The 111,726-nt window shown below is 70.2% G+C and carries 111 protein-coding genes, 3 tRNA genes, 15 pseudogenes and 2 riboswitches (1 of these 131 cut by a window edge); of the genes and pseudogenes, 70 read left to right on the top strand and 59 right to left on the bottom strand.

The genetic code is table 11. The features are described 5' to 3' along the window. The 4 genes from OG819_RS41870 to OG819_RS41855 all read left to right on the top strand — a co-directional run. Window positions 1-736: the end of an alpha-galactosidase gene (locus OG819_RS41870; protein WP_266632068.1), read on the top strand. The gene continues 1,334 nt to the left of window position 1, outside the view; 736 of the gene's 2,070 nt are visible here — the last part of the coding sequence; its start codon lies off the left edge, out of view; its stop codon occupies window positions 734-736. 301 nt (window positions 737-1,037) lie between these two features. Further along, window positions 1,038-1,194, top strand: a riboswitch (cyclic di-AMP (ydaO/yuaA leader). A 4-nt stretch (window positions 1,195-1,198) separates the two neighbouring features. After that, window positions 1,199-2,176, top strand: coding sequence for a M23 family metallopeptidase (locus OG819_RS41865; protein WP_266632070.1), 978 nt, complete (start codon window positions 1,199-1,201; stop codon window positions 2,174-2,176). A gap of 601 nt (window positions 2,177-2,777) precedes the next feature. Next, window positions 2,778-3,494: a DUF6250 domain-containing protein gene (locus OG819_RS41860; RefSeq protein ID WP_266632072.1), complete on the top strand. Its 717-nt coding sequence runs from the start codon at window positions 2,778-2,780 to the stop codon at window positions 3,492-3,494. Window positions 3,495-3,637: 143 nt separating this feature from the next. Then, a complete protein-coding gene (locus tag OG819_RS41855; protein WP_266634940.1) occupies window positions 3,638-4,423 on the top strand; it encodes an SGNH/GDSL hydrolase family protein in 786 nt (261 codons plus the stop codon). Window positions 4,424-4,781: 358 nt separating this feature from the next. Here OG819_RS41855 and OG819_RS41850 read toward each other — a convergent pair whose 3' ends face one another. The 4 genes from OG819_RS41850 to OG819_RS41835 all read right to left on the bottom strand — a co-directional run bounded on the left by OG819_RS41850 (window position 4,782) and on the right by OG819_RS41835 (window position 9,419). After that, window positions 4,782-5,402: a TetR/AcrR family transcriptional regulator gene (locus OG819_RS41850; RefSeq protein WP_323137094.1), complete on the bottom strand. Its 621-nt coding sequence runs from the start codon at window positions 5,400-5,402 to the stop codon at window positions 4,782-4,784. A gap of 98 nt (window positions 5,403-5,500) precedes the next feature. Continuing rightward, a complete protein-coding gene (locus OG819_RS41845) occupies window positions 5,501-6,727 on the bottom strand; it encodes a Glu/Leu/Phe/Val dehydrogenase dimerization domain-containing protein (RefSeq protein ID WP_266654404.1) in 1,227 nt (408 codons plus the stop codon). After that, window positions 6,727-8,364 carry a 5-guanidino-2-oxopentanoate decarboxylase gene (locus OG819_RS41840; protein WP_266654402.1) on the bottom strand — a complete coding sequence of 546 codons (1,638 nt, stop codon included), beginning with the start codon at window positions 8,362-8,364 and terminating at the stop codon, window positions 6,727-6,729. Before OG819_RS41840 ends, OG819_RS41845 begins: the two co-directional genes overlap by 1 nt. Before the next feature lie 479 nt (window positions 8,365-8,843). After that, window positions 8,844-9,419 carry a carboxymuconolactone decarboxylase family protein gene (locus OG819_RS41835; RefSeq protein WP_266654399.1) on the bottom strand — a complete coding sequence of 192 codons (576 nt, stop codon included), beginning with the start codon at window positions 9,417-9,419 and terminating at the stop codon, window positions 8,844-8,846. Between the two features lie 222 nt (window positions 9,420-9,641). Here OG819_RS41835 and OG819_RS41830 point away from each other — a divergent pair, with 222 nt between their 5' ends. The 12 genes from OG819_RS41830 to OG819_RS41775 all read left to right on the top strand — a co-directional run bounded on the left by OG819_RS41830 (window position 9,642) and on the right by OG819_RS41775 (window position 20,321). Continuing rightward, window positions 9,642-10,874: an MBL fold metallo-hydrolase gene (locus OG819_RS41830; protein ID WP_266654397.1), complete on the top strand. Its 1,233-nt coding sequence runs from the start codon at window positions 9,642-9,644 to the stop codon at window positions 10,872-10,874. Window positions 10,875-11,231: 357 nt separating this feature from the next. After that, entirely contained in the window at window positions 11,232-13,250 is a 2,019-nt protein-coding gene (locus OG819_RS41825; RefSeq protein WP_266654395.1) for an ATP-binding protein, read from the top strand. Between the two features lie 80 nt (window positions 13,251-13,330). After that, window positions 13,331-13,765, top strand: a complete 435-nt coding sequence (locus tag OG819_RS41820; protein WP_266654393.1) for a roadblock/LC7 domain-containing protein — start codon at window positions 13,331-13,333, stop codon at window positions 13,763-13,765. 2 nt (window positions 13,766-13,767) lie between these two features. Then, entirely contained in the window at window positions 13,768-14,139 is a 372-nt protein-coding gene (locus OG819_RS41815; protein ID WP_054232708.1) for a DUF742 domain-containing protein, read from the top strand. Further along, complete coding sequence (locus OG819_RS41810; protein ID WP_168513742.1) at window positions 14,117-14,704, top strand: ATP/GTP-binding protein; 588 nt, start codon at window positions 14,117-14,119, stop codon at window positions 14,702-14,704. Before OG819_RS41815 ends, OG819_RS41810 begins: the two co-directional genes overlap by 23 nt. 74 nt (window positions 14,705-14,778) lie before the next feature. Then, entirely contained in the window at window positions 14,779-15,369 is a 591-nt protein-coding gene (locus OG819_RS41805; RefSeq protein ID WP_266632084.1) for a GAF domain-containing protein, read from the top strand. 165 nt (window positions 15,370-15,534) lie between these two features. Beyond that, on the top strand, window positions 15,535-16,563 hold the full coding sequence (gene tdh / locus OG819_RS41800; RefSeq protein ID WP_266632086.1) for an L-threonine 3-dehydrogenase: 1,029 nt from the start codon (window positions 15,535-15,537) through the stop codon (window positions 16,561-16,563). Between the two features lie 50 nt (window positions 16,564-16,613). Further along, window positions 16,614-17,807, top strand: a complete 1,194-nt coding sequence (locus OG819_RS41795) for a glycine C-acetyltransferase (RefSeq protein ID WP_266654391.1) — start codon at window positions 16,614-16,616, stop codon at window positions 17,805-17,807. 31 nt (window positions 17,808-17,838) lie between these two features. Next, complete coding sequence (locus OG819_RS41790) at window positions 17,839-18,744, top strand: LysR family transcriptional regulator (RefSeq protein ID WP_266427412.1); 906 nt, start codon at window positions 17,839-17,841, stop codon at window positions 18,742-18,744. A 75-nt stretch (window positions 18,745-18,819) separates the two neighbouring features. Continuing rightward, entirely contained in the window at window positions 18,820-19,395 is a 576-nt protein-coding gene (locus OG819_RS41785; RefSeq protein ID WP_266654389.1) for an XRE family transcriptional regulator, read from the top strand. Further along, window positions 19,395-19,931 carry a GNAT family N-acetyltransferase gene (locus tag OG819_RS41780; RefSeq protein WP_266634941.1) on the top strand — a complete coding sequence of 179 codons (537 nt, stop codon included), beginning with the start codon at window positions 19,395-19,397 and terminating at the stop codon, window positions 19,929-19,931. The genes OG819_RS41785 and OG819_RS41780 overlap by 1 nt, the downstream gene beginning before the upstream one ends. Before the next feature lie 30 nt (window positions 19,932-19,961). After that, on the top strand, window positions 19,962-20,321 hold the full coding sequence (locus tag OG819_RS41775; protein WP_266632092.1) for an MmcQ/YjbR family DNA-binding protein: 360 nt from the start codon (window positions 19,962-19,964) through the stop codon (window positions 20,319-20,321). A gap of 35 nt (window positions 20,322-20,356) precedes the next feature. On the opposite strand, the gene OG819_RS41770 is transcribed toward OG819_RS41775, so the two are convergent. Further along, on the bottom strand, window positions 20,357-21,274 hold the full coding sequence (locus OG819_RS41770) for a transketolase (protein ID WP_266654387.1): 918 nt from the start codon (window positions 21,272-21,274) through the stop codon (window positions 20,357-20,359). Between the two features lie 99 nt (window positions 21,275-21,373). Further along, window positions 21,374-22,078 carry a transketolase gene (locus tag OG819_RS41765; RefSeq protein WP_266654385.1) on the bottom strand — a complete coding sequence of 235 codons (705 nt, stop codon included), beginning with the start codon at window positions 22,076-22,078 and terminating at the stop codon, window positions 21,374-21,376. 173 nt (window positions 22,079-22,251) lie between these two features. Between OG819_RS41765 and OG819_RS41760 the strand changes: the two genes are divergently transcribed. The 8 genes from OG819_RS41760 (at window position 22,252) to OG819_RS41725 (ending at window position 31,751) form a co-directional block, all read left to right on the top strand. Continuing rightward, a tRNA-Pro gene (locus tag OG819_RS41760) sits at window positions 22,252-22,328 on the top strand. Between the two features lie 420 nt (window positions 22,329-22,748). After that, a complete protein-coding gene (locus tag OG819_RS41755) occupies window positions 22,749-24,563 on the top strand; it encodes an ABC transporter ATP-binding protein (protein ID WP_266654383.1) in 1,815 nt (604 codons plus the stop codon). A 359-nt stretch (window positions 24,564-24,922) separates the two neighbouring features. Next, the gene (locus OG819_RS41750) at window positions 24,923-26,164 is read left to right on the top strand and encodes an ATP-binding protein (protein ID WP_266654381.1); all 1,242 of its coding nucleotides are present in this window, start codon (window positions 24,923-24,925) and stop codon (window positions 26,162-26,164) included. After that, window positions 26,161-26,562: a roadblock/LC7 domain-containing protein gene (locus tag OG819_RS41745; protein WP_101402195.1), complete on the top strand. Its 402-nt coding sequence runs from the start codon at window positions 26,161-26,163 to the stop codon at window positions 26,560-26,562. The genes OG819_RS41750 and OG819_RS41745 overlap by 4 nt, the downstream gene beginning before the upstream one ends. Further along, window positions 26,559-26,936, top strand: a complete 378-nt coding sequence (locus tag OG819_RS41740; protein WP_054232691.1) for a DUF742 domain-containing protein — start codon at window positions 26,559-26,561, stop codon at window positions 26,934-26,936. The genes OG819_RS41745 and OG819_RS41740 overlap by 4 nt, the downstream gene beginning before the upstream one ends. Continuing rightward, the gene (locus OG819_RS41735) at window positions 26,911-27,522 is read left to right on the top strand and encodes an ATP/GTP-binding protein (RefSeq protein WP_266654379.1); all 612 of its coding nucleotides are present in this window, start codon (window positions 26,911-26,913) and stop codon (window positions 27,520-27,522) included. The genes OG819_RS41740 and OG819_RS41735 overlap by 26 nt, the downstream gene beginning before the upstream one ends. Beyond that, window positions 27,512-28,858, top strand: coding sequence for a cytochrome P450 (locus tag OG819_RS41730; protein ID WP_266632102.1), 1,347 nt, complete (start codon window positions 27,512-27,514; stop codon window positions 28,856-28,858). The genes OG819_RS41735 and OG819_RS41730 overlap by 11 nt, the downstream gene beginning before the upstream one ends. Before the next feature lie 298 nt (window positions 28,859-29,156). Further along, on the top strand, window positions 29,157-31,751 hold the full coding sequence (locus OG819_RS41725) for a tryptophanase (protein WP_266654377.1): 2,595 nt from the start codon (window positions 29,157-29,159) through the stop codon (window positions 31,749-31,751). Window positions 31,752-31,831: 80 nt separating this feature from the next. On the opposite strand, the gene OG819_RS41720 is transcribed toward OG819_RS41725, so the two are convergent. The 4 genes and pseudogenes from OG819_RS41720 to OG819_RS41705 form a co-directional block, all read right to left on the bottom strand. After that, on the bottom strand, window positions 31,832-32,665 hold the full coding sequence (locus OG819_RS41720) for a hypothetical protein (protein WP_266655633.1): 834 nt from the start codon (window positions 32,663-32,665) through the stop codon (window positions 31,832-31,834). A gap of 116 nt (window positions 32,666-32,781) precedes the next feature. Further along, window positions 32,782-33,024, bottom strand: a pseudogene (locus OG819_RS41715) (protein kinase); the annotation flags it as partial. A 101-nt stretch (window positions 33,025-33,125) separates the two neighbouring features. Next, on the bottom strand, window positions 33,126-33,653 hold the full coding sequence (locus tag OG819_RS41710) for an NUDIX hydrolase family protein (protein WP_179436803.1): 528 nt from the start codon (window positions 33,651-33,653) through the stop codon (window positions 33,126-33,128). Window positions 33,654-34,120: 467 nt separating this feature from the next. After that, window positions 34,121-34,213 (bottom strand): annotated as a pseudogene (locus OG819_RS41705) (cupin); the annotation flags it as partial. Window positions 34,214-34,553: 340 nt separating this feature from the next. Between OG819_RS41705 and OG819_RS41700 the strand changes: the two are divergent. Beyond that, window positions 34,554-36,950 carry a M4 family metallopeptidase gene (locus OG819_RS41700; protein WP_266654375.1) on the top strand — a complete coding sequence of 799 codons (2,397 nt, stop codon included), beginning with the start codon at window positions 34,554-34,556 and terminating at the stop codon, window positions 36,948-36,950. Between the two features lie 104 nt (window positions 36,951-37,054). Here OG819_RS41700 and OG819_RS41695 read toward each other — a convergent pair whose 3' ends face one another. Next, window positions 37,055-37,321, bottom strand: coding sequence for a metal-sensitive transcriptional regulator (locus OG819_RS41695; protein WP_067362692.1), 267 nt, complete (start codon window positions 37,319-37,321; stop codon window positions 37,055-37,057). 759 nt (window positions 37,322-38,080) lie between these two features. Here OG819_RS41695 and OG819_RS41690 point away from each other — a divergent pair. From OG819_RS41690 to OG819_RS41650, 9 genes are all read left to right on the top strand, one after another. Continuing rightward, window positions 38,081-38,557: an RNA polymerase sigma factor gene (locus OG819_RS41690; RefSeq protein ID WP_266588425.1), complete on the top strand. Its 477-nt coding sequence runs from the start codon at window positions 38,081-38,083 to the stop codon at window positions 38,555-38,557. Window positions 38,558-38,658: 101 nt separating this feature from the next. Then, window positions 38,659-39,240 (top strand): hypothetical protein, encoded by a 582-nt coding sequence (locus OG819_RS41685; RefSeq protein WP_266654373.1) that lies wholly within the window; start codon window positions 38,659-38,661, stop codon window positions 39,238-39,240. Window positions 39,241-39,373: 133 nt separating this feature from the next. Beyond that, window positions 39,374-40,945 carry an AarF/UbiB family protein gene (locus tag OG819_RS41680; RefSeq protein WP_266654371.1) on the top strand — a complete coding sequence of 524 codons (1,572 nt, stop codon included), beginning with the start codon at window positions 39,374-39,376 and terminating at the stop codon, window positions 40,943-40,945. Between the two features lie 79 nt (window positions 40,946-41,024). Next, complete coding sequence (locus tag OG819_RS41675) at window positions 41,025-41,939, top strand: SAM-dependent methyltransferase (protein WP_266654369.1); 915 nt, start codon at window positions 41,025-41,027, stop codon at window positions 41,937-41,939. A gap of 2 nt (window positions 41,940-41,941) precedes the next feature. Continuing rightward, a complete protein-coding gene (locus OG819_RS41670; protein ID WP_266427352.1) occupies window positions 41,942-42,409 on the top strand; it encodes a hypothetical protein in 468 nt (155 codons plus the stop codon). Beyond that, entirely contained in the window at window positions 42,406-43,422 is a 1,017-nt protein-coding gene (locus OG819_RS41665) for a DUF2156 domain-containing protein (protein WP_323139424.1), read from the top strand. The genes OG819_RS41670 and OG819_RS41665 overlap by 4 nt, the downstream gene beginning before the upstream one ends. Window positions 43,423-43,469: 47 nt before the next feature. Further along, the gene (locus OG819_RS41660) at window positions 43,470-44,429 is read left to right on the top strand and encodes a VlmB-like protein (RefSeq protein WP_266654367.1); all 960 of its coding nucleotides are present in this window, start codon (window positions 43,470-43,472) and stop codon (window positions 44,427-44,429) included. A 63-nt stretch (window positions 44,430-44,492) separates the two neighbouring features. After that, window positions 44,493-45,542, top strand: coding sequence for an acyl-CoA desaturase (locus OG819_RS41655; RefSeq protein ID WP_266654365.1), 1,050 nt, complete (start codon window positions 44,493-44,495; stop codon window positions 45,540-45,542). Between the two features lie 19 nt (window positions 45,543-45,561). Beyond that, window positions 45,562-46,164 carry a hypothetical protein gene (locus OG819_RS41650; RefSeq protein ID WP_266654363.1) on the top strand — a complete coding sequence of 201 codons (603 nt, stop codon included), beginning with the start codon at window positions 45,562-45,564 and terminating at the stop codon, window positions 46,162-46,164. A gap of 100 nt (window positions 46,165-46,264) precedes the next feature. On the opposite strand, the gene OG819_RS41645 is transcribed toward OG819_RS41650, so the two are convergent. From OG819_RS41645 to OG819_RS41610, 8 genes are all read right to left on the bottom strand, one after another. Next, a complete protein-coding gene (locus OG819_RS41645) occupies window positions 46,265-47,134 on the bottom strand; it encodes an alpha/beta fold hydrolase (protein WP_266654361.1) in 870 nt (289 codons plus the stop codon). A gap of 104 nt (window positions 47,135-47,238) precedes the next feature. Then, complete coding sequence (locus OG819_RS41640) at window positions 47,239-47,811, bottom strand: flavin reductase family protein (protein WP_266632123.1); 573 nt, start codon at window positions 47,809-47,811, stop codon at window positions 47,239-47,241. After that, window positions 47,804-48,289: a type II toxin-antitoxin system RatA family toxin gene (locus tag OG819_RS41635; RefSeq protein WP_266632125.1), complete on the bottom strand. Its 486-nt coding sequence runs from the start codon at window positions 48,287-48,289 to the stop codon at window positions 47,804-47,806. Before OG819_RS41635 ends, OG819_RS41640 begins: the two co-directional genes overlap by 8 nt. A 50-nt stretch (window positions 48,290-48,339) precedes the next feature. Further along, on the bottom strand, window positions 48,340-49,647 hold the full coding sequence (locus tag OG819_RS41630; RefSeq protein ID WP_266654359.1) for an aminotransferase class III-fold pyridoxal phosphate-dependent enzyme: 1,308 nt from the start codon (window positions 49,645-49,647) through the stop codon (window positions 48,340-48,342). Beyond that, a complete protein-coding gene (locus OG819_RS41625; protein WP_266654357.1) occupies window positions 49,644-50,798 on the bottom strand; it encodes an SDR family oxidoreductase in 1,155 nt (384 codons plus the stop codon). The genes OG819_RS41630 and OG819_RS41625 overlap by 4 nt, the downstream gene beginning before the upstream one ends. A 205-nt stretch (window positions 50,799-51,003) precedes the next feature. Further along, window positions 51,004-52,137, bottom strand: coding sequence for an acyl-CoA dehydrogenase family protein (locus tag OG819_RS41620; RefSeq protein WP_266632129.1), 1,134 nt, complete (start codon window positions 52,135-52,137; stop codon window positions 51,004-51,006). A 108-nt stretch (window positions 52,138-52,245) separates the two neighbouring features. After that, a complete protein-coding gene (locus tag OG819_RS41615) occupies window positions 52,246-52,995 on the bottom strand; it encodes a hypothetical protein (protein ID WP_266654355.1) in 750 nt (249 codons plus the stop codon). 271 nt (window positions 52,996-53,266) lie between these two features. Then, on the bottom strand, window positions 53,267-54,088 hold the full coding sequence (locus tag OG819_RS41610; protein ID WP_266632133.1) for an SAM-dependent methyltransferase: 822 nt from the start codon (window positions 54,086-54,088) through the stop codon (window positions 53,267-53,269). Window positions 54,089-54,365: 277 nt separating this feature from the next. Between OG819_RS41610 and OG819_RS41605 the strand changes: the two genes are divergently transcribed. Together OG819_RS41605 and OG819_RS41600 are read left to right on the top strand one after the other, a co-directional pair. Then, on the top strand, window positions 54,366-55,139 hold the full coding sequence (locus tag OG819_RS41605; protein ID WP_266654353.1) for a sulfite exporter TauE/SafE family protein: 774 nt from the start codon (window positions 54,366-54,368) through the stop codon (window positions 55,137-55,139). Between the two features lie 21 nt (window positions 55,140-55,160). Beyond that, window positions 55,161-55,907 carry a cobalt-precorrin-6A reductase gene (locus tag OG819_RS41600; RefSeq protein WP_266632137.1) on the top strand — a complete coding sequence of 249 codons (747 nt, stop codon included), beginning with the start codon at window positions 55,161-55,163 and terminating at the stop codon, window positions 55,905-55,907. Between the two features lie 61 nt (window positions 55,908-55,968). On the opposite strand, the gene cobF is transcribed toward OG819_RS41600, so the two are convergent. Next, the gene (cobF, locus tag OG819_RS41595; protein WP_266654351.1) at window positions 55,969-56,739 is read right to left on the bottom strand and encodes a precorrin-6A synthase (deacetylating); all 771 of its coding nucleotides are present in this window, start codon (window positions 56,737-56,739) and stop codon (window positions 55,969-55,971) included. A gap of 91 nt (window positions 56,740-56,830) precedes the next feature. Beyond that, window positions 56,831-57,358: a DUF309 domain-containing protein gene (locus OG819_RS41590; RefSeq protein ID WP_266632141.1), complete on the bottom strand. Its 528-nt coding sequence runs from the start codon at window positions 57,356-57,358 to the stop codon at window positions 56,831-56,833. A gap of 100 nt (window positions 57,359-57,458) precedes the next feature. Here OG819_RS41590 and OG819_RS41585 point away from each other — a divergent pair. Together OG819_RS41585 and OG819_RS41580 are read left to right on the top strand one after the other, a co-directional pair. Then, window positions 57,459-57,532, top strand: a tRNA-Pro gene (locus OG819_RS41585). A gap of 497 nt (window positions 57,533-58,029) precedes the next feature. Further along, complete coding sequence (locus OG819_RS41580; protein WP_266634944.1) at window positions 58,030-58,734, top strand: NPP1 family protein; 705 nt, start codon at window positions 58,030-58,032, stop codon at window positions 58,732-58,734. A 186-nt stretch (window positions 58,735-58,920) separates the two neighbouring features. Here the strand turns inward: OG819_RS41580 and OG819_RS41575 are convergent, their stop codons facing one another. Then, window positions 58,921-59,613, bottom strand: a complete 693-nt coding sequence (locus OG819_RS41575; protein WP_266654349.1) for a class I SAM-dependent methyltransferase — start codon at window positions 59,611-59,613, stop codon at window positions 58,921-58,923. A gap of 147 nt (window positions 59,614-59,760) precedes the next feature. Between OG819_RS41575 and OG819_RS41570 the strand changes: the two genes are divergently transcribed. From OG819_RS41570 to OG819_RS41525, 10 genes are all read left to right on the top strand, one after another. Next, window positions 59,761-60,180 (top strand): SH3 domain-containing protein, encoded by a 420-nt coding sequence (locus OG819_RS41570; RefSeq protein ID WP_266654347.1) that lies wholly within the window; start codon window positions 59,761-59,763, stop codon window positions 60,178-60,180. A gap of 135 nt (window positions 60,181-60,315) precedes the next feature. Continuing rightward, the gene (locus OG819_RS41565; RefSeq protein ID WP_266632147.1) at window positions 60,316-60,480 is read left to right on the top strand and encodes a hypothetical protein; all 165 of its coding nucleotides are present in this window, start codon (window positions 60,316-60,318) and stop codon (window positions 60,478-60,480) included. A gap of 74 nt (window positions 60,481-60,554) precedes the next feature. Beyond that, window positions 60,555-60,649: riboswitch (TPP riboswitch) on the top strand. Next, window positions 60,639-62,042 (top strand): cytosine permease, encoded by a 1,404-nt coding sequence (locus OG819_RS41560; RefSeq protein ID WP_266632149.1) that lies wholly within the window; start codon window positions 60,639-60,641, stop codon window positions 62,040-62,042. (Overlaps the previous riboswitch by 11 nt.) A 42-nt stretch (window positions 62,043-62,084) precedes the next feature. Beyond that, entirely contained in the window at window positions 62,085-62,891 is an 807-nt protein-coding gene (gene thiD, locus OG819_RS41555) for a bifunctional hydroxymethylpyrimidine kinase/phosphomethylpyrimidine kinase (RefSeq protein WP_266632151.1), read from the top strand. Window positions 62,892-63,062: 171 nt separating this feature from the next. After that, complete coding sequence (locus OG819_RS41550; protein WP_266654345.1) at window positions 63,063-63,392, top strand: SCO0607 family lipoprotein; 330 nt, start codon at window positions 63,063-63,065, stop codon at window positions 63,390-63,392. 108 nt (window positions 63,393-63,500) lie between these two features. Further along, on the top strand, window positions 63,501-63,725 hold the full coding sequence (locus OG819_RS41545; RefSeq protein WP_075030296.1) for a hypothetical protein: 225 nt from the start codon (window positions 63,501-63,503) through the stop codon (window positions 63,723-63,725). Window positions 63,726-63,947: 222 nt separating this feature from the next. Next, window positions 63,948-64,217 (top strand): hypothetical protein, encoded by a 270-nt coding sequence (locus OG819_RS41540; RefSeq protein WP_266654343.1) that lies wholly within the window; start codon window positions 63,948-63,950, stop codon window positions 64,215-64,217. A gap of 557 nt (window positions 64,218-64,774) precedes the next feature. Continuing rightward, window positions 64,775-65,542, top strand: a complete 768-nt coding sequence (locus OG819_RS41535; protein WP_266654341.1) for an NPP1 family protein — start codon at window positions 64,775-64,777, stop codon at window positions 65,540-65,542. 200 nt (window positions 65,543-65,742) lie between these two features. Then, window positions 65,743-67,203 carry a hypothetical protein gene (locus OG819_RS41530; RefSeq protein ID WP_266655536.1) on the top strand — a complete coding sequence of 487 codons (1,461 nt, stop codon included), beginning with the start codon at window positions 65,743-65,745 and terminating at the stop codon, window positions 67,201-67,203. Between the two features lie 138 nt (window positions 67,204-67,341). Continuing rightward, window positions 67,342-67,415, top strand: a tRNA-Pro gene (locus OG819_RS41525). A 99-nt stretch (window positions 67,416-67,514) separates the two neighbouring features. Here OG819_RS41525 and OG819_RS41520 read toward each other — a convergent pair. The 5 genes from OG819_RS41520 to OG819_RS41500 form a co-directional block, all read right to left on the bottom strand. Next, window positions 67,515-67,769 (bottom strand): site-specific integrase, encoded by a 255-nt coding sequence (locus tag OG819_RS41520; RefSeq protein ID WP_266632160.1) that lies wholly within the window; start codon window positions 67,767-67,769, stop codon window positions 67,515-67,517. Then, the gene (locus tag OG819_RS41515; RefSeq protein WP_266654339.1) at window positions 67,729-68,730 is read right to left on the bottom strand and encodes a site-specific integrase; all 1,002 of its coding nucleotides are present in this window, start codon (window positions 68,728-68,730) and stop codon (window positions 67,729-67,731) included. Before OG819_RS41515 ends, OG819_RS41520 begins: the two co-directional genes overlap by 41 nt. After that, window positions 68,720-69,049 (bottom strand): AlpA family transcriptional regulator, encoded by a 330-nt coding sequence (locus OG819_RS41510; protein WP_266632164.1) that lies wholly within the window; start codon window positions 69,047-69,049, stop codon window positions 68,720-68,722. The genes OG819_RS41515 and OG819_RS41510 overlap by 11 nt, the downstream gene beginning before the upstream one ends. 446 nt (window positions 69,050-69,495) lie before the next feature. Beyond that, window positions 69,496-71,898 carry a glycosyl hydrolase family 65 protein gene (locus OG819_RS41505; protein ID WP_266654337.1) on the bottom strand — a complete coding sequence of 801 codons (2,403 nt, stop codon included), beginning with the start codon at window positions 71,896-71,898 and terminating at the stop codon, window positions 69,496-69,498. A gap of 58 nt (window positions 71,899-71,956) precedes the next feature. Continuing rightward, window positions 71,957-72,421: a universal stress protein gene (locus OG819_RS41500; RefSeq protein WP_266654335.1), complete on the bottom strand. Its 465-nt coding sequence runs from the start codon at window positions 72,419-72,421 to the stop codon at window positions 71,957-71,959. A gap of 198 nt (window positions 72,422-72,619) precedes the next feature. Between OG819_RS41500 and OG819_RS41495 the strand changes: the two genes are divergently transcribed. Further along, window positions 72,620-73,297 (top strand): CBS domain-containing protein, encoded by a 678-nt coding sequence (locus OG819_RS41495; RefSeq protein ID WP_266654333.1) that lies wholly within the window; start codon window positions 72,620-72,622, stop codon window positions 73,295-73,297. A gap of 436 nt (window positions 73,298-73,733) precedes the next feature. Here the strand turns inward: OG819_RS41495 and OG819_RS41490 are convergent. Beyond that, window positions 73,734-74,655: pseudogene (locus OG819_RS41490) on the bottom strand (pyridoxamine 5'-phosphate oxidase family protein). Window positions 74,656-74,772: 117 nt separating this feature from the next. Between OG819_RS41490 and OG819_RS41485 the strand changes: the two are divergent. Next, window positions 74,773-75,447 carry a CBS domain-containing protein gene (locus OG819_RS41485; RefSeq protein WP_266632174.1) on the top strand — a complete coding sequence of 225 codons (675 nt, stop codon included), beginning with the start codon at window positions 74,773-74,775 and terminating at the stop codon, window positions 75,445-75,447. Between the two features lie 83 nt (window positions 75,448-75,530). Here OG819_RS41485 and OG819_RS41480 read toward each other — a convergent pair. The 3 genes and pseudogenes from OG819_RS41480 to OG819_RS41470 form a co-directional block, all read right to left on the bottom strand. Next, window positions 75,531-75,737, bottom strand: a pseudogene (locus OG819_RS41480) (dsRBD fold-containing protein); the annotation flags it as partial. 134 nt (window positions 75,738-75,871) lie between these two features. Beyond that, a complete protein-coding gene (locus tag OG819_RS41475) occupies window positions 75,872-76,351 on the bottom strand; it encodes a hypothetical protein (RefSeq protein ID WP_323138193.1) in 480 nt (159 codons plus the stop codon). Between the two features lie 267 nt (window positions 76,352-76,618). After that, a complete protein-coding gene (locus tag OG819_RS41470; RefSeq protein WP_266634946.1) occupies window positions 76,619-77,437 on the bottom strand; it encodes a universal stress protein in 819 nt (272 codons plus the stop codon). 197 nt (window positions 77,438-77,634) lie between these two features. Between OG819_RS41470 and OG819_RS41465 the strand changes: the two are divergent. Together OG819_RS41465 and OG819_RS41460 are read left to right on the top strand one after the other, a co-directional pair. Continuing rightward, window positions 77,635-77,823, top strand: a pseudogene (locus OG819_RS41465) (universal stress protein); the annotation flags it as partial. Window positions 77,824-77,833: 10 nt separating this feature from the next. Next, window positions 77,834-78,178: pseudogene (locus tag OG819_RS41460) on the top strand (gluconate kinase); the annotation flags it as partial. Between the two features lie 14 nt (window positions 78,179-78,192). Here OG819_RS41460 and OG819_RS41455 read toward each other — a convergent pair. Further along, window positions 78,193-78,873: pseudogene (locus OG819_RS41455) on the bottom strand (PAS domain-containing protein); the annotation flags it as partial. 304 nt (window positions 78,874-79,177) lie between these two features. Between OG819_RS41455 and OG819_RS41450 the strand changes: the two are divergent. Beyond that, the gene (locus tag OG819_RS41450; RefSeq protein ID WP_266632180.1) at window positions 79,178-79,621 is read left to right on the top strand and encodes a universal stress protein; all 444 of its coding nucleotides are present in this window, start codon (window positions 79,178-79,180) and stop codon (window positions 79,619-79,621) included. A 32-nt stretch (window positions 79,622-79,653) separates the two neighbouring features. On the opposite strand, the gene OG819_RS41445 is transcribed toward OG819_RS41450, so the two are convergent. The 8 genes and pseudogenes from OG819_RS41445 to OG819_RS41410 all read right to left on the bottom strand — a co-directional run bounded on the left by OG819_RS41445 (window position 79,654) and on the right by OG819_RS41410 (window position 85,704). After that, window positions 79,654-80,310, bottom strand: a complete 657-nt coding sequence (locus OG819_RS41445) for a TrkA family potassium uptake protein (protein ID WP_266654329.1) — start codon at window positions 80,308-80,310, stop codon at window positions 79,654-79,656. Further along, window positions 80,307-80,966 (bottom strand): TrkA family potassium uptake protein, encoded by a 660-nt coding sequence (locus tag OG819_RS41440; protein ID WP_266634947.1) that lies wholly within the window; start codon window positions 80,964-80,966, stop codon window positions 80,307-80,309. Before OG819_RS41440 ends, OG819_RS41445 begins: the two co-directional genes overlap by 4 nt. Next, window positions 80,966-81,277, bottom strand: a complete 312-nt coding sequence (locus OG819_RS41435) for a cation-translocating P-type ATPase C-terminal domain-containing protein (protein WP_323139441.1) — start codon at window positions 81,275-81,277, stop codon at window positions 80,966-80,968. Before OG819_RS41435 ends, OG819_RS41440 begins: the two co-directional genes overlap by 1 nt. Window positions 81,278-81,332: 55 nt before the next feature. Continuing rightward, window positions 81,333-82,058 (bottom strand): annotated as a pseudogene (locus OG819_RS41430) (cation-transporting P-type ATPase); the annotation flags it as partial. 79 nt (window positions 82,059-82,137) lie between these two features. Beyond that, the gene (locus OG819_RS41425) at window positions 82,138-82,596 is read right to left on the bottom strand and encodes a cyclic nucleotide-binding/CBS domain-containing protein (protein ID WP_266632186.1); all 459 of its coding nucleotides are present in this window, start codon (window positions 82,594-82,596) and stop codon (window positions 82,138-82,140) included. Window positions 82,597-82,734: 138 nt separating this feature from the next. Then, a complete protein-coding gene (locus tag OG819_RS41420) occupies window positions 82,735-83,724 on the bottom strand; it encodes a nitroreductase (protein WP_266654327.1) in 990 nt (329 codons plus the stop codon). A gap of 200 nt (window positions 83,725-83,924) precedes the next feature. Next, window positions 83,925-84,233, bottom strand: coding sequence for a universal stress protein (locus OG819_RS41415; protein WP_266654325.1), 309 nt, complete (start codon window positions 84,231-84,233; stop codon window positions 83,925-83,927). Window positions 84,234-84,309: 76 nt separating this feature from the next. Further along, a complete protein-coding gene (locus OG819_RS41410; RefSeq protein WP_266654323.1) occupies window positions 84,310-85,704 on the bottom strand; it encodes a nicotinate phosphoribosyltransferase in 1,395 nt (464 codons plus the stop codon). Window positions 85,705-85,878: 174 nt separating this feature from the next. Here OG819_RS41410 and OG819_RS41405 point away from each other — a divergent pair, with 174 nt between their 5' ends. Further along, complete coding sequence (locus tag OG819_RS41405; RefSeq protein WP_266654321.1) at window positions 85,879-86,301, top strand: Hsp20/alpha crystallin family protein; 423 nt, start codon at window positions 85,879-85,881, stop codon at window positions 86,299-86,301. Here OG819_RS41405 and OG819_RS41400 read toward each other — a convergent pair. The 3 genes from OG819_RS41400 to OG819_RS41390 are packed head-to-tail and all read right to left on the bottom strand — an operon-like array spanning window position 86,214 to window position 87,033. Then, on the bottom strand, window positions 86,214-86,675 hold the full coding sequence (locus tag OG819_RS41400; protein ID WP_266654319.1) for a V-type ATP synthase subunit D: 462 nt from the start codon (window positions 86,673-86,675) through the stop codon (window positions 86,214-86,216). The two genes, OG819_RS41405 and OG819_RS41400, sit on opposite strands and share 88 nt — an antisense overlap. Continuing rightward, window positions 86,672-86,794: a hypothetical protein gene (locus tag OG819_RS41395; RefSeq protein WP_266632196.1), complete on the bottom strand. Its 123-nt coding sequence runs from the start codon at window positions 86,792-86,794 to the stop codon at window positions 86,672-86,674. Before OG819_RS41395 ends, OG819_RS41400 begins: the two co-directional genes overlap by 4 nt. Then, entirely contained in the window at window positions 86,791-87,033 is a 243-nt protein-coding gene (locus OG819_RS41390; protein ID WP_266654317.1) for a hypothetical protein, read from the bottom strand. The genes OG819_RS41395 and OG819_RS41390 overlap by 4 nt, the downstream gene beginning before the upstream one ends. Window positions 87,034-87,399: 366 nt before the next feature. On the opposite strand from OG819_RS41390, the gene OG819_RS41385 reads away from it, so the two are divergent. After that, the gene (locus OG819_RS41385) at window positions 87,400-88,263 is read left to right on the top strand and encodes a CBS domain-containing protein (protein WP_266632200.1); all 864 of its coding nucleotides are present in this window, start codon (window positions 87,400-87,402) and stop codon (window positions 88,261-88,263) included. A 21-nt stretch (window positions 88,264-88,284) separates the two neighbouring features. Here OG819_RS41385 and OG819_RS41380 read toward each other — a convergent pair whose 3' ends face one another. Both OG819_RS41380 and OG819_RS41375 read right to left on the bottom strand, forming a co-directional pair. After that, window positions 88,285-88,938: a CBS domain-containing protein gene (locus tag OG819_RS41380; protein ID WP_266654315.1), complete on the bottom strand. Its 654-nt coding sequence runs from the start codon at window positions 88,936-88,938 to the stop codon at window positions 88,285-88,287. 128 nt (window positions 88,939-89,066) lie between these two features. After that, a pseudogene (locus OG819_RS41375) lies at window positions 89,067-89,539 on the bottom strand (STAS domain-containing protein); the annotation flags it as partial. A gap of 398 nt (window positions 89,540-89,937) precedes the next feature. On the opposite strand from OG819_RS41375, the pseudogene OG819_RS41370 reads away from it, so the two are divergent. Continuing rightward, window positions 89,938-90,669 (top strand): annotated as a pseudogene (locus OG819_RS41370) (universal stress protein); the annotation flags it as partial. Window positions 90,670-90,817: 148 nt separating this feature from the next. Here OG819_RS41370 and OG819_RS41365 read toward each other — a convergent pair. Continuing rightward, window positions 90,818-92,299, bottom strand: coding sequence for an IS1182 family transposase (locus OG819_RS41365; protein WP_266652810.1), 1,482 nt, complete (start codon window positions 92,297-92,299; stop codon window positions 90,818-90,820). 85 nt (window positions 92,300-92,384) lie between these two features. Between OG819_RS41365 and OG819_RS41360 the strand changes: the two are divergent. The 4 genes and pseudogenes from OG819_RS41360 to OG819_RS41345 form a co-directional block, all read left to right on the top strand. After that, a pseudogene (locus OG819_RS41360) lies at window positions 92,385-92,555 on the top strand (universal stress protein); the annotation flags it as partial. Between the two features lie 137 nt (window positions 92,556-92,692). Then, window positions 92,693-93,070, top strand: a pseudogene (locus tag OG819_RS41355) (sensor histidine kinase); the annotation flags it as partial. A 190-nt stretch (window positions 93,071-93,260) separates the two neighbouring features. Beyond that, on the top strand, window positions 93,261-93,965 hold the full coding sequence (locus tag OG819_RS41350) for a CBS domain-containing protein (RefSeq protein ID WP_266654313.1): 705 nt from the start codon (window positions 93,261-93,263) through the stop codon (window positions 93,963-93,965). Between the two features lie 35 nt (window positions 93,966-94,000). Then, window positions 94,001-94,603, top strand: coding sequence for a hypothetical protein (locus OG819_RS41345; RefSeq protein WP_266654311.1), 603 nt, complete (start codon window positions 94,001-94,003; stop codon window positions 94,601-94,603). Between the two features lie 105 nt (window positions 94,604-94,708). On the opposite strand, the gene OG819_RS41340 is transcribed toward OG819_RS41345, so the two are convergent. Together OG819_RS41340 and OG819_RS41335 are read right to left on the bottom strand one after the other, a co-directional pair. Then, window positions 94,709-95,359 carry a CBS domain-containing protein gene (locus OG819_RS41340; RefSeq protein ID WP_266654309.1) on the bottom strand — a complete coding sequence of 217 codons (651 nt, stop codon included), beginning with the start codon at window positions 95,357-95,359 and terminating at the stop codon, window positions 94,709-94,711. Between the two features lie 23 nt (window positions 95,360-95,382). Beyond that, window positions 95,383-95,841 (bottom strand): cyclic nucleotide-binding domain-containing protein, encoded by a 459-nt coding sequence (locus tag OG819_RS41335; protein WP_266654307.1) that lies wholly within the window; start codon window positions 95,839-95,841, stop codon window positions 95,383-95,385. 166 nt (window positions 95,842-96,007) lie between these two features. On the opposite strand from OG819_RS41335, the gene OG819_RS41330 reads away from it, so the two are divergent. The 3 genes and pseudogenes from OG819_RS41330 (at window position 96,008) to OG819_RS59220 (ending at window position 97,256) form a co-directional block, all read left to right on the top strand. Continuing rightward, window positions 96,008-96,172, top strand: coding sequence for a hypothetical protein (locus tag OG819_RS41330; RefSeq protein ID WP_266632214.1), 165 nt, complete (start codon window positions 96,008-96,010; stop codon window positions 96,170-96,172). Window positions 96,173-96,799: 627 nt separating this feature from the next. After that, window positions 96,800-97,033 (top strand): annotated as a pseudogene (locus tag OG819_RS41325) (hypothetical protein); the annotation flags it as partial. After that, on the top strand, window positions 96,942-97,256 hold the full coding sequence (locus OG819_RS59220; protein WP_353963267.1) for a transposase: 315 nt from the start codon (window positions 96,942-96,944) through the stop codon (window positions 97,254-97,256). The pseudogene OG819_RS41325 and the gene OG819_RS59220, both read left to right, overlap by 92 nt. Window positions 97,257-97,277: 21 nt before the next feature. Here OG819_RS59220 and OG819_RS41320 read toward each other — a convergent pair whose 3' ends face one another. Then, a complete protein-coding gene (locus OG819_RS41320) occupies window positions 97,278-97,508 on the bottom strand; it encodes a hypothetical protein (protein ID WP_266654305.1) in 231 nt (76 codons plus the stop codon). A 471-nt stretch (window positions 97,509-97,979) separates the two neighbouring features. Further along, the gene (locus OG819_RS41315; protein WP_266654303.1) at window positions 97,980-98,975 is read right to left on the bottom strand and encodes an alpha/beta fold hydrolase; all 996 of its coding nucleotides are present in this window, start codon (window positions 98,973-98,975) and stop codon (window positions 97,980-97,982) included. Between the two features lie 338 nt (window positions 98,976-99,313). On the opposite strand from OG819_RS41315, the gene OG819_RS41310 reads away from it, so the two are divergent. Further along, window positions 99,314-100,255 carry an MBL fold metallo-hydrolase gene (locus tag OG819_RS41310; protein ID WP_266654301.1) on the top strand — a complete coding sequence of 314 codons (942 nt, stop codon included), beginning with the start codon at window positions 99,314-99,316 and terminating at the stop codon, window positions 100,253-100,255. A gap of 28 nt (window positions 100,256-100,283) precedes the next feature. Here the strand turns inward: OG819_RS41310 and OG819_RS41305 are convergent, their stop codons facing one another. Next, on the bottom strand, window positions 100,284-100,427 hold the full coding sequence (locus OG819_RS41305) for a hypothetical protein (RefSeq protein WP_266655631.1): 144 nt from the start codon (window positions 100,425-100,427) through the stop codon (window positions 100,284-100,286). Here OG819_RS41305 and OG819_RS41300 point away from each other — a divergent pair. Beyond that, window positions 100,399-100,701: pseudogene (locus tag OG819_RS41300) on the top strand (hypothetical protein); the annotation flags it as partial. The gene OG819_RS41305 and the pseudogene OG819_RS41300 overlap by 29 nt on opposite strands. On the opposite strand, the gene OG819_RS41295 reads toward OG819_RS41300, so the two are convergent. Then, on the bottom strand, window positions 100,584-100,904 hold the full coding sequence (locus tag OG819_RS41295) for a hypothetical protein (RefSeq protein WP_266655629.1): 321 nt from the start codon (window positions 100,902-100,904) through the stop codon (window positions 100,584-100,586). The pseudogene OG819_RS41300 and the gene OG819_RS41295 sit on opposite strands and share 118 nt — an antisense overlap. Window positions 100,905-101,123: 219 nt before the next feature. Here OG819_RS41295 and OG819_RS41290 point away from each other — a divergent pair, with 219 nt between their 5' ends. Then, window positions 101,124-101,651, top strand: a complete 528-nt coding sequence (locus OG819_RS41290) for an HPP family protein (protein ID WP_266632224.1) — start codon at window positions 101,124-101,126, stop codon at window positions 101,649-101,651. 136 nt (window positions 101,652-101,787) lie between these two features. Here the strand turns inward: OG819_RS41290 and OG819_RS41285 are convergent, their stop codons facing one another. From OG819_RS41285 to OG819_RS41265, 5 genes and pseudogenes are all read right to left on the bottom strand, one after another. Next, window positions 101,788-102,459: a CBS domain-containing protein gene (locus OG819_RS41285; RefSeq protein ID WP_266632226.1), complete on the bottom strand. Its 672-nt coding sequence runs from the start codon at window positions 102,457-102,459 to the stop codon at window positions 101,788-101,790. A gap of 534 nt (window positions 102,460-102,993) precedes the next feature. Further along, complete coding sequence (locus OG819_RS41280; RefSeq protein ID WP_266654299.1) at window positions 102,994-104,493, bottom strand: ArsR family transcriptional regulator; 1,500 nt, start codon at window positions 104,491-104,493, stop codon at window positions 102,994-102,996. A 119-nt stretch (window positions 104,494-104,612) separates the two neighbouring features. Further along, window positions 104,613-105,438: pseudogene (locus tag OG819_RS59215) on the bottom strand (RtcB family protein). Further along, window positions 105,438-105,785: an archease gene (locus OG819_RS41270; RefSeq protein WP_266634948.1), complete on the bottom strand. Its 348-nt coding sequence runs from the start codon at window positions 105,783-105,785 to the stop codon at window positions 105,438-105,440. The pseudogene OG819_RS59215 and the gene OG819_RS41270 overlap by 1 nt, the downstream one beginning before the upstream one ends. Before the next feature lie 202 nt (window positions 105,786-105,987). Continuing rightward, a complete protein-coding gene (locus OG819_RS41265) occupies window positions 105,988-106,449 on the bottom strand; it encodes a universal stress protein (RefSeq protein ID WP_266654297.1) in 462 nt (153 codons plus the stop codon). A 1,162-nt stretch (window positions 106,450-107,611) separates the two neighbouring features. Between OG819_RS41265 and OG819_RS41260 the strand changes: the two genes are divergently transcribed. The 3 genes from OG819_RS41260 (at window position 107,612) to OG819_RS58795 (ending at window position 110,139) form a co-directional block, all read left to right on the top strand. Then, window positions 107,612-108,934, top strand: a complete 1,323-nt coding sequence (locus OG819_RS41260; protein WP_266632232.1) for a PP2C family protein-serine/threonine phosphatase — start codon at window positions 107,612-107,614, stop codon at window positions 108,932-108,934. Between the two features lie 702 nt (window positions 108,935-109,636). Beyond that, window positions 109,637-109,819: a hypothetical protein gene (locus OG819_RS58800; RefSeq protein WP_323139422.1), complete on the top strand. Its 183-nt coding sequence runs from the start codon at window positions 109,637-109,639 to the stop codon at window positions 109,817-109,819. Window positions 109,820-109,845: 26 nt separating this feature from the next. Further along, window positions 109,846-110,139, top strand: a complete 294-nt coding sequence (locus OG819_RS58795; RefSeq protein WP_323139421.1) for a hypothetical protein — start codon at window positions 109,846-109,848, stop codon at window positions 110,137-110,139. A 6-nt stretch (window positions 110,140-110,145) separates the two neighbouring features. On the opposite strand, the gene OG819_RS58790 is transcribed toward OG819_RS58795, so the two are convergent. Then, entirely contained in the window at window positions 110,146-110,436 is a 291-nt protein-coding gene (locus OG819_RS58790; RefSeq protein WP_323139420.1) for a phosphoribosyltransferase family protein, read from the bottom strand. Further along, window positions 110,430-110,798: a hypothetical protein gene (locus tag OG819_RS58785; protein WP_323139419.1), complete on the bottom strand. Its 369-nt coding sequence runs from the start codon at window positions 110,796-110,798 to the stop codon at window positions 110,430-110,432. The genes OG819_RS58790 and OG819_RS58785 overlap by 7 nt, the downstream gene beginning before the upstream one ends. 519 nt (window positions 110,799-111,317) lie before the next feature. On the opposite strand from OG819_RS58785, the gene OG819_RS41250 reads away from it, so the two are divergent. Next, on the top strand, window positions 111,318-111,659 hold the full coding sequence (locus OG819_RS41250) for an Hsp20/alpha crystallin family protein (protein ID WP_323139418.1): 342 nt from the start codon (window positions 111,318-111,320) through the stop codon (window positions 111,657-111,659). The last annotated feature ends 67 nt before the right edge of the window (window positions 111,660-111,726 follow it).

The following is a 111,726-nucleotide window of genomic DNA, read 5'->3' as shown; positions in this document are numbered from 1 at the left end:
CAACCGCTGTTTCACGGACGCCGGTTGGCCCGGTGAGCCGTACCCGCAGAAGCTGTGGGTCGAGCACGTGGAGGCTCTGTACGGGCTTCTGGACCGGCTGCGGGCCGAGCACCCGGGGGTCGCCTTCGAGTCCTGCTCGGGCGGTGGCGGCCGGATCGACCTCGGCGTCATGGCGCGTACGGACCAGGTGTGGACCTCCGACAACACCGACCCGCTCGACCGGCTCGCCATCCAGCACGGCTTCAGCCAGATCCACCCGGCCCGGATCATGGCCGCCTGGGTCACGGACAGTCCGAACGCGCAGCTCAACGGGCGAGTCAGCTCGTTGCGCTTCCGGTTTGTGAGCGCCATGGCTGGGGTGCTCGGGGTCGGCGGCGACCTGGCCGACTGGAGTGAGGCGGAGCTCGTCGAGGCGCGGGAGTGGGTGGACCTCTACAAGGAGATCCGGCCGGTCGTGCAGCGCGGCGACCTCTACCGGCTGCGGCCTCCGGAGGGCGGGCTGAGTGCGGTGCAGTACGTTCGTGGCGACGAGACCGTCGTCCTCGCGCTGCTCCAGGCCCAGCACCACGGCGAGCCGGTCGCCCCGCTTCGGCTGCGTGGGCTCGATCCGAGCGCCGCGTACGAATGCCGCGTAACGGGCGAGGTGCACCGGGGTGCGGTGCTGCTGCATCACGGATTGCGGACGGGGCTGCGCGGGGACTTCGATGCGGCAGTTATCCGATTGCGTCGCATGTGAGCGTTCTGTCCGTATTGCTACCTTCGTTCCAACTGGCCCTGGAATGAAGCGCCGTGGTGTGACGTGCGTGAGCAGCGTCATATTCGTGACGATGCGTTGCGGGCCCGCTTTCTCAATCCGCCCGAATTTCTGGGCGGATTGGAGGGCGGGGGAGATCGTTTTCCACGGAGGGTGACCGGAATTCCGGCATGGATCAAGAAAGGCACGCGCACAGAAAAGCCGCATGGTTGGCGATGTGCCCCCGTCTCGCTTACGTTCGCCCTCAATCCGGACGGACGCCCAATCCTGCCGCCGCCCGGTATCCGCACACCCACCCGTACCTGGCAGGAGCGGGGGACCCACAGGTACCGCGCCTGTTCCGGTCTCCGGAACGGCTAGGGGTATAGCCGCGCAGCCGCGTGGCCGGGCATCTCCAGCCCGCACCCGACAGCTCACCTCGCCGGCGCCGGAGAGGAATTCGTCATGCCCGCGAAGGGTAAGCACCGCCGTCCCAAGACCAAGCGTTTCACCCGCTCGATCGCCGCGGCCGGAACCGGCGGCGCCGCGCTCGCGCTGCCGCTGATGGGGGCCACCGGCGCCCATGCCGTGACGCCGAAGGCCGCGGTTTCGTCCACTCCCGAAAAGACCGCGACGATTTTCGGCGCGACGGTTTCCGAAAAGTCCGCGGCTGTTTCGGAAAAGACCACGACGATCTCCACGGTCTCGACGAAGACCTATTCGGTGAAGGCCGGCGACTGGCTCGCCAAGATCGCCGAGCGGCAGCACGTCAGCGGCGGCTGGCAGAAGCTCTACTCCGACAACCGCCAGGCCATCGGCAGCGACCCCTCGCTGATCCACCCGGGTCTGAAGCTCACGATCGGTGAGAAGGCCGCGTCGACCGCCGACAGCAAGCCTTCGACCGAGTCGTCGACGCAGCCGTCGACACGGTCCTCCGCCAAGCCGTCCACGCGGTCGTCGGCGCAGCCGGGCGCCGGGTCGTCCAGCGCGGCAGCCGCGCCCAAGCCCCAGGCCGCGGCCCCCACCAATGACACCGGTTACACCCTGCCGGTCACGGGCGCCACCATCGGCACCGGCTACAAGGTGGCCGGCAGCATGTGGTCCAGCGGCTACCACACCGGCGTGGACTTCGTGGTCCCGACCGGCACCACCATCAAGGCCATCGCCGCCGGCACGGTCGTCTCGGCCGGCTGGGGTGGTGCCTACGGCAACCAGGTCGTCATCCAGCACGCCGACGGCCGGTACTCGCAGTACGCCCACATGTCCGCCCTCTCCGTCTCGGCGGGGCAGACCGTGACCGAGGGCCAGCAGATCGGCCTCTCCGGCGCGACCGGCAATGTCACCGGTCCGCACCTGCACTTCGAGATCCGCACCACCCCGAACTACGGCTCGGACATGGACCCGGTCGCGTACCTGCGCTCGCACGGTGTCGCCGTCGGCTGACGCCGGCCGCACCTCTCACGTCTTTGAGGGCCGGACCTCCGCAATCGCGGGGGTCCGGCCTTCGGCGTTTTCCACGCGTTCCGGCGTGGTCATTTCATGATCGGCACATTGCGGTCCTGTGGCACCGGTGCACGAGGTATCGACACCGGGCGCGTGTGGCTGCACAGTGATCTCCGCAAGCGCTTTCTACTCCTTCGGCGGCAGCACGGGGGCCGTCGTCGTCACCGCAGGGAGCACGCGATCGCTTTCAACGTGTACAAGGACGGACGGCCGCTCGACCACACGCCGGGCACCCGGTCGACCACATGCCGGGACGACAGCCGGGGCACCGGTACCTGCACCGTGCGTGCCGTCGTCAACGGCCATGACTGGAAGCCGAGTTCGGCGGCGCTCGACTGCGCGAAGGGCCACCGAGCCGACGAAGACCTGTATCCGCACGCCCGCCCAGAACCCCGGACACCGCCTCGGCCGGACCGTGCGCGGCTGTCTCCGGTCGACGTACACGGACTGCTGCCTGGGCACCGAGACCCGGCGGGTGCCGACGCCCGCCATCACCACCACCGCTCACACGGAAGGAACCACCCTTGAAAGGTAGGACCCCATGACCACCCGCAGAGCCTTCGCGACCCTCGCCGCCGGTGCCGCCCTGGCCACGCTCGTCCCGGCCACCACCGCGAGCGCCTCGCCGCGGCACCGTCGCGGCCGACTCATCGCCCGCGACGGCTTCCGCCGCGGCCTCGGCCAGTGGGCCACCGAACTGCAGGACGGCGGCACGGTCACCGCCTCGCGCGGCGTCCTGGAGATCGACGTACCGAGCGGTGCGACGGTCTGGTTCAAGAAGAGGCTCGAGGGGCCCTACGTCATCGAGTACACCGCCACACCCGTCTTTGCGGGCGGCGTCAACGACCGGGTCTCCGACCTCAACAACTTCTGGAACGCCGTCGACGTCCGCTCCCCTGACGACCTCTTCGCCACGCCGCGCGGCGGTGCCCTCGACGAATACGACTACCTGAAGACGTACTACGTCGGATACGGCGCCAACACCAACACGACCACGCGGCTGCGCCGGTACGTCGGGGAGCCGGGCGTCCGCCCGCTCGTCTACGACTACACGGAGCCGCTGCTCACGGCCAACGAGCCCAATCGTGTGCGGATCGTCTCGGACGGCTCCACGGTCCGCTGGTGGAACAACGGACGGCTGGTCTTCGACTACAGCGACCCGGAGCCGTACACGAGTGGGCACTTCGCGTTCCGGACCACATGGAGCCACTTCCGGATCGAGGACTTCCAGGTGTGGCGGCGGTTCAACCACTTCTGACAGGGCCTTATTCCGGGTTCACTCACACTTTACGAGTGGCTTATCTCACCACCCGTCAACCCTTTCCTACGGTCGCGTAGCTCACATCGAAAGGTGAATGATGGGCCGACGTGGCAGACGATTCGAAGAGTGACAACAGATCAGTGATCGGGTCGTACGTGGCGGTGGGGGACAGCTTCACCGAAGGCGTCGGCGACCCCGGCCCCGACGGGGCCTTCGTCGGGTGGGCCGACCGGTTCGCGGTGCTGCTGGCGGACCGGCGGCCCGAGGGCGACTTCACCTACACCAACCTCGCCGTACGCGGAAAACTGCTCGACCAGATCGTCGAAGACCAGCTCCGGAGCGCCAAGGAACTCGCCCCCGACCTGGTCTCCTTCTGTGCGGGCGGCAACGACATCATCCGGCCCGGCACCGATCCCGACGAGGTCGCCGAGCGCTTCGAGCGCGCGGTCGCCGACCTCACCTCGGCCGTCGGCACCGTCCTGGTGACGACCGGCTTCGACACCCGCACCGTCCCGCTGCTGAGGCATCTGCGCGGCAAGATCGCCACGTACAACGGGCACGTACGGGCCATCGCGGACCGGTACGGCTGTCCCGTCCTCGATCTGTGGTCCCTGAAGACGATCCAGGACCGTCGTGCCTGGGACGGCGACCGGCTGCACCTCTCGCCCGAGGGTCACACCCGGGTCGCGCTGCGCGCCGGGCAGGTCCTCGGCCTCGAAGTGCCCGCCGACCCCGACCAGCCCTGGCCTCCGCTGCCGCCCCGCGGCACGCTCGAGGTCCGGCGCGACGACATCCATTGGGCGCGCGAGTACCTCGTCCCGTGGATCGGGCGCCGGCTGCGCGGGGAGTCCTCCGGCGACCACGTGGCCGCCAAGGGCAGCCTCTCACCGGACGACATCAAGATGCGGATCGATTGGGTGGCCTGAACCACGGGCGTCCGACGCGCCGTTGGCCTGGACGGGGCGTCCCCCCGTCACCGAGACCGCCTCGGCGGCGTGCCCGGGAGTCGCGGGCCGAACCGGCCGCCGCGCCTGTGGGCACCGTCGGGCGGCGGCGTGGTGCGGTGCGTGGTGCGTCGGCTGTCACCGGGTCGGCCTGGCAGTGCCCCGTAGACGCCTCGGAAGTGGCTCGAGGGCGGGCGCGAGCCGACCCGCGTGGCAGTGAGCCGACGGCCGCCGAGGTGCGCGGCCCGGCGGTGGTCCGGCAGTCGCCGCGCCGACCCGCTCGGTGGGTGGTGGGGTGAGTGCGAGCCGAACCGTCCGGCTGCGCGCGCAGGCGTGCGCCTCAGCGTACCGCCGCTGCCAACGCCTCGCGTGCGAGCCCCAGTTCCCGGGCGAGCGCCTCGTCCACCCATTCCTGGGCGCGTGCCCGTGACACCGCACCCGTGTAGGCGGTCATCTGCACGGCCAGCCCGTCGAGGAGCGCCGTCAGTCGTAGGGCGGCCCCCGTGGGATCCGGGCACTCGAACTCGCCGCCGGCCACTCCCTCCGCGATCACCTCGGTGATCGCGGCCTTCCACTGTCTGTCGAGACCACGGGTGACCTCCTGCAGCGCGGGTTCACGCAGCGCGGCCGCCCAGCCCTCGATCCACAGCCGCCAGCCCTTGGCCTGGCCGGTCGGCGCGTACCAGCGCACGGCGGCGCGCAGCCTGCGCAGCGCCGACGTACGACGGCCGAGCAGCTTGCGCAGACGGGCGAGGTCGTCCTCGGCCGCGTACGTGAACGCGGCGGCGACCAGCTTCTCCTTGGTCGAGAAGTGGTACAGCACCAACGCGTTGCTCACGCCGAGCGCCGAGGCCACGTCGGCGATCCGAACCGCCGCCACGCCCCGCGCCTCGATCTGCTCGATGGCGGCGCGCAGCAACTCCTCGCGCCGTTCCGCCACGCTCAACCGCACCCTTGCCACGCGGTAACCCTAATGCTCACCGAGGTCAGTCGACGAACTGGTGGTCAAACAGGATGCGGGCGGCGGATCTCAAAGGAGGGCCGAGCGGTGGGTGCCCGTCAGCGGTACCACCCGAACCGCTCCGCGATCACCGGCAGCCGGTCGGCGACGATGGAGTGCGCCGCGGCCCGCGGCGTGGTCCCGTCGGCCTCCGCGCGGGCCAGCATCCGGTCGATCAGGTCGCGCATGGAGCGCCGGGTGTACGCGAACGCCTCCTCCGCGTCCGCGCCGATGTCGCCGAAGAGCGTCCACCACCACCAGGCGTTCGTCCCGGAGTTGACCACGACGTCCGGCAGCACGACGACCCCGCGCGCGGCCAGCAGCTCCTCCGCCCGGGGCAGTACGGGCATGTTGGCCGCCTCGACGATCCAGCGGGCGCCGATCTGCCGCTGGTTCTCGGTGTCGATGGCGTACGAGACCGCTGCCGGAACCAGCACCTCCGCGTCCACGGACAGCCAGGCGTCGCCCGGAAGTTCCTGGTCGGCCGGGCGCAGTGCCCCGCGGTCGACCGTCCCGTAGGTGTCCCGCGCCGCGAGGAGCGCGTCGACGTCGAGTCCGTCCGGGTTCGCGATCGTGCCCTTGACGTCCGCGACGGCGACGATGGCGAGGCCCGCGCGGGAGAGGAAGCGGGCCGTGGCTCCGCCCATGGTGCCCAGGCCCTGCACGGCCACGCGCGTCCCCGCGTGCGTCACCCCGGCGCGGTCCAGGGCCGCGAGCACCGACTCGGCGACACCGCAGCCGCCGACCAGTTCGTCGAGCCCGATCCCGTCCACGTCGACCGCGAAGGCGTCCGCGAGCCGCCGACGGGCCGTCGCCTCGTCGTCGAGCAGCGGGTACACGGCCTGGATGGACGAGACGAGCCCCGCCTCCTCGGCGGCCCGGTCGACCAGGTCCTGGGTGAGCCCGAGGTCCTCACCCGTGGTCCACAAACTCTCGATGTAGGGGCGCATGGCGCGCAGATACCGCACCAGCAGGCCGTACGCCGCCGGGTCCTGGGGATCGCAGTCGATGCCGCCCTTGGCGCCGCCCAGCGGGATGTAGCGGCCCTCGGGGTTGTAGTGCAGGGCCTCCTTCATCGTCATTCCGCGGGCGAGCCCGGCGACCTCGTCCAGGGTGCAGCCTTCGCGCATCCGCAGCCCGCCGCTGGAGACCCCGCGGACGAGCCGGTCGACCACCAGATAGCCGGGTCTGCCCGTGACATGGTCGGTCCAGGTGAGCGTGATCAGGGGCGTGGTCGAAGACGTGGTGAGCGGCGTGGCCGGTGGGGTGGTCAGGGGCGTGGTCATCAGGACTCCTCGGGGACGGCGATCAGGGTGGGACCGGGCGTGCGCAGCGCCTCGGTGAGGGCGAGGGCCAGCTCGTCGGGGTGGCACACGCGTGTGCCCTGTCCTCCGTAGGCGCGGGCCAGGGCGGGCAGGTCGACCGGAGCGAGGTCCACCTCGGTGGGGCGGTCGCCGCGGGCGGCCATCTCGTCGCGGATCTCTCCGTAGCCGCCGTTGTCGAACACCACGACGGGCAGCGGGAGTCGCAGCTGCGCGGCGGTCGCCAGCTCCTGCACCGTGAACTGGAGGCCGCCGTCCCCGCTCAGCGCCACCACCTGGCGCTCCGGGCACGCCACCTTGGCACCGATCGCCGCGGGCAGCGCGTAGCCGAGGGTGCCGAAGCCGGTCGGGTGAAGATAGCGTCCCGCAGGGCCCAGCGGGAGGTGCGGGAGCGCGCCGTAGTAGCAGCACTGGGCGCTGTCCGAGGTGAGGACCGCGTCGTCGGCCAGGACGCCGCGGATCGCCCGCAGGTACGGGATCCAGCGCGCGTCGCGCGTGGCACTCCCGGCGTACCGCGCGTCCCGCACCGCGTCGACCTCGTCGACGTCGACTCCGCCTCGTGGGTCGGGGATGTCGTGCCGCACGCGCGCGTGGAGGCCCATTTCCGACAACAGCCCCTCCAGGGAGGCCCGCGCGTCGCCGACGAGCGCGATGTCCGTGGGCGGCCCGGAGTGCATCTGGTCCGGGTCGAGATCGGCTCGGACGAGCGTGCCCCCGAGGGCGGTCGGAGGCGACCAGAAATCGGACTCGGCCAGCTCCGTGCCCACGGCGAGGACGACATCGCGACCCGCCAGCCACTTCTGCACCGCCTCAGTGTGCAGCGAGACGCCGAGGGAGAGCGGATGCCGCTCGGGAACGATCCCCTTGCCGTTGGCGGTCGTCACGACGGGCGCGCCGCAGGCCTCCGCGAGGGCGAGACAGGAGGCCGCGGCGCCACGCGCGCCACCGCCGAGCACCAACGCGGGCCGCCGCGCCTCCCATAGGGTGCGCGCGGCCCGTCGTACGGCCTCGGCGTCCGGCACCGGCCCCGCGGTGGCGGCCGGGGCGAGCCGCACCGGCCCCGCGGTCTCGGCCGCCGTCAGCAGATCCAGCGGTACCTCGAGGTGCACCGGCCGTGGCCGCCGCGTACGGAAGAGCGTGAACGCGCGCGCCACGGCGGCGCCGATCTCAGCCACCGAGGACACCCGGTGGCTGAACGCGGCGACGCCCCGCAGCGCCTCGGTCTGGCTGCGCATCTCGTGCAGCAGCCCGGTCGCCAGCCGGGGATGGCGCAGCGGCATCCCCGGGGAGACGACCAGCAGGGGCACGCTGTCCGAGTAGGCCTGCCCGACGGCGGCCGTGACGTTGAGCAGCGCGGGGCCGGTGGTCGTGATCACGACACCGGGGCGGCCCGTCACGCGCGCGTACCCGTCGGCGGCGTACCCGGCGCCCTGTTCGTGGCGCGGGGTCGTGTGCCGGACGCCGTACGCCGCCAAGTGCCGGTAGATCTCCAGGTTGTGCGTGCCGGGGATGCCGAACGCCTGTGTCACGTCATGCGCGGCGAGCGCCCTGACGAGCGCCTCGCCACCGGTGCGCACATTGCTACGCGGGTCGGCCTCCATGGTGCCTCCAAGTGCGGAACCATCGGCGCGACCGAAGACCCACCGGAACCTTTACTGAATCGCCAGTCAGTATCGGGAGCGGCTCGTGAGTCTGTCAATTTACTGAACGGATCATCAGTAGTGGGACCCCGGAGCGCCGCCCGTCCGGCCCGTCGAACCCGCCCCACATGATGTCGTACGGCGGTTTCCGCTGACTCTGGCCGTGCATCCGCTGTCCGGGCTCGGCCAGGGCTTCGCGATGGGCCCGCTGGTTGGCACGATCATCGTGTGCGTCGAGCCGCGCGACGCCTGGAGGAGGCGCCCTCCGGCTACGGCGACTTCCCGCGCACGGTGGGCGAGGCCGTGGGGAACGCGGCGCGGGAGCGGCGGGGGGGCCCGCCTGGCCCGGGCTGGACGGGCCCGGGCTGGACGGGCCCGAGGCGGACGGGCCCGAGGCGGACGGGCCCGAGGCCGGCTTCCCCGGGCCCCGCGGGTGTCCGCTACTTCGCCGAAGGCGCCTGGTGCGCGGCGGCCGGCAGGTCGCACGAGTCCTTGAATCCCTGACTGGTCAGGCCCAGTGCCGAGTTGATGCGCGAGCGCAGGTTCTCCACCGCCACCATGGCCGTCAGTTCGACGAGGGCGGGCTCGCCCAGGCGGTCGCGCAGCCGGTCGGCCAACTCGTCCCGCACGGCGGGCGGGGTGGCCGTCATGGCCTCCGCGTACTCCAGGACGTCCCGCTCCAGCGGCGTGTACACCTCGCTCTCGCGCCAACGCGGCACGTCCAGCAGCTTCTCGCGGGCCATGCCGCGCTCCCGGCCGACCCAGTAGCCGAAGTCCATGCACCAGGAGCACCCGATCGACGCGGACGCCGCCATCTCCGCGAGTGCCTTGAGGTCGGGGTCCAGCGCGTTCCATTTCGCGACCGAGCGCTCGAAGGCCAGATCGGACCGCAGAACGCGGGGATTGTGCGCGAGGGCCCTGCCGGGGTCGAGGACCTTCCCGTAGGTGCGCTTCGAGTACCACTCCATGACGCGGAAGAAGAGCGTGCGCCGCGGGGTTAGGGAAATGCGGGCCATGGGGCCACCTCCGGTTGTCCGGCCGGGGCGCCAGGTTTCGGCGCCCTCGCCGATACGACGGACCGGCACCCGCGGATGTGACATCGGCCCGCCGTGGGGGCACACCGGGGCGCCGGGCGTCGCGGTGTGTACCGGGGACATCGCACTGTGACACCGCCGACCCGGCGCTGTCAGAGGGGCCGACCATAATGGAAAGCCTGACCGACTCCACTTGGAGGTACCGTGACCGGATTCCGTACGTTGAGCTCCGGGCTCCGCGCGTTGCAGCCCGCCGCCTTCGGCGCGGACCCCGGCGGTGAGCGCATGGAGCGCATTCGCAGATCGCCGAATTTCGCGGACGGTGTCTTCCAGAACCCGGTGAGCGCCCGTACCAGCCCCGACGGCTCCATGCTCGAGTTCGCGAAGGTCTTCTTCCGCAAGGAGGAGCGCGTCCACCGCTCCCCCGCGGGCACGGTGCCGGTGTACCCCACCACGCTCGCCGACCTTGCCAAGCCCGCGGCGAGCGGGCTGCGGATCACCTGGATGGGGCACTCCAGCGTGCTCGCCGAGATAGACGGGCACCGGGTGCTGTTCGACCCCGTCTGGGGCGAGCGCTGTTCCCCCTTCAACTTCGTCGGGCCCAAGCGGCTGCACCCGGTGCCCCTGCCGCTGGCCGCGCTCGGCCCGGTCGACGTCGTCGTCATCTCGCACGACCACTACGACCACCTCGACCTGCCCACCATCAAGGCACTGGCCGACACGGACACGGTCTTCGCGGTGCCGCTCGGCGTCGGCGCCCACCTGGAGCACTGGGGCGTCTCGCCCGACCGGCTGCGCGAACTGGACTGGAACGAGACCACCAAGGTCGGCGGCATCTCCCTGACCGCGACACCCGCCCGGCACTTCTGCGGCCGGGGCCTGCGCAACACCCAGCACACGCTGTGGGCCTCCTGGGCGGTGGCGGGCGACGAGCACCGGATCTACCACAGCGGGGACACCGGCTATTTCGAGGGCTTCAAGGACATCGGCGCCTCGCACGGCCCGTTCGACATCACGATGATCCAGGTCGGGGCGTACAGCGAGTTCTGGCCCGACATCCACATGACGCCCGAGGAGGGCATGCGCACCCACCTGGACCTCCAGGGCGGGCGGCCCACCGGCGTGACGCTGCCCATCCACTGGGCCACCTTCAACCTGGCGACGCACCCCTGGGTGGAGCCCGGCGAGGGCATGATGGCCGCCGCACACGCGGTGGGCGCCCGCGTCGCGCTGCCCCGCCCCGGCCAGCCCTTCGAACCCACCACCGAGACCGTCCCGGCCGAGCCCTGGTGGCGCGGTGTGGCCGTGCCGCCGAAGGGCGGCTGGCCCGCCGTCGAGAGGACCGGAGCGGAGATCTCCGCTTCCAGCACTCCGGGTGACGTCGTGGGCGAAGCTTCGGAGGGCACCGGAGAGCCGGAGACGGTGTCCGCGAGCTGAATTTCCTGAATGTCCGATCGACGGCGAGGGTCGGGGAGCGAACTGCTCCCCGACCCTCGCCGTTTGTTCTGGACCGGTTCTGACCAGCTCTGATCGGATCGGTGACGCAGGGGAACGTGCGTCCGAGGGGGATTTCGGTCTGCCGTGCGAGGCCTCATACCAGAGCGGGACGCCTTCCGGGGGAGTTTGTCAACTGCCCACCGCACATGATGGCTTGGCGACTACTGTCAGTTGCCGTCGGGCGACGCAGGGCCGAATTCTTCGGCTCTCTCGACCGGCATCGCGATGGCGCACGCCCGAGTCGCGCAGACCCGCGGGAGCCCCCGTGGCCCCCGACGCACCAGTACGAGGACGCAGATGTCTCACCTCCGCGCACCGGCCGCACGCGCAGACCGCCGTGAGGGCGGGCGGCACGGGCGGCCGGTCGCCCGCACGGTCACCCCGCAGCCCGAGCCCCACCTACGGCCCCAGCTGCTGCGCCTGGCGGTCCTGCCGCCGATCGCGGTGGCGCTCAGCGCGTGCGCGGCCGTGCTGTTCACCGTCCGCTCCACCGGCGCGCGCCCCGGCGCCATCCTGTGGTCGGTGCTCGCCGGCGCCGGGTGCGTCGCTCTCGCGGGCATCCTGATCGCCGCCGTCGGCGCCGACCGGGCCGCCACGTCCGTACGGGAACGCATCGGTGCCCTGCGCCGCGGCAGCGCCCGCACCGAGGCCGATCTGCGCGCCGTCGTCGAGGGCCTGCGCCGGGGCGAGAGCCCGCCCGCGCCCAAGCCGCGCCGCCGGCCGGGGCCGGACGCCGACGAGTTCGAGCTGCTCGCCGCCGACCTCTCCCGCGCGCACGACGGCGCCGTCACCGCCGTCGTGCAGGCAGCCCAACTCTCCAGCCAGGCGGGCAGCGAGCAGAAGGTCGAGGTCTTCGTCAACCTCGCCCGACGGCTTCAGTCCCTCGTGCACCGCGAGATCTCGATCCTCGACGAGCTGGAGAACGAGATCGAGGACCCGGATCTGCTCAAGGGCCTCTTCCACGTCGACCACCTCGCCACCCGCATCCGTCGGCACGCTGAAAATCTCGCCGTGCTCGGCGGCGCCGTCTCGCGCCGCCAGTGGAGCAACCCCGTCTCCATGACCGAGGTGCTGCGGTCGGCGATCGCCGAGGTCGAGCAGTACTCGCGGGTCAAGCTGGTGCCCCCGATCGACGGCACCCTGCGCGGGCACGCCGTCGCCGACGTCATCCACCTGCTGGCCGAACTCGTCGAGAACGCGACGGTGTTCTCCGCCCCGCACACCCAAGTGCTGCTGCGCGTCAACCTCGTCACGTCAGGCCTCGCCGTCGAGGTCGAGGACCGGGGCCTGGGCATGCCCCTGGGCGAGCAGAGCAAGATGAACGCGCTGCTCACCGACCCCGATCAGGTGAATGTCGCAAGCCTCCTCCAGGACGGCCGGATCGGCCTGTTCGTGGTGTCGCAGCTCGCCCGGAGGCACGGCATCCACGTACGGCTCCAGACCAACATCTACGGCGGTGTCCAGGCCGTACTGGTCGTACCGCAGGCGCTGTTGGGCGCGGCGCCGGGCGCCCCCGGGGACGTATCGCAGGCACAGACCCAGCAGACACAGCAGTCCAAGGCCGGCGGCTCGCGTCCGTCCGCCGGAGCTCAGGCCGGGCCGACCGCGCCCGTGCCCTCCGCCGACGCGACGGCGTCCTCCGTGCCGCGGCAGCGGGACCAGGTGCCGCCCGCCGCGCCGGGCACGGGCGGCAGCGGCCCGGCGCCGCTCCCCGTGCGCGGCGCCCGCGCGGAGCGGCCCAACCCGGCCGAGGCCCTGCCCGGCATCCGCCCCGACGACCGGCCCGTGGTGGCGGAGAACGCGGCCATGCCGCCCACCCCGCGCAACGGCGCGGTGCGCGGCACCATGGGCAAGCCCCAACTGCCCAAGCGACGCGCCCAGGAGCACATCGCACCCCAACTGCGAGACGGACCCGTGCCCCGTCAGGACCCGGAGCACGTCGTCGGCCACGACCCCGGCCTGATGGCGGCGTTCCAGCGAGGGATCGGGCTCGCGGAGGCCCAGCATGCCGAGGAGCGGCGCGTGGAGCCACTGCCCAGCGGAGAACCGCACATGGAGCGGCCGCACTTCGATCTGCCGCACCCAGACTTGTCGCACTCCGATCTGCCGTACCCGGACCTGCGGCACCTGGATCCGTTGCCGCCGCTCGACGTGATCCGCGTCGACCAGACGTCCACGGGCGCGCCCCCCATAGCCGACATCCACCCGGCGCACGCGCCCGCCCCGCACGAGACGCACGGGACCCGCGACACAGCCGCACCCGCGCCCGGACACGACCTCACGGCCCGGCACGACGGGAGCACAACGGCCGGATGACCACCCCCCTGACACCCCCCACGCACACCCCCACACCCTCCGCTCCGGCAGACCTTCGTACCTCAAGGAGTCGATCCACCATGGCGAGCGACGCGCCGACCGCCCATGTATCCGATCTCGACTGGCTGATGAGCGGCCTCGTACAGCGCGTACCGCACACCACCAGCGCGGTACTCCTCTCTTGCGACGGACTCGTGAAGTCGGTCCACGGACTCGACCCGGACAGCGCCGACCACATGGCGGCGCTCGCCTCCGGCCTCTACTCGCTCGGCCGCAGCGCGGGCATGGGCTTCGGCGACGGCGGAGACGTGCGCCAGGTCGTCGTCGAACTCGACTCGACCCTGCTGTTCGTCTCCACCGCGGGCTCCGGCACCTGTCTCGCGGTGCTCGCCGGCCGCGAGGCCGACGCGGCGGTGCTCGGCTACGAGATGGCGATGCTGGTCAAGAGCGTTCGTCCGTATCTGATGACCGCGCCCCGGCAGGGCGTCGTGGAACCGCCGGCGATGAGGCCTTGAGGGTGGCCGCGGCCGGCGACGGGCCCTGGCTCGACGACGCGGCCGGGCGGCTGGTGCGCCCCTACACGGTCAGCAACGGCCGGACCCGGCCGACCACCGCCCTCGACCTGCTGTCGCAGGTGATGGCGACCGGGGCCACACCTCTGGGCTACCTCGGCCCCGAGCACACCCAGGCACTCGAACTGTGCCGGGCGCCCGTCTCGGTCGCGGAGATCGCCGCACACCTGAAGCTGCCCGCGGCGGTCACCAAGGTGCTGCTCTCCGACCTCGTCGACTGCGGGGCACTGACCACCAAGCCGCCCGAGTTCCACCACAACCCCACTGACCGGTCTCTTCTGGAGGCAGTGCTCGATGGACTACGACGACAGCTCTGATCCCTTCCCCACCGCGCTCAAGATCCTGGTGGCGGGAGGGTTCGGGGTCGGCAAGACGACCTTCGTGGGCGCGGTGAGCGAGATCGCGCCGCTCAGCACGGAGGAGCTGCTCACCACGGTCAGCGCCGCGACCGACAATCTCGACGGCATCGAGAACAAGGTCGAGACCACCGTGGCGATGGACTTCGGCCGCATCACCCTCGATCCGGAACACGTCCTGTACCTGTTCGGTACCCCCGGGCAGCAGCGGTTCTGGTTCATGTGGGACGAGCTGTCCGAGGGCGCGCTCGGTGCGGTGATCCTCGCCGACACCCGCCGCCTGGAGGACTGTTTCGCGGCCGTCGACTTCTTCGAGCAGCGCGGTCTTGGCTTCATCGTCGCCGTCAACGAGTTCGACGGTGCCTACCGCTACGACCCCGAGGAGGTGCGCGCGGCCATCGACCTCGACCCCGAGATCCCCATCGTGCGCTGTGACGCCCGGATCTCCAGTTCGGGCGTGCAGACCCTGCTCACCCTGGTCCGCCACCTTCTCGCCCACGCACCGACGCACGCCCCCAGCCGCTGAGCCCGCACCCGACCCACGTCCCCGCCACGGAGCCCACACACCATGACGCCCGCCCCACACCAGGGAGCCCATAGATGAGTTACGACCCGCCGCGCCCGGCCGGTCGTCTGCTGCTGACCCCGGAGGACAAGGACGCCCCCGCCCGGGTCCGCCGACTGCGCCGACTAGGCCTGGGAGAACGCACGGAACCCGCCTTCGACGCCTTCGCGGACCGGCTCGCCGAAATCGCCGCGGTGCCGTACTCGATGGTCAACTTCATCGACGAGAACCGGCAGTTCTTCGCGGGCCTGCACACCCCGGACGGCAGCGTGTCGGCCGCCCGGCCGCTCCCGGCCGCCTCGGACGGCACCGGCAAGGGCATCGGGCGCTACCTGACCCGCGACTACGGGTTCTGCCCCCATGTGGTCGTCCGCCGCAAGGCGCTGGTCCTGGAAGACGTCTGCGACTACCCGCGTTTCGCCGGCAACCCGGTCGTCGACGAGATCGGCGTCCGCTCCTACCTGGGCGCCCCGCTGATCGACCACACCGGCATCGCCCTCGGCACGATCTGCGTCGTCGACCTCGAACCGCGCCCGTGGGGGAAAGCGGGCCTGGAAACCATCAAGGCGATGGCGGCGGAACTGGTCGAGCAGTTGGAGCGCCGCGAGGACACCGGGGGGATCTGACGCCCGCGGCCGGAGGCGTGAAGGAAAGCTGCGGCCGCGCTTAAGAAATCCTCGATGGACCAACGGCGCCCCCGTGCGGCAGATTTCTCCGGGAAATCACCCCTCTCCCCGGTACGGGCTCCTTCGGCGTGCCCTGCTCCGGGACCTCACCACGGGAGCCACAGCTTGAAGGCGCTGGTCAAGGAGAAGGCGGAGCCCGGGCTCTGGCTCACGGACGTCCCGGAACCGGAGATCGGCCCCGGCGACGTACTGATCAAGGTCCTCAGGACCGGGATCTGCGGCACCGACCTGCACATCCGCAGCTGGGACGGCTGGGCGCGGCAGGCCATCCGCACGCCGCTCGTCCTCGGCCACGAGTTCGTCGGAGAGGTCGTGGAGACCGGCCGCGACGTCGTCGACATCAAGGCGGGCGACCGGGTCAGCGGCGAGGGCCACCTGGTGTGCGGCAAGTGCCGCAACTGCCTGGCCGGCCGCCGCCACCTGTGCCGGGCCACGGTCGGCCTCGGCGTCGGCCGCGACGGCGCGTTCGCCGAGTACGTGGCCCTGCCCGCCGCCAACGTGTGGGTGCACCGCGTCCCCGTCGACCTCGACGTCGCCGCGATCTTCGACCCGTTCGGCAACGCCGTGCACACGGCGCTGTCCTTCCCCCTGGTCGGCGAGGACGTCCTCATCACGGGCGCGGGCCCGATTGGTCTGATGGCCGCGGCCGTGGCCCGGCACGCGGGCGCCCGCAACGTCGTCATCACCGACGTCAGCGAGGAGCGCCTCGACCTCGCCCGCAAGATCGGCGCCAGCCTCGCGCTGAACGTCGCGGAGTCGACCATCGGCGACGGCCAGCGCGCCCTCGGCCTGCGCGAGGGCTTCGACATCGGCCTGGAGATGTCCGGCCGCCCCGAGGCGATGCGCGACATGATCGCCAACATGACGCACGGCGGCCGGATCGCGATGCTCGGCCTGCCCGCCGAGGAGTTCCCGGTCGACTGGTCCCGGATCGTCACCTCCATGATCACGATCAAGGGCATCTACGGCCGTGAGATGTTCGAGACCTGGTACGCGATGTCCGTCCTTCTCGAAGGCGGCCTCGACCTCGCACCGGTCATCACCGGTCGCTACGACTACCGCGACTACGAGGCCGCCTTCGCGGACGCCGCGAGCGGCCGCGGCGGCAAGATCATCCTCGACTGGAGCGCGTGAGCGTCCGCAGGAACCCCTCCGAACCGCGTAATCCCCTAGGAGCCCTTTCCATGTTCGACTCCGTGCGCGACGACCTCCGCACCACCCTCGACGAGATCCGTGCCGCCGGTCTCCACAAGCCCGAGCGCGTCATCGGCACCCCGCAGTCCGCGACCGTGACCGTCACCGCGGGCGGCCGCCCCGGCGAGGTCCTCAACTTCTGCGCGAACAACTACCTCGGCCTCGCCGACCACCCCGAGGTCGTCGCCGCCGCCCACGAGGCCCTCGACCGCTGGGGCTACGGCATGGCGTCCGTGCGCTTCATCTGCGGTACGCAGGAGGTGCACAAGGAGCTGGAGGCGCGTCTGTCCGCGTTCCTCGGCCAGGAGGACACGATCCTCTACTCCTCCTGCTTCGACGCCAACGGCGGCGTCTTCGAGACCCTCCTCGGCGCCGAGGACGCGGTCATCTCCGACACCCTCAACCACGCCTCGATCATCGACGGCATCCGTCTGTCCAAGGCGCGCCGCTTCCGCTACGCCAACCGTGACATGGCCGACCTGGAGGCCCAGCTCAAGGAGGCGTCCGGCGCGCGCCGCCGTCTGATCGTCACTGACGGCGTCTTCTCGATGGACGGCTATGTCGCGCCCCTCAAGGAGATCTGCGACCTGGCCGACCGCTACGACGCCATGGTCATGGTCGACGACTCGCACGCCGTCGGCTTCGTCGGCCCCGGCGGCCGCGGCACCCCCGAACTGCACGGCGTCATGGACCGCGTCGACATCATCACCGGCACCCTCGGCAAGGCGCTCGGCGGCGCCTCCGGCGGTTATGTCGCCGCCCGCGCCGAGATCGTCGCCCTGCTGCGCCAGCGCTCCCGCCCGTACCTCTTCTCGAACACGCTCGCGCCGGTGATCGCGGCGGCCTCCCTGAAGGTGCTCGACCTGCTGGAGTCGGCCGACGACCTGCGCATCCGACTTGCACAGAACACCGCGCTGTTCCGTTCCCGGATGACCGCGGAGGGCTTCGACATCCTCCCCGGCGACCACGCGATCGCTCCCGTCATGATCGGCGACGCGACCGTCGCCGGACGCATGGCGGAGCTGCTCCTGGAGCGCGGCGTGTACGTGATCGGCTTCTCGTACCCGGTCGTCCCGCAGGGCCAGGCACGGATCCGGGTGCAGCTGTCCGCCGCGCATTCCACGGACGACGTGAACCGGGCGGTGGACGCGTTCGTGTCCGCCCGCGCGGAGCTCGAGGGCTGAAAGACGCCTGTGACCTGAGAGAATCGGTCGCATGATCGAAGCGCGGCGGCTCCACATCCTCCGTGCGGTGGCCGACCACCGCACGGTCACGGCGGCGGCCGCCGCGCTCTATCTCACCCCCTCCGCCGTCTCCCAGCAGCTGACCGCGCTGGAGCAGGAGACCGGCCACCGGCTCGTCGAGCGCGGCGCCAAGGGCGTCCGACTGACTCCGGCCGGCGAGATCCTGCTCAGCCACACCAACGAGGTCCTGGCCCAACTGGAGCGCGCCGAGGCGGAGTTGGCCGCGTACAGCGGGGGCTCGGCGGGCACGGTCACCGTTGCCGCCTTCGCGACCGGTATCGGCCTGGTCGTGGCCCCCGCGCTGGCCCGCCTCGCCCGCACGGCCCCCGGCATCCACGTCCGCGTCCAGGACGCCGAGGGTGACGCCAGTCTGCCGATGGTGCTCGACCGGCTGGTCGACATCGCGGTCGCCGTCGAGTATCGGGGCGCCCCCGACGCGGACGACCCGCGGCTGACCCCCGTACCTCTGTACGCCGAGCCCTTCGACGCGGTCGTCCCGCTCGGCCACCGGCTCGCCGACGCCGCCGAGGTCCCGCTCGCCGAGCTGGCCAAGGATCCGTGGATCGGCCCGTACCCAGGCAACCCCTGCCATGACGTGGTCGTCCTGGCCTGCGAGAACGCCGGATTCCAACCTCGACTCGAACACTCCTCCGACGACTTCCGTGCCGTCGTCGCCCTCGCCTCGGCCGACGCGGGCGTCGCCCTGGTGCCCCGCTCGGCCCTGCGTGGCATGGACCTCACGGGCGTGCTGGTCCGCCCGGTCGACGGCGTCGCGCCCACGCGCCGGGTCTTCGCGGCCGTACGCCGGGGCGCGGAGGGGCACCCGCTGATCCGTCCGGTGTTGGAGGCGCTGGCCCAGGCCGCGACGGTCGACTGAGGGGAGCGCTCGGAGGGACTCCTGCCGTCCGTTTCACATCTGGGATAGTCCCATATTCGGGATAGCATCCCGAATATGGGAAACGATGGGGAGCTTGACCTCGTGGATGTCCGGCTCGGGGCCCGGCTGGCCGAGCTGCGGTCCGAACGCGGCTGGTCCCTGGGGGAGTTGGCGGAGCGCAGTGGGGTCAGTCGCTCGACACTGTCCCGTGCCGAGCGGGCCGAGATCAGCCCCACGGCCGCGCTCCTGAACCGGTTGTGCGCCGTGTACGGACGCACCATGTCGCAGCTGCTCAGCGAGGTCGAGGTGGAACCCGTCCCGGTGATGCGGGCGGCCGACCAGGCGGTCTGGACCGACGAAGCCTCCGGATTCGTACGACGATCGGTGTCCCCGCCGCACGCGGGGCTGCGCGGCGAACTGGGCGAGGGGTGCCTCGGGGCCGGGGCCGACATCGCCTACGACCGGCCTCCCGTGCCCGGCCTGGAGCAGCACATCTGGGTCCTCGACGGAACGCTGGAGGTGACCGCGCAGAACGTCGAACACCGGCTCGACGCCGGGGATTGTCTGCGGCTGCGGGTCTGGGGGCCCACACGCTTCCGGTGTCCCGGCCCCGCGGACGTACGGTACGCGCTGGTGGTGGTGCTGCCGTGATCACCGTCTCCCGGCTGGACGCCGAGCGCCTTCGCGCCTCGGCGGGGGAGTTGGCCGAGCTGCTGGCCGACACCGTGGAGGGCGGGGCCTCGATCGGGTTCCTCGCCCCGTTGGAGCGGGCGGCGGCCGTCGCCTGGTGGGAGGAGCGCGTGGACGCGGTGTCGGCCGGGCGCCTCGCCGTGTGGGTGGCGCACACCGCCGACCGGATCCTGGGCACCGTGAGCCTCGCCTTCCCGGACAAACCCAACAGCCGCCACCGCGCCGAGCTGGTGAAGCTGATGGTGCACCGCGACGGCCGCGGGCAGGGCCTCGGCCGGGAACTCCTGACCGCCGCCGAGCATGCCGCCGCCACCGCCGGGATCACCCTCCTGCACCTGGACACCGAGACCGACAGCCCCGCCGAGTCCCTCTACCGCTCCGCGGGCTGGACCCGGCTCGGGGCGATCCCCGACTACGCGGTGACGCCGGCGGGCGAGCTGCGCCCGACGACGATCTTCTACAAGCGGGTGGGAGCGGAGATCCCCGGAGGCGAGTGACTGTCAGTGCCATTGGCTACGGTGCGTCTCATGCCGGATGCCGAAGACGTACGTCGTATCGCCCTCTCCCTGCCGGACACCACGGAGAAGATCGCCTGGAGCATGCCCACCTTCCGGGTCGCGGGGAAGATGTTCGCCACGTTGCCCGAAGAGGAGACCTCCATCGCGGTGCGCTGCCCCAAGGAGGAGCGCGACGAACTCGTCCTGGCCGAGCCCGGGAAGTTCTGGATCGCCGACCACGAGGCGGGTTTCGCCTGGGTCCGGGTCCGGCTCGCCGCTCTGGAGGACGGCGACGAGCTCCGCGACATCCTGGCCGACTCCTGGCGCCAGGCGGCTCCGTCCCGGCTGCTGGACGCCTACCCGGAGCTGGGACTTCCGACGGCCGGCTGACACGCGTATCCGCGCGAGGGAGCGCGGGGGCGGATTCAGGGGCGCGGCCGGCCCGAAGTGCTCAGGAAGCCGCCGATCCGCTCCCGCAGAGACGCCGCGTCGAGGCCGTGCGCCGCCAGGTGTTCGTCGATGGTTCCGTACCGGCGCAGCTCACGCCGGCCGACGCCGAGGCCGAGGACACGGTGGGACACCTCGGCGAGCGCGTCGCCCGCGGCGGCCGTGGACGTACCGGCCAGATACGGCTCGACGAGGACGACGTCGGTGCCTGCCGCCGCTGTGGCACGGCGCAGGGCCGCCCCGTCGAAGGGCCGCACGGTGGTCGCGTACAGGACGGTGACGTCGAGCCCCTCCGTGGCGGCGACGACGGCGTCGAGCATCGGTCCGACGGCGACGACGACCCCTGCGCGCCCTTCGCGCACGGTACGGAAGCGGGCACCGTCGACCGGCAGGCCCTGTGCGTTGGACTGCGCGGACAACCGCACGTACACCTTGTCCTCCCCGGCGGCGACCGCGTGCCGCAGCAGCTTCTCGGCCTCGTCCGGATGGCCGGGAACGTGCACGGTCCAGCCGTCCAGCGTGTCGAGCAGGGCCACGTCACCGGGTGCCATGTGGGTGAAGCCTCCGGCGGGCCAGTCGAAGGACGCGGCCGCGCTCACCAGCACCGCGCCCACGTCCTGATGCCCGAGGTCCAGCTTGACCTGCTCGAACGGCCGCTCGACGAGGAAGCTGGCGAAGGTGTGCACGACGGGCCGCAGGCCGGTCAGGGCCAGGCCCGCGCCCGCCCCGACCAGGAGCTGCTCGCGGATCCCGACGTTGATCACCCGATCCGGATGCCTGCGCCGGGCGTCCGTGAAGCCGTCCTTGCCGATCTCGGCGAGAACGACCGCGACCCGCGGGTCCTCGTCGAGCAACCGCGTCACGACAGGGGCGAAACGATCACGCATCGTGTCCATGGAAGGGGGTCCTTTCAGGGGGCGTACGGGACGAGAGCGAGAGAGGGGGAAGTGTCGAGTGGCGCAGGTGCCTCCTGTGCCTCCTGTGCCTCGGGTGCCTCAGGCGGACTTCGGCTCGACCCGGGCGACGACCACGTGCGGGCGACCCGGGTGGGGTGCGGTGAAGGCGGCGTACAGCGCCTCGTGGTCACGGCCGTCGACGGTCAGGGCGGACCAGCCCGCGGCCTCGAACCGGGCGGCGATACCGCCGGGCCTGGCATGACTGGCGGAGGAGTTGTCGATCACTACGGTGTGCAGCCGGTCGAGACGGGCCGGCCCGGCGTACGCGATCGCCTCGTGGTTGCTGCCCTCGTCCAGCTCCGCGTCGCCGATCAGCACCCACACGCGCGGCTCGTCCAGCCCCTGTGCGCGCAGGCCCAGCGCGGTGCCGACCGCGATCGGCAGCCCGTGCCCCAGTGAGCCGCTGCCGATCTCGGCGCCGGGTACCAGGACCCGGTCCGGGTGGTGCCCGAGCGGTGAGTCGTACGCGCCGAAGTCCGGCAGCCACTCCAAGGGCACGAAGCCCTTGGCCGCCAGCACCGCGTAGTAGGCCATCGGCCCGTGCCCCTTGGAGAGCAGGAACCGGTCGCGCTCCGGATCGTCCACCCGCTCGGGCCCGACCCCTAGCACCCGGTCGTAGAGCACCCACAGCGCGTCCAGCGTGGACGTCGCCGCGGGGCCGTGCTTCTCGTCGCCGGTCATCAGCCCCATCAGGTGGGGCAGGTCCTGGTACCGGTGGTGTCGTTCCGCCTCGATGATCGTCATGCCGACGATCGTGCAACCTCAAGCAAGCTTCAGGTCAAGCATCGGCTCCGAGCCTTCCCTTGCGGCCCCCGGTTCCCGTCGACCCCGGATAAACCGATGCGCGACCATCGGCTCGAGTGCGGTATTGTTTCCGTGCACGTTCGGCCAGGGGAAACCCCAGGTCAGGCGGGCAACGGGACGTGGCGCAGCTTGGTAGCGCACTTGACTGGGGGTCAAGGGGTCGCAGGTTCAAATCCTGTCGTCCCGACCAGCTTCACAGCAGGTCGGAGGCCGTCTTCTCGGTGACGAGGAGACGGCCTTTTTCGTGTCCTGGGAACAGCGTGCTGAACACGACATGGTGCGCCGCGCGAGCGCGCGGAAACAGAGACTCGGGCGCATCGAGGGCACGCCTGTTCGGCCATGTCGCCCAGGCGTGCGACGCGCACCGTTGGCCGAGAAAAACGCTTGGACTGCGCGGGCGGCGTCGCGGGACACTGCGATTCCTGGCCCGCCGTACTCGCACATGGGTGTCGCCGCGGGCCGCGCGGGGCCCGTCGTCGTACCCCGGCTGCCGGAGGACGACCCGAGCGAGCGCACTCACCCGAAACCGAAGCTCCACACGGCCACCGAGGCAACGGAATCTCCCCGGAGAAGCACGCGGCAGGCTGCCGCACGACAACACAGGGTTGGGATGGGAACGCCTGAATCGCGCGAGGGCACACCGGGCAAAGGCTCGGTACTCCTCGCCCTTCGTTATTACGGACGGGAGTTGGCCCGGCTTCGACGGCTGACGGCCCCCGCGATGCTGCTGCCGGCGCTCGGCAACATCGGCATCAACTACATCGCGCCGCTGATCATCGCGAAGCTCGTCGGCCGGATCGCCGGCGACGCCGGTATCTCCATCGGCTCGACGCTGCCGTACGTCCTCGGCTTCGCCGGTGTCCTGCTGCTCGCGGAGATACTGTGGCGCCTCGGCCTGCACTGCCTGAACCGCCTCGACGCCCTCGGCATCGAGCAGTTGTACGTCATCGGCATGGATGAACTGTTCGCCAAGGACGCCGCGTTCTTCCACGACAACTTCGCCGGGTCACTGACCAAGCGGGTGCTGAGCTTCGCCTCTCGCTTCGAGGAGTTCGTCGACACGATGACGTTCCAGGTCATGGGCAGCTTCGTGCCGCTGGTGTTCGGGGCGGTGGTGCTGTGGCGCTACGAACCGCTGCTCGTCGTCGGACTTCTGGCGATGATCGCGCTGACGGCGCTGTGCGTGCTGCCCCTCATCCGCCGCCGCCAGGCGCTCGTCGATCAGCGCGAGGAGGCGATCGCCCGGGTGTCGGGCCATGTCGCCGACAGCCTGATGAACATGGACACGGTCCGGGCGTTCGCCGCCGAGGAGCGCGAGGCCGCCGAGCACCGGTCCCGTGTCGCGGTCTCGAGGCGGCTCATGCTGAGGTCGTGGGACTACGGCAACCTGCGCATCGACACCCTGGTCGCGCCGATGTCCGTGCTGACCAACGCGCTGGGCCTGCTGCTCGCGGTCGCGCTCGGCGGCGGCAGTCACGGCGTCGAGGCGGTCGTGGTCGCCTTCACGTACTACAGCAACGCGACGCGGATCATGTTCGAGTTCAACCAGATCTACCGTCGTCTGGAGAGCTCGATGACGGAGGCCGCGCAGTTCACCGAACTGCTGCTGAAGCCGCCGACCGTGCTCGACCCGAAGGTGCCGGAGTCGCTGCTGTCCCGGGCCGCCGACGTCCGTTTCGAGCAGGTGACGTTCGCCCACGCGGGCGCGCAGCCGCTCTTCGAGGGACTCGACCTGGCGGTGCCCAGCGGGGCGAAGATCGGTCTCGTCGGCCGGTCCGGCGGGGGCAAGACCACGCTCGCCCGGCTGCTGCTGCGGATGACGGACATCGACTCGGGCCGCATCCTGATCGGAGGGCAGGACATCAGCAGACTGCGCCAGGCCGACCTGCGCAGCCAGATGGCCTACGTACCGCAGGACCCGGCGATGTTCCACCGCACACTGCGGGACAACATCGCCTTCGCCCGGCCGGAGGCCACCGAGGCGGAGATCCGCCGCGCGGCCGAGGCGGCGCATGTCACGGAGTTCGCCGACGCGCTGCCGGACGGCTTCGACACCATGGTGGGTGAGCGCGGGGTCAAACTGTCCGGTGGCCAGCGCCAGCGGGTCGCACTCGCCAGGGCGATCCTGCGCGACGCACCGATCCTGCTGCTCGACGAGGCGACCAGCGCGCTGGACTCCGAGAGCGAGATCCTCGTCCAGGAGGCGCTGTGGCGACTCATGGAGGGGCGGACGGCGCTCGTCGTGGCGCACCGACTGAGCACGGTCGCCACCATGGACCGGCTCGTCGTCCTCGACCGCGGACGGATCCTCGAGCAGGGCACGCATCAGGAACTGCTCGCGGCGGAGGGCGCCTACGCGAAGCTGTGGCAACACCAGTCCGGCGGTTTCCTCGACGACAGCCAGGAGCCGGCCGACCTGCGCTGAACGCGAGCCCGGTGGGCGCGGGTTCCCCCGCGCCCACCGGGCTCGGACCCGCTGCCCGATGACCACTCCGGGCACTGATTGACGAAAGCCGCAGAGCCCCCTTATCGGATATCCCCTCAGGGGAACTGTCCACAGTTGAACTGACCACCCGTCAATGTTCGCAAGTACTCCCCATATTGACGGTCCGTCATGACTTGGGGCGATGATACGATCGCCGCACTTGCCGAGCGGGCTACGGGCACAAAACCACTCTTCTGGCCAACTGCGCGGCCCGGACGGTAAACCTTGCGCAGTGGGCTGTCGGCCCGCCGCGCTGACGGAATTCAGTAGCTGGCTGTCATTCGCTTGAAGAGAGTCTTATGACGCAATACATGCAGGACCCGGCTCTCTGGGCTCTTATCGCTGGTACTCCGCTTGCAGCTACCGCCATTATTCGTGGGAAGCGGTCTGCGCGGAGTTTAAGGCAGGAAAATCAAGGGCTCAGAGATCACTATGCTGAGCTTGAGAATCAATATTCGGCCTCGGTGAAGAAAGCTCAGGAGCAAGCCGAAGAAGCAACGAGAACCGCGCTCAAATCGGCGATGCGGACGCTTCAGGGTCTCGCCGCCGAACAGCAGCTGGCCATTTCCAAACTGCAGAGCAAGTATGGCGAGTCGGTGATTCTCCAGGATCTCCTGGAGATCGACCACATGAACTCGCAGTTCGGGCGGCGCGCCCAGTCCATCGCGGTGCTCTGCGAAGGCTGGCTCGGACGGCAGCGTGACGTCGCGTCGGTCTACGACGTGGTCCGCAGCGCGCAGGGCAGGATCCGGCACTTCCAGCGCGTCGAGATTCTTTCGCAGGTCGATTTCGCGGTCACCAACCGGGCCGTCGAACCGGTGGCTCTTGCCCTTGCCGAACTGCTCGACAACGCCACCAGTTACTCGGCACCGGAAACCAGTGTCGAGATCAATGTCCGTGCCGTGCCCAAGGGCATCTGCATCGTCGTCGACGATGCCGGTGTCGGCATGAACGAGGAGGAAAAAGCCCGAGCGGCGAAACTCCTTTCGAGTGAGCGGGCCTCGGGTGTCTCCGGGCTCGGTAATCCTCCGCAGTTCGGCTTCGCCGTGATCGGTGTGCTCTGTGAGCGCTACGGCTTCACGGTGTCCGTCGACTCGACCTCTCCCTACGGGGGTGTGCGAGCGGTGGTGCTGCTGCCGGACGAGCTGCTCACCAGCATGCCGGAACCAAAGGAGCGAGCACAGACTGTGAGCACTGTTCCCTCGCTGAACCCGAGCGGCCCGGAACCCACAGCGGCCGTGTCCACGACCGCCGACGGTCTTCCGAAGCGCCGCCGCAGGCGGGCCATGGCCATCGTGCCGCCGAGTTCCGAAACCACGGGCGCCCCCATGACCACGGGCGCCCCCATGACCACGGGCACCCCCATGACCACGGGCACCCCCATGACCACGGGCACCCCGATGCGCTCCGAAGAGGAGACCGCCTCGATCATGGGTGCCTTCCAGCGCGGCACGCAGTCCGGTCGAGCCGCGCACCCGGAGCCCGCGGGCCGCACGAGCAACGCACATGACGCAAGCAGCGAAGGGCATGAGGTTTCGTGAACAACGATCTGTCATGGATGCTTGACGGCGTCCTGGAGATTCCCGGGGCTCTGCACGCGGTCCTGGTCTCCGCCGACGGGCTCTTGATGGCCTCCTCGAAGGGGGTCGGCAGGGACCACGCGGACACCGTCGCCGCCGCGATGAGCGGTGTGCAGTCGCTGAGCCGCTCGATCGGGTTCTTCTGCGACGGGTCCGATCTGAAGTGGCGGCAGACGCTCGTCGAGTTCGACGGTGGCTGGGTCTTCCTGATCTCCGCCGGTGACGGCGCGTACCTCGCGGTCTCGGCCTCTCCCAACGTCGAGATGGGGGAGATCACCTTCCGCATGCAGCAGCTCGTCGGCCAGCTGGGCAAGGCGCTGACGACTCCGCCGCGCGAGAACATCGGCGCACGCCAGTGACCGATTCCGAGCGGCAGGAGCCCGAGGCCGCGGAGTTAGTGCGGCCGTACGTCATCACCAATGGCCGCGACCTTCCCGACGGGGACCAGTTCTCCCTGATCACGCTGGTCACGGCGGCGGCCGACCACCAGCAGCGGCCGGCCCGGCTCTCCCCCGAGGAGCAGAGCCTGCTGGAGATGTGCTCCGGCGGCTACCTCTCGGTCGCCGAGATCGCGGGACACCTGCGCCTGCCCATGGGTGTGGTGAAGATCCTTCTCAATGCCCTCGCCGAAGGCGGATACCTCATCACGCGCGCACCGGTCGCGCGCGCCCGCCTGGTCGACGAGCAGATTCTTCAGGAGGTGCTGGATGGTCTCCGGGCCCGTTTTGGATGAGAAGGCCTACGTCCGCGGCGGAGCGGCACAGACCGCCGTGAAGATCCTGATCGTCGGGCACTTCGCGGTGGGCAAGACCACCTTCGTCGGGACCATGTCCGAGATTCCTCCGCTGACCACGGAGGAGACGATGACGCAGGCCGGCGAGGACATCGACGACCTCAAGGGCGTCCGCGGCAAGACCACCACCACGGTGGCCATGGACTTCGGGCGCCTCACGATCAGTGATCACGTCGTGCTGTACCTGTTCGGTACGCCGGGCCAGCAGCGGTTCGTGCAGATGTGGGAGGACATGGCGCGCGGCGCTCTCGGAGCGCTCGTGCTGGTCGACCCCGAGCGGCTGGCGGACTCCTTCGCCGTCATCGACCTGATCGAGCAGTACGGACTCGCCTACGCCATTGCCGTGAACCACTTCGACGGTACGCCGCTTCGTGGCGAAGAGGCGCTGCGCGAGGCGCTGGATCTGCTCCCCGACACTCCGGTCGTCACCTGCGACGCTCGCGACGAGAATTCATCAGCAAGCGCCCTGATCACCCTCGTTCACTATTTGCGGACCGTGCCCGCTAGGAGCAAACATGAACACTGAATCTACCGTCCCTGTGCCACCACCCGGCTGCCCGGCTCATGCCACGGGTGAGCCGGTGCCGTTGCACGGGTCGGAGTTCGCGGCCGATCCGCAAGCCTATTACGAGTACATGCGTCACTACGGGCCGACCGCTCCGGTGGAACTCGCCCCCGGTGTCGAGGCGACCCTGGTCACGGATTACTCGGTGGCGCTCCAGTTGCTCCAGAACGCGGGTGCCTTCCGGAAGGACTCGCGCCGTTGGCGGGATTTCAACGAAGGTGTGATCAGTCCGGACAGTCCGGTGCTTCCGCTTCTGGCGTACCGGCCCAACGCCATGTTCAGTGACGGGGCCGACCACATGCGGCTGCGGCAGGCGATCACGGACAGTTTCGCGCGGGTCGACTCGCATTGGCTGAGCCAGAGTGCCGAGCGGGTCTCCAATTACCTCATCGCCCAGTTCCACACCCGTGGTTCGGCCGATCTGCTCAACGACTACGCCAAGCTGCTGCCCCTTTTCGTGTTCAACGAACTCTTCGGCTGCCCCGCGGAGATCGGCGACCGGGTCCTCTTCGGTATATCCGGCATTTTCGACGGTGTGAACGCCGAGAAGGCGAACGAGGTGCTGGGCCAGGCCGTGGGCGAGCTGGTGGCCCTCAAGCGGTCCCGGCCCGGCGACGACGTCACCTCCTGGCTGATGCAGCATCAGGCGCGCCTGACCAACGAGGAGATGGCCCACCAGCTCGTCCTGCTCCTGGGCGCGGGCGCGGAGCCGCTGCGCAACCTCATCTCCAACACCCTGCACCTGCTGCTGACCAACGACCGTTACGCGGCGGGCGGGTTGATCGACGAGGCCATCGACACCACGCTGTGGAAGAACCCGCCCATGGCGAACTACGCGCCGCACTACCCGGCGGCCGACATGGAGTTCGGGGGACAGAAGCTGGCGGCGGGCGACCTGGTCCTGGTCAGTTTCGCGGCCGCCAACACCGACCCGGCGCTCGCGGCATCCCGTCATGCCTCCAGCAACCGCTCCCACCTGGCGTGGAGCGCGGGACCGCATGCCTGCCCGGCCAAGGACCCCGCCCGGCTCATCACCGTGACGGCCATCGAGAACCTCTTCAACCGGCTGCCCGATGTCGAACTGGCGGTGCCCGAGGACAGTCTGACCTGGCGTCCCGGCCCCTTCAACCGGGCGCTGGCCGCGCTTCCGGCCCGCTTCACCCCCGCACGGGCCACCCGGCAGCCCGACTCGCAGCAGCGTCCGGAGACCTCGGCGCGCGGCGACCAAGGAGGCGCGCAGGGCCGGCACGATCGTGGCGGGCTGTGGAGTTCGTTCCTGTCCTGGTGGAAAGCGTGAGCTACGCAACAGCCACCAACATCCTCGCACTGCATCAATATTCAACCGGAGGGGTAGGGAAGAGCGCGGCAATCGTGTTGATCACAAGTTAAGGAGGTGTCGTGGAGCCCTCGACCACTGACGCCACTTCAGCACAGCACTTCGCAGCCACGCTCCGTCCCCGACGACAGACCTACCGGGGGCGCTTCGACCTCCGCGTCATACCCGTCGCACCACCCACGCCGGATGGCGAGATACCCGCCCGTACGGGCGGGTATCTTTTTGCCCTCCTCCCCGGGCCCACCCGCGCGGTGGGGCGATGATCACCTCCCGCACAGGGGGTGGACCGGTCTCGGCGACGCAACCGCTCGGCGGTTACGTGGCCGACCAGTTACTCCGGCTGTGCCAAGCCATGGGTCTCGAACCGTCCGACGGTGAGATCTACGCGCGTGTCCTGACCGACTGTCTCGGTCCCGTGGCGGAGCGTCCGTTGGGCGAACCGCCGTCCTACCCGAGTTTCCTGTCCGACGACCACACGCCGGTGGAGTACTCCCTCGCCTTCGTGCCGGACGCGCCCCCGACCCTGCGCGTGCTGCTGGAACCGGGGTACGGCGCCGAAGGCCTGGCGGAGAACGGCCGCGCCGGACTGCGTGTGGTCCGGGACATGGCGGAGCGCTGGGGCTTCGCCACCGACCAACTCGACCGGCTGGAGGACCTGTTCTTCCCGCCGGTACCCGAGGGCCCGCTGGCGCTCTGGCTGGCCCTGGAGCTGCGGCCCGGCGGAGTCCCCAAGGTCAAGGTCTATCTCAACCCGGCGGCGTCCGGGGCGGATCGGGCCGCCGAGACGGTCCGTGAGGCGCTGGACAGGCTCGGCCACCGGCAGGCGTTCGCCGCACTGCCCCGGGCCGACGGCTATCCGTTCCTCGCCCTCGACCTCGGGGACTGGGAGACACCCCGGGTCAAGGTCTACGTCACCCATCGGAACCTGGCCGCCGCCGACGCCGGTGAGCTGCCACGCACGGACCCCGGCCCCCGGCCCGAGACCGTACGGGAGTTCCTGCGGGTCGCGGCGGGGCTCGACAGCTCGGCGCAGCACCCCGGTGCCGCGGAAGGCGTACGGCTGGAGGGGCGCCCCGTGCTCTCCTGCCACTCCTTCACGGAGTCCGCGACCGGCCTGCCGAGCGGCTTCACCCTCCACGTGCCGGTCAGGGACTACGTCCGGCACGACGGGGAGGCCTACGCGCGAGCGGTGGCCGTGCTGCGCCGACACGGCATGGACACCGCGGCGCTCGACCGGTCGCTGGCCACCGTCACCTCGCGACTGCTGCACGACGGCGTGGGACTCATCGCCTATCTGGCGCTGGTCCACGAGCGTGGCCGACCGCCGCGCGTGACCGCGTACATCTCCTCGGAGGCGTACGAGGTACGACCGCCGGTGCGGGCCCAGTCGCCCCATCAGACGTTCTTCCCCCATCGCGCGGCGGGCACCGAGCCGCGCGAGACCCTCCACTCAGTAGGAAACGGAAAGGCAGGCGCAGAAATCAGGATGGAGCCGTACCGGATCAAGGTCGTCGAACCTATCCCGCTCACCACCCCCCAGCAGCGCAAAGCGGCAGTCGAACGAGTGCACTACAACCTGTTCGATCTGCGTGCGGAAGAGGTGACCATCGATCTGCTGAGCGACTCGGGGACCGGTGCGCTGTCCGCGGCGCAGCTCGCCGTGGGCATGGCCGGTGACGAGTCCTACGCGGGCTCGCGCTCCTTCTACCGTTTCCGTGACACGGTGACGGAACTGACCGGCTACAGCCACATCCTGCCGGCTCACCAAGGGCGCGCGGCGGAGCGACTTCTGTTCTCCAACCTCCTCAAGCCCGGCGACACCGTCCTGTCCAACACGCACTTCGACACCACCCGTGCCAACGTGGAGCTGGCGGGCTGTGTGGCGCGCGACCTGCCCTGCGCCGAGGCGCGGGACCTGGACAGCCTGGAACCCTTCAAGGGGAACATCGACCTCGAGGCCCTGGAGCGGGGGCTGACCGAGACGACCGGCTCGCGGGTCGCCGCGGTGGTCATGACCATTACCAACAACGGCGGTGGCGGTCAGCCCGTCTCCATGGAGAACCTGCGGCGGACCTCCGAACTCTGCCGTCGGCACGGCGTCCCCCTGATCCTGGACGCCGCCCGGTTCGCCGAGAACGCCTGGCTGGTCACCCGGCACGAGGCGGCGTACAAGGACCGCACCCCGCGTCAGGTCGCCGAAGAGGCGTTCCGTCTGGCCGACGGCTGTGTGATGAGCGCCAAGAAGGACGGCATCGTCCACATCGGCGGTTTCATCGGACTGAACGATCCGGAACTCGCCCAGAAGTGCCAACTCCTCCTCATCGCCACCGAGGGGTTCCCCACCTACGGGGGTCTGGCCGGACGCGACCTCGACATGATCGCCCAGGGTCTGCAGGAGGTGACCGAACCTTCCTACCTCGCGGAGCGGGCGGAGATCGCCGACCACCTGGCCCAGCGGGTCCGCGCCGCCGGCGTGGACATCCTCGAGCCACCCGGTCTGCACGCCATCTACCTCAACGCCGGCCGGCTGCTGCCCCACATACCGCCCCACCAGTACCCCGGCCACGCCCTCGCCTGCCGGCTCTACCTGGAGGGCGGCATCCGGTCGGCCGAACTGGGCTCGCTGTACCTCGGTGAGGAGGACGAGGACGGGAACCCGGTGAAGAGTCCCCCGTACGAGCTGGTGAGGCTGGCGCTGCCGCGTCGCGTCTACACCCGCAGCCACTACGACCACGTCGGCAGAACCCTGGAGACCATCGCCAAGAACGCGGACTCCGTGCACGGCTACCGGATCGTGGAACAGTCCCCGATCCTGCGGCACTTCAGCGCCAAGCTCCAGCCGGTGACCGTCTAGCGGGCAGGGGCGACAGCGCTCCGAGGCCGATGCCGGGTCACGTCGTTCGACGTGACCCGGCATCGGCTCGTCGGCGGCCTCTACCCGAAGTGGCTGTCGGTGATCTCCCCGTCCTCCGTGGCCGCGTGGGCGACACAGCGGAAGACCCGGAGTCCGTCGGCCCACTGCTGGGCGGTCGGCGGCAGGATGTCCGTGCTCCACCGGCTTGTGACGGCCCGTCCGGTGGCGGTCCTGGACTTCAGCATGACCTTGCGCGAGCACAGTGCCTGGACGGTGGGGTGTTTGATCAGGTCCCGGGCGTTGTTCGTCGTGCCGTCCTTGGGAAGCGGGGCGATGGCGAAGGTCTCCCACACGTGCTTCACCCGGCAGTCCGCGAGGCTGACGGTGATCGTGCCCGAGACGTCGGTGATGCCGCTCCAGCACTCGGGGGTGGTGACGCACTGGCCGTCCGCGCCGTCGACCGCGGCGGCGGGGCAGTCCCGGATGGTGGTCGACACCCCGCCGAACCCCGCGTTCACGGCGGACGGGGTGACGGACGGCCGGGAGGCGGTCGAGGGGGACTTGGGGGTTTCCGACCCCCGGCCCTGGGAGGTGATCACGGTGACCGACACGCTCACCGAGACCGCCATCGCGGCCACCGCGGCGATCAGTTGGGGGCGCCGCCCCTTCTTCTTCGGATCCGGCGGCCTCGGCACGGTGGTCGTGCCCGGCGGACCGGGCTCGGGCGGCGGTGGGGTGTCCCGGTGCGCGGGTACGGTGGTGGTCCGGCAGGGCACGGGGCCTGAGCCGACCCGGTCCGCGCTGTCCACGTCGACGGCGGCGAGCGCGTCACGCAGTGCCCCGGCATCGGACAGCCGGCGCGCCGGGTCCGCCACCAGGGCCTGCCCGAGCATCTCGTTGAGGGCCGTCGGCACTCCGGGCAGATCGGGGTAGGGCGCCAGGTGCGCCGCACGATGAGTTCCGCGAGACTGATCTGGGTGCCGTCCTCCGGGAAGTGCGGCGGGCGGCCCCGCAGCAGGGCGTAGACCGTGGCGGCGAGCGAGTACACATCGCCTGCCGGGGTCGGTTCGGCCAGGTGGAAGGCCTCAGGCGGGGCGTACGCCGGGGTCAATGCCTCCCGGGTGACCGACAGTTCCCGGTCCGGCCGGGGCATGGCCGGCAGGCCGAAGTCGGCGAGGGCGACACCGCCGTACCGGTTGATCATGATGTTGCCGGGTTTGATGTCCCGGTGCAGCACCCCGGCGGTGTGCGCCGCGGCCACCGCGTCGGCTATGCCCACGCCTATGTCGCGGGCCTCCTTGACGGACACGGGGCCCTGGAGGTGTAGACGCCGGTCCGACGGGGGACCGTGCCGACTCCAGCGGAGGCCTGAGGTCAGGACAGCCGGCCCACATGGGCCAGGGCCTGCTTGAGGAGGGCTCCGTGGCCGCCCGGCATCTCGTCCAGGACCGCGGGTGACGAGGCCTCCTCGGGGGTGAACCAGACCAGGTCGAGGGCGTCCTGCCGGGGGCGGCAGTCACCGGTCACCGGGACGATGTAGGCGAGGGAGACCGCGTGCTGGCGGGGGTCGTGGAACGGTGTGACGCCCACCGTGGGGAAGTACTCGGCGACGGTGAAGGGCTGCAGGGAGGTCGGGATACGGGGGAGTGCCACCGGGCCGAGGTCCTTCTCCAGATGACGCAGGAGGGCGTCCCTGACCCGCTCGTGGTGCAGTACCCGGCCCGAGACGACGGTGCGGCTGACCGTCCCGTCCGGCCCTATGCGCAGCAGCAGTCCGATGCTGGTGACTTCGCCGTTGTCGTCGACGCGGACCGGCACGGCCTCGACGTACAGGATCGGCATGCGTGCGCGCGCGCTTTCGAGTTCGTCGGGCGTCAGCCAGCCCGGCGTGGTCTCGGTCATGTCAGACATTGGGTGATCATACTTTCAACCCTTCCGGATCCGCGCGCGGTGTTCGCCGTGGTGTCTGGTGGCCATTGTCATCACCCACAACGTGCGCGCGGCGGAACGGATACGCCGGCCGACGGGATCAGTGGGGCAGCCGTCGTATCAGTAAGGCAGCAGGCGACCTGACGGTGTCCTGCGGTCGATCGTCACCTCGCGCTCGGTGGTGGGGCGGCGGCTGGGGCGAATGCGGATCTGGCGGTTCATGGTGGCCTCCTCGGATTCGTACGACCAGCTTCCACGCCGCCGCGCTCACGCGCGTCGTGCTCACGGGTCACCCGCCCCTCTCCCTGAGGAGCAGGCGTGAGACCCGGTCGTACTACCAGGGAGGGATGCCGACCCCTGGGGCACGGTTCGGCGCGATGCCGTGCTCTTTGGGGTTATCCCCGTTCCGCCTTCGCGTACTCCGCCGCCATGGCTCCGGTGAAGTCGAGGCCGGTGAGGTGGACGACCTCGAGGTGGCCGCGCGGGAAATCGCGCCGCTCTTCAGGCTTTTCGGCCGTCTTGACCTCCCTCATGACGGCTCACTCCCATCTGGCCGTGCACACCCCCTTCATCTCATCCTGTGCCTGTCCACCGGGTGCCGCCATTCGAGTGACACCACTTCGCCCGCGCCCCGCGTGAACGTCGTACGTGCGCCCCACGTGTACGTCGTCGAGGGTTAACCCTCGATTGCCCCCGGTCCGCATGACATGCCTTGGTCAAGCTGCCATTCTTCTTCCTCACCTGCCGGACAGGCCTCACACGGTCTGCGCAGGGGCCCCGCACCGCACTGCTCAGCTCGTCCCGGTCAGCACATCCCGTCTGCCCGGGTCTGTCACCGGCCGTCGACGCGCGGCCGCAGCAGTAGGAGTACGAGTGAGACGAATCCCCCGTCAGGCGGCCGCAGCCGGAGCGCTGGCGGTCACCGCCGCGTTCCTGGCCGTCGGCATACAGACGGTCCCCGCCGCCGCCAAGCCTGCCGCCCCCCACCCCAGTCCGCTGCGCACCGGAGGCCTGGAGGCCAAGCTCACCCCCGCCCAGCACTCGGCACTGCTGAAGAGCGCGGCGCAGCAGACCACGGCGACCGCCGGCACGCTGGGCCTCGGGGCCAAGGAGAAGCTGGTCGTCAAGGACGTCGTCAAGGACCAGGACGGCACGCTCCACACCCGCTACGAGCGCACCTACGCCGGCCTGCCGGTGCTGGGCGGCGACGTGATCGTCCACACCCCGCCGGCCTCTCTCGCCGCCGGCACGGTGAGCAGCACCTTCAACAACAAGCGGACCATCAAGGTCGCCTCCACCACCGCGACCTTCACCAAGTCCGCCGCCGCGAGCAAGGCGCTGAAGGCAGCCAAGTCCCTGGCCACCGAGAAGCCCACCACGGACAGCGCCCGCAAGGTGATCTGGGCCGGCAGCGGCACCCCGAAACTTGCCTGGGAGACCGTGATCGGCGGCCTCCAGGACGACGGCACCCCGAGCCAGCTGCACGTCATCACCGACGCCACCGGCGGCCAGGAGCTCTACCGCTACCAGGGCATCAAGACCGGCACGGGCAACACCCAGTACAGCGGCACGGTCACGCTGAACACCACGCTGTCCGGTTCGACGTACCAGCTGTACGACACCACGCGCGGCGGCCACAAGACGTACAGCCTCAACAACGGCACGTCGGGCACGGGCACGTTGATGACCGACGCCGACGACACGTGGGGCACCGGATCCGGCTCGAACACCCAGACCGCCGGCGCGGACGCCGCCTACGGCGCCCAGGAGACCTGGGACTTCTACAAGAACACCTTCGGCCGCAGCGGCATCAAGAACGACGGCGTCGCCGCCTACTCGCGCGTCCACTACAGCACGGCGTACGTCAACGCCTTCTGGGACGACGACTGCTTCTGCATGACCTATGGCGACGGCACCAGCAGCACCCATGCCCTGACCTCGCTCGACGTCGCAGGGCACGAGATGAGCCACGGCGTCACCTCCAACACCGCCGGGCTCGACTACAGCGGTGAATCAGGCGGCCTGAACGAGGCGACCTCCGACATCTTCGGCACGGGCGTGGAGTTCTACGCGGCGAACTCCACCGACGTCGGTGACTACCTCATCGGCGAGAAGATCGACATCAACGGCGACGGTACGCCGCTGCGTTACATGGACGAGCCCGGCAAGGACGGCGGCTCCGCCGACAGTTGGTACTCCGGCGTCGGCAACCTCGACGTGCACTACTCGTCCGGCCCCGCGAACCACATGTTCTACCTGCTCTCCGAGGGCAGCGGCACCAAGACCATCAACGGCGTCACCTACAACAGCCCGACCTCCGACGGCGTGGCCGTCGCCGGCATCGGCCGGGCCGCCGCCCTGCAGATCTGGTACAAGGCGCTGACGACGTACATGACGTCCAGCACCAACTACGCCGGAGCGCGCACCGCCGCGCTCAGCGCCGCCGCGGCCCTGTACGGCACAAGTTCCGCCCAGTACGCGGGAGTCGGCAACGCTTTCGCCGGCATCAACGTCGGCAGCCACATCACCGTGCCGACCACCGGCGTTACGGTCACCAACCCGGGCAGCCAGTCCTCCACCGTCGGCACGGCGGTGAGCCTGCAGGTCTCGGCCAGCAGCACCAACAGCGGCACCCTGACATACGCCGCCACCGGACTGCCGACCGGCCTGTCGATCAGCAGCTCCACGGGCGCCATCACCGGCACCCCGACGACCGCGGGCACCTACAGCTCCACCGTGACCGTCACCGACAGCACCGGGGCGACCGGTACCGCGTCCTTCACCTGGACCGTGAGTTCCAGCGGCGGAGGCGGCACCTGCACCTCGACGCAGCTGCTGGGCAACGCGGGCTTCGAGTCGGGCAACACCACCTGGACCGCGACCAGCGGTGTCATCACCAACTCCAGCAGCGAGGCGGCGCACGCCGGTTCGTACAAGGCCTGGCTGGACGGCTACGGCTCGACGCACACCGACACGCTCTCCCAGTCGGTGACGATCCCGTCCGGCTGCAAGGCCAGCTTCACCTTCTACCTGCACATCGACACCGCGGAGACCACCACCAGCACGCAGTACGACAAGCTGACGGTCACCGCCGGATCCACCACCCTGGCGACGTACTCAAACCTCAACGCCGCCTCCGGCTACGCGCAGAAGACCTTCGACCTGTCCTCGTTCGCCGGTACCACCGTCGCCCTGAAGTTCAGCGGCGTCGAGGACTCCTCGCTCCAGACCAGCTTCGTCGTGGACGACACCGCCGTCACGACCAGCTGACCGATCCGATCGACACCGTCTGACGCCTCCCCGGCAACAGCAGCGACGTGGGTCACCCGCCGGGTGACCCACGTCGCTGCGGTATGTCGTCGGACCGTCCCGGATCAGGCGAGGGCGAGGAAGAGCTTCTCGAGTTCGGCCTCGGACATCGGGGGTGTTTCGCCGTCGGCCGCCGCCATGCACTGGCGCATCCCGCTGGCGACGATCTTGAAGCCGGCGCGGTCGAGGGCGCGGGAGACGGCGGCGAGCTGGGTGACCACGTCCTTGCAGTCGCGGCCCGCCTCGATCATGGCGATGACGCCGGCGAGCTGCCCCTGGGCGCGGCGCAGGCGGTTGAGGATCGCGGTACTGGCTTCCTCGTCGACGGACATGGCCATGGGGTGGGTCCTCCTCGGGTCGTGCTGCTCAGTTTACCCCCTGGGGTATCAATGATCCGAGGTTGTCCCAGGGCCATCGATGCCGGGGCGGTCCCGGGGTCACCGATACCGGGGCGGTCCGATGGCCTTCTTTATCGCGGGATCGTCAACCGGGTTCGGTTCACCCGGCTGCCCCTTGGTGGGAGGTCACCGAGGGACGAGGGTGTCGGGCCCGGTGGCGAGAACGAGCCAGAGTACCGCGACGACTCTGGGAGCGGCGGCGGCCCCTCGGAGTGGCCTGGCCCGTTCCCAGGCCCTCACCGTGGTTCGGGGCCGGCCTTCGGGTGTCCGTCCGCGGCCGGGGATTTTGGCGCGATCGCCCCGCGCGCCGCTGAGGCGGATGTGATTTCGGCGCCCTTTTGGTGCGGCCCCGCTTATGGCGTGACGTTTCCGCAGGCGTGAGGTGCCGCAGAGGTATGTGTGAAATGTGTAGCACGGTACGGGGTGCGCCGGAACATGATCCTCCGTTTTCCATGCGGATGAGTGGTACACATTCTCTTTGGTTTGTTGGTGTGTTGACTCGGAAAAGAACCTTCGCGACGGGTGGGGGATAGGCCGTGCGAATATTTCGATTCGCACCAAGAAATCAATCTCGGGGTCATGGATCACAGGGAATTGCTAGACCACTTAGATGAGCGCGGAATCGTCGATCGACCGACTGATCGAGCAAGCCACGAACCCCAGGAAGAGGCGCGTCGGGAGTTCTCCTGGGATGTGATCGCCAGTCACCGGGAGCGCCTGATGAGGCTGGTCCGCCGCCGGCTGCCGAATGCTCAGGACGCGGAGGACTGCGTTCAGGAAGCGATGCTCAGAGCGGCCGCCCACGGCAACCTCGACCGGGACCGGATCGGTCCCTTTCTGACCTCGGTCGCCCTGCGTCTTTGCGTGGACCACTACCGCGAACTGGAGCGGAGGCGGCGGCTGTTGCGCCGCGCGGCGGACGTGGGCGGGCCCGAGCTGCCGGATGAAGGCGTGTGCGACCAGGACTTCGGGCGCTGGCTGCTCGGCCAGGTCCACCTCCTGCGGGGCCGGGAGCGGCAGGTGGTCCTCGCCCGCGCCCATGGGATCTCCACGCTGGAATTCGCCCGCATGCACCAGATCTCGGTCAAGGCGGCCGAAGGCGCGTTCACCCGGGGGCGGGCTCGGTTGCGGCTGCTCTGCGCCAGGGCGCTCGACGGCGCAGCGGCATAACGGATTTCCGCCTTCCTTCCGTGCCCGGCGCGCGCCGGGCGCGGGGACGAAAACGGCTCCCGAATTACGGGAGTGCGGATGAGATGGAAAGGGTAGTGACCGTGAGCAAGAATAACACCCAGGACACCATCAAGGATTTCATCGGCGATATCGCCGACAGCACCAAGAAGGCATTCGACGAAATTCTCGACCGGAAGGGTGATGATTCGCATTCCACGGACTGGCTCACCCCGGGAAATCCGTATCAGGCGCTGAACGGACTCCCCGGCGATGTGCTGCGGACGGTCAGCGCGCTGTCCGCTCTCGGCGGCGTAGCCAACCCCGTGGCCGCACTCGCCAACGCGGCCAACGCCGCGGCCGGCATCGGCGCCGCCAACCCGCTGGCCGCACTGGCCGGCGGAGCGCCCAATCCGCTCGCGGCCCTCACGGGCGGCGGCGTGAACCCGCTCGGCGCCCTCGGCGGTGCCAATCCGCTGGGCGCCCTCGGTCAGGTCGCCGGCGGGGCGGCTTCGGCGGTCTCGGGAGCGGCCGACATGGCGGAGGGCCTGGCCGCGCTGCCCCGGCAGATCGCCCAGCTCTCCGAGCTCGTCGCCTCCCTGGTGAACGTGCTGGAGGGCGTCCAGGGGGTGGCCGGCGCCATGACGGGCGCCGGGCGGGCACCGGCGGCGAGGAAGAGCGGCTGAGCCGCCGCTGATCCGGGGCTCACCGGGCGCGTACCGCCTCACCCCGGGTGAGTGATCGCGCTGCATGACCCACGTGCGTGGGCGATCGCACGGATGACCGACGGAACTCGTCAGGCACAGGAGGTTGTGACACATGGGTGCCATGCTCGGCAGTCGGCTCCGGCTGGTTGTGAAGGTGCTGGGAAGCCTCGTCGCCGACGAGGTCGGCCAGGTGACGCGGGAGCGTCGGCGGTCCCGGCAGGATCCGAACTCCCCGGCGGAAGCCGAGGCCTCCGCCGGGGACGGGACCACCTCCGTGGACGGGGTACGCCGTGCGAAGGCGGTGCGGCACGCTCTGGAGAGCCTCGGCCCGTTCTACGTGAAGCTCGGCCAGATCCTCTCCACCCGGCCCGACATGGTGCCCGCCTCCATGATCGGCGAACTGCAGAACCTCCACGACCAGGTCGACGTCCAGCCCTTCGCCCTCTTCGAGCCCGTGCTCCAGGAGGAGTTGGGAACGGACTGGAAACGCCGCTTCGACGACATCGAGACGGTCCGCCCGCTCGGCGCGGCCTCGCTGGCCCAGGTCTACCGGGTGACCCTGCCCGGCGGCCGGCCCGCCGTGGTGAAGATCCAGCGGCCCGGCATCCGGGACACCGTCCGCGCGGACATGGCCCTGATGCGCAAGGCGTCCCGGATCGTCGCCCGCACCGCGCCCCGCTTCAACGAGGTCATCGACGTCGAGGCGATGCTCGGCTCCATCTTCGACGCGATGGAACCCGAGCTGGACTTCACCGGCGAGGCCCGCAACATGGACGAGGCCCGCGAGAACATCCGCCGCTTTCCGTCACTGTCCGTGCCCCGGGTCGTCCACGCCACCCCCAAGGTACTGATCCAGTCGCTGGCTCCCGGCACCTCCGTACGCCATCTCGACCGCCGCTCGTTCAGCGACCGCGAGCGCACGGACATCGGCAAGGACCTGCTGCGGTTCATGTACCGCGGGTACTTCGTCGACCGGATGTTCCACGCCGACCCGCACGCGGGCAACGTCTTCGCGCTGCCCGGCGGTCCGGCCACGCTCATCGACTGGGGCATGGTCGGCCGCCTCGACCGGCGCACCAGCCTCCAGCTGCTCCCGCTGCTCATGGCCATCGCCCAGAACGACGGCCACGGCCTCGCCCACGCGTGGGCGGACATGGGCCGGGTCACCGCCTGGTCGAACCTGCCCGCGTTCGCCGCCGACATGGCCGCGCTGGTCCCCAAGGTCGCCACCGCCTCCCTGGAGGACATCAACTTCGGGGTGTCCCTGACCACCGTCCTGGAGAAGGCGACCCGGCGGGGCATCGGCTCGGCGCCCGCCATCTCCCTGCTCGGCAAGTCCTTCGCGAACCTGGAGGGTTCGGTGCGCTGCCTCGCGCCGGACATCGCCCTCGCGGAGGTCTTCAAGGCGGAGGCACGCGGGATCATCCTGGCCCTGATCCGCGAGTACTTCTCCGTGGACCAGGTCGCCCGCAACACGATGGATCTGCTCTCGGCCGCCGCGTCCGCCCCCGAACAGTGGCGCGGGCTGCTCTCCGACGCGGCCAACCGTCAGTTCGCGCTCCAGCTCCACGAGCCGCACACGCCCTCCTCTATGGGCGGACAGCGGCCCTGGTCACCCTCGCGCGGCCTGATGGCGCTGGGCGCCGCGGCCCTGTTCCTCGACCGCCGCCGCGCACCCCGCTGACCCACCCCCGCCCCCCGATCCACCGTCAGCGGCCCCACATCCACCGCCCATGTCAACCGTACGCACAAAGGAATCACCCATGCCCATGCAGCAACACGACGCTCAGCGCGAAGCGGCTCCCGGCGCCCTGGACGGGGTCTCGGAGACGGCCCTGTGGACCGTCCGCATGCGGGCCCAGGAGTCCGCGCGGACGGACGCCCTCTTCGACGACCGGCTCGCGGGCGAGTTCCTGGACGCGGCCGGGGCGGTCGGCGCCCCGCCGGGAGCCGGCGTCCTGCAGCGGGTGCTGCCCGACTGGCTGGCCGTGCGCACCCGCTTCTTCGACGACCACCTGCTCGCCACGACCCGGGAGGGGCGCGCGCAGGTCGTCCTGCTGGGAGCGGGGCTCGACACCCGGGCCTTCCGGCTCGACTGGCCCGCCGGAACCCATGTCTTCGAGGTCGACCTGCCGGCCGTACAGACCTTCAAGGAACGGGTCGTCGAGGGACGTACGCCGGACACCGCCCGGCGCACCACGGTCGCCGCCGACCTGCTCGGCGACTGGCGCGGCGCGCTGCTCGCCGCCGGGTTCGACCCCGGCCGGCCCACCGCCTGGCTGTGCGAGGGGCTGCTCTTCTACCTGGCCCCGGAGGCGGTGGAGCGCCTGATCGGCACGGTGAGCGCGCTCTCCGCGCCGGGCAGCAGCCTCGGCGCCGAGTGCCTCAACGCGGACACCGCCGACTCGCCCTTCGTGAAGCCCTGGCTGGAGGCCCTGTCCGGCTCGGGGACCCCGTGGGTGTGGCACCTCGCGGACGCGGAGCGCTGGTGGGGCGGCTACGGCTGGCAGGCAAGGGTCGCGGACCTGCTGGCCCTGCCGTACGCCGTCGAGCGGTTCGCCCCGCATCTGGCCGCGTTCTCGGGGGTCGAGACGGACAGCATGATCCTGGTCACCGCGACGATCCCGGACAGCGGGGCGACCTCGGACGACGGGACGAGCCCGGCCGGCGGGCGGTGACCGTGGACGGCCACAATCTCTGCCAGACCCCCACCACCTACCGGCTGCTGCGCCTCGAATACCTGCTCGGACTCCTGGTGGCGGCAGGATTCTTCCTCGCGCACCTGGCCGAGGTGCGCTGGTGGGTCGCCGTCGCCCTGTTCGCCTACGTCGACGTCATCGGCTATCTGCCGGGCGCGCTCGCCTACCACCGCAGCCCCGACCAGCGGGTCTCCCGCGTCTACTACGTGCTCTACAACACCATGCACAGCCTGAGCGTGCAGGGCGCGGTCCTCGGCGCCTGGGTCCTGGCGTACGGCTGGGAGTGGGCGCTGCTGGTGCTGCCCATCCATCTCTTCGGGGACCGGGCGCTGTTCGGCAACTTCGCCAAGTCGTTCACCGTGTCCTTCGAGCCGGTTCCGCACCCCGCCGTCCAGGGCCCGCTGCGGGACTTCGCCACCGTCCCCTGGCACGAGGCGGCGGTGCGGTGAGCGCCGCCCAGGCTCCGGCCGACACGGAGGCGTACGAGATGCTGCGCAGGTACGGCAGCCACAGCAGCGCCTTCCTCGCGATGAACAGCGGCAACCACCGCTTCCGTAGGGACGGTGTCGACGGATTCGTCCCCTACCGGGAAGCCGGCCGGCGGCACCTGTTCCAACTGGGCGGACCGGTATGCGCGGTGCGGGACCAGCCGAGCCTGCTGACCGCGCTGCTCGCCCGGGCCGGCAGCGAGCGACGCCGGGTCGCCGCCGTCCAGCTCTCTCGCCAGCAGGCCGAACTGCACGCCGGACACGGCTTCGTCGTCAACCAGTTCGGCGCCTCCTTCAGTATCGCGCTCGACGGGTACAGCCTCGGCGGCCAGCGCATGGTCAAGGTGCGCAACATGGTCAACCGGGCCCGCAGAGAAAGGGTTTCGGTAGCCGAGGTGCCCGCCGGGGAGCGGGACGGCGAGGACGTCACCGCGGCCCTCGACGCGGTGGACGCCGCCTGGCTGCGCGCCAAGGGCCGGCACGTCAAGGAGCTCGAGTTCCTGATCGGCGAGCGCGGCGGCCCCGGCGCACCGCACCGGCGCCTGTTCACCGCCGTCCACGAGGGACGGACGGTCGGCTATGTGTCGTACTCACCGGTCTTCGGCCAACACGCCGGCTGGCTGTACGACCTCACGCGGCGGCTTCCGGACGCGCCGCCCGGCACGGTGGAGCTGCTGTTCGCCACCGCTCTGCGCCAGTTCCAGGACGAGGGCTGCGGCTGGCTGCACCTCGGCTTCACCCCGTTCGTCCAGCTCGGTTCGGACACGGCCGCGCCCGGCCCGACCAGCACCTTCCTGCACCGCTGCGTGGAGGTGCTGGCGGCCAAGGGGCGCGCCATCTATCCGGCGGCCGCCCAGGAGTCCTTCAAGCTCAAATGGCGCCCGCAGCTCATCGAACCGGAGTACCTGGCCTTCCAGGGCCGGGTGAGCCCCGGCGCCGTCTGGCAGCTGATGCGCCTCACCAAGTCGGTCTGACCCGCTCCCGGGCCCCGGCCGTCCTTCCGTGATTCAGAAAGGCTGAAATGACCACATCCATCGAGAAGTTCCCGGCGGAGGCCGACCGGCACCGCGCCCCAGGTCTCCTGGAAGGCGCGCTGCGCACCGAGCTGACACCGGAGGGTTGCGACCTCGGCTACTGGTTCCGGGCCGTGCCGGAAGGCACCCTCGGCGGCGATCCCCTGGGCCGCTCCCCGGACGTACCGGTGCCGGCCCACATGATGGTGGACGGGCCGCTGCGCCAGGCCGTCATGCAGGAGCTCGCCTTCCGCTCGATGGCGGAGGAGAAGGCGGCCCGCGCCATCGCCTTCCTCGTCGCGTACGCCCCCGACCTCGCCGGGATGGACTTCTACACCTCCCAGTTGATGGACGAGGCCCGCCACGCCTACGCGTTCCGCGGCCACCTGCTCGAACTGGGCGTGACGCTGAACGAGTTGGAAGCCACCATGGAGTCGCTCGCAGGGGTTCACCGGGACGCCGTCCTGAATCCCCTGGAGGAGTTCGGGCTGGCCGTCATGGAGAAGGAACGCGACTACATCGGCGGCGTGATCACCCTCACCGTCCTGGTCGAAGGAGTCCTCGCGCCCACCGCCGAGCTGAGCGAGCGCAAATGGCGGCCCTTCGACCCGCCCGCCGCCGAGATCGAACGCGCCGCGGGCATCGACGAGATCCGGCATCTGTCCGTGGGCACCACGATCGTCCGCCGCCATGTCCGGCAGCACCCCGAGGATCTGGAGCGGATCGGTGAACTGGTCCGGCGCGGGATGCGGTTGTGGTCCGAGCTCCCGGTGCAGCAGATGACCTTCCGCCGTGAACAGCTCTACCAGCAGGGGCTGGACCAGCACCGCGACATCCCCGGCGACTACGAGCTGTGGCCGGGGCGCCGCCTGGTCGACACCACCCCCGAGGAACGGATGCTCGCCGCCGCGGAATGGTCGCGTGTCACCCAGGAAGCGCGCCTCGCCGACATGGGCCTGACCCCGTGAACAGGCCACGCAGGCCCGCCCGCATCGCCGACGTCCAACAACGAAGGGGTCGGTGGCACACCGATGACCGACAGCCCGGCACTCAACTCCTCACCGCATGAACCGGCTTCGGACGAGGACTTCCGCGAACTGACCCGGCGCGTCCAGGCCGCCGGGCTCATGCGGCCCCGCACGGGCCAGTACGTGACCGGGATCGCGGTGGTCTGGCTGATGAACGCCCTCGGCTGGGCCGCGCTGGCCTTCTCCGGCGGCACCTGGTGGAAGGTGGTCCTGGCCGCGGTCTGGCTCGCCGTCTGGCACGAGCAGCTCGCCTTCCTCGTGCACGACGCGGGACACCGTCAGATCACCCGGTCCCGGAAGTTCATCCAGGCCCTCGGCCTGGTCCACGGCAACCTGATGCTCGGGGTCTGCTTCGGCTGGTGGGTGCAGCACCACAACCGGCACCACAACCACCCCAACCACCTGGAGCTCGACCCCGACATCCTGCGCCGCGTGGCCATCTTCGCGCCCGAACAAGCCCAGGACCGCAAGGGATTCGCCCGCTTCCTCGCCGCCAACCAGCGCTACCTGTTCTTCCCGCTGCTGGGTCTGGAGGCCCTGGTGCTGCGCATCGCCGGCGTCATCGCCCTGCGCCGCAGGGCCCTGCGCAAGCCCCTCATCGAGGGCGGTCTGATGGTGCTGCACGCGGTGCTGTTCTTCGGCGCGCTCTTCGTGCTCCTGCCCTGGCCGTCCGTCCTGCTCTTCCTGGCCGTCCACCAGGTCCTCCTCGGCTATCTGCTCGGCCTCGCCTTCGCCGTCAACCACAAGGGCCTGCCGACCCGGGTGGGCAAGGAGTGGAGCTGGCTGGAGCGCCAGGTCCTCACCTCGCGCACCCTGCCCACCGGCTACATCGGCGACTTCTTCTACGGCGGCCTCAACTACCAGATCGAGCACCACCTCTTCCCCGGCATGCCCAGGGCGGCGCTGCGCCGCGCCTATCCCCTCGTCAAGCAGTTCTGCGTCGAGCGGGAGATCCCGTACGTCGAGACGGGCGTCCTGGAGTCGTACCGCGACCTCGCCGAGCATCTCGGCTCCGCGAGCGAAGTTCTCCGTGGCACCACGGCCACGGCGTGAAGGAAAGGAACCAGAGACCGTGACGTTCTCAGTGAAGGCGAAAGCGAAGATGTCCCCGCTGTCCCGCCTTGGCTGGAGGTCGGTGCTGGCCGCCGCCCTCCTCGCGGGGACTGCCCTGGCCGCCCCCGCGGCCCAGGCCGAACCGGCCGGGGTACGGGCCGCACCGGTGCCCGACCTCGTGTGCCGCCTCGACGCCGAGGTGAACTTCAGTCCGCCGCTCAGTGTGCGGGTCAAGGAGGCCGAGGTGACCGGGCACATCGGGTACCTGGACTGCCGCTCGCCCAGCGGGGCGGCGCCGCAGCTGACCGACATCGTCTTCGGCGTCAACGGCACCGGAAGATTCGGTGTGTTCCCGCCGACCTTCTCCGTGGAGGGCAACGGCGTGGGCACCTGGAACACGGGTGAGGTCGGCAGCCTCTACTTCAAGGGTGATCTCAAGCAGGGCAGCCCCGTGCCCGAGCGCACCGTGACGAGCGGGCCGCTCGCCGGCGACGGGATCAACGGACTGCAGATCCCCACACCCCGGTTCGACAAGATCACCCCGGACGGCGTCGCGGGCTTCGGCGTCATCGGCCAGGTCTGCTTCTGGCCCGGTGAGAAGGGCCGCTGCACGGCGTTCTGAGCCGACCACGCGAAGGAGGGGGTGGTGCGGCGGGGCCCGCACCACCCCCTCCCTTTCGTCCGCTCCGTCGTCGTACGGGTTCCTCGTCGTCGTACGGGACTCAGTCGGCCAGCGCCTTGAGCGTCTCCCGCACCACGATCGGGTCGTACGGCATGGCCAGGTGGGTGGTCCGGTTCTGCGGGGCGAGGAGTTGAAGGCAGGTGTTGGTGACCGGGTGCTCCGGCCGGACGGGCTTCAGCTGCTGGGCCTCGGGGGGCTGGACCAGCTCGTCCCGGGTCGACCAGATGACGGTGTAGTCGACCCCGTCCACCGTGTCGCCCGGAGCCACCAGCTCACCCACGAACTCCGAGTCGTGCAGCAGCTGGGTGAAGGCCGGGCTGATCCGGAAGAGCACCTTGTCCTCCACGACGGCCTGAACGCCCGGGACTTGGCGGACCAGCTTCGTCAGGCCCGCCACCTCGACCCCGTGGTTGCTGGGCGCGATCCCGACGACTCGGCGCACCTTCCCGGCCCCGCCGAGGTACTTGAGGTAGTAGTGCGGGAGCATCCCGCCCTGCGAGTGGCCCACGAGGTCCACCTTCGACGCCTTGGTGTCCACCAGCACCCGGTCCACGAAGTCCGCGAGCTCCTGGGAGGACTTCCGCATGTCGCCGAGACCGTACAGACGAGGGAGCGTGGGCAGTTCACCATAGTTGAGGCGGAAGATGCGGTGCCCGGCCGTTCGGAGCGCGGGCGCCAGCTTCCGCCAGACGGACTCCCGGTCGCCGAGCGTGCCGTGCACGAGGACGACCGGGTGCGGACGCTCCGGTGTCGGGGGCAGGCCCCAGTCGTCCGTCTCGGGGTCGCCGTCGAGGCCGGCGACCAGCCGGTGCGTGGCGGACTGGGTGTTGCCGGCCAGCCGCTCGGGCGTCCTGAGCAGTTCGGTAGCGGCGCTCTCGGAGTTCACGCCGGGAATGCGGGGCAGGGGCATGGGGCCTCCTTGGCCTCGGTTCTGTGTGCGGAACGGTCGTGAATACGGGGAGGCCCGGCCGGGGAAAAGCCCCGGCCGGGCCTCCGTCCTGACTTCTGGTGGGCTCAGTCGGTGGTCGCCGCGGGCAGCGCGTGGAACGCTCGGTCGTGCCAGAGCAGCGGCCGTCCGCCGTTCACCTCCACCGCCATCACCCGTCCGACGACGGCGTGGTGATCCCCGTACGGTCGTACGTCCTCGACCAGGCACACCGACCACGCGAGCGCTTCGACGAGTACGGGCAGGCCGAGCACCCGGCGCACCGGGCTGCCGTCGAACCGCCTGGCGGGCGGCACGGTGGAGTCGGCGAAGAGTTCGGCGACCGATTTCTGACCTTCCGTCAACACATTTACGGCGAAGGCGCCTTGCTCCCGCAGGGCGGTCAACGTGCGGGAACTGCCCCGCAGACACGCGAGGACCAGCGGCGGCCGCGCCGACAGGGAGGTCAGCGCGGAGACCGTCATCCCGGTCGGGCCCGCCCCGTCCAGCGCCGTGACGACCGTGACGCCGGCCGTCAGCTTGGCGTAGAGACCGAGACAGCGGACCGTGTCGGGGCCGGGCTCGTCCCGCAGTGTGTCCCAGCCCGCGGCGGACGGGCCGTGGGGACGGGGCTGACGGGGCGCGAGAGTGACCTCAGCCATGCGCGGAGGCGACGCTGTCGGCGAGTTGGGCCGGGGTGGTGGGGGTGACCCTGCCGAGCAGCCCGCGCAGGATCCGCTCGATGTTGCTGCGCAGCGTCGAGTCGGCGACCGGGTCGAGGAGTTCCGCCAGGGTCGGGATGCCCAGGTCGAAGACGGCGTCGAAGGTCACCGCCGTACCGTCCTCGCCCGACGCGCACCGCCATGTGCCCTCGAACAGCTCGAAGTCGCCCGTGAGTTGGGTGAAACCGATGGTTCGTGTCTTCGGGAAGAACGCGTCCCGTTCCGACCAGCGCATCAGACCGTTCCTGAAGCGCACGGTCCAGTCCGACACCACCGTGCCGTCGTCATGGGGCGGATGGACCACGACCTCGCGGACGGTCTCGGTGACTTCGGGATACCGGCGGAAGTCACGGATCCGCTGGTAGGCGGTCTCGGGGTCGACGTCGTGGGCGGTCAGCCGTACGGTCACGTGACGCATGGGAGGTGTTGCCTTTCCACGGTAGGGACGGGTCGGCGGTAGCGGACGGGTCAGCCGATGTGGGTCGCGACGACGCGCAGCGCCTCGGTCAGCGCGGTGAGGAACAGCCGCACCTCCTCCTCGCCGACGATCGCGGGCGGCGTCAGCCGCAGCACCCGGGTGGCGTTGAGGGAGTGGTTCACGAGGACGCCGCGCCCGACCAGTTCCAGGATCAGTTCGCCGACGGCCTGCTCCTCGGCGAACTCCAGGCCGATCAGCAGCCCCCGCCCGCGGACGTCGCGCACCAGGCCGCCGGTGTACGGGGCACAGGCGGCCCGGACGTCCGCGAGCAGCCGCTCGCCCAGGGTTCTGGCGCGCGGGACGACCTCCTCACTCTCCAGGGCCTCGACCGCGGCGAGCGCGGCGGCGCAGGCGATCGGGGAGGCCGCGAAGGTGGAGGTGTGCAGATAGGGGTCGCGGGAGAACGGCGCGTAGGCCGCCGGGGTCGCGACCATCGCGGCGACGGGCACGACGCCGCCGCTGAGACCCTTGCCGACGAGTAGTACGTCGGGCTGCGGGGGCGAGCCGCCCTCGGCGTCCATGCCCCACCACGAGCCCAGTCGTCCCAGGCCCGTCTGGATCTCGTCGAGGATCAGGAAGGCCCCGTACGTCCGGCACAGCCGGCTCACCTCCGCCAGATAGTCCGGCGGTGGAATGCGTACGCCGCCCTCGCCCTGCACCGGCTCGACGATCACGCAGGCCCGGCGGCCGAGTTCGGCGAGCGTGGCGTCCAGCGCGGCGGCGTCCCCGTACGGGACGGCCGTGCTGTCGGGCAGCAGCGGCCGGAAGGGCTGCTGGTACTTCGGGTTGGCGGTGGCGGTCAGCGCGCCCAGGGTCTTGCCGTGGTATCCGCCGAGGGTGGAGACGAGGGCGGTGTGGCCGTGCGCCCGGGCCAGTTTCAGACCGGCCTCGGTGGCCTCCGCGCCGGAGTTCACGAAGTGGACGTGGTGGAGGCCCGGTGGGGTCCGTGCGGCCAGCGCCTCGGCGGCGAGGGCCGCGACGGGCTCCAGGAAGACCCGCCCGGCCAGCGGATGGGTGTCCACCTGGCGGTGCACGGCCGCGGTCACGTGAGGGTGCCGGTGGCCGAGGATGAAGACCCCGTAACCGCCGAAGTCGAGGTAGCGGCGGCCGTCCTCGGTGAACACCCACGCGCCGTCGGACGCCGTCTCCAGCATGCCGCCGAGCACCGTGCCGAGGACCGAGCGGCCGGAGGAGAGGTGCTCGCGGTAGAGCCGGGCGATGTGCGCACGGTCCGTGGCGGGGTCGGTGACCGGCGCCACGGATCCGGTGACCGGCGCCACGGCGGGGGCCGCGGTCATGACGCCAGTTCCTGGGTGTGCGTGGCCTGCGAGGGCTGGCTCCTCGCCGCCGTGTCCTGCGCTGGCCCCGGACGCAGGCGGGTGCGCATGCCGCCACGCCCGGTGGACCAGGCGGCCAGATTGCGGACCAGGGCCCGCCGGAGGGCGTCCTTCGAGAGGGCCGTGCCGCAGTGCGGCGACCCCAGCGACGATTCGAAGGGGAGGGCCCGCTGGAAGACCAGCAGCAGTTCCGCGTACGTCTGGAAGCGGCGGCGCAGCGACTCCGGGAACGTGGGGCCCTCGATCAGCGGCAGCAGCAGCCGGTGCACCGACTCCAGCGGGATGAGCCGGGGCGGATGCGGACGCGGTCCCCACTGGTTGGCGAACTCCAGGCAGGTGTCGACCACTTCACGCTGCAGCAGCGCCTCCGTGCCGGCCGTCAGCCAGTACTCGCCGCCCGTGACACCGGCCCGCACCAGATCGCCCACGGCACGCGCGACGATGTCCTGGGGCACCATGTCGATCCGTGCGTCCGGCGCTCCCGGCAGCACCGGCACCTGCCCCTTCACGATGGCGCCCAGCGCCCGGGTCAGTCCCTGCATCCCGGCGATCCGACCGGTGACGGAGTCACCCATCACCACCGACGGGCGCATGATCACGCCCGGCACCGGGGCGTCGCGCACGACCTGTTCGGCCGCCGTCTTGGAGGCGAGGTACGCGGCGGCGCCGGGGAAGCGCTCCTGCTCCTCCGGAGCCAGCGGGTTGGCGACGAAGGCCGTGCTCATGTGGAAGAACGGGGCCTCGGCGCGAGCGGCGAGGTCGAGCATCGCGATCGTGCCGTCGAGGTTGGCCCGCCGGATCTGGTCCGGCTCCGCCTTCCAGTTGGTGGCGGCGGCGGAGTGCACCACCAGGTCCACTTCGGCGATGAGCTGGGTGAAGTCCGCCTGGGTCAGGCCGAGTCCGGGTTCCAGCAGATCGGCGCGGACCTCGCGGACCCGGTGGTCGTTCACCGGCGTGCGATGGCGCAGGCAGACGATTCTGAAGTCCGGCGACAGCTCCTCGATCAGGGCTCTGCCGAGTACTCCGGCGCCGCCGGTGAGCAGAATCGTGGGGCGTTTCGCGGGCGGTTGCGGGCTGGTCGGAGCGCTGGGCCGGGGCCGGGACAGAGGCATGGCGGTGATCCCCTCGGTCGAGTGAGCGTAGGTCCTGCCGGACGGGCGGGCGGCTGTCCGGGTGGGTGGGTGTTCGGGTGCTGGGGTTTTGCGCGCGCCGGGCGCCTATGAGCTCGGTTCTTGTTGTTCGACGGCGACTGCGGGGTGTTCGTGGCTGGTCGCGCCGTTCCTCGCGCCCCTCTCGGGGCGCTCGGGCCGGCCGGGGTTACGCGATGGTCAGCGGCTCGTCGGCGAGGTAGGCGGACAGCGGGCCGGTCATCCGCGAGCGCGACGGGGGGTGCAGGGCGAGGCCGTTGGCACAGGCGGCGAGATATCCGACCTCGTCCGAGGTCATGAAGTTGAGCCCGCCGAGCAGTTCGACGGACCGGGGCACGATCCGGGCGAGGGCGTCCTGCACGGTGTAGCGCGCGTAGAGCGAGTCGGCGAGCGCGGACTCGTCGGGCGCGTCCTCGTCCACCCGGCGGGCGAGGCCCTCGACCGCCGCCGTCGCGCCCTCGATCTCCACCAGCAGCCGGACCCGCTCGGCGTCGGGCACCCGGTCGTTGAGCAGCACCCGCTCGACGAGGGCGCTCGCGGCGCCGAGGTAGCTGCCGGTCATCAGCAGCTCGAACCAGACCAGACCGGCGGTCTGCACCTCGTCGAGACGGGCCCCGGCCGGCGAGGCCGTGCGCACCAGGAGCTCCTTGGGGACCAGTACGTTGTCCAATGTCACCTGGTCGCTCTCGGCGCCCGCCAGGAAGGTGCTCGACCAGAAGCCGCTGACGCTCAGCCCCTCGCTCTCGGCGGGAACCAGCGCCACGGCCAGTTCCTCTCCTTCACCCTCCTCGCACGGCACCATCACGCTCGCGGTGAGCAGATCCATGGAACGGGCGAGGCTGCACGGCCGTTTCACGCCGGTGATCCGCACCCCTTCGGGCGTCACCGTGGCGGACATGGAGGGCGACAGGATGCCGGTGCCGCTGCGTCCTTCGGCGAAGCCGGACGCCATCAGCCGGTTCTCGGACGCGACGCCCTGGACGAGCATCCACTCCAGCCCCTCGCCGGAGTCGCTCAGCCCGACCAGCGTGGCCATCGAGAAGTGGTGCATCGTCGTCGCCACCGCGAGCGAGGGCGAACGACTGCCGAGCGCGCGCTGCACCCGCAGGGTCTCCAGCGCGGTGGCACCCCGGCCCTGGAAGGCGGTCGGGGCCAGCAGACCCGGCCCGCCCGCCTCCCGGAACAACCCGATGCCGGGGCTCTTCGGCCCTTCAAGTGTCATCAGCGGTACGGCCCTCAGACTCTCGTCGAGGCCGGGCAGCAGTTTGGCGAGGGCCGCGCGCTCACGCTCCAGGAATCTCATGTCGTCCCCTGCTCCTTGATTCTCAGGTGTCGCCGGCAGCGTCGTTTCTGTTTACGCGCGAACCGGCGGAACCCCTCGGGGCAAAAGGGATGTTGGAGCGTTCGGCGGTCAGTGGTTCGGCTGCCGGGCAGGGTCCCGTACGACGACGAGGCGGGTGGGTCTGGCCTGGGTCAGTTCCACCCAGCGGGCGAGCTCGTGCTCGTGCGAACCGCTGCGCGTCGCCCGCGCCACGAGGGTCGCCGCCGCGTCGTCGGCGCGGCCGTCGCGGGTCAGGAGACTGAGCGGCCAGGCGGGTTCCGACGGCTCCTGACCGTCGAACGGGTGCCAGTCCCACGGCGCGTCGAACCGCCAGGCGCGCCCCGCGGCATCCACGACCTCGTCACCTGCCACAAGGCAGGCGTACGGACGGAACAGCAGGTCCAGGGCGACGGGGATCCCGTCGTCGGGGGCGATCTCGTAGCCCTGCCACTCCAGGTCGGGATCGTGCGACTGCCCCGCGCGCAGCACCATGACCTGCGTTCCCAGACGAGGGAGTCGTCCTGTCTCCAGCGGTGGATCCATCCGTTCGACGCTCATCACATGCACCACCGTGGGAGGGATGCCGACCTGGCACACCGCGCCGACCTCGAGGTGCGGGGGCGGCGGGTCGGTGCGGAACAGCTCCAAGTCCCAGTCGTACGAGGCCGGATCGCCGGCCAGGGCCACCTGGCCGTTCCACTCGATCCAGTCGCACTCCGGGTCCACCTCCCACCACGGCCACTCGACGACCACTTCCCGCTGGGTGAGACGGGTGACCCGTGCGTCGGTGTACGGGCACGAGACCAACAGGACATCCCCCACACGGTGATCCGCTCCCACAGCCGCCTCCCGATTCCCCGGTCGCCACCGCTCGCACGGTACAAGCTGAAGGTCATCGCCGGTTCACCAGGAGGTGCGGGCCCGTCGGCTGAGGGTGCGGCCGCCTCCGCGACCGTCCTGCACGCCCTGGTCGACACGGGACGCGTACCTCCGCCCGGACGCGTCACCGGGCGCCTTCACGCTCCAACTCATCGGCGAGGACCTGGACTTGATCCAGGCCCTCGCCGAGCGGGCTACGCCGAACGGGACCTCAGCGCGACGGCCGAGTTCCTCAGGAACGAGGAGACTTGAAACCGACCGCGCCGTACAGCGGGACCGGCGCGTCGCCGACCTCGTCCTTGTTCAGCGCGAGCTCGGGATGCCACTCCGACACCGACACCACTCCGGGGTCGACGAGCTCGAGCCCCCGGAAGAAGCGGCCGACCTCGGTGTGCGAGCGGGCCACCAGCGTCACGCCGCCCGCCGCGTACGCCGCTATACCGGTCGCGACCTTCACCGGGTCGTAGTCGCCGGTCAGCGCGGACAGGACCAGGCAACTGCCCGGCGCCAGCGCGTCGACCAGGGTGTCCACCAGGTCGTACGCGCCGTCCTCCTCGGCGATGAAGTGCATCAGGGCGATGAGCGACAGCGCGACGGGCTGGTCGAAGTCGAGAACGCGGGCGGCCTGCTCGAGTATCTTCTCCGGTTCCCGCGCGTCGGCCTGGACGTACTCCGTCACGCCCTCGGGGGTGCCGCGCAGCAGGGCCTCGGCGTGAGCGAGGACGATCGGGTCGTTGTCCACGTAGACGACCCGCGCCTGCGGGACGGCGGCCTGGGCGATCTGGTGGAGGTTCGGCTCGGTGGGGATGCCGGTGCCGATGTCGAGGAACTGGCGGATGCCCATCTCCCGGACCAGCCAGCGGGTGGCGCGCTGCATGAACCAGCGGTTGCTGCGGGCCGAGCGAGGGGCGCTCGGGTCCGTGGCCATGATTCTTCGCCCGAGCTCCTCGTCGACCGGATAGTTGTCCTTTCCGCCGAGGAACCAGTCGTACATCCGTGCCGGGTGCGGCCTGCTGGTGTCGATCCGCTGGGCGGAAGGCCCGGTCGCGGTCATGCGGCACTCCTCTGCTCACGCTCGTGTCGATGTTCGAGCAGTCTGCCACGGGAGTTGGGCGGTGCGGGGGGTTTCTCCGGGCCCCGCACCCCCCGTCGACCGGCCCGATCCCACCAGCGGCGCCGGCGCCCTCGCCGCGAGTCGTGTCGGCGCCGGACACGGCGGCTCGCGGCGCGGGCCGAACACCCCTGACCCACTGGTTCACCCGCCGTGCAGGGGTCACCTGGCGAGACGGTCCTTACGTGAGGAGATGCGTGCGCCTAGCATCGGTTCCCGCATGAACACAATGACGCTCTGGCACATATCCATCTGGGAGTTCGCCGCGCTCGCCGCCGCGGCCCTGCTCGTCGGCTTCTCGAAGACCGCCGTGAGCGGCGCCAACACGGTCAGCCTGGCGATCTTCGCCGCCGTGCTGCCCGCCCGCGCCTCGACCGGCGTACTCCTGCCCCTCCTCATCGTCGGGAACGTGCTCGCCGTGCTCACCTACCGGCGGCACGCGCACTGGCCCACACTGTGGCGGCTGTTCCCGGCGGTCGCCGCGGGCGTCGTGTTCGGCACGCTGTTCCTGGTGTGGGCCGACGACGCGATCGTACGGACCTCCATCGGCGCGATCCTGCTGCTGATGGCGGCGGTGACGATGTGGCGCCGCCGGGCGGCCGCCCAGGACGAGGAGCCCGACTCGGTGTCGACCCGGACCGGTCGGGTCAAGGCCGGCTCGTACGGCGTCCTCGGCGGCTTCACCACCATGGTCGCCAACGCGGGCGGCCCGGTGATGTCGATGTACCTCCTGTCGGCCGGCTTCCGCAAACTCGGCTTCCTGGGCACCTCAGCCTTCTTCTTCCTGATCGTGAACGTCTCCAAGGTGCCCTTCAGCGTCGGCCTCGGTCTCATCGACTGGCATTCGCTGCTCCTGGACGCGGCGCTCGCGATCTTCGTCGTGCCGGGGGCGTTCCTCGGCAAATGGGCCGTGCACCGCATCAACCAGCTCCTGTTCGAGCGGCTGGTCATCGCGGCGACGGTGGTGGGCGGGGCGCAACTCCTGCTGCGCTGACCACCTCGTAGGCTCGACGGTATGTCCTGCCACGTCCTGGTCCTCGGCGGCACCACCGAGGCACGCCGACTCGCCGCCGAACTGGCGGCGCGCCCCGGTGTCCGCGTCACGACGTCCCTGGCGGGGCGCGTCTCCCGGCCGGGGACGCTCGACGGGGACGTTCGCATCGGGGGCTTCGGCGGGGCGGACGGGCTGACGCGGTGGCTGCGCGAGCACCACGTGGACGCCGTGGTCGACGCCACGCACCCCTTCGCCGCCGCCATCACGGCGAACGCGGCGCGCGCCGCCGAGGCCACCGGAATCCCGGCCGTGGTGCTGCGCCGTCCCGGCTGGACCCCCGGCCCCGACGACCGCTGGCACTGGGCCGCCTCCCTCCCCGAAGCCGCCGCGATCCTCCCGTCCCTGGGCCGTCGTGTCTTCCTCACCACGGGCCGCCTGGGCCTCGCGGCCTTCGCCCACCTCCCCGAGCTCCACTTCCTCGTGCGGACGGTGGAGCCCCCCGAGCCGCCGATGCCCCAGGACATGGAAGTACTGCTGACCCGGGGCCCCTTCACACCGGACGACGAGAAGTACCTGCTGCGCGCACACCGCATCGACGTGCTGGTGACCAAGGACAGTGGCGCAGAGGCGACAGCAGCCAAACTGACGGCCGCACGCGATCTGGCTCTCCCCGTGGTGGTCGTACGCCGCCCTCCGCTCCCGGCGGACGTGACCACCGCGCCGGACGTGCCGTCGGCGCTGGCCCTGCTGGATCTCGGCCCCGGGTGACGGAACACGGCGCGCCGACGCACTCTGTTGGCGGGTGGAGAGACCCGTCCGGCCGATCCCCCTACCCGCGCGGGTGTCTGCGCAGCAGATATGTGTCCATGATCCAGCCCTTGCGTTCGCGCGCCTCGGCCCGCAGCCGCTCGATGCGTGGGGCCGTCTCGGCTATCGGACCGGAGGCCAGGATCTCGTCCGGCGTACCGATGTAGGCGCCCCAGTAGATGTCGATGTCCTCGTCGGCGTACTGCCGGAAGGTCTGGTGGGCGTCGAGCATGACGACCACGTCGTCGACACCCTCCGGGAAGCCCTCCGCGAGCCGTCGTCCCGTGGTGATCTGAACGGGATGGGCCACCCGGTTCAGCCCGGTCCGATGCCGGGCGACGAGCGCGGAGACGCTGCTGATGCCGGGCACGACCTCGTACGTGAACGCCACCGCGCCCCGCTCCAGGATCTCCTCCAGGATCCCGAGCGTGCTGTCGTACAGCGCGGGATCCCCCCACACCAGGAACGCGCCGCTCTCGTCCTCGCCCAGCTCCTCGGCGATCAGCCGCTGGTAGATGTCGGCGCGGGCACTGCGCCAGTCCCCGACGGCGGGGGAGTAGGCGGCGCCCCCGGCCGACCGGTCGCGATCCGGGTCGCGCGCCTCGACCAGGCGGTAGGACCCCTGCGGTATGTGTGCGTCGAGGATGTCACGGCGCAGCTGGACGAGGTCCGACTTCACCTCGCCCTTGTCCAGGATGAAGAACACGTCCGTGCTCCTCAGCGCCTTGACGGCCTGCAAGGTGAGCTGGTCGGGGTCGCCCGCGCCGATGCCGATGACATGAATCTTTCGCACACCCCGAGTCTGCCGCACGCCACTGACAGCGCACGCACCGCACCCGGGTGACGCCGCACGTACCGCGCGCCGATCGGCGGCACCGCACCCGTCAGTCCCGGCGCCCCCGCAGCCGGGGTGCCCACGCCACCGCGCTGATCGCGGCGCCCTCACGCTCCACGACCGCCGCCAGCTCCCGTGCCCAGGAGGCGAGTTCGGCGAGGTCCAGCTCATGCGGACGGGCCCGGCCGCCCGCCCCCGCCGCGCACTCCTCGACCGCCCCGGCCCCGCGCCGCAACAGCCGGGCACCGCCCGTCGTGTTCCCACGGGCCGCGTGCGTGAGCCCCACCGCGAGCTGCGCCAGCCCCCGCCAGAGCGTGCGCTCACTCTCGGGGCCCGACTTCCAGGCGTCCTCGAAGACCTCGTGGGCATGGAAAGGCTTTCCCGCGTCCAACAGCGCCTGCGCCTCCGTGACCGTCTCCTCCGGGCTGCGGACGACCCCTTCCGGCTGTCGTTCCACGCCATCGGTGCCGTACGGCAGCGGCCGACCCAGCCCGTCCCGCGGCCGGGCGTTCCGCGCCCGCCCCGCCGTGTCCCGATCCCGCCCGTCGTCCCGCCGACCTCCGGATGCTGCGCTCATGCCCCTATTGTCTCGCGCCCCGCGCCCCCTCCGGAGCAGCCTCCGACGTGGGGTAAAGTTCTGTTCGCACGATCACGCGGAACACCGCGGGTGAACGCATCGGGACGTGGCGCAGCTTGGTAGCGCACTTGACTGGGGGTCAAGGGGTCGCAGGTTCAAATCCTGTCGTCCCGACTCGAACGAGTCGCAGGTCAGGGGCGGTTTCGGAGTGATCCGAAACCGCCCTTTGATCATTCCTGGGGGCCGGTCGGCGGCCAGTCGGGGACCAACGCTTTACCGGTCTCCGGTGACCTGACCGTCGGTACCGTCCGCGACAGCGGGGCGCCGGCGTCGGCAGCCCCGGTCCTTCCCTCGGTGACGGCGCGTCGGAATTTCCGTGCACTTCACGAGACCCAATGGAATGTCCCGAATTCCCCTGTCCCGCAATTGTCCTTCGCGAGGATACCTTGCGCCGTACGCCGCTCCGGGATAATTTGATGCGCCGTCACGCGGATCGCGAATGCCCTGATGGCTCAGGAGAGATTCCTTTTCTTTGTGTTTCTTGAGGAGTTGGTATGCGCGGTACGCAGACACCGGCCACGAATTCCGGAGAAGTGGACTCCCGTCCGAAGCGTCCGCGCAGGACGCGCCGGTCCGCTCTCCTGGGCGCGCTCGGTGCGCTGACACTGGTCATGGCACTGCCCGCCGAGGCGAACGCCGACGTTCTGCAACTCTTGCCGCAGAACGCCGACGGCCTTGAGCAGACCTTCTCGCCCGCCTACGACTACGACACGGACGGCTGCTACGCCACGGCAGCCATCGGCGCCGACGGCACCATCAACCCCGGGCTGCGGCTGGGCGGTGACGTCAACGGCCATTGCCACGACAGCGCGCAACTGGCAAACGCCAACACGTATTCACGCGAGAAGTGCAACAACGGCTGGTGCGCCGTCGTGTACGCCAGCTACTTCGAGAAGGACCAGGCCACGCTCGGGCCCGCGGCCATCGGGCATACCCACGACTGGGAGCACGTCGTGGTGTGGATCAACAACAACCAGGTCCAGTACGTCTCGGTGTCCCAGCACTCCAGTTACCAGGTGGCGTCCAGTTCGTCGGTGCGCTTTGACGGCACCCATCCCAAGATCGTGTATCACAAGGACGGCGTTTCCACTCATGACTTCCGGTTCGCCAACACCAACGACGAGCCTCCGGAGAACGTCACTGGCGGCTGGTTCTTTCCTCGCCTCGTCGGGTGGAACGGATATCCCGACGGTTTCCGGGACAAACTCATGAACGCGGATTTCGGCGAAGCCACGATCAAGATCAAGGACGGGGATTTCGAGTACGCCCTCGCCCATTCCATGCCCGTGGGAATCTCGTTCGACCCCAATGCCTGAGAGGTACGTGGCAAAGGCGCTGACGGACGCATGCCCGGCACTGATGTCGCCCGGCTCCTTGTTCTCCGCCCCGCCGAGGTTCTCCGCCCCGCCGAGCAGGAGTCACCGCATGTGAAGTCGTGAGTCAGAGGCTGTATCGGACATACCGATACAGCCTCTTGACCGTTCTCGGGGGTCGTCCCGGGCTCAGCGGTAGTACGAGGCGACGGCCCGCTGACCGGTGTAGTTGGGGCCGGCGTGCGGGTCGGCGCCGAGGTAGGTGAAGGGCAGGGTGACGGGGCGGCCGCCCCGCAGACTGAGGCGGTGATGGCGGGCCGAGTAGTGGAAGCCGGCGGCCCGCAGCGCTGCCAGGACCGGGCGGGAGGCGTCGCTTCCGTCGGGGCGCCGCAGCGTCGAGGGATCGAGATGGGCGACCAGCAGACCGGTGCCGGTGAGCCAGGAGGCGGCCCGCTCCAGCAGGGCGAGCCGGTCGCCGATGTAGTGCAGCCCGTGGACGCAGGTGATGAGGTCGTAGCGGCGGCCCGGCGACCACTGGCCGAGGTCGGCGGTGATGAGTTCGAGGCCGTCGGGCAGCGGGGTCCGCCGCAGCGGGCCGACCAGGTCCACGCCCGTGATGACGGCCCGGGGCAGTTGCCGCGCCGCCTCGCGGAGGGCGAGTCCCTCTCCGCTGCACAGGTCCAGCCACGACGGGGCGGGGCCGTGTTCGTTCAGGAACTCGGCGGGGGAGAAGCCGAGTTCGCGGGCGTAGCTGTTGACGCCTGCCAGGACCCGTTCGCGGTTCATGGTGCTGTTGGCCACCACGGAATGGCCGGTCAGCTCGTCGTCCTCGATCAACCCGGGTGGAGGTGGGGTGGTTGTCGGCGAAGTACCGTCGATCATCGCCCCATTGTGCGGCAGGACCGTCGAGAGCATCCGGTGGCCGTTGGTGTTCGCGCGTTCATCGACATACCAGGACCGCTTGGACGTTTCGAGTGTCGTCGAAAGATGTTCCGCCCCGGGCGTCGGGCCTGCAAGGTGGGCCTGGGCGTGACCGAGTCGGGCCGCACGGCCCGGCCCGGGAACACACCCGGACTCCACCACGGGGAAGGACAGCATGACCATGAGGATGAGGACCAAGGCTTCGCCACGGCGGGGGTCGGCGCGCTGGCCACCGGACTGCTGCTGACCGGCGCGGCCGGGGCGCAGGCCGCGGCGGCGGGACTGCCCTACGCCGTCACGCCGTACGTGAACGTCAACGTCCGCTACGGGCCCTCGACCACCACCGGCATCGCCGGGCACGTCACCGCCGGGCAGCCGCGTGGCGCCTCCTGCTGGACCCACGGCGAGACCATCCGCGACAACGGCTACGTCAACGACGTCTGGGTACGACTGGCCGAGGGCTATGTGAGCGCCGTCTACCTCAAGGGCGACCAGTACGGCGGCCTGCCGGCCTCGGCCACCTGCTGACCGACCACTCGCGGTGCCCGACCCCGACCCGGGGTCGGGCACCGCACTGCGTCCAGGAGCCGTCATGTCGCTCATTCCTGTTCCAGTACGAGCACCGGGCCGTCGAGGCGGCGCGCGCGGCGGGCGCCGACGGCTGTGTCGCGGTCGGCGGCGGCTCGGCGATCGGTCTGGGCGACCCCGGTCTGGGGCCTCACCGAGCACGGCGCCAAGCGCACCGACCCGCGCGAGCTCACTGTGGACGGTGTGCCGGCGCTGCTGACGGTGGCCTACGAGGGCGTGGAGCCGAGCGCCGGCGCCTAGGGCGCGGGGCCGTACGGGCCGTGCGGACCCCTCCCCACTGCGGCGTACGCGTCTGCCGGGCTATCCTGACCGCCGAACCGGACACGGGGTGCCCCGCACGAGGGCTGAGATCACACCCGTCGAACCTGAACCAGTTAGGACTGGCGGAGGGATGTCTCATGTCGTTGCCGTATGCCCGTAACGCTCGCGGCGAGGTGGCCGTCGGAGGCCCGCAGGGCGTCTTCGACGGGCGGATGCCCACCGCCCCGGGGGATCTGCATGTCGAGGCGCGCGGAATCGCCCCGGTCCCGGAGGACCACCGCTACGGCGGCCCGGGCCGTCTGTTCACCGTGTGGTTCGCCCCCAACCTGACCATGACCGGCGTGTTCACCGGCACCGTTGGCATCGCGCTCGGCCTGGACTTCTCCACCGCGCTCGCCGCCGTCGTGCTGGGCACCCTCCTGGGGGCGGTACCGACCGCGTACCTCGGCACCTGGGGGAGCCGGACCGGCGCCGGACAGCTGCCGCTCGCCCGGCTCGCGTTCGGCCGGGCCGTGGTCGTCCCCGGTGCCCTGCAGTGGCTGTCGTCCATCGCCTGGGACGCGTTGATCGGCCTCTTCGGCGGGGACGCGCTGGCCCAGTTGTGCGGCTGGCCGTTCTGGCTGGGCGTGCTCGTCATGATGGCGGTGCAGGGGGCGCTCGGCGTCCTCGGCTACGAGGTGATCCACCGGCTCCAGACCGTGATGACCTTCGCCCTCGGCGCCGCGTTCGTGGCCCTGACCGTGAAGCTCCTGAGCGGCGCCCACACTGCCCCCGCCGCCACCGCGCACGGCGCCGACCAGGCCGGTGCCTTCGTCCTGACCTGCACGATCGCCCTCAGCCTGGCACTGTCGTGGGCGCCGTACGCGAGCGACTTCAGCCGCTACCTCCCGCCCACGGCGTCCCGCCCGCGCATGTTCTGGTACACCCTGGCCGGCATCAGCGTGTCCTTCGTGGCCGTCCAGGCGCTCGGACTGTGGGGCGCGGCCGTCTTCACCGACCAGACCGCCCGCGGCGTCGACACCCTGCTCGGCGGCGGCGCCCTCGGCGCGTTCGGCCTGCTCGCCGTGGCGCTCGCCGCGCTGAGCAGCAACGCCATGAACGACTACAGCGGCTCCCTCGCCCTGCAGACCATGGGCGTACGGCTGCCGCGCCCGGCCGCCGCCGCGCTGGCCGCCGTCCTCGGCTTCCCGCTCGTGCTGTGGATGCACGCGGCCGACACCACGGCCCGCTTCCAGAACGTCCTGCTGTTCGTCGGCTACTGGATTCCCGGGTTCGTCGCGATCGTCGCCGTCGACTGGCGCGCCCGGGCCAGGGCCCGCGGCCGTGGCTCCGTGGACCTGGCCGTCGAGAGCGCCCGTCCGCAGCCGTGGTGGCCCGCGCTCGTGGCGTTCGCCGCCGCCTTCGCCGCGGCGGTGCCGTTCATGAGCACCAGCCTGTACGTCGGCCCGGTCGCGCATGCCCTGCACGGCGCCGACCTCGCCTACGGGGTGGCGTTCGTCGCGGCCCTGCTGGTCTACGCCCCCCTGCGCCTGCGCCGCTGACCCCGCCCCCTCTCACCCCCTTCGTACGGAGTGACACCCACTATGCTCGCGAACACGCCCACTGCCCCTCCCCGGGTCCTGACCATCGCCGGATCGGACTCCGGGGGCGGCGCCGGCATCCAGGCCGACCTGAAGACCATGCTCGCGCTGGGCGCGCACGGGATGAGCGTGCTCACCGCCGTCACCGCGCAGAACTCCCTCGGCGTACAAGGAGCCTGGGAGCTTCCCGCCGAGGCGGTGCGCGCGCAGTACCGCAGCGTCGTGGACGACATCGGTGTACAGGCCGTGAAGACCGGCATGCTCGCCTCCCCGCTGCTCGTCGAGACCGTGGCCGAACTGCTCTCGGACGTCGGCGCGCCCGTGGTGGTGGATCCGGTGAGCGTTTCCAAGCACGGCGACCGGCTGCTGGCGGACGACGCGCTGGACGCCGTACGGACCGCCCTGCTGCCGCTGGCGACGGTGGCCACCCCGAATCTCGACGAGACCGCCGAGCTGACCGGGATCAAGGCCACCGGTGAGCAGGACATGTCCCGGGCCGCGGAGCGACTGCTGTCGTACGGGCCCCGCTGGGTCCTGGTGAAGGGCGGCCACCTGCCCGGCGAGGCCGTCGACCTGCTGACCGACGGCACCGAACAGCACTGGTTCCGGGCCCCGCGCCACGACAACCGCCATACGCACGGCACCGGCTGCACCCTGGCCTCGGCCATCGCGGTGGGCCTGGCGCAGGGGCGGGCGGTGCCGGAGGCGGTACGGCTGGCGAAGGAGTACGTCACGGGCGCGATCGCGGCGGGATTCGCCCTGGGCTCGGGCCTGGGACCGGTCGACCACGGCTGGCGTACGCGCACCTGACGCCGTGAGTCCGGCCGCGGGGCGGCGCGATCGGGCGAGGGCGGTCACCGTCATGCTCATGCGGAATCGGGTACGACGACCCACCGCGTCCGAGTACGCGTACTCATGATCGATTCCCTCGCCTCGCGCAGGCTGGTCCCACAAGCCGTCCAGAGGGAGTCAGCCGTGCGTATGACAAGCCGAGTTCACCGCCCGTCGTCCGTGGTCAACAGGGGCCCGGTGCGGTCCGTCCTGGGCCTCGCGCTGGCCTGCGCGACCGTCGCGATACTGACCGGCTGCTCCTCCGAGGACGCGAGTTGCGGCGGTGGCGAGTACCCGGTCATGGCCGTGGGGAGCACCGGCAGCGCCTGCGTGTCCAAAGGTGAGGAGCCGCCGAAGGGGTACGTCCGCTATCCCGAAGGAAAGGTCCCCCAGCATGTCGGCGACAAGTGGGACACCTACTGGAGCACTCACACGATCGACGAGAACGGCAAGATCATCAAGGCTCCCGACGCCCAGTGACGGGTGGCCGTGCGCCGGAAATCGAACACGTGATTGAATTCGGGTATGACGTACCCACATTTCCAGGGCCGGGATGCAGGTCGGGACCGGAGAGGCGAGGCTGGATCCATGTCCGAACCGTTGCCTGTCATCGTGGCTCCGCCGAGTGACACCGGTGGCCGCCGAGTCCGAGTCCACGGCGAGAACCTCGGGTTGGCCTACAACCTGGAGGACCTTTCCGAATTCCTGCGTCGCGCGGGTCTCGATGTGGACCCCGTGACCGCGGCGGTGTCCCCCCTCATCGACTGGCGGGGGGTCGGCCCGGAGTACTGGGGCCCCGAGACCCGCGGATGAGGGCGCCCGTGTGGCCACCCCGCGGAGGCGGTTGCTCGCACGGTCGCCGCACTTCCGCATCGACCACGTGTCCGCCCGGGCGGCCTGCCCCTGATCCGTGAGATTCCTGTGCTTCTGGCCGTGCTGCCGGTCGTGCCGCTGACCGTGCGTCTTGTCGTGTCCGATCGGTGACCCGTAGGTAGGACGGGAGGGGGACCGCCCCATTCGCCCCACGCCCCGGGAGTGGGGTCCCCGGCCGCCGCGTCGGAGAGAGACCGGTGGACCAAGGGGTCGGCCGGAGGCTTCTTCGCGGTCGCCGCGGCTTTCGCGATCGTGCAGGCACTGGTCTTCGAACCCGTCAGCCAGTGGCTTCTCTTTGAACCCGTCAGCCAGTGGCTTCCCGACCACGAGCACAGCGTCACCGCCCTGGCGGGAATCCTGGCCGCGACGCTCGCCTGCCCACTCGCCAAGCGCCGGCTCAAGCGCCTACCCTCGTCGGCTCCGAAGAAGTGAAGTCGGGGCGAGGGCGCTTGGCGCGTGGGTGACCCGGACGTCCGGGTCGTAGCCGTGGCCGCGGGCCACCGTCGAGGAAAACCCGCCGGGTGAAGCCGACTCGGGCGGGAAGCGCTGCTCAACGGCCGGATTCGCGAGGGGGGGCCGGGTGGCGGGACAGGGTCTCGAAGCGTAGCCACAACGGGCGCCGCGCCCGAAGAGGCGCTCGCCCGGGGGTGCTTGCCGGGCCCTGATCCCGTGCGGCAGTCGCCGGGCGGCCGTCGGACAGCCGCCGCATGACGGCGTCGTACACGCGACACGACTTCCGCGCCTCCGCACTTCCGCGCCTCCGCACTTCCGCGCCTCCGCACTTCCGCACCTCCGCACCTCCGCGCCCTGGCGGCGGGGCGCGGAGTCGTGCCCAACTCCGCCTCCGTACCAGTTGGTTGGCCCTTCATCATTCCGACACCACCTGACGCTTGCGTTGTCGTCGAGAGGGGGAATGGTGATCTGGGCATGCCAATTCGACCGGGGTGTGCCCGACCTGCCCCCACATCACGGTCGATCAGGAGGACGCAGTGAAGAGAAGCTCGCGCATCCGCAGGATCTCGCTCATCCTCGGCAGCGCGGTCGCCCTGGTCGTAGCCTTCCCCGGCAGCGCCCTCGCCGCCCCGCCCCAGGCCCTGCCCGCCAACGCGGACGGACTGGAGCAGACGTTTCAGCCGGCCTTCGACTACGACACGGACGGCTGCTATCCCACCCCCGCCATCGGTCCCGACGGGACGATCAACCCTGGCCTCAACCCGTCCGGCGCACTCAACGGCCAGTGCCACGACGCCTCGGATCTCGACAACACCAACGGCTATTCGCGCGAGAAGTGCAACAACGGCTGGTGCGCCATCATGTACGGCCTCTACTTCGAGAAGGACCAGGCCGTGCTCGGCAGCGGTCTCGGCGGGCACCGCAGCGACTGGGAGCATGTCGTCGTGTGGGTGCAGAACAACCAGGCCCAGTACGTCTCCACCTCCGCCCACGGCAACTTCAACATCTACGGCCGTGACCAGATCCGTTGGGACGGCACGCACCCCAAGGTCGTTTACCACAAGGACGGTCTGAGCACGCACTGCTTCCGTCCCGCGAACAGCAACGACGAGCCGCCGGAGAACCACTACCACGGGTGGCAGTTCCCCGACTTGGTCGGCTGGGAGGGCTACCCCGCCGGTCTGCGCGACAAGCTGAGCGCCTACGACTTCGGCAGCGCCGTCTTCGGCCTCAAGGACGGCAATTTCAACTACCACCTGGAGAAGGCGAAGCCGGCCGGCATCCCGTTCGACCCCAACGCGTGATGATGCGTCAAATAGAGTGCTACGCGGGTGAGTTGGTGGGGTTTTTGGCCGCTCTCGACGCGTGATCGTGGCACACATCACCCTGGAGGGGGTGGATAGGTGAAGCGGGGCTTCACGTCTTCATGGCATGCTCACATCTAGTTACTCGCTGGTAATCCCATGCCACCCCACCCCCACCCCCCTCAGGACTGATCTTGCGCATCCGCAAGCGGCCCTCGCGTGCCTTCGTGCCCGCGCTCGCCGCCTCCGCCCTCTTCCTGGCCGCCGGCTGCTCCGCAGACCCCGGCCGGAGCTCCGCCGCCGAACGGACCCCGGACGCCGGCGCGTCCGCGACGGCTGCGGCGAACAGCGGCCAACCGCTCGCCGTCGCCGCCGCCCCCGCCGCGGCGGCCACCTCGACCGCCGTCGCCCGGCCCGGCACGGCCGGCGGTAAGGCCCGCAAGACCTCGCTCAAGGTGAAGTCGTACGACAGCCATACCCGACGAGCCGTCATATCCGCTGTCAGCAAGGGGACTTCGTCGCCCTCCCCGGACGGCACCCCGACCCCCGGAGGCAGCGCGACGGCGGGCCGCACCGCCGTCGGGGACGTCATCGCCAGTGCCCCCGCGCCCGGCGCCCCGGAGGGACTCCTCGCCAAGGTCACCAAGGTGATCGGTGAGACGGCCGACGGCACCGAGGTCCAGACCGCGCCGACGACCCTGGACACGCTGCTGGGCGACGACGACGCGAAGGGCACCGTCCCGGTCGACCCCGCCTCCTTCGACGTCGAGCGACTGCTGCCCGATGTGAAGGTCTCCTGGGCGAAGACGGGAGACATCCACTCCGGTGCCGAGGGGACGAAGGTCCCGCTCGGCAGCCTGCGGGTCGATGTCGCGACGAAGGTCGCCACGGCGGAGGGCGCACCGGCCGCGGCGGCGGCGTCCGTGTCCGGCTTCGTCCAGGTCAAGCCCGAGGTGGACTTCTCCTACGGTGGCGGCGCCCCAGCCGGTTCCACGGCTTCCACGGCTTCCACCGCTTCCGGTCCGGGGACGGCCCACCTCGGCGTCTCCGGCGACTGGACCTCGCAGTGGGCGCTCAAGGGGCGCGCCGCGGCCTCCGCCAAGCCGGTCCGGCTACCGTTCGCGAAGCTGCACGCCGACCCCGTCCTCCAGGTCGGCCCCATCCCCGTCGTCGTGAACCTCGACCTGACCTGCTACTTCGAGATCAGCGGCGACGGCAGCGTCACCGTCGACGTCGAGCAGGACCTCAAGGGTGACTTCAAGGTGGGCGGCACCTTCGGTACGGCGGCCGGCTGGACGCCGGTCAACGAGTCCCACATGGAAAGCTCTCCGGTCCGTACGTCCGTCACCACCGCCGGAAGCGTGAAGGCGGCCCTCGGCGCACAGGCCACCGTCGGTCTGTACGGCACCGTGGGCGTCACCGCCGACCTGGCCCCGTACCTGCGCGGTGAGGCCGCGGGCACGGTCACCGCGACCACCCCGGTCGCCTCCGACGCGAAGTCCGACGTCGCGGCGAGTGGTTCCTGGGCCCTCTACGGCGGCCTCGACCTGAGTGGCACCCTGCGGATCCAGCTGGCCGTCTTCGGCACCCCCGTCATCCAGCACCCCATCCCCCTGGGCACACTGCACCGGGAGTGGAAGCTCGCCGACGGCAAGATGTAGCCGACCGGCCGCTCTCCGAGCGGCCGGTCCCATCGGCGTCACCGTGAGGGGCCGCGCCCAGCGCGTGTGCGGACCCGCCCCCTCACGTGCGGTAGGGTTTGCCTGCACGATCACGCGGAACACCGCGGGTGAACGCAACGGGACGTGGCGCAGCTTGGTAGCGCACTTGACTGGGGGTCAAGGGGTCGCAGGTTCAAATCCTGTCGTCCCGACTGGAGACAGTCGCAGGTCAGGGCCGGTTTCGGAGATATCCGAAACCGGCCCTTGACCGTTCTTGGGGACCAGTTGGGGACCAGCGTCCTTGACCGAGGTCAGCGGGTCACGACGATCGGACTCGGCAGCGAGCGCGGTGCGCGCAGCACGCTGAAGTATGCGGAGAGCGCCGCCCCGGCGGCCGTGATCTTGTGTACGTCCGGGTTCAGGTAGCGCTGGGTGGTGGTCAGCGACCCGTGGCCGGCGATCCTGCGTAGGACGTGCACTTGGACTCCGGCGTCGGCAAACCAGGTCAGTCCGGTGTGCCGGAGGTCATGGCGGCGCAGGTGTTCGTAGCCGAGTTTGGTAACCACGTCGTCCCAGTGCGGTCGCGCAGGACGGCGGTGGAGATGCGTCCGCCGCGCGGACCGGTGAACAGGCGGGCGTCGGGATGGGGGCCGGCGGAGACAGGATGCGCTGGGCGACGAGGGGGCGGATCTCCTCGACGATGGGAACCTTGCCGGCCCGCTTGCCCTTGGTGCCCTTGTCGGTCAGCCCGCCGGGCGCGGGTGTGGTCTGACGCCGCACGGTCCAGATCCACTGGGTGGTGTCGATGTCTCCGACGCGGCAGCCTGAGACCTCGCCGATCCGTGCGGCGGTGCACGCGGCGAAGATGACCACGTTTCCCCAGCCGCGGTACTGGTCGTGGGAGGCGGCCACGAGCGCGTTGGCCAGTGCGAGGAGGGTCTCCCAGTCGGGCAGGGCCAGCGCGCGTGGGTCGAGGAGTTCGTCCTCGGCCTGCTTGTAGAGTTTCTGCCAGCCGGTCACCCGGGCGGGGTTGACCTTGATGATGCCGTCGCGGACTGCCTGCTCCATGACGCGGACCAGGACGGCGATGGTGTTCTTCACCGTCGAGCGGCTGTGCTCGTCGGCGATCCAGTTCTGCACGGTGCGGTCGACGACGCCGTTGGTGATCATCCGTACCGCGAGGTGGCCCAGCGCGGGGACGACACGCATCCGCCACCCCGAGAGGTAGGGGTCCAGCGTCTTCAACTCCAGGCCGCGCAGGGCGAGGTCCAAGTTCGCTTCGCCGTATTCGGCGAGCTTCATGGTGGCCAGCGACGGGGTCAGGCCGGCCTGTGCGGCCTCGATGATGGCCTGGAGCCATTCCTGGGCTTCTTCTTCGCTGTCCTTTCCCTCGGACAGTGACTGGCGGCGCTTGCTGGCCGGATCGGTCCACCGGACGCGTGCCCGATACGGAGTGGGGCGGTCAGGACGGTACTCGATATCGGTGGAGAGCCGGACTCCGACAGGAACGTTGGTCTTATCGGCCATTGAGCTCCTTGGCCGGGACGGTGCGTCGGCGGCGCAGCCATTCCTCGACGTCGAGGGCGCTGTACATGACGACGCGTTCCGAGATTGCGACGAAAGGCGGCCCCTGAGGTGGCTGAGCAGAGCGCCAGCGGCGCAGGGTTGAGGCATCCACTCCCAGACAAGCGGCGAGGTCACTGGTTGAATACCAGGCGTTGGTCAGGAGAAGTGCTTGGTTATCAGGTGAGACGACATGATGGCGAGGAGCTGCAGGGTACGCTGCGGCCTCCTTCTCGTGATGCGGTTCGGCGTTGGCGATAGTTGCTATCGGTTCATTGGGCAAGTACGGCTATTCTCCGGGGAGTACGGAACACTAGACGGATCTGTGGAAGAGTCCCGACGGCCATGTCGATCGGACGCACCCTCTCGCGGGTACCGGCGCCTTCGGCCGTCGTTATGGAGAGCGCCCCACAGCCCTTACCGTGCTGTCGCAATCACCTTGGCGGGATGCGAACTCCTGGCACCGGCTACGACGAAGGGTGCGGTGGCAGCCCACCCCGTTTGCGGCCGCCGCGCAGCAACGCTGCCTGCCGACGAAGATCCGGACGGTCAGCGGGCCGCGCAGATGGTCTCGACGAAATGGTCCACCTGTACCTCGGGCAGGTGACGTGCGAGGTTCGCCTCGCTAATCACGCCGGCGAGGCGATGGCCGTCGACCAGCCCCGTTTTCGAAGCCCGGGTCACAACTGACGGATCTAGCGCGGGGCCCGGCACGCCCACCCGCACGGATCAACTCTCCGCCAGCACGAGCGTGCACGTCTCCCCGGGCGCGATGGTCACGGCGCGGTCGGCCAGCACCACGCGGATCGGTTTTTCCTCCGAGTCGGGCACACCGATCTCCAACTGCCCGCCGCGACGCCGTACGCCCACACCCCAGTGACCGCGGTAGCGCAGCGAGAACCCGTACTCGGAGAGCGCGGGAAGAGGCACCGGGTCCAGCCACAGGGCGTCCTCGCGCGTCTCCAGTCCCGTCAGGCCGCGCTGGACCAGGTCGAGGGTCCCGGCCATGGCCCCGAGATGGATGCCTTCGCCGGTCGTTCCGCCCTGGATATCAGCTATGTCCGCTTCCAGGGCCTCCTGGACGTACTGCCATGCCTCGGCTCGTCTGGCCCTGGCGAGGACCAGGCCGTGGACGAGTCCGCTGAGCGTGGAGCCGTGGCTGGTGCGCTGCAGGTAGTAGTCGACGGTTCTGCGCCAGGCCTCGTCGTCCAGGTCGTACCCGAGACGCAGGAACAGCTGCCGCAGCTCGGTGGGCGAGAAGAGGTAGTCGAGCATGAGGACATCGGCTTGCTTGGACGCTTTGTAGCGGTTGACCGTGTCGCCCTCGGCCTCGAGGATCCGGTCCAGCCGCCGGATGCTGCCGTAGCGCGTGCGGTATGCGTCCCAGTCGAGCTCGGCGAGGTCGCCGTAGCCCTCGAACTGGCTGATGACGCCCTGGTGGAACGGCACCCGCAACCGACGGGAGATCTCGTCCCACTTGGTGAGCTCGTTGCCATCCATCCGGACGCGTTCGAACAGTTCCTCGCGGCGCCACGCGGGAAGGCGCCGCAGCAGGTCCAAGGTGCGGGTGAGGACCCAGGCGGCGGTCACGTTGGTGTACGCGTTGTCGTCCAGCCCGGGCAGGGCGGCACCCGGGTAGCTGTCGTGGTACTCGTCGGGGCCGACGACACCGCGGATCCGGTAGCGTCCGAGGCCGGGGTCGAAGACGGCGAGGTCCGTCCAGAAGCGGGCGATCTGCACCAGCATCTCCGCGCCCTTGGTGTGCAGGTACTCCGTGTCGCCGGTGGCCTCGCAGTACTGCCACACGTTGTAGGCGATCGCCGAGCCCACGTGGTGCTGGAGCCGGGAGTGGTCGGGCAGCCAGTGCCCCGAGTGGGGGTTGAGATGCCACTCCTGGGTCTCCTCGCGGCCGTCGCTGCCGCTCTGCCAGGGGTACATCGCCCCGGCCCGGCCAATCGCGGCTGCTGCCCGGCAGGCCCGCGGGAGGCGCCGGTAGCGGTAGTTCAGCAACCCAAGGGAGACCTCCGGGAAGTGCAGGTTGAGATACGGCAGGACGAAGAGCTCGTCCCAGAAGACATGACCGCGATACGCCTCGCCATGCAGCCCCCGCGCGGGGACGCCCACGTCCAGGTCCGCGGTGTGTGGTGACAGCGTCTGCAGGACGTGGAAGAGGTGGAAGCGCAGGATACGACCGGCTTCGCCGGGTACCTGGATGTCCGCACGCTGCCACAACCGCTCCCACGCGGCGACATGAGAGTCCAGCAGGCCGGGAAAGTCCTCCGCTGTGGACAGCCGGTCGACTGCTTCGCCGAGCGGGTCGCTGATTGCGGTGTCCCGCGAGGTGTGCAGTGTCACGGTCTTCTCCACAGTGACGGGCTGACGGGGAGCGATCGGGACCACCAGGCGGTGGACGGCGTGGTGGCGGCCCGGACGAAGCTCCGATGAGACCGGGGCCAGGTCGGCTACGACCGTCGTTCGGGCGGCCATGGCGACAGCAATGTCCGACGTGCTGGTCCGGCAGCTCAGCCAGACCGTGTGGGGCTCCTCTGTCCCAGTCCGCAGCTGGGTCACATGGCGGCGATTGAGGGCGCGGTAACGGTGAACATTGCCGTTGATCACCTCTCCGTCGAGACAGGACTCGATCTCGACCTCTCCCGACCAGTCATCGGCAGTGAAGACCGTCCGCAGCGCGGCCAGGTGAGGATCCCCCATGTGCACCAGGCGGGTCTGCTCGACGCCGAGCACGCATGCCTCGTCGCCCCGGTGGCGGAAGGCACGGGTGAGCGTGGCGCGGCGCAGATCCAGGGTGTGCCGGTGGTCCAGGAGAGCGTGTCTGTCCGGGGAGAACCACGGGCCCCACGCTCCCTCGGTGCGGCGCAGACGGAACCGGAGAAGCAGCCAGTTCGGGAGGTTGACCAAGTCCTCGTTCACCACCTGCCGCCCCGCCACAGCCGACTCCAGGCGGTTGTAGCACCCGGCCGCGTAGGTTCCCGGGCAGTGGACCAGGCCCGCCCGGCACTCGGGCACCGCGCCCCGCGTGGCGAAGTAGCCGTTTCCGAGCGTGCACAGCGATTCACGCAACCGTTCGGCGGCAGGGTCGTAGCCCGTCCACTCCCATGTCCACTCCGACATCCTGAGCCCTCATCTCTCCTCCGGGGCCCCTGCAGTCCCAGGCCCGCAGTCCAGGGCCTCAGGCCGGCTGGGGGACGACGGCGACCGGGCACTCAGAGTGGTGCAGCAGGGCGTGGGCGGTCCTGCCGAGCTGCAGCCCGAAGTGGCCGTGCCGGCGCACAGCGCCGACGACGATCAGGTCGTCCTGGGCGGATGCCTCCAACAGGACGCGGTGGACGGGGCCTTCGACCGGCTGGCGATGGACATCGACCGCATCGTCGGGGAGTATCTCGCCCGATGCCTTCACCTCGGGATTGCGAAGCCGGGCTCGTTCCACGCAGGAAGCGATGATGTGCTGCGCCGTGACCTTCTCAGCAGGACGGTCAGTGGTGAAGGACGGTTGGGCTCGTTCGTAACGTTCCCAGAGGGAGGCGTGCACCAGACGCAGCGGCAGCCTGCGCCGAGCCGCTTCGTCCACCGCCCAGTCGACTGCCAGCAGACTGGAGTCCGATCCGTCGATGCCCACGATCAGCGGGAGTGCCATCGCCGTCACCGCCTTCTTCGTCTGGCTGCCGAAAGGTCCACCTGTGAATACCGTCGCACCGTCCCAGTACCGGCGCGACGTACCAACCGGGTCCCGGAGCGGGATGCCTTCGGCCGGATTGCGGCACGCTGGGTCTCGGTGATGCTGGAGGCATACGGCCGAACCAGTTGATTCGGCACGCCCCTGAAGGACCAGGACATGCCTGAAGCTCCGCACATCGTGAGCGATGTGATGACCCTGCCGGTGGTGGCCGTCGGGCGCGACGCGCGGTTCAAGGAGATCGTGCGGGCCATGGAGCAGCGGCAGGTCAGTGCCGTGCCGGTCGTGGAGGGCGAGGGGCGGGTGGTCGGCGTCGTCTCCGAGGCCGACTTGCTGCCCAAGGAGGAGTTCCGGGAATGCGGACTCACCCGCCACGATCGGATCCGTCGTCGGTCCGCCCTGGCCAAGGCTGAGGCGCTGACCGCTGAGGAGCTCATGAGTACGCCCGCTGCCACGGTTCGCCCCGACGTGACCTTGGCCCAGGCAGCCCAGATCATGGCCAAGAAGCACGTCAAGCTGCTGCCCGTGGTCGATGACGAGGACAGGCTTTGCGGCATCGTCAGCCGAGGCGACCTGTTGAAGGTTTTCCTGCGCTCAGACGCGGACATCGAGGAGGAAGTCCGCCGTACCGTGGTGTCCTACCTGTTCCCCACGGTCAGTCACGCCATCCACGTGTCCGTGCGGGACGGGGTCGTCACACTCCGCGGACGCGTGCACGACACCTCGCTCATCTGGGTTGCCGAGCGCCTCGTCCACGCTCTGGAGGGCGTGGTGGGCGTCGAGTCCCGGCTCAGCGGCGAGGATGCCGCCCCGAGTGGACCCGAGACCACGCAGTGAGCAGCGGCTCCTGTGCCGCTGGTGGATCACCGGGTACAGCGCGTCGAGAGCGCTGTCGACGTTGTGTCGCCGATCAACCGCTCGCTCGCGAGCAGCGCCTGGCCGGCAGAGCCGAGCGGCAGCCGGGATTCCGGGTGCCGGCCTTCGTGGACCACGGCGACCCTCAGGTTCAACGGGGGCTGCGGTCGAGGTGAAGGATGCGGATGTTGGGGTCGGAGTGCGGTAGGGCGCGCTCGAAGTCAGCGCGCAGCACGAAAGTGGGGCTGCGGCGGAAATACCGGAGGCGCAAAGGCTGCGCGTTGTGCATCGATGGGCGGGGAGACCCCTGGGCCGTTGATCAGGGCCGCACCCGTTCGTCGGATTGGGTGTGCCGGCTTACCGGAGCCTCCCCTCTAGGGTCGGTGGAGGGGCCAGTACTTCACCAGCGCATCGGCGTCTACTGATCGGCCGGAGTGATGCGACGGCCCGTGAGGCTCGTGGGCCGGATCGCCACCCACATCTCGCGTTCGCCGCCGGGCCATGGCGTGGTGTGGGCGCGTTGGGTGAGACGGCGCACGGCGTCGGGCTCCGTCACGACGCTCGCGGGGCCGACGGCGAGCACGCTCCAGCCCTGGCGCAGAGCCTCGTCCACGTGGTCGACCTCGAAGGCGACTTCCGTTTCCAGAGCAGATGCGGCTACGGAGTCGGGCGCGGTGCGGAAGACGATGGCTTCATCGACGACCTCGTAGTTGACCGGTACGACCGCCGGGCGGCCGTCGGACGCCGATACTGCGACGCGCCCGACGCCGTGCGTGGAGAGCAGAGTGCGGCATTCGTCCGGGCTGAGGTCCAACAGCTGAGGGTTCAGCAGTGCGTGGCCTTGTCCGGGCGGGAGATCGATGCCTCCGCCGAGCAGAGCGGTGACCGTGGTACCCAGCGCGTCGGCCAGCCTGATGAGAGCCGCCATCGTGGGGTTGGCGGGCCGTTCCTCCAGGTATGCCAGGTAGTGGGGCGACATTCGGGCGCGGCGGGCTGTTTCCTCCCGGCTGAGCCCCTGTCTCCGGCGTTCGACGCCCACACGCCGGCCGATGTCGCCAGGATGGGCTGCATCGGTTGGTGGGGCAGCCGCGGGCAGGGCCTCCGCCTCACCCGTGCCCTGCTGTGACGCGTGGGTGGTCCCGGGCCGTTCGTGCTCGAGATGGCGGATGTGCGCGTCGGGGCCCGGGGAAGACGAACGTCACTTCGTCCGTGTCCGACCAGTGCAAGTCGTAGGGAGGCGTTCCGTCCTCGTGGTGGAGCCCGACGATCTCGCCGTCGCGCTTGGCGCCGCCAGTGGTCGGGCTTTCGATGACGAGTTGGTCGCCGAGGTGAGCTCGCATGATCGCCGCCCTCTGCTCAGAATGGTGGTGTATCCAACCTGCCACGCGGGACACGCCGCCGCATGGGACGAGAGCCCTGCTGTCCGCGAGGTGGGCGGCCCGTATCCGGGAGGCGACATGCACCACCGAACGGTCGAAGAGCTCATGACCCGGGGCGTCGTCCGGGCGCGGCGTGACACGCCGTTCAAAGAGCTCGTCAGGCTGCTGGCGGAGAACGACGTCACCGCCGTGCCCGTGGTGGACGATCTGAACCGTCCCATGGGTCTGGTGTCCGAGGCCGACCTGCTGCGCAAGAGCGCAGACCAGGCCGATCCGTCAGGCAGGATCCCCGTTCCGCACCTGGAGGCCTGGGAGCGGGCCAAGGCCGAGGGTTCCCGCGCCGAGGAACTGATGTCGGCTCCCGCGGTCTGCGCACGTCCGGAGTGGAGTGTGGTCGAGGCTGCGCGCCTCATGGAGGCCCAGCACGTCAAGCGGCTGCCTGTGGTGGACGAGGCGGACCGGCTCCTGGGCATCGTCAGTCGTGGTGATCTGCTGCGGATCTTCCTGCGCCGTGACGACGCCATCCGCGACGAGATCGCGGCGGACGTGCTGCGGCGCACGATGAGGCTCGGTCCCTCGGAGGTGACGGTCGAGGTGCGCGACGGGAGGGTCGCCCTCGGCGGGTCCGTGGAGTTCCGGAGTCTGATCCCTGTCATCGAGGAGCTGTGCCGCCGCGTCGACGGCGTTGTCTCGGTCGCCGACCACATCGCGTACCGGACGGATGACGCCAGCCCTTCCCCCACCGGCGCCTGACGAGGGCAGGCAGGCACGGCAGCCGGCCTCCGACGTTGTACGCGGGATCTGTCATGGATGATCCCTCTGGAATCCGCCGGGTTTCACATGGGCCATCCAGCTGGCTGACGGGTGCTCACCGGGGCAGCACCCATGCCTTGGATGTCGTGCCCGGCGGCGTTCAGCAGCTGGTGGGCGAGGTCGTTCATGGCCCGGCCTGCCGCCAGTTCGTCACCGATTTCCGGCAGGTTCGTATCCGCCGGATGGCAGTGCGCGGTTCCGTGGCCGGTGAGCGGAAGGTTCGTCTCCACCTCTTCGAACGACATTGCCTTCCTCCTCGTTCCAGTCCGGGCCGATATGATCCGAACCAGTTGGTTTCGGGCTCGGGAGATCCTGCGCAGAAATCATCGACCGCACTTCCTCGGCACCCGTCCGGTCGTGCGCGTCACTGGCGGAAGCGCTCGGACCACAGCGGCTCCACCAGGTCCCATTCGACGTCCCACTGCGCGTACCTTTTCCGGTCCAACGCGAGGCGCATGGCTGCTCGTGCCGTGTAGAACCCGGCGACCACACAGAGTGCCGTCATGCCACCCACGAACCAGCCGTTGCCCATTGCGCTGACCGCGTTCATTGGTGCACCGGTGATGGTTCCGTCCCGGTCCACCCACACCCGCATGGTGGCGCCCTTGGGTGTTCCCGGTTCCACGAGGGTGCCTCCCGTGCGCACGATGCCGTTCCGCTCGGTCCAGCGGATCTGCGCCGGTTGCTTCGACACACGGTCGTCGCCCGGCATGTTCGACGTCACTCGGGCGGTGACCTCGTGTCGTTCCGCAGCCTGGGCCTGCACGGTGCGCATGGATGACTCGTACGCCGTCAGCCCCGCGCTGAGCGCGGCCACCGGCAGTCCGAGAACGAGGAGGAGCATCAGGACGCGGCGGAACCAGGATTCGAACCTGTCGGACGTACGCCTCAGAGGGTTCGCCCCATGTGACGCGTTGCCTTTGCGCGGCCGGGGCGGACCGGATGCGGACGACGAACCTTGTGCGCTCATGATGCGGCCTCCAGCACGTTGCTGGTCCGTTCCCCCACCTCGTCCCACAATCGACCGACAGTGGGCTTCGGTCACGGGGCCGAAAGTCCCTTCGGGAACGGCGTCCGGCCCCGAAGACGGTCCATCTCAGCCTTGTGGCGGTCATATTTGTGGTACGACCGCAGTGGGACACGGCGCGTGATGCAGTACCGCATGATTGATCAGGCCCAGTTGCAGGCCCCGATGCACCAGCCGAGGGCGGGCGCCGACGATCAGAAGGTCCGCTCCTGACGCCGCTTCCAGCAGTGCCTGGCGTGCCGGTGTCTCGATCAGCCGCCGCTCGACCAGGACGTCGCGGTGCCGCTCCGCCAACCCGCGCAGGGCGTCGTCGAGCACCTGCGCTGGCGAGCGGAGGTGCGCCTCCAGCGGCCACGACGGGGCCTGAGGTGTGCTGAAAATACCGACCGGTGCGCTCCAGGCGTGCACTGCCACCAGCCGACAGCGCCGCACCTGGGCCTCGCGGAAAGCGAACCCCAGGGCCGTGCCGCTGCTCTTTTCGTCCTCGACTCCGACGACGACGCTTCCGAACCGGGCCTCCCGGTGCGTCACTGCGCCGCGGACCACGACGACCGGGCAGTCGGCTCGCGCTGCCACGGCGAGGCTGACCGACCCCAGGAGCAGTTCGTCGAGGTCTCCAAGCCCTCTGGACCCGAGAACCAAGGCGAAGGCGTTGCGCCCGATGTCGATCAGGGCGGAGGCCGCGTCCTCATACGACACCTCGCTCGACAGCCGCACCGTGGGAGTGCCCTGCCTGGCCCGTTCCGAGGCAGTGGTGATCAGGCCCGACGCTTCGTGGCCCCCAGTCGCAGCGTGCAGGATATGGAGCGGCACCCCGTGCCGGACCGCCTCGTCGGCGGCCCAGTCGACCGCCTCCAGGCTCGCCTCGGATCCGTCGACGCCGACCACCACGGGAATCGTCACCGCCCCTGTCTCCTCTCGTGCCGGATTCGACGCGTCCGGCCCTCCTCCACAGATCCACATGCGCCGAGGAATCGATCGGGGTGATCCTCGAATGAGAGAACGCACCGCGCTCGGCATACAGGCGAGGTCCGGACCCTCCATCCGATCGGACTCGTCCACGGTCATTTCCAGCTTCTTACTAGATGGAGGCCGCCGCCATGCAACCAGCCGTCACCGTGGGCCTCGACGGCTCGCCCGAGAGCCTTGCCGCTGCCCGCTGGGCCGCCGACGAGGCCGAGAAGCGCAAGCTCACCCTGCGCCTGCTGCACGCGTGGCCGCTGCTGGCGCCGGAACCGCCCCGCGTCCCCGCGGAAGTCGATCAGAACTACTGGGCGAAGCGTCTCGTCCGCCCGAGCGCTGGCCGCCAACGGCCTCGTGCCCGACGGAGTGTCGGAGGTCGAGAGTCTCGCGCGCCGCTACCTCGCCGGTCGCAAGCGGTTGTTCGACTCCCGCATCGAGCAGCGGAGGGTGGTCGACGGCCACGGCGACCTGCTCGCCGAGGACATCTTCTGCCTCGAGGACGGTCCCCGCGTCCTGGACTGCCTGGAGTTCGACGATCAGCTCCGCTACGTCGACGGCCTGGACGACGCCGCCTTCCTTGCCATGGACCTGGAACAGCTGGGCGCCCCGGAGGCCGCAGCGTACTTCCTCGCCCGGTACGGCGAGTACTCCGGCGACCCCGCGCCCCCGTCCTTGTGGCACGCCACACCAAGGGGTTCTCCTGCGCGATTGCGCAGCCGGAACGCCGATAGGGAGAACAGATGTTCTCCCTGTCGATCGGCGGGCGGATAGCCTGGCTGGACGAAGTCGATGACTGGCTCGCCCGTGCTCAGGACGTGCCGCAGCAAATGCTCGACGGTGTCGGTCACCACGGTGGGCGCGACCTCGCGCGCCGGTCTCCCGATGACGTCCTCGGCGCGTACGTCGCGCATTCCTGGCGAGGCCGTGTTGAACCGCACCAGACGCAGTTCGGTGTCGAGAACGTGCAGTCCCACCGGTGACTCGGTCAGCAACGCGTCCAGCACCGCCCGGTCGAAGTCACCCGGATCTGCACCGCGCGTGGCGGCGAGGAACACCGCCCAGGTCGCCGGGCCCTTGGGGCTGATGTGCGGCCACATCCACCACTCGACGTCCACCGGCAGACCGGACCGGTCCCGCAGGCGCACCCGGCAGCCGCCGCTGACCGGCGGCGCCTGCGGAACGCCTCCCTCCCCGTCCGGCTCCGGCCGGACGAGGAGCGGCGACAGCGGTCGGCCCACCATCTCCTCGCGCCGGTGACCGAGCAATGCCTCGGCTTCCCCGCTCCACTCCATGATCACCCCGTCAGCGTCCAAGAGGACCCTGGCCTGCGATGTTGCCGGTGCGTCACCGCCCGGCCCCTTGCCTGAAGTGGTCATGGCAGCACTCCCGTCCCCCGGGGTCCGCGGCGTCCGCTCGGTAGGCACCGCCCCACCGGGACCACGCCGGGCCGGTGTCACTCCTTCAGGGTGGCAGGCGACCGGGCCGCTCGGCATCTCGAGTCCCGGCATGATGTGGGGATGTTCCGAACCCGACTGGACAGCGCGCCACGAAGGCTGACCGCAGCGCCATCCGTCATGCGCCAGGAGCTGCATCTCTCGCGGTGTGGTGATGCCTCGCGCAGCGTGGAGGTGAAGGTACTACCGGTCGGGCGGCGTGAGGGCCGTAGGAGAGGTGGGACAGATGGACACGGATGTCTCCCAGCCGAAGATCGTGGTAGGTGTCGACGGGTCGACGTCTTCGTACGCGGCACTGCGATGGGCCGTTCGCTACGCGGGCCTTGTGGGCGGCACCGTGGACGCGGTCGCTGTGTGGGAGCTGCCGGGGCTGTACGGCTGGTCGGCGCCCGCCGTGGACGTGGACGTCGACGAGGACGATGCCAGGCAGCGGATGCGGCAAGAGCTCATCGACGTGCTGGGCGCGGACGCGGCCGGGTCGGTAAGGACACACGTGGTGCACGGCAATGCCGTCGATGTCCTGCTGCGGTCCGCCGAGGGAGCTGAGGTCCTGGTGGTGGGCAGCCGCGGGAGGGGCGGGTTTGCCCGCGCCCTGCTCGGTTCCGTCAGCCAGCATGTGTCGCAGCACGCGAGCTGCCCGGTCGTGATCGTGCGCTCCGGGACGTCGTGACCTGAGCCGGGGTCCGGGACGGCCCGGGCCGGTCACTGGAAGGACGCGTGGATCTCCTGCTCGGTGGCCTCGTGCGAGACGAGCAGGAGTTCGTCCCCCGGCAGGAGCCGCACCTCGGGGCTCGGCACCGTCGGATGCCCGTCGCGTACGACGGTGGCGACGACGGTGCCGGCCGGCAGCGTGATCTCGCCCAGCAAGTGCCCCGCGGCGCGGGACTCCTGGGTGATCGCTGTCTCGATGACTTCGACGCCCGCCTTGCTCAGCCGCAGCATCGCCACCGTGTCCGTGGCACCGGTGGCCTCCTCGATGAGGGAGATCAGCGGGGTGGCCGCGGGCACGGCGACGTCCACGCCCCACCGTGAGTCGAAGAGCCAGGCGTTCTCCGCGTCGTTGACACGCGCCGCCACTCGCCCCACGTCGAACCGGCGCTTGGCAAGCAGGCTGATGACGAGGTTGTCCTCGTCCCGGCCGGTGGCGGCGACGACGAGGTCGCAGGTCAGCGCACCCGCGCGCTCCAGCAGTGCGGGCTCGCAGGCGTCCCCGGCCACCAGGTGTACGTACGGCATGCCTTCTAGTTCGGCGAAGCGGTCCTCGTCGCGTTCGACAAGGGTGACGTCGTTGCGTGCGGCGGAGAGCACCTGGGCGATCTGGGTGCCGAGACGGCCCGCGCCCGCGATCAGGACCTTCACGTTCCCAGCTCCTTGTCGAGGAAGCCCCGCAGACGGCCCAGTGCGGTCGCTGCGACGGCGAAGGTGACCAGGTCGCCGGGTTCGGCGAGGACACCATGGGCGGGCAGCAGCGAGCGTCCGGCGCGGGTGATCTCCACGACATGGATCTCCCCCTCGACATCGAATGCGGTCAGCTGCCGTCCGGTGAGATAGGCGGGCAGTTGGGAGCGGATCAGGAGTGTCTCGCCGTTGCCGAAGGAGAGTTCCGGGGTGAGGTGGCGGTGCAGCAGCATCTGGTGGATGCGGCTGACGGCCCAGCGGACGCTGGAGATCGTCGGGATGCCCAGGTCCCGGTAGATGTCGGCGCGGCTCGGGTCGTGGATACGGGCGAGGACGACCGGAACCCGGTACGTCTCCTTGGCCGTCCGGGCACTCACGATGTTGCTGTTGTCTCCCGACGTGACCGCGACGCACGCGTCCGCGTGGACGATCCCGGCCGCTTCCAGCACGGGGCGGTTGAAGCCGTTGCCCACGTGGAAGGTGCCGGGGAAGGCCGGCGGCAGACGCCTGCGTGCCTTGGGCCGCCGGTCGACGAGACGTACGTCGTGGCCTTCGGTCACAAGCTGTGCCGCGAGGGTGGCACCGACCCGGCCGCAGCCCACGATGACCACTCTCATCATGTTCCTCCCTTCGGGGCCCCGCTCCGGTGCCGCAGCACCCACTTACGGGCTTCCTCGGCGGCCAGCAACAATGCCCCGAACCCGGCGAGAACCGCCCAGTCGGCGGGGGCCAGCGGCGCGGTGTTGAAGATCGCCTGGAGCGGAGGCGCGTAACTGATGGCGGCCATCAGTGCGATGCCGACGCAACCGGCGCCGATCAGCCAGGGGTTGGACAGCAGACCTGCCCGGAAGACGCTCTGCCGGTCGGTGCGCACCGCGAGGGCGTTGAAGAACTGGCTGACGACGATGCCGGCCTGGACCATGGTGATCGCCTCCCGGTAGACGGGGTTGTCCCTGGTGAAGTCCGCGTACGGTGAGCCGGAAGATCCTCCCGAACTCGGTGGCCGTCCCGGTGGCGGACACGACCGCCTTGCCCGTGCCCGCGACCACGTCGGTGCCCATGAACACGCAGTTGCGTGCCTCCAGCGTGGGCACCGCCGGAATCGGTCCGGCGACCCGCGGGACGGCGTCACTCTCGCCCGTGAGTGCCGCGTTGTTGACGGCGACTTCGTGTGCCTCGACCAGCCGGCAGTCGGCCGACACCGCGTCCCCGGCCTCCAGAAGCACGACATCGCCGGGAACCAGATCCCGAGCGGGCAGTTCCCGCGGTTCACCGTCCCGCAGCACCCGGCAGGTGTGCGGCACCATCGCTTGCAGGGACTCCGCCGTGCGCTCGGCGGAGTACTCCTGCGCGAAACCGATGCCAGCGTTCAGGAGGACCACGCCGAGGATCGCCAGGGCCAGTTGGAGTGTTGCCGGATCTCGGGGCTGCTCCAGGGCGTACGCGAGGAAGGTGATCGCCGAGGAGACGAGCAGTACCACCGCGAAAAGGTCGGTGAACTGCGCGATCAGCCGCATCCACACATGCCCGCGGCCCACGCCGGGCAGCTCGTTGGGGCCGTAGCGGGTCTGCCGTGCGGCGGCCTCAGCCGACGTGAGGCCGCGCGGGGAAGCGTCCAGGGCGGTGAAGACGTCCGAGACGGCCAGGGACGGGATGGACGGGCAGGGGGCGCCGGGCTGGTCCCGGGGCGGGCCGGTGGTCGAAGCCATGACATCAGTCGGTGGCCCGCCGTCACACAGCTCGGTCGGCCGGGGCGCGTGATGGGAGATCGCTCCCCGCTCGGCCGGTTCAGGGCTCATACCGGGCTCCAGCCGCCGAGGGCCGCCCGGGCGGCTCCTGGAGCATGCTCCAGGCGATGGGTCCGAGGAGGTCGGCCAGCCGACGGAAGACGTCCAGGAACAGGTCGTCGATCGTCAGCACCCCCACCACGCGGCCACCGTCGAGGACAGGAAGGCGGCGAACGCCGGTGCGGCGGAACGTCCGGTAGGCCACCTGGAGGTCGTCGCCCGCGTCGACGGTGACCACCCGTGCCGACATCACCGCGTCCACTCGCGTCTCCCGGTCCAGCCCTCCGCCCACGCCGCGTATGGCGAGGTCGCGGTCGGTGACGATGCCGCGCAGCACTCCGTCCTCGACAACGAGGACGGAGCCGACGGCGGACTCGGTCATCCGCCGGATCACCTCGAGCAGGGAGACGTGAGGCGCGACGGATATCGGCGGAGCGGTCATCACCTCGGACACCTTCATGCGACTACTCCTCGCAGCCGGGTTGTGGCCGTGCACGGATTCGGATTCGCTGCTACGCGAGTGCCAGGATGGTGTCCCATGGCCGATTCTCCCTCCCCGCTTCCTTCATGCCATGCGGAGCCGCCGACACGCCCTGCCTCAGACGATGTCGAGCAGTTCGGCCACCGGTCGCCGCGGGCTCGGGTGGCCTTCGGGGCCGTAGCCGAGCCGGAGCACCATCTGCACGTGGGCCATGCCCGAGAGGGGGTCGCGAGCCGTCCACCGGAGTTCCGGCCACTCCAGGGGCTGGGAGGTCACCGACGCGACCAGCCCGTCCGCGGTGGCCTGGAGCAGGACCCGCTCCAGTGCCTGACCTGCGCGCAGCCAGTCCGCGGACCCGTCGCGGGCCGTGCCCAGCAGAGCGATGTGAGGGTTCTTCTCGAAGTTCGCCCAGCCACGCCCCGGCATCGGACGGCCGGCGGCGAAGTCGCGCACGGGGGCTGCGGTACCACGTTGGCGAGGGCCGAACGCCTCGGCAGGGATGCCATCGGGTGCCGCCACGGTGCCCGGCGGTTCCGTCCGCGCCCACTGCGCCGTCTCAGCGAGGACACCTGGGTCCAGCGCCTCCCGGCCCTCAGCGTCCTGCACCAGTTCCAAAATCGACCTCACGTGCCAGGCGCCGGGGAACAACAGCTGGGCGCCCTCGGCCTGGGCCGCGTCGCACAGCCGCTCCGCCACGGCGACCGGGATCTCCTCGTCGCGGAAGGGGAGACGGCTGGAGTGACGGCGGGAAATCGCCGGGTGCAGTCGCGCGAGCGTCTCGTCGGGTGGCGCGGAGCCGCGCAGGCCCACCTCGGCGAGCAACTTCGCATCGCCCGGGTCGGGCAGCAGTCGCACGACTGGCGCCAGCCCCGTCGCAGCGGCGGCCACTCGCAAGTTGAAGAGCGCGGCGCCGCAGCCGAGATGCAGGCCTCGCTTGTCCGGGTCGGTGCGCGGCAGTGATCGCTCCAGGTCGCCGTACAGGCGTAGGACGGCGCTGTCGCGCAGGAAGCGGAATCTCCAGGGCTGCGCGTTGTGCAGCGAGGGTGCTGCCGCGGACTCCGCCACGAGCGCGGAGACGGTGTTCACGTCCAGGGGTTGTGCAGTCACCGTGGCTTCCCTTCGCGGCAGGGTGTGCCGACCTCGGCCAGGGAGACCCCGCCCTTGCTCGGACGACAGGCCGAGGGCTCCTCCTCGAATCCCGTTTCCAGCATGTGCGCGCGGACCGTCGCGGGGCAGGGGCCGTCTGGACCCTGAGTGGGGCCGAATGGGCTTCCCGCGCCTCCTGCCCGCCGCCCGCTCGGGACTTCTCACTCCGGCCTCGACGGAACGGCGATGACAGGGCAGCGGGCATAGTGCAGTACGCCCTGGCTGACCGCGCCCAGCAACATGCCGGTGAATCCTCCGTGACCCCGGGTCCCCACCACCAGGCCCAGCGCGTGGGCCGAGGCGTCGGTGAGCACCTGCACGGGATGCCCGACGAGCAGTTCGTGGCGCAGGTCCACCTCTGGGTAGCGGGCCTGGCGGCTGGCCACGGTCTCGGAGAGCAACCGGCGGGCCTCCTGCTGTCTCGCTCGCCTCCTCCCTGTGGTGGCGCGGAGCAGCGCCGCCGATCTCATGGAAGACCTGGCGCGGTCAGGGTTCCGGGGGCCATTGGTCCTCGCCTCGTCCCCGTCGGCCCCACCGCCGGGCCCCTCATGGTGCGCCGGCCGACAACGTCGAGGAGTGGGAGGCAGCCGTGCCGGAGGGAGCGGCGAGGTGGTCCGGGCGGAACCGTGCTTCGATGCTCGCACGTACTGTGGCTGTCAGCTTCTGCAGAGCCTGGGACCAAACCGGTAGGACCGGTTCGGGGTCCTCGATCCGGAGCGTCGGGCCGGGCAGATCGGCGATGTCCCCGCGGAACCGGTCGCGGGCGTCCTGCCAGCGGTCCGGCGGCCCCGTCCGACGGCCACCGCGCATCACCGTGCGCAGCAGCGGCCGTGCCGAGTCCGGCGGTTCCTCTCGCCACAGGGCGATGACGTCGGGCTTCCCGGCGCGGCGGAAGACCTGCTTGCGGCCCGGTGCCGTGACCTTCGCCGAGGACAGCTTCATGACCGGGCGGCCGTCGTACTCGACGAGCTTGTACGCCGCGTCCAGGTACGGGGCGTCCGCGGCCACGCCCACACGCGTGCCCACGGCGTACACGTCGATCGGGGCACCGGCGCGCACCAGCCGGGCGACGCCGTACTCGTCGAGTCCGCCGCTGGCCACGATCCGTACGTCGGTCAGCCCCGCGGCGTCCAGAATGGCGCGTGCCCGGCGCGAGAGTGCGTCGAGGTCTCCGCTGTCCAGCCGGATCGCGCAGCCGGGACCGTGCCCCAGGTCTCTCAGCACCCGCGCCGCGATCCGCACGCCTTCCTCGGTGTCGTAGGTGTCGACGAGGAAGGTGACCGGGCCGGGGTGACTGCGTGCGAAGGCGTGGAACGCTTCCTCCTCGCCGGGGAACGCCTCGATGTACGAATGGGCCATGGTGCCCGAGGCCGGCACGGCCAGCGCGGTGGCGGCGGCGACGTTGCTGGTGCCGGCGAAGCCGACCAGGACGCCCAGCCGGGCCGCTTGGTATCCGGCCCCGGGGCCGTGCGTGCGGCGCAGCGAGAAGTCCACCACGGGCCGCCCGGCGGCGGCTAGGACGCAGCGTGCAGCCTTGGACGCCACCACCGTCTGGTGGCAGACCTGGTTCAGCAGGTACGTCTCGACCAGCTGGGCCTGTGGCAGCGGGGCGGTCACCTCCAGCAGCGGCTCCTCGGCGAACACCGTACGGCCCTCCGGCACGGCGCGCACCTCGCCTTCGAAGGCGAGGCCGAGGAGCGGTTCGAGGTCCCGTACCGGACGGTGCAGGGCGGCCGCGAACTCCTCGACGTCCTCCCGCTCCACGCGGTAGTCGGCAAGAAAGTCCAGGGCGGGCTCCAGTCCTGCGGCGACCAGGAAGCCCCGGCCGGGCGGGAGGTCGCGGACGAAGAGGCTGAAGGTGGACGGGGCCCACATGTCCTCCCGGAGGTAGGACAGGGCCATGGTCACTTCGTAGAGATCGGTGGTCGTGACGTCGGACATGATGATCGCCGCCGAATGTGGTCGTCCCTTCTCTCACCAGTCTGACCGCGCACGCGCAGGAGGAAAGGGACTTCTGGGACCCCTGGCATGGGCTGTTCGGCCTTAGCGGTACGAGCCCATGGGCGCTGGACTGGAAGTGCCGGCAGGCTGGACAACAGCGGAGGAGGCACCGCGATGGCCACACTGACACGCAAGCAGAGGTTCGCGTTCCCGGAGGTGCCGGACTGGTTCGAGAACCTTCCGGCCCGGTTCGCGATGCCCAGGATGGGTGACCTGTACACGGTCCGCGTCGAGGACTACACGGAGGGCGGCCGCTACGTGATGCGAGCGGAACTTCCGGGCATGTCCCCCAAGGACATCGACGTCCTCATCAGTGACGGGGTGCTGACCGTCCAGGCCGAACGCACCGAGAAGGACGTCACGAAGACTCACAGCGAGGTCCGGTACGGCGCGATGAGCCGCAGCGTGACGCTGCCGCCGGGCGCCGACGAGGACGACGTCACCGCCGACTACACCGACGGCATGCTCACCGTCAGCGTCGGCCTGGGCGCCGAGAAGGCGGAGGCCAAGCACGTCGAGATCCAGCACGGCAGCTGACTGGTGTGGGGCGGCATCTGTTCCGCCGGGGAGCGGACGGGGGCGGTCCAGGCCACGGCGGCAGGATGGCGTACGCCCATCAGCGCTGCCCATTCGACGTCGATGCAGGCTCGGTCCACGGGCACCGCCTGGGCCAGTGCTCGTTCGCCGCCGAGCAGCACTCCGCGGAGCAGCCAGGTGTCGGCGGCGGCCAGTTCTTCCCGCCACACCGAACCCGCATCCTCCGCAGCCCGTCGTTGCACATGCTCCCGGTCCAGCAGGAGCCGGAGTTTGCGTTCCAGCAGGTCGGCTCCGCGCTGCGCGGTGGCGAGGTTGCAGCGAAGCCGCAACCGCCCGGCCCGTCCCACCGGCACCCGGCGTCCGTGCGTGCTCACGGCGGCCCCTCGTCGTCGAACGTGCCACATTCGGCGATCTTCCGCGCCCCACCGGCACCTGGGTAGCGGCCGACGAGGGCCTTGGCCCGTACCGCCCCGGCGACCCAACCGGCACTCATGGCGCTTCGCCTTCGCCGGGGCCCCGTGCCAGTCGCAGCGCGTCGGCCACCGCACGGTCCACCAGATCCGGCATGCGCTCCCCGGCCCGCTCCCGGACGGCCGAAGTGGCGCGGCCCGCGGCGACGCGCAGGGCCTCCGCCTCCCGCCGCGCCTCCCGGAGGACGGGTTCCGCGGCCAGTCGCCGGATCTCGGGAGCACGCTCGCGGGCGGCCGCCACGAGCTCTGCCGCCTGCCGCACGGCGTCCTGCCGTAGGCTGGGGCCGCCGCGTCCGCCGCGGCCCGGATCCGTTCCGCCTGATGCTGCACATCCGTCAGCTGTGCGAGGGCGGGCTCCAGTTCCGCGGCCCGTTCTGCCGTACGGTCGGCGGGCACGCCAATGGCGGACGCTCCCGGCGTCCCCACCGGACGGAACCGCTCCAGGAAGTCCCGCAGGCTCACCGGCGGCCTCCTGCCGGCCGGCTGCTCTCTCAGTCTCACCGTTCTCCTTCCGCCCCGCACCGGATAGGGCCGTAACGCCGTCGATCAGGGTCGTTCGGCTCTTGGCAACGGCGACCAGAGCGAAAGACTGGGACGGTAGGCAACTCGACGGTGTCCGGAGGCGGCCGTGAACGACCATGAGAACTTCTCCGCGGAGGCCGAGGCCCGGCAGGACTTGCCCTCCCAACCCTGGAGCCCCGGCGAGGCGGGCCGACAGGACATGCTGATTCGCTACCTGGGAGCCGTGGCCACAGCCGCGGCCGAACACGCACATGCCGAAGAGCAGGCCCCTGCACGCGGCACCGCACGCCCGGCTGCCTCGCCCTCGCGACAACCTTCGCCGCCCGAAGCCGGGGTCCCGCTGGTGAGGGACGTGATGGACGTACCCGCTGCCTCCCTGCGCGACGACCTGCCGTACCGCGACATCGCCCGTCTGCTGGCGCGTGAGCAGGTCGGCGCCCTCCCGGTCGTGGACGGCGAGGGCCACGTGGTCGGCGTCGTCTCGGAGTCCGACCTGCTGGCGAAGGTGGCCTTCGAGGCTTCCGGCCATCGGCCCGGACGCATCGGAAGACTGCGCGAGCGACGGATCTACAGCAAGGCCCGCGGCGAGACGGCCGCCGACCTGATGACGAGCCCCGCGGTCACGGTGCTCCCGGGCGCGACCGTCGCCGAGGCCGCCTGGCTGGCCGCACTGTCCCGGCTCAAGCGGCTTCCGGTCACCGATGGCTTGGGCCGCTTGGTCGGAGTCGTGCCCCGCGACGCGCTGCTCCAGGCCCTCATCAGGGACGACGCAGGGATACGGGCAGAGGTCGAGGCCAGGATGGAGGCCTGTTGCCAGCCGGGAGACCGGGCCACCGTGGAGGTAGCCGTCCATGACGGCATCGTGGAGCTGACGGGACGGATGCCGTCGGCCACCACGGCCCGGCTGGTGGCGGAGGTGGAAGACATCGCCGATGTCGTCGAGGTGAAGAACCTCCTCACCGCCGCCTGACCCAGGGTTCATTGATCGCGATCAATGCGCTGAGTGGTCGGTGAGGTCGCACTCCACGTTCACCACTCCTTCTACGGCCCGCACCAGACGAGCGGCCACGGGGATCAGGGCGGAGTCGCGGACCTTGCCTGTCAGGGTGGCCACTCCGTCGTGCACCTCCACCTGGATGACCGAGGACGACAGGGGGAAGAGGTTTGCCACGATGTCGCGCCGGACCTCCTCGGCGATGTCCTCGTCGTCGCGCAGGAAGACCTTGAGCAGGTCGGCGCGGCTGATCACGCCCTCCAGCAGACCGGTCTCGTCGACCACGGGCAGCCGCTTGACCCTTTCGCGAGCCATGATTCGCGCGGCCTCGGCCAGGATGGCGTTCGCCCGGACGGTGATTGCGGGCGAGGACATCAGATCCCCTGCGGTCAGTGCGCCGACCTTCGCCACGTCGGCGGGGCGGCGCAGCAGTGCGTAGCCCTCCTCGGGGCTGTCCCGGAGTTCCTCCGTGGGCAGCAGGTCGGCTTCCGAGACCACGCCGACGACCCGGCCCTCGCCTTCGAGCACGGGCAAGGCGCTGACCTGCCAGTCCTGCATCATCCCGACGATCACCCTGAACGAGGCCCACCGGCCGACGGAGGCGACCGTGTGGGTCATCACATCGCTGACGATGTGCGGGGTGCCGTACATGATGACTCCCTATGGTCGTCGGTGAGCGGTCCTGCCGCTTCCAGCCTGCGCCGGTACGGAAGGGTGGAAAAGGGGCCCCTCGGCCCTCGGACGGGCCGTTGGGCCTCCCGTCGGCCCGGCACGAGAATTCACCGGTCGCAGCACCAGGCCCGGTACGCGGCCACCACGGTGGGCAGCGTCGGGAAGATGCGGTCGGCGCCGACGGAGCCGCGAGGCCGTAGGCCCGCAGGTCTTCCAGCAAGTCCTGCTTGACCCGAGCCAGGGCGAAAAGGATGCCGCGGGACGTGAGCTCCCGGCGCAGGTCGTCCACGGCGTCCAGGGCGGTGATGTCGACCTCCACGTTGGCCTCGGTATTCAGAACGCACCAGCGAACCGGCTCCGTCTGTTCGTCGACCGCGGCCAGTGCCCGGCGCCGGAAGTCCTCCGCGTTGGCGAAGAACAGGGGCGAGTCCTAGCGGTACACGAGCAGGGCGAGCGCCGGAAGGATCGACCAGAGTCCGGTGACCGGCGGCAGACCGGCCACACCCGCGTATGCCATGACCTGCGGCACGAGGTACGCGGCCACCGTCACACCCGCGACCAGGTCGCCCCGGAGCCACTCCCGTGGGACGAACAGGGCGCCGAGCCCGGGCATGAGGAACGACCTCCCTGACATCTGCTTGCCCGAGCCTTGGGCCATGAGCTCGTCATCCGCCGTCCGCTCTCAGGATCCACCGTCGTACAGGCCCCGCAAGCCGCTCACATCCCCCGCACCCGCACTGCCCGCCCACCGACCGGCACGGCAGGGCCGTTCGGTCTCACGGAGACAGGCCTCCGATATCCGGCACGCCTAGTACCTGCGGTACGACCAGCGGGTGAGGGACACCGCGGCCCCGTGCACCCCGGGCCACCGCCGTTCCTGTGGACCGGTTGGCCCCGCTCAGGGACGTGTGGCCCCTGACCTCAGACACGACCGCGTCATCATGCTGGAATCGAACCCTCACCCGTGAGGTGGAGACCATGTCCCGAACCGTCACCGTAGGCCTCGACGGATCGCCCGAGAGCCGGGCTGCCGCCGAATGGGCGGCGCGTGAAGCCCTGCTGCGCGCCCTGCCGCTGAAGATCGTCCACGTCTGGGAGCCGGTGCCCGAGTACACGGCTCACCTTCTGCACGGTTCCGATACCGACCAGCACTGGATCGAGCAGATGACGTGCGAGTCCGCCGAGGGTCTGCGCTTGGGCCACCCCGGTCTCGAGGTGATCAGCGAGCAGCTCACAGGGGGGACCGTGGTCGACATCCTGTGCGAGGCGGCGGGCTTCGCAGAGCTGTTGGCGCTGGGCTCGCGGGGCTTCGGTGGGATCGGCGGGTTCATGTTCGGCTCGGTGAGTCTGTCCGTCGTCGCCCGCGCCGAGCGGCCGGTGGTACTCGTGCGGGCGGAGGAGCAGGCCGCGGACGAGCGCAAGATGGACCCGACAGGTGTGCCCTCCGCTTCGGCACCCTTCCGACCCGTGGTGCTCGGCCTCGACACCGATGCTCCGGACGACACCCTGCTGGAGTTCGCCTTCGACGCCGCCGCGCGCCGGGAAGCGTCCCTGCGTGTCGTGCACGCCTGGCCCGAGCCGCCCACCTCCTTCTACCGGTTCTCCGGCGACGCCGAACTCTACGACTCTCTCGAGCGTCAGCAGGCCGCTGCCCTGACCGAGGTTCTGCGTCCCTGGCGGCAGAAGTTCCCGGGTGTCGAAGTGATCGAGGCTAGGAGCGTGTCTGAGTAACGGGCAACTGGCCGGGAGGTCGTGATGGGCGGGATCGGTCGTGGTCGCTCGGTCAGCGCCTGTGGGGCCGATGAGCGGGTCGGTCGGAGGGGGATTTCGGCCCGCTGAGGCCGGTGTGGCCGGATGGTCAGCCGGCCAGGACGGCGAGTCCTGCGGTTCCGGCGTGTCGGAAGATCTTGCGGAGGTTGTGGCAGGCGGCCAGCAGTCGCCACTCGCCGCGGGCTCCGTCCTCGCCGCGGAGGAGGAGTTGGCGGCCGTTCTGGCAGGTCATGATCTGGCCGAAGACGGGTTCGACGATCGCTTTGCGGCGGCTGTAGGCGGCCTTGCCGGGCTTCGTCCGCAGTGTGCGGGCCATGCGCTCCTTGAGGGTGGCGCTGGCGGGGATGCGTCCGCGGGGTGCGGGCGGGACCTGTTCGTCGTGGCCGAGTCGGCCGGTGGCCATGAACGTATCGGTGCCGCAGGCGAGTTGGCGCTCTTTGGAGGCCTGCAGGTTGGTCTCGGAGCAGTAGCCGGCATCGACGAGGGCCTGCCCCGGGTGGACGCCGGTGTTCTGCGCGGACTGGTCGAGCATCGGGGTGTAGTTCAGCGCGTCCGAGGCGTTGGTGGTGATGTCGGCGGCCGTGATGACCTGGTGCTCTTCATCGACGACGGCCTGGGCGTTGTAGGCCTGGATGTAGGCGCCGTCGCTGTTCTTCATGATCCGCGAGTCGGGGTCGGTGAAGTTGGCCTGGGCCTTGGGCTTGGGCCGGGCCTTGGCTGCTGCCTGCTCGCCCGCGTCGGTGACGGCCCGCTCGTCGCTGGTCCCGGCGCGTTCCTGACGGCGGCGTTCCTTGTCTTCGGCGTGAGCGCGGGCCTTGTCGGCGGCCTCGGTCTCGATCTGCGCGCGGGCGGCCTGCAGCCTGGCCAGGCGCTTCTCGCGCCGGTCCAGCTCGGCGGGCAGGTCGGCCTCTTTGCCGTCCACGCCGAACCGGGCATCTTCGGCGGTATCGACTGCTTCGGCGTCGTCCAGCAGGGACCGGGCCGTGGCCTCCAGGGCGGCGATCTCGGCTTCGATCTGCTCTTCCTTGCCGATCAGGCGGCCGTAGCTCATCGCCTTGTGCTTGGATGCGCTGGCCTCCAGCTTGGTGCCGTCCAGCGCGACGCGGCCCATCTTGACCATGTCCAGCTTCCGCGCCAGGTGCAGCGACTGCAGGAACAGGCCGGCGAGCGCGTCCAGGTGGCGGCGGCGGAACCGGGCGATCGAGCGGAAGTCCGGAGCCTGGTCGGCGGCCAGGAACCGGAACGCGACGTCATCGACACACTTACGCGTGATCGCCCGCGAGGAGCGCACCCCGGTGGTGTAGCCGTAGATCAGCAGCCGCACCATCAGCCGCGGATCGTAGGGCGGGTAGCCGCGCTTTTCGGTGTAGTCCGCCAGGATCGGCGACAGGTCGAGCACCTCGTCGACCAGGTCGGCAACGAACCGGGCCAGGTGATCCTCGGGCAGCCAGTCGTCCAGCGACGGCGGCAGCAGCAGGACCTGGTGCGGGTCGAACGCCCGGAACGTCTTGTCCACCGCCGCCGGACGACCCTGCGGCTGCTCCTTCTCACCCGGCTCGATCTCGAACAGACCATCCCGATCACGCATACCGAGATCATCCCGCATGAATCATCACGAACCGCAAGCGGGGTGTCCGTTACTGAGACACGCTCCTAGCCGGTGCGGCAGCGCCGGACAGGTTCTCGTCAGCGCCTCACACGACGCATCACTGGCTGTCGTCGGCCGGCGTATCCGCACCAGCCCCCTCGGTGCTCATATCGGCCACGTCACGCACGCGGCTCTGCACCACATCACCGCCCCTGTCGCCGTCGTGGCGCACGGCTGACCCGGCACTCCGAGCGGGAAAACCCACTACGGCAGCGCTCGGCCACGACGATCAAGGGTGCCGGCAGCCGGCGGAACAACGAACTGCGCTTCGCCCGTGCGGTGCTGCTCCTCCACCACGAGCAGCGCGATACTCACAGCGGGCTGCGGGCCCGCGTCGTCCGCGCGGTGGGAGAGGCGAGCACGACGCTGGGTTTCACTCCCAGCGTGCGCATGGAAGGCCTCGTCGACACCAATGTGCCACGTGAGATCGCCGACCACGTCGTGGCCGTGCTCTCCGAGGCCCTCACCAACATCGCACGGCACGCCCACGCCGACCGGGCCCAAGTGGTCCTGACGGCTGACGGCCACGAGGCGTCTTTGACGGTCTGGGACGACGGTGTGGGAATCACGCCCGGCGGACGCCGCAGTGGACTGCGCAACATGGCCGAGCGAGCGGAGCAGCTGGGCGGCCGGTTCGAGGTGAGCAGCCCCGAGGGGGGCGGCACACTTCCGGCCTGGTGGGTTCCGCTGCCCGTCGAGGAGGACTCGCCTTCCGGAACCGCGCGGACACCCCTCGCACGCAGCGTCACCCGCCGCGCCGTAACCCCGGTCGGCCCCGTGACAGGGACCGGGGAGACGGGCCACTCGGCCCATGCCGTGAACGTGTCCGTTGCCTCAGGCTGAAGGTGTCGTGGGACGGCATCCGAAACCAATGGAGGACGCCATGGACGGCACTGCGACTGTGGTGGACGACGTGATGACCCACCGGGTCGTTGCCCTGCGCACGGGAGCGACCTTCAAGGACATCGTGAAGACCATGGGGGAGTGGCGGGTCAGCGCCCTCCCGGTGCTGGATGACGCCGGACGCGTCGTCGGTGTCGTCTCCGAGGCCGACATGCTGCTTAAGGAGGAGTACCGGCGAAGCGATCTCGACCGGTATGGCCAGCTACAGCATCCCGCCGACGTGTACAAGGCCGGCGCGGTGACAGCCGGCGAGCTGATGACCGCCCCAGCCGTCACCGTGACACCTGACGCCACCCTCGCCCGCGCCGCGCGCGTCATGGCACGCCACGGGGTCAAGCGGCTGCCGGTCGTCGGGCACGATGGGGCGCTCAAGGGGATCGTCAGCCGCTCCGACCTGCTGAAGGTGTTCCTGCGGGATGACGAGGACATCGCCGAGGAGGTCCGGCGCGAGGTCGTCGAACCGCTCTTCGGTACACACGCCGAAGCGCTCCGGATCGAGGTGCGCGACGGTGTCGTGACGCTCTCGGGCCTGGTGCACGACACCGCGCTCGTCCCGCTCGCCGCCCTGCTGGTGCGGGCCGTGGAGGGCGTGGTGGACGTGCAGTGCGCGCTGACCGGCCCGGCGCGCCATCCGGACCTCGACCCTGACCTGCCGGACACACGCCGGACGTCGGCCTCCACCTGACGGCGGCCGGCGTCCGGCGAGAGGAGGCGCCGACCATGACGCAGACACCTCCCACGACTCCCACGACGGTGAAACCCGTACGGCTGTGGCGCTGGCGGCGCAACCCGCTCCGACGGCACAGCGATGTCGTCGAAGCGTGGATCGTGCTCGCCACCTGGATCTGTGCCCTTTCCGGCGGGACCCTGGCGGGCGCGGCCGCGGCCCAGGCGACGGACTCGGCGTTCGCCGCGCGGCAGGCTCAGGTCCACGCCGTGTCCGCCGTCCTCACCGACGACGCGGCGAGGACGCCGCTCGGCGGGAGCGGACAGGACGACGGCCGGGTATGGGCGGTCGTGCGCTGGACGACAGCGGACGGAACCGTGCACACAGACCGGGCGAAGGTGCTCCCTGGTGCTCCGGCCGGCACCCGGATCACCGTGTGGACGGACCATACGGGTCGCGTGGTGTCCGCACCCGTCACGGGTGCAGCGGCAACCCTGCAGGCGGCCCTGACCGGAGCCCTCGTGGCCCCCTCGGCGGGCGCCGCGGTCTGGACCGTTGGACGGGTGGTTCGCAGCCGGCTCATCCGGCGGCGCATGGCCGAATGGGACCAGGAATGGAAGCAGGTCGGACCTCGGTGGGGGAACCTGAGCGCTTGAGTGGGGGTAGGCAGACGCTGAACAGCGGGCTCTTCCACACGGCATGCTGTCTGTCAACGCTCGCAGGAGCTCGGCCAGTTGTTCTCATGGCGAGGGCGAGGGCCACTACTCATTGGCCGCGGTGAGTCGGCAGTCCACGCCCACCACGCCCTCGACGCCCCGCACGAGGCGGACGGCGAGAGGAATCCGGGTGGCGTCCGGCACTCGTCCGGTCAGCGTCGCGACGCCTTCGGTGACCGTGATGTGCACGGGCTCGACCGGGGCCGGGAAGAGGAGGTCGACCACGTCGCGGCGGATCTCGTTGGCAAGATCATTGTCCCGGCGCAGGAACACCTTGAGCAGGTCCCCGCGGCTGACGACGCCCTCAAGCAGACCCTCGGCGTTCACCACGGGCAGTCGCTTGACGCGGCGCAGGGCCATGATGCGGGCTGCTTCGGCGAGCGTCGCGTCGGCGTGGACGGTGACGGCCGGGGTGCTCATGAGCTCCTCCGCGTTCATCGCCCCGGCCTTGGCCAGGTCGGGCAGCCGGCGCAGCTGGGTGAACCGGTCCGGATTGCTGTCCCGGAACTCCTCCTTGGGCAGCAGATCGGCCTCCGACACCACCCCGATCACCCGGCCGTCGCCCTCCAGCACGGGAAGGGCACTGACCTTCCACTGCTCCATGCGCTCGACGATGTCCTTGAACAGAGCCTCGCGGCCCACCGCGACGACGGCACCCGTCATCACGTCACTCACTCGATGCGGGCTACTGTGCATGCTGTCCTCCTGAAGCCGGGCGGTCACGTCAGGCCACCGCTGCCGTAGGGGGCGTAAAGGTCGAGCAGCCGGACCCGGGAGGCGTGCAGCCGCTGGGCGACCACACGGCCGACCCAGACCGCGATCGCCCGGCCGAACTCGGCGTCCTCGGCGCACATCGCCCGGACCGCCTCGGCGTCGAACTCCCAGGCCCGCACCGGGCTCATCGCCTCGGCGCCCAACTGCCAGAGGTATGGCGGGAAATGCCAGGACCAGCCAACCAGTTCGCCGTGACCGAGCGACTCGATGACGGCGGGACGGCAGCCGGGCACGTACAGGTCCAGCGCGACGGTCCCGGTACGGACGATCCAGAAGCGATCGGCGCGCCGGCCCTCCTCGAACAGGCGGGCCCCGGCCTCGAAGGAGACCTCGCGGGCAAGACGCATCAGCCGTTCGCGGTACTCGGCAGGCAAGGCCGTGGCCATGGTGGTCGCGGAGGTCATCGCACCGGCTCCCTTCATGGTTCCTGATGGTTCCTGCTTCCAGCGTGGGCGCGTCCGTGCCCCGCCGCCACGGGCCGCTCGGATCCGACCAGGGCCCTTCGGCCCATGGAACCCGGTGTCCGCCGACCCGCCCGCTGGAAACACCCGCTGTGGGGGGAGAGACACCATGAGCGTCTCCACGCGTATCGCGTTCGTCGCCGTCGGTAACCTGTCCCGGCACGACCAAGGTGTTGGCAGGGCGGTGCTGGGCCGCCTGCGCGAGAGGGCGCTGGAGAGGCCCTTCCCGCCCGGCACCGGCCTCGCGGAATGTGACCTTGATCAGGGCGGCTGATCAGGTTGTGAGACCACACGGAGCCGACTGTGGTTCTGTATGCGACGCACGCCCGGCCGAGTCACGCAGGCCGGATCCAGCGCCTCGCACTGGGCGCCCGCGGACCGGCCCGGCCAGGGCACTCGGCCCGCGCGGACTCGGTGAAGCCGTCGAGGCGGCGTGGGGAGCTGAACCGGCTGCCCGGCTGCCTGGTGGCGTGCGCCGTCGAGACCGCGGACACGTCACTCGGATCGGGACTTTCCCCCCTCTGTGGCCGTCGCCGCCGCCGTCGACATCCTCGTCACGCGAATCGAGGACGAGATCGTCCGGCACGGATTGCCGCTGCTTGAGGAGTCACCGACCTGGTCACGGCATGACAGGACGGGAAGGGCCATCCACTTCTCGCGGATCCGGATTGCGTGGTGCGCGGCTGTCGGCCGCTTCCCCGCGTCTCCAACGGGTCCCTCCCGCCACTACCAGCACACCACGGGAACCGCCAGTCCGCCAGGGCTGACCGGCCCCAATCCAGTGACATGGGTGAGGAGTCGAGAACATGACCACCGCGATTCCCGGGCCTGCAGCCCGGCCATTCGGAGGGCCACTGCCCACGCTGCTCACGTTCCTCGGCTGCCTAGAAGATCACTGAAAATGTTGGGGCTTCTGGCTCCGGATCTTGCAGTGCGGGGCCAGTCTGGTGGGTATACAGGGCGGGAGTTGATCCCGCCGGGCAGTGTGTTCGCGTTCCTGGCCGAGCACCGCGACGTGCTCTTCCCGCCAGTGATGTTCGCCGATATGTATCCCTCGTCCAACGGCCGACCGTCCATGCCGCCGCAGGTACTGGCCGCCGCGGTGGTGCTTCAGAGCTTGCACGGCCTGTCGGACTTCGTACACGAATCGCTACTCAGCGGAGTACAAGCGGGACGCGGTCGAGCTCGTGCGGTCGTCGGGCCGGACGGTGACCGAGGTGGCCCGGGAGCTCGGGATCAGTTCGGAGTCGTTGCGGGGCTGGGTTAAGAAGGCCCACGCCCAGGAGGCCGGGACCGGGCCCGATGCTGTGCCAGCCGGGCAAGGTGTGGATGACCGGGACGGCACCCCTGGCCCGTGAACGAAGAAGCCAAGGCTCGCATCACCATGACGGCGCGTCCTCGGCCAAGCTCAGGAAGTCACCGCCGTCGGCCCTTCCCGCCGTCTGACCGGTCGCCGGGCGGTCGCCCGCGCCATCAAAAGCCAGACCGTGCGTCATCGTTGCATGCGAGCGGACGGAGGCGATCATCTCGACGAGTTGTTCACGCAGCAACTGGCAGACATCGGGGGCGCCTCCCGTCGCAGCCGCGCCCGGCCTTTCCGTACTGTTCATGCTCACCTTAACCGGGTGTCTCGAACCAGGCACTTTCAACTTTTCCAACTCTCAGGTGAGCCGGCCCGCAACGGCCAGCACTACAGCGGCCGCAGCCGTTACCGCTGAGCAGATGTCCCTCATGGTCCGGCCCCACCCGCCTTCGTGATGGACGACGACGTCCTGGTGGCCCCGCTCGGACGATTGGAGCCGGTGAAGCTCCGAGCAGGGCCCGTCGCGCACAGGATCATCACCATGAGCTTCCACACCCGCCCAACGCGCGCTCAAGGCCCCCGGTAACAGCACTAACGCCGATATCACTTCTTTGGCCCACATATCGGCCATCCCCAGACGCTTGACCGTGCAGTTCGCGGTGGCGGCTGGTGTCGCCCGGCCCGCTCGGCGCGGTGTCAGCGGCCGAGCCGGGTACACGGCATGCCGCATTTGGGCGCCCGCCGAGGTGACCATCACGCTGGCTATGACGGAGCATTCTTACTGCCCTCTCGGGGCCGATGGGGTCGCCTCAAGGATCACGCGGGCCAGGAGGTCGGGTGCGTCGTTCATGGGTACGTGGCCGCAGTCGGGCAGCTGCACGAGCCGGGCTCCGGGGATCATGGCCTGGACACGAGCGGCCTGCCAGGGCGGCAGGATGCGGTCACAGGTGCCCCAGACGATGGTGACCGGCACATCGGGGATGTCCCCGGTGAACAGGCCCGGTTCCCGCCCGGCCCGCAGGGTCGCGCCGAAGGCGGTGGCGTCTCGCAGCGCCCGCAGATCGGCAATCAGAGTCTCGGGTGGGCACCTGTCCGGCCGACCGTAGAGTGTGGCGGCCATCGCGGTCCGGGCAGCCGCCGTGTGCGCCAGGCGGACCATGGCCGTATCCGGCAGCAGCCGCACGCTGTATCGGGCCGCGGCCAGCATGGTGTAGGTGTACCGCCGCTCGACATCGGTCCAGAACCCCGCAGGCGCCAGGGCCGTCACGCTGCGCGCGAGCTCGGCCTGACCCAGATGCAGCGCGATCAGTCCGCCCAGCGAATGTCCGACCACGTGCGGCCGCTCCACACCCAGCTCAGCGAGCACGGCACCCAGCCAGACCACAGCCGTATCCAGATCGCGCGGCACGGCCGGATCCAGGTCGGGAGACTCTCCGAACCCGGGCAGGTCCATGGTGATCGTCTCCCGCTGCCCGGTCAGCAGCGGCACGATCGCATCCCAGGCTTGCCGACGGTGCCCAACCCCGTGCAGCAGGACCAGCGGTTCCCCGGTCCCCTGCTGCTCGTACGCCACTGTCACCGGCCCCAGACCCGCAGGACGGCCTTTCACGAACGACGCCGTCCTTGCCGGGACAAGGACCTCTCCGCTGTCGCGTCGACGCCCGTCCTCGGACTTCGGCTGTGCGGTGGCCAACCGGTGGAGATAACCCGCCGCCGCCCGCACGGAGCGGCCCGGCCGGTCTGCGGCGGCGATGAACGAAGAGATCAGGGCCATCGTCAGGCACCTACCTCACGGTAGAGCACTCCTTCATCAGAAGTCAGCGCTAGGACAAATCGTATGCCAGCGCCGCATTCCCTGCCGTGCAGCGAACCCCTGCCAGGGGAATCGGGCCATCGCGGCTGCGGCTGTCGGCCACCGTGGGGATCGATACCCGGCTGCGGACCATGTGCGGAGAGTGCTTCGTCAGGTACTCATGGGGGGACCGGTGGAAGCCGCCCGACACCGCACAGGCGGCGATCGGCCTGTGCACGGGGCTGTCGGCCGTGTCGCCGCGTTCCGGATGGTGCGACAGTGGTTGCACGCCGCGTTCGCGGCAGGAGGAGGCGATCCTCATGGACAGGAGCGGCATCGGTCATCCGGTCGTGGACCCGCCGGAGCCCAGGCCGGGGCTGCTCAGCTTTCTCGGCGGGGTCGGCACGGTGACCGGATCCAAGTTCCTGGTGGAGACCGACCACGCGCGGGTCATGGTGGACTGCGGGCACTTCCAGGGCTTCGCGGAGCTGAGGCGCCGCAACTGGCGGCGGTTGCCGGCTGATGCCGACACGGTCCATGCGGTGGTGGTCACCCACGCCCATCTGGACCACTGCGGTTACCTTCCCCGACTGGTCCGCCAAGGCTTCAAGGGGCCGGTGTTCGCCACCGGGAACAGCGCCCGGATCGCCGAGATCGTCCTGCGCTTCAGTGCCCACCTGCTGCAGGAGCAGGCGGACCATGCCAACCGGTACGGCTGGTCCAGACACCAGCCGGCCGAACCGCTGTACGACGACAGGGACGTCCGGTCTCTTCGAGCCGGTCCCCCTCGGCGCGGAGACCGTCATCGCGAACGACACCGTGCTGCGGCTCCACCGCGCCGGCCACATCCTCGGATCGTCCTGGGTGCATCTGACCCTGGAGGACGGCCACACCCTGACCGTCGCGGTGATCTGGGCCGCCCCGTGCATCCCCTGCTCCGCCCGCCCGGCGCGTTCATTGGTGCCGATATCCTGCTGATGGAGTCCCCGTACGGCAACCGGCGCCATGACCGCACGGAGAGTCGGGAACGGTTCGCCCGCGCCGTCGCCCGCACTCTGTTGCGGGGCGGGACGGTGGTCGTCCAGTCGTTCGCCGTCGACCGCACTGAGGTGGTGCTCTGCGGCGGCGCGCCTGCCCCCTTTGCCGCCTACCTCGTGCACGGCGAGCCGGACGCCGCCCAGGCCCTCCGCGACCGGATCGACGATCAACTGGGCTGGAACGCGGTGGTGCCACGCTCCGGCGAACGCGTGCTCGTCCGGTAGCCCGGAACCAGTGTGTGTTCGAGGGCTGCTACTCGGCGGGGGTGATCAGGTCCAGGTCGGCCGTAGTGGCCGTCGTAGCGGTGGTACAGGACGTTGCCGCGTCCGGTGCTGTCGTCGGCGAAGAAACGAACGGGAACCCGGTGATGTCCAGCCGTTGTTGTGCTTCGGCCACGTCTATCCTGGGCGCCGGAAGTTCGCTGACGGTCAGGGTACGGACACGTTGTCGGCCAGGTGCGGGCGGGGATGCACCTGGGCGAGCCGGTAGCCGGTCGACTCCGAGCGGTACCGAGCAACTCCCCGAAGCCGAGCGGCACCTGTACACCGAGAGCTACCTGACCGACCTGCTCACCGTGCGGCTCGGCGGCCGGGCCGCACGACTGGTCGTCTTCGGTGAGGGCTCGACCGGCGCCTTCGAGGACCTGGCCGGCGCCACCCAGATCGCCGCCCGCATGGTCCGTGAATTCGGCCTGTCCCCGGCCCTCGGTCCCATCGGATACGGCTCCGGCGCCCCCACTACCTCGGCGGCGAGAGCACCGAGGACACGCTGCGGCGGCCCTACTCCGAGCAGACCCAGTGCATCGTCGACGAGGAGACCGTCCGCCTGCTGCGCCAGGCCGAGAAACGCGCCGTGGACCTGCTCCGTGACCACGGGGCCGCCATGGACACCCTGGCAGACCTGCTCACCGCCCGCGAGATCATCGACGGAGCCGTCGTACTTGACGTACTACTCCTTCCAGCAGCAGCAGCAGCAGCAGCAGCAGCAGCAGCAACAACAGCGGCAGGACGGCCACCACCCCGCCGAGGCAGGGAAACCGATGCCCTCCCCGTGACGCCGCGGCGACGCCCCGCGAACAAGAAGGAGGCAGCCATGGAACAGCAGCAGGCGGTCCACGATGAGCAGGAGGTCTTGGCGTGGACGGTTGCCGTCGTGATGCGCACCGCTGTGGTCACGATCGCTGTGGACGAGACCGTGCTCGTGGCCTGGGAGTTGTTGGAGCGATCCGGCTCCCGTTACCTTCCGGTCGTACGTCCGGACGGTCGCTGTGTTGGCCTGCTGGACAGGGCCGATGTGGCGGTCGCCTGTGCGGCACCGGCCGCCTCGCTGTCCGGCCTGCGCGTGGGCGACCTCTTGCCCGGCCGCAAGCCGGCGCTCATACACGTGGAGCAGACCGTACGTCACGCAGCCGACCTCATGAGCTACACCGAAGCCGATGCCCTCCTGGTGCTGCGGGAGGACGGGCGTTTCGCCGGGGTGCTGACCGCGGCCGACATCGTCGCGGCCCTCGCCGGGCGTCCGGTGAAGGAGGAACCCGCCGACACGCGGCGGCGGGCCCCGTCCACGGTGCTGCCCGGGCTCCCGCCTCGGCGGGGCTACCGCGGAACGGCGGTTCCCTGACCGCCCACCACTGGGCAGCAACGGCGCCTGCACCAGGGGCGGACGAGCAGCGTCAGGGCCCAATGGTGACGCCCCATGGACCTTCCTCTCGAAGGCGGTGATTGCGGCAGTGACCTCGTCCTCGGCGCGGAGGCGGTCAGCGCCGTGGTGTGTCGGCTGTCGTGTCGGTCTCGGCGCGGAGGTGATTCGTGACGTTGACGACCCCGTCGACGCTTTCGGACAGGCGTACTGCGATGGGGATGAGACTTTCCTGCGGCAGGGTGCCGCTGAGCGTCACCCGTCCGGCGGTGACCTGGGCCGTGACCGCGCCGGGGTCCAGGCCGAGGGTCCGGGTCAGGACATCCGTCGTGATCTCCTCCCGGATCGTGAGGTCTCGCCGCAGGAAGACGTGCACGAGGTCACCTCGGCTGACGATGCCCAGCAACCGGTCGGCGTCGTCCACGACGGGCAGCCGTTTGACGTGGTGTTGGGCCATGGCACGGGCCGCCTCCACGACCGACCACTGCGGCCGCGCCGTGACGGCTGGGCTGGTCATCAGCCCCTCGGCGGTCAGCGCGCGGGCCTTGGCGCGTTCTGTGGGCAGCAGGTGCGCGGCGGTCAGATGTCCGCCCGGATCCACCTGGCTCTCCTGTTTGCGCAGCAGGTCCGCCTCCGACACCACGCCGACCGGACGGCCCTGGTCGTCGACGACGGGTACCGCGGTGATGTCGTGCTCCGCGAGGTGCTGGGCTATGTCCTTGAAGCCCGTGTCCCGCCTCACACTCACCACGGCCGTGGTCATGAGGTCTTCGACCATTCGATGCAGCATGTCACCGCTCCCTCCTCGGACGCTCGCGGCACTGGTTCTCTCTCCACTGTCCGCCCCTTGGAGAGCCCGCGCACCGCTCACGTGTCCTGGGCGCACCTGGCGGGACGGGCGCGAGGACCGCGCCCCGGCCGCCTCCGCCGAGTGGCGCCGGCCCGGGCTCGTGGCCCGGCGCCTCGCAGGGGGCCGATTCGATCACCGGTGTCATCGGCGCCGCTGCCTGACTGGTTGCCTGTCCGCCATAACGGGCGGCCACGGCCGCTGGCGGAGGGAACGCCTTCCCCAGGGCTGACACCTGGCGCTCGGCGTTGCCCCAGAGATCCGGGAATTGCAGTCGTTCGGGATCTGGAGTACACCATGATGCCCGGCATCGAGGCCCGGCTCGCCGACCGCTGGCAGTTCGTCGCCGGCGGTTCGGAACCGGTGCATCGGGAGCGCCGGGAGGAGCCTGTGCCTGTCCGGGCAGGGACGACAAGGGGGATCCCCGGCTGAACCGGATCATCGCCGGGCACCGCGCGCTTCGCTACTGCTGCCGGGCTACTGCCCTCGGTACAGCCGGTCGAGGTCGACGAGTACCACATGTCCGTCGGCTTCGGCCGCGCGGAGCGCGGGAGTGAAGCCGACGCCGCTGTAGCAGGCGGGCCGGGTGCGGGTGACATCCTCACCACGGGCGGCGAGCAGGGTGAGGAGGTGACGGAGCCGTTCCAGGTGGTGCAGGTCCATGACCTCGTCCCAGCGCGCCACTCCCACCGAAAGCAGGGGCCCGTAACGGGCGTCGGCCCGGCCGCGTACGACCACTTCCGCTGCTGCGTCTTCTGCCTCCGGACCGGCACGGCGTGCCGGGTCGGGAACCGAGCCGTGCGCCGCGGTCGCGGGGTGCGCGCCGAAGACGGTGGGGTCGGCGAAGTCCATGACCCAGTCCCGGCAGATCTGGGCGAAGTGGGGACGAGCCACCGCGGAGTCGAAGACGGGACGTACATGCCGCCAGACCTCGACGGCGTCCTGTTGCGCCAGCGCCGAGCGATGGGGCCAGACAGCCGCGTGCTCGAAGGCCAGCAGCGGCTCCGCGAGGCGCAGCCGGATGAGGTTCGGACGGAAGGCATCGGGCTCGCTGAACAGCAGACCGTTTGCTTGCAGGAGCGCGAGGCAGTGGGAGGCGTCGGTGAGCGGAGCGCCTAGACATTCGGCGATCTCGCCCTGTGTCGAGCAGCCCGCGGCGATGGCGGCGAGCGCGGAATGGCACAGCGCCCGGTCCCAGTGGTCGGTCTCCTCCTGGAGCAGGTGATGTGCCTCCAGGAACAGGGGGATCTGGGGGTTGAGGACGGTTCTGGACACCCAGGCGTCGAAGTCGTCCAGCCTGCTGGGGGCGTCGTCTCCGGCGTAGCGCCGGTAGGCGGGGGTTCCGCCCACCACGGCGTGGACCAGGAGGGCGAGGCCTGGGTCGTCGATGCCCCAGAACCGCGCGGCCTGCCGGAAGTCCAGCGGACGAAGGGTGAGTTCCAGATCGGCCAGCCCGCGCAGCGGTGAGGACGTACTGAACAGCCGGTGCATCACCGGCAGGGCACTGCCGCTCAGCAGCAGGCGTGAGCGGTTGTCCCGCCCCGCGTCGCGCAGGCGGCGGTAGGCGCTGTGGATGACGGAGGGCAGCGCGGGACTCTGCCGCACGAGGTCGGGGAACTCGTCGACGACGACCGGGACAGGACGTCGGTCGCCCAGCACGAGCAGGGCGTCGATGGCGTCCTCCCAGCCGCGCCAGTGACTCGGCGGCGCTGTGCGCTCGTACCGGGCGAGCTCGTCGCCAAGGCTGTGCAGGGAATCGGCCTGAGCGGCCTGTTGCGCCCCGAAGTAGAAGCCGCCCAGGGCCGCGGTGAGTGCCTCCAGGAGGTACGTCTTGCCCTGCCGCAACCGTCCCGACACGACAGCGAGGCTGGCTCCGGGCCGGGTGTCACAGGCGAAGGCGACAAGTGCGTCCCACTCGGCGTCACGGTCGAAGACCGTCTCAGGCTTCGCGGGACGAGAAACGTTGGGAGCCGACACGGCTGCTCCCCTCGGTCGGCAGCGCTCCTGCCACCAGTACAACGTCGAATGCCGGACGCCGCGACATGTAAGGCCACGCACGGTCAGGTCCCATGGTCCCCCTTCCCCCGTCTGTGGCCTCAGTCCGTCAATCCCGTGTCCATGACCTGGCGGCACCTGAACCATGCGCCGCACGCCCTGGCGCTAGGCTCGACGACATCCGCGCTGCTGCGGGCGCGGGCTGCGGTGATTTCGTTGTCTTGCCTCTGGTGCCCTGTGGCTGCCCGGTTCCGGCAGGGGGTGCGGCGGCTCTTCCGGCTTCCTCTTCGACGAAGCGGGTCACGGCTCGGGCGCTTTCGAGGAACTGGGCGGGGAAGACGATCGTGGAGTTCTTCTCCGCAGCGATCTCGGCGAGGATCTGCAGGTTGCGCAGTTGAAGGGCGATGGGGTGGTCGCTGATGACGTCGGCGGCCTCGGCGAGGCGGTCGGCGCTCAGGGTTTCCCCCTCGGCGGCAATGATCTTGGCGCGCTTCTCGCGTTCGGCCTCTCCAGACGCGGCCCGCGCCGTGGCAGCAGGAGTCGAAGGCCGGGTTGCCGGTGCTGCCGGTCATGACGTACGAGGCGGTGCTCATCGTGCCGGGCACGAACACCGGCTGGCCGAAGGGGCGCAGTGCGTCCGGCAGGTCCGGGTGGCGCCCTTGCGGTGGACGCACAGCAGTGGCGGGGCGGCCCCGGCATCGGGGTGGCGTTCCGGTTTGGCGAGGTTGTGCGATACGTCGGAGAGCAGGTCCAGGCCCGCGCCGGTGGCCTCGCGGAAGACGCCGCGGCATTGGCGAGCAGTTGGCGGTTGGTGCGGGCGAAGTTCGCGGCTGCGGCCATCGCGCCCAGGTAGGCGCGGCCCTCGGGCGAGTCGACGGGCGCACAGGCGAGTTGCGGGTCGGGTACGTCGATGCCGTACCGCCGCATCACGGCGTCCATCGCCCGTCCAGCGTCACCCGGCAAGCCCACCCGTGCGCCCCCGGCGCCAGCGCAAGTCCGTGCAGTGAGACGGCCTTGGGCACCGCCCCGATCTGTGTGGCCGCCGAGCTGTCGGCCATCGTGAAACGCAGGCCCACCCCGCCCGGCCCCCGCGTCACGGCGACGCCCACGGGAAGCTCGCTTGCGGCGTCCATGCGGTGGATAACCTCCTCGAGCACGGCGGCGAGGAGCCGTCCGGCGTCCACGGCGGACACCGCGCACTCCCGGGTGACGCCGGAGGCGCCCGGGGGCAGGTCGGCGAAGCTGCCGACCATGCCCCGCACCGCCTCGGCGATGCACTCCTCACGCGTCGGCGCCCATGCCTCGATGCAGAGATCTCCGGTGTGCGGAAGGCTTCAATGGCCGCGCGGCGACAGCCCGTGCTTCAGCGCCGGTCACCATGCCCCCGGCCGGACGCACGATCCCGAGCTGTCGGTGAACCGAAGCGTCTCGCGGGGGACGGGCCACGGCGCCAACGTCGGTTCCTGAGGCGCGAGTTCATGGCTTGTGGTGGCGGGGGCCGCGCGCGACGACGACGGGACACGGGGCGTGCTGGACGCAGTGCTGGCTGACCGAGCCGAGCAGCGCCTCGGCGAATCCGCCGTGGCCTCGGTTGCCCAAGACCAGCAGCCGTGCCCCGGCGGCGGCATCCAGCAAGACGGCGGCTGCGTGCCCTTGGGCCGAGCGGGGATGGATCTCGACTGTGCGTTCCGGCCCGATGACCTCGTCGATCACCCGGTCGAGAAGCTTCCGCGCCTGCTCCTGGTAGTCGGCCAGCTTCGTGTCCACGGGCGGTGCCAGGCCGTACCAGCTCGACGGGAGCTCCCAGGCGAAGATCGCGTCAACCACACCACCCGTCAGCTCGGCCTGGTCGACCGCCAACCGCAGTGCTGCCTTCGACGGCTCGGAGCCGTCGACGCCCACCACGATCCGCGGAGCGGACGTTGCGTTGTTGCTCATTCGCCCACCTGCCTCATCTCGAGTGGTTCCGCTTCCCACCCTCCCTTGACCAGCAGCAGTCCGCCACCCAGTCGGCGGGGCGTGCGAACCATCGCCAGCCCTCTCCCACTGCCTGTTCCCAGAACGACGGCCCGACCTGCAACGCGGCCGCCGACGGGTCGCGTTCTGCCACCACTCGCCGCCCCGGCCCCATCCCAGGCGACAACGGCCTACGGGCCACCTCACTCGTGCGCCACGTCCGAGGCCGCTGGGCAGCGTCGACCTTGCGGGCGCAGCCGTACCGGGCCTGCGCTTCACAGCTGCTGGTACGGGCACAGGGGCCGGCCCCTCGAACTCGGCGAGAAAGGAATTCGAGCGGGCGGCGAGCCGGGCGAACGCTTCCGCCTCCAGGCGAGGGAAAGGGATCGAGACTGTCTGCTTCTTCCATCCTGCGCCGTGGCGATGGTCCCGAATGTCGGCGACATCCCGGGGGATGCGGAGGTCGCCACCCTTACCGGACTGCTTCGGGACGCCAACTCGAAGAGCGACGCGGGCTGGTTCTCTCCCTGCGACAAGCGTCACGCGATCTCCGGTGACCTTCGCTGTGAGCGCTGTTCATCGGCCCGACCGGTAAGAAGCTGCTGCCGCTGACGGTCGAGAACGCCGCACCCACTCCCAGCGGGCACGCGCACTGAGGTGAGCGAGGCAACCGATCGGGTGGTTGAGGCGCTGGTGGGGCGAGCGGGGACGAGGTGATCGGTGCGTTGGCTACTATCGGGACGCCGAGGGCCCCGGCAGCTGGCCGCGGAGCGCGGGCCTCGCGCACCTCTGCCGTGTTCTGGAGGTGCCTCGGACATCCACTCAGAAGTGGAGTGGGCCTGAGCCTGCTGTGGGCCTCACGTTCGGTGGTGCGCACTGGACCCCGTCTTTGTATGGAGGGGGCTCCAGTGGTTTCTGAATATCAGCAGGACACAGAGGCAGACCAAGAACGATGCGGCAACGAGAGTGGGGCCACACGCTCCGTCGGGTACAGCGGGCCACTTTTATGGACAATGTTAGTGTTCGGTACATTTGTGTTGTGTCGTGCCGCAGTCTTGTTTGATCAGGCCGTGTCAGGAGGCCGAGGGTCGGCTGCTGTCGGCCGAAGGCCTCGAAATCGAACACCGCACCGCCGGCGGCCGTGATGAGTGAGCGCATTCAAGAGGGCAAGCCGCCGCCTGTATCCAGGCTGCGGCTGGGCACTGAGTTGGAGCGGATCGCCGAGCAGCTCAAATTGCTGGCCCGCGCCCAGGACGAGTTGCACGAGCTGTATGAGGCCGTCCTGAGCCGGGAGGTGGAGCTGTCCGTCGTGCTGGAGTTGATCGTGTCCACCGCGATGGAACTGGTCGGCGCCCGCTACGGTGCGCTCGGCGTACTTGACGCGAACGGCGAGAACCTCGCGTTGTTCGTCCCGGTGGGTCTGTCGGAACAGGAAAGGGCGGACCTGGCCGGAGTGGAGCACCCTCGAGGGCGCGGCTTGCTCGGGCATCTGATCACCCATCCCGCACCGCTGCGCGTCGACGGGATCTCCGGCCACCCGGACTCGGCAGGCTTCCCGCCTGGCCACCCGGCGATGCGCACCCTGCTGGGGGCCCCGATCAGCATCCGCGGGAAGATCTACGGCGATCTGTATCTCTCCGAGCGGCGCGACGGGCGCCCCTTCGACGGTCGTGACGAAGGCCTGATCGTCGCGCTGGCTGGCGCCGCGGCCCTGGCCATTGACGATGCCCGCCTGTATGAGCAGACCCGTCGCGACGCCGAACGGTTCCAGCGCCTCCTGCTGCCGCGCCTGCCCGACGACCTGGAGCCCTTCGAAGCCGCTGCCGCCTACTCGCCTGCGACCACCCCCGGCCACGTGGGCGGAGACTGGTACGACGCGTTGCTGGTCCCCGAGAAAGCCTGCGCCGCAGTCATCGGCGACGTCGTCGGACACGATCTCCAGGCCGCCGCCGCCATGGCTCAGACTCGCAACATGCTGCGCGCCCTGCTCTATGACCGCCGCACCTCGCCCAGCGTCGTCCTCACCCACCTCGACCGCACCCTCCAGGCCATCACCGAGAATCCCGTGACCACCGCGTGCCTTGCTCGCATCGAACCCGCCCCATCGGCCGGCTGGACGCTGCGCTGGAGCACAGCAGGACATCCCCCGCCTCTGCTGATCACACCCGATCGCTGGGCCCGCTACCTGCCCGCGGAACCCGACCTGCCCCTCGGCATCGACACCTCCCGGCGACGCCACGATCACACGCACCCCTTGCCCACGGACGCCACCGTGGTCTTCTTCACCGACGGGCTTGTCGAACACCGCGACCACTCATTCGAGGTGGGCCTGCAACGTCTCGCCGTCATCGCCACTGCCCACGCCAACAGTCCCCTTGCGGACCTGGTCCACACACTGATTGACGAGCACCCCAGCGATGGACACGACGACATGGCGGTCCTCGCCATTCGCACCCCGCACACCTGACCCTCAAAGTCCTGGCAGGTCGGCGCTTCGAGCTGTCGGCAGCCAACTCGGCAAAGTGGCCTCAAATGCCCTGAGGTACCCCCGCGAGACGGATAGGCTTCTTGTCCACGTATGCGACGGCTGACTTGTTCAGAAGCGGCGGGGTTGCAGCACAGGCCCGGTGGCGTCCCGTACGGGCATCAATGGCGCCGCGGTGACTTCTCCTTTTCCCTGCCCAGAGCTCCGTGCCAGGGTGGGGGAACCGATCGGTAGCCGCACCGCCGCACGGCACCACCAGGCCATGAGCTGACGACCACTGGGGTTTTCTGCCGGGCGAGGTGCGACGACAGGGTAACCACCAGCCCCTGGCCTTATGCCGTCATTACGGCCTGATTTCCCCGTCGAGTAGCGGCCCGTCACCTGAACCCGATGCCGTGCCCGGGCCGGAAGCCCGGCTGAGTGGGTCGGAAGTACAGGTGTCGCTCGCGTCTGGTCAGCAGGTGTGCCACGCCGCCTGATTCGGTTCCGGGGCGAGCGATGTAGTGGGCAGCAGGCGCAGGGTTTGTGCCGCCGCACTTGAGCAGCCGCCCGTTAGCGGCTGGCGCGTTCAGAATCGGGCCGCCCTGTGAGCAGCCGGGGCCATGTGGTCGCTGAACCAGTTACGGGCCAGATCGGTGACCTGCTCCAGGGCACCGGGCTCCTCGAAGAGGTGAGTGGTCGCGATTGAGCTCGAGTACCAGCTGGTCGTGGCCCCCGACGATCAGCAGCGTGGGCGCCGTCATCGTCGGCAGCCGCGGCCCGGCCAGGTCGGGCCTGCCGCCCCGGGAGACGACCGCGGCGATCCGCGCGCCCCGCTCGGCGGCGGCCCACAGCGCGGGGGCCGCGCCGGTGCTGGCGCCGAAGTAGCCTACGGCCGGCCCTTCGCACTCAGGATGTCCGCGCAGCCCGCCGGTGTCGTCCGCCGGACGCCGGGCCAGCAGGTCGGTGTCGAAGACGTTGGCCCGGTCGATCTCTTCTTCCTCGGTGAGCAGGTCGAACAGCAGGGGCCGAGCCTGGTCCGGTTCAGCCCGGCCGCGACGAACCGGTTGCGCGGGCTGTGCCGACTGCTGCCGCTGCCGTGCGCGAACACCACGACCCCGATCGAGTCCTCCGGCACCGTCAATTGCCCACGCGTCACCGTCGCACCGGCCCGCACCTCCACCTCCCGGTCCTCCGGCACGGCATGACGCGACTCAGTCCGGTGGGTGTTTCACCGGGCGGGCGACCGCCTCTTCCAGACAGGCGACGACCTCATCGTCGTCGATCTGGGAGAAGTCGATTTTGTAAAACTGTCCGATCGCAAAGAAGTTCCGCGGGGAGTGCAGGCATATCAGTTCGTCTGCGTCCTCGCCCAGCCGCTCGGTCCAGTCGTGCGGTGCAACGGGGACGGCGAGCACGATCCGTGCGGCCCCGCGGGCGCGGGCGATCCGGCAGACCGCGCGGGCCGTCGAACCCGTGGCCACCCCGTCGTCGACGATCAGCACCGTGCGACCCTTGAGAGCGGCCAGTGCCCGCCCGCCCGGTAGTGTCGGGCACGGCTCTCCAGGACCTCCCGCTCGCGGGCCTCCACCTCGGTCAGCTCATCCTGGGTGATACCCGCGGTGCGCACCACCTCGTCGTTGATCACGCGGACGCCGCCCTCGCCGATCGCTCCCATACCCGACTCCGGCTGGAACGGCACCCCCAGCTTGCGCACCAGGCAGACATCCAGCGGCGCGCCCAGCGCCTCGGCGACGTCGGCGGCGACCGGCACCCGTCCCCGCGGCAAGCCCAGGACGACGACCTCGGCGTCCTTGAGGTGCTCGAGGTGGGCAGCCAGCCGTCGGCCGGCATCACGACGATCCATGAAGAACACGATCCGGCCTCCTTGCCCCGGTGGGGAGTACGGCGGGCAACGCGATGTGCCCCGTACCTCCATCCTTAAATCCGGCGGAGAACGAATGCGCACCGCTGCGAGGCGTGCTCCTTCCTTGTCTTGGATCCGAGGTGTGCCCTCCAGTTCAGGCGCCGTAGGAAGCCATCACTGTTGTGCCGATCGCTGTCAGTGTGCGGCGGCGACGACAAGTTGTAACAGGATCCAACCGATCGCGACATCGCGGTGAAGTGTCTGACTGCCGTAGGGCCACTCGACAGAGACCGAGGTGCTGAGACCCTTACCACCATGTAAGGGTGACAGTCCGTCATTGCCGGGCGTTGATCCACCGTCCGGCGCACGCGGTTGCCAGGTGCATCCCGAAGATCCAAGTTTGCCGGCACAACCACGTGACCATGGTGCACAGTTCACGGATCGACGAGAGCGGCGGTATGTGCCCGGTACGCAGTGGCCGCTTCGCCGGCGCATTCGGGAGTAGCCGCAGACGGCGGCGTGGCCAAGTGGGCCTTTGCGGTCGAGTCGCCCGACCTGCCGGGCCAGTCTCGTACGGGCAGGGTCGTCGCGTCGTCGAGGCAGAACTTCCCCGGCGTCAAGCGCGACGACATCGACATCGAGATCAGCGAGCGGGAACTGCGTATCACCGGGGAGTACGAGGAATGGGAACGCGTGCTGCGCCGCAGCGCCCGACACACCGGGCACTTCGAGTACAACTCCCTTCTCCCCACCGATGTCAAGGCCGACGTCAACGCGACCCTCAGCGACGGCGTACTGACCGTCACCGTGCCCAAGGCGCAGGCCGCCAAGCCGCGGCACATCGAAATCGCTGAGCCCTGACGGGCAAGGTCCGGTCTGTCATGGCGTGCTCTGCTGCGGGCTGGCCAAGCGCGGACCGCCGCATCGG

The organism is Streptomyces sp. NBC_01549, assembly GCF_026339955.1.
Lineage (GTDB): Bacteria > Actinomycetota > Actinomycetes > Streptomycetales > Streptomycetaceae > Streptomyces.
Note: the sequence above shows the minus strand (reverse complement) of the source record. Positions and strands in the feature narration are given on the sequence as shown.

Bases quoted from the DNA above. Each gene is read 5' to 3' on its own strand.
- OG819_RS41865 (WP_266632070.1), top strand. From the start codon at position 1,199: ATGCCCGCGAAGGGTAAGCACCGCCGTCCCAAGACCAAGCGTTTCACC.
- OG819_RS41860 (WP_266632072.1), top strand. From the start codon at position 2,778: ATGACCACCCGCAGAGCCTTCGCGACCCTCGCCGCCGGTGCCGCCCTG.
- OG819_RS41845 (WP_266654404.1), bottom strand. From the start codon at position 6,727: ATGACCACGCCCCTGACCACCCCACCGGCCACGCCGCTCACCACGTCT.
- OG819_RS41840 (WP_266654402.1), bottom strand. From the start codon at position 8,364: ATGGAGGCCGACCCGCGTAGCAATGTGCGCACCGGTGGCGAGGCGCTC.
- OG819_RS41835 (WP_266654399.1), bottom strand. From the start codon at position 9,419: ATGGCCCGCATTTCCCTAACCCCGCGGCGCACGCTCTTCTTCCGCGTC.
- OG819_RS41825 (WP_266654395.1), top strand. From the start codon at position 11,232: ATGTCTCACCTCCGCGCACCGGCCGCACGCGCAGACCGCCGTGAGGGC.
- OG819_RS41820 (WP_266654393.1), top strand. From the start codon at position 13,331: ATGGCGAGCGACGCGCCGACCGCCCATGTATCCGATCTCGACTGGCTG.
- OG819_RS41810 (WP_168513742.1), top strand. From the start codon at position 14,117: ATGGACTACGACGACAGCTCTGATCCCTTCCCCACCGCGCTCAAGATC.
- OG819_RS41805 (WP_266632084.1), top strand. From the start codon at position 14,779: ATGAGTTACGACCCGCCGCGCCCGGCCGGTCGTCTGCTGCTGACCCCG.
- OG819_RS41795 (WP_266654391.1), top strand. From the start codon at position 16,614: ATGTTCGACTCCGTGCGCGACGACCTCCGCACCACCCTCGACGAGATC.
- OG819_RS41790 (WP_266427412.1), top strand. From the start codon at position 17,839: ATGATCGAAGCGCGGCGGCTCCACATCCTCCGTGCGGTGGCCGACCAC.
- OG819_RS41785 (WP_266654389.1), top strand. From the start codon at position 18,820: ATGGGAAACGATGGGGAGCTTGACCTCGTGGATGTCCGGCTCGGGGCC.
- OG819_RS41775 (WP_266632092.1), top strand. From the start codon at position 19,962: ATGCCGGATGCCGAAGACGTACGTCGTATCGCCCTCTCCCTGCCGGAC.
- OG819_RS41770 (WP_266654387.1), bottom strand. From the start codon at position 21,274: ATGGACACGATGCGTGATCGTTTCGCCCCTGTCGTGACGCGGTTGCTC.
- OG819_RS41765 (WP_266654385.1), bottom strand. From the start codon at position 22,078: ATGACGATCATCGAGGCGGAACGACACCACCGGTACCAGGACCTGCCC.
- OG819_RS41755 (WP_266654383.1), top strand. From the start codon at position 22,749: ATGGGAACGCCTGAATCGCGCGAGGGCACACCGGGCAAAGGCTCGGTA.
- OG819_RS41750 (WP_266654381.1), top strand. From the start codon at position 24,923: ATGACGCAATACATGCAGGACCCGGCTCTCTGGGCTCTTATCGCTGGT.
- OG819_RS41735 (WP_266654379.1), top strand. From the start codon at position 26,911: ATGGTCTCCGGGCCCGTTTTGGATGAGAAGGCCTACGTCCGCGGCGGA.
- OG819_RS41730 (WP_266632102.1), top strand. From the start codon at position 27,512: ATGAACACTGAATCTACCGTCCCTGTGCCACCACCCGGCTGCCCGGCT.
- OG819_RS41725 (WP_266654377.1), top strand. From the start codon at position 29,157: ATGATCACCTCCCGCACAGGGGGTGGACCGGTCTCGGCGACGCAACCG.
- OG819_RS41710 (WP_179436803.1), bottom strand. From the start codon at position 33,653: ATGACCGAGACCACGCCGGGCTGGCTGACGCCCGACGAACTCGAAAGC.
- OG819_RS41695 (WP_067362692.1), bottom strand. From the start codon at position 37,321: ATGTCCGTCGACGAGGAAGCCAGTACCGCGATCCTCAACCGCCTGCGC.
- OG819_RS41680 (WP_266654371.1), top strand. From the start codon at position 39,374: ATGGGTGCCATGCTCGGCAGTCGGCTCCGGCTGGTTGTGAAGGTGCTG.
- OG819_RS41675 (WP_266654369.1), top strand. From the start codon at position 41,025: ATGCCCATGCAGCAACACGACGCTCAGCGCGAAGCGGCTCCCGGCGCC.
- OG819_RS41660 (WP_266654367.1), top strand. From the start codon at position 43,470: ATGACCACATCCATCGAGAAGTTCCCGGCGGAGGCCGACCGGCACCGC.
- OG819_RS41655 (WP_266654365.1), top strand. From the start codon at position 44,493: ATGACCGACAGCCCGGCACTCAACTCCTCACCGCATGAACCGGCTTCG.
- OG819_RS41645 (WP_266654361.1), bottom strand. From the start codon at position 47,134: ATGCCCCTGCCCCGCATTCCCGGCGTGAACTCCGAGAGCGCCGCTACC.
- OG819_RS41640 (WP_266632123.1), bottom strand. From the start codon at position 47,811: ATGGCTGAGGTCACTCTCGCGCCCCGTCAGCCCCGTCCCCACGGCCCG.
- OG819_RS41635 (WP_266632125.1), bottom strand. From the start codon at position 48,289: ATGCGTCACGTGACCGTACGGCTGACCGCCCACGACGTCGACCCCGAG.
- OG819_RS41630 (WP_266654359.1), bottom strand. From the start codon at position 49,647: ATGACCGCGGCCCCCGCCGTGGCGCCGGTCACCGGATCCGTGGCGCCG.
- OG819_RS41625 (WP_266654357.1), bottom strand. From the start codon at position 50,798: ATGCCTCTGTCCCGGCCCCGGCCCAGCGCTCCGACCAGCCCGCAACCG.
- OG819_RS41620 (WP_266632129.1), bottom strand. From the start codon at position 52,137: ATGAGATTCCTGGAGCGTGAGCGCGCGGCCCTCGCCAAACTGCTGCCC.
- OG819_RS41610 (WP_266632133.1), bottom strand. From the start codon at position 54,088: ATGACCGCGACCGGGCCTTCCGCCCAGCGGATCGACACCAGCAGGCCG.
- OG819_RS41605 (WP_266654353.1), top strand. From the start codon at position 54,366: ATGAACACAATGACGCTCTGGCACATATCCATCTGGGAGTTCGCCGCG.
- OG819_RS41600 (WP_266632137.1), top strand. From the start codon at position 55,161: ATGTCCTGCCACGTCCTGGTCCTCGGCGGCACCACCGAGGCACGCCGA.
- OG819_RS41590 (WP_266632141.1), bottom strand. From the start codon at position 57,358: ATGAGCGCAGCATCCGGAGGTCGGCGGGACGACGGGCGGGATCGGGAC.
- OG819_RS41580 (WP_266634944.1), top strand. From the start codon at position 58,030: ATGGCACTGCCCGCCGAGGCGAACGCCGACGTTCTGCAACTCTTGCCG.
- OG819_RS41575 (WP_266654349.1), bottom strand. From the start codon at position 59,613: ATGATCGACGGTACTTCGCCGACAACCACCCCACCTCCACCCGGGTTG.
- OG819_RS41560 (WP_266632149.1), top strand. From the start codon at position 60,639: ATGTCGTTGCCGTATGCCCGTAACGCTCGCGGCGAGGTGGCCGTCGGA.
- thiD (WP_266632151.1), top strand. From the start codon at position 62,085: ATGCTCGCGAACACGCCCACTGCCCCTCCCCGGGTCCTGACCATCGCC.
- OG819_RS41550 (WP_266654345.1), top strand. From the start codon at position 63,063: ATGACAAGCCGAGTTCACCGCCCGTCGTCCGTGGTCAACAGGGGCCCG.
- OG819_RS41545 (WP_075030296.1), top strand. From the start codon at position 63,501: ATGTCCGAACCGTTGCCTGTCATCGTGGCTCCGCCGAGTGACACCGGT.
- OG819_RS41515 (WP_266654339.1), bottom strand. From the start codon at position 68,730: ATGGCCGATAAGACCAACGTTCCTGTCGGAGTCCGGCTCTCCACCGAT.
- OG819_RS41505 (WP_266654337.1), bottom strand. From the start codon at position 71,898: ATGTCGGAGTGGACATGGGAGTGGACGGGCTACGACCCTGCCGCCGAA.
- OG819_RS41500 (WP_266654335.1), bottom strand. From the start codon at position 72,421: ATGGCACTCCCGCTGATCGTGGGCATCGACGGATCGGACTCCAGTCTG.
- OG819_RS41495 (WP_266654333.1), top strand. From the start codon at position 72,620: ATGCCTGAAGCTCCGCACATCGTGAGCGATGTGATGACCCTGCCGGTG.
- OG819_RS41485 (WP_266632174.1), top strand. From the start codon at position 74,773: ATGCACCACCGAACGGTCGAAGAGCTCATGACCCGGGGCGTCGTCCGG.
- OG819_RS41475 (WP_323138193.1), bottom strand. From the start codon at position 76,351: ATGCTCCTCCTCGTTCTCGGACTGCCGGTGGCCGCGCTCAGCGCGGGG.
- OG819_RS41450 (WP_266632180.1), top strand. From the start codon at position 79,178: ATGGACACGGATGTCTCCCAGCCGAAGATCGTGGTAGGTGTCGACGGG.
- OG819_RS41440 (WP_266634947.1), bottom strand. From the start codon at position 80,966: ATGAGAGTGGTCATCGTGGGCTGCGGCCGGGTCGGTGCCACCCTCGCG.
- OG819_RS41425 (WP_266632186.1), bottom strand. From the start codon at position 82,596: ATGAAGGTGTCCGAGGTGATGACCGCTCCGCCGATATCCGTCGCGCCT.
- OG819_RS41415 (WP_266654325.1), bottom strand. From the start codon at position 84,233: ATGAGATCGGCGGCGCTGCTCCGCGCCACCACAGGGAGGAGGCGAGCG.
- OG819_RS41410 (WP_266654323.1), bottom strand. From the start codon at position 85,704: ATGTCCGACGTCACGACCACCGATCTCTACGAAGTGACCATGGCCCTG.
- OG819_RS41405 (WP_266654321.1), top strand. From the start codon at position 85,879: ATGGCCACACTGACACGCAAGCAGAGGTTCGCGTTCCCGGAGGTGCCG.
- OG819_RS41395 (WP_266632196.1), bottom strand. From the start codon at position 86,794: ATGAGTGCCGGTTGGGTCGCCGGGGCGGTACGGGCCAAGGCCCTCGTC.
- OG819_RS41380 (WP_266654315.1), bottom strand. From the start codon at position 88,938: ATGTACGGCACCCCGCACATCGTCAGCGATGTGATGACCCACACGGTC.
- OG819_RS41350 (WP_266654313.1), top strand. From the start codon at position 93,261: ATGGACGGCACTGCGACTGTGGTGGACGACGTGATGACCCACCGGGTC.
- OG819_RS41345 (WP_266654311.1), top strand. From the start codon at position 94,001: ATGACGCAGACACCTCCCACGACTCCCACGACGGTGAAACCCGTACGG.
- OG819_RS41340 (WP_266654309.1), bottom strand. From the start codon at position 95,359: ATGCACAGTAGCCCGCATCGAGTGAGTGACGTGATGACGGGTGCCGTC.
- OG819_RS41335 (WP_266654307.1), bottom strand. From the start codon at position 95,841: ATGACCTCCGCGACCACCATGGCCACGGCCTTGCCTGCCGAGTACCGC.
- OG819_RS41330 (WP_266632214.1), top strand. From the start codon at position 96,008: ATGAGCGTCTCCACGCGTATCGCGTTCGTCGCCGTCGGTAACCTGTCC.
- OG819_RS41320 (WP_266654305.1), bottom strand. From the start codon at position 97,508: ATGAACAGTACGGAAAGGCCGGGCGCGGCTGCGACGGGAGGCGCCCCC.
- OG819_RS41315 (WP_266654303.1), bottom strand. From the start codon at position 98,975: ATGGCCCTGATCTCTTCGTTCATCGCCGCCGCAGACCGGCCGGGCCGC.
- OG819_RS41310 (WP_266654301.1), top strand. From the start codon at position 99,314: ATGGACAGGAGCGGCATCGGTCATCCGGTCGTGGACCCGCCGGAGCCC.
- OG819_RS41290 (WP_266632224.1), top strand. From the start codon at position 101,124: ATGGAACAGCAGCAGGCGGTCCACGATGAGCAGGAGGTCTTGGCGTGG.
- OG819_RS41285 (WP_266632226.1), bottom strand. From the start codon at position 102,459: ATGCTGCATCGAATGGTCGAAGACCTCATGACCACGGCCGTGGTGAGT.
- OG819_RS41265 (WP_266654297.1), bottom strand. From the start codon at position 106,449: ATGAGCAACAACGCAACGTCCGCTCCGCGGATCGTGGTGGGCGTCGAC.
- OG819_RS41260 (WP_266632232.1), top strand. From the start codon at position 107,612: ATGAGTGAGCGCATTCAAGAGGGCAAGCCGCCGCCTGTATCCAGGCTG.
- OG819_RS58795 (WP_323139421.1), top strand. From the start codon at position 109,846: ATGTCCGCGCAGCCCGCCGGTGTCGTCCGCCGGACGCCGGGCCAGCAG.
- OG819_RS58785 (WP_323139419.1), bottom strand. From the start codon at position 110,798: ATGGATCGTCGTGATGCCGGCCGACGGCTGGCTGCCCACCTCGAGCAC.